Annotated in this window: 82 protein-coding genes; 39 read left to right on the top strand and 43 right to left on the bottom strand. The window is 41.0% G+C overall.

Translation table 11 applies throughout. The annotated features are described in order from the left end of the window. Window positions 1-1,056: FecR family protein (locus tag BV372_RS32915; protein ID WP_143845442.1), on the bottom strand; the 1,056-nt coding region annotated here is incomplete at its 3' end. A 400-nt stretch (window positions 1,057-1,456) separates the two neighbouring features. Between BV372_RS32915 and BV372_RS32910 the strand changes: the two genes are divergently transcribed. Then, window positions 1,457-3,061 carry a hypothetical protein gene (locus BV372_RS32910; RefSeq protein WP_086691450.1) on the top strand — a complete coding sequence of 535 codons (1,605 nt, stop codon included), beginning with the start codon at window positions 1,457-1,459 and terminating at the stop codon, window positions 3,059-3,061. 178 nt (window positions 3,062-3,239) lie between these two features. On the opposite strand, the gene BV372_RS32905 is transcribed toward BV372_RS32910, so the two are convergent. After that, complete coding sequence (locus BV372_RS32905) at window positions 3,240-4,298, bottom strand: serine/threonine-protein kinase (RefSeq protein ID WP_086691448.1); 1,059 nt, start codon at window positions 4,296-4,298, stop codon at window positions 3,240-3,242. A 108-nt stretch (window positions 4,299-4,406) separates the two neighbouring features. After that, a complete protein-coding gene (locus tag BV372_RS32900; protein ID WP_086691454.1) occupies window positions 4,407-5,297 on the bottom strand; it encodes an alpha/beta fold hydrolase in 891 nt (296 codons plus the stop codon). A gap of 196 nt (window positions 5,298-5,493) precedes the next feature. Here BV372_RS32900 and BV372_RS32895 point away from each other — a divergent pair, with 196 nt between their 5' ends. Further along, entirely contained in the window at window positions 5,494-6,228 is a 735-nt protein-coding gene (locus BV372_RS32895) for a Uma2 family endonuclease (RefSeq protein WP_086691446.1), read from the top strand. A 143-nt stretch (window positions 6,229-6,371) separates the two neighbouring features. After that, window positions 6,372-8,075 carry an S-layer homology domain-containing protein gene (locus BV372_RS32890; protein ID WP_086691444.1) on the top strand — a complete coding sequence of 568 codons (1,704 nt, stop codon included), beginning with the start codon at window positions 6,372-6,374 and terminating at the stop codon, window positions 8,073-8,075. Window positions 8,076-8,166: 91 nt separating this feature from the next. Here the strand turns inward: BV372_RS32890 and BV372_RS32885 are convergent, their stop codons facing one another. Further along, entirely contained in the window at window positions 8,167-9,192 is a 1,026-nt protein-coding gene (locus BV372_RS32885) for a mechanosensitive ion channel family protein (protein WP_086691442.1), read from the bottom strand. Between the two features lie 66 nt (window positions 9,193-9,258). Next, window positions 9,259-9,780, bottom strand: coding sequence for a hypothetical protein (locus tag BV372_RS32880; protein WP_086691440.1), 522 nt, complete (start codon window positions 9,778-9,780; stop codon window positions 9,259-9,261). Window positions 9,781-9,904: 124 nt separating this feature from the next. Between BV372_RS32880 and BV372_RS32875 the strand changes: the two genes are divergently transcribed. The 6 genes from BV372_RS32875 to BV372_RS32850 all read left to right on the top strand — a co-directional run bounded on the left by BV372_RS32875 (window position 9,905) and on the right by BV372_RS32850 (window position 21,279). Continuing rightward, entirely contained in the window at window positions 9,905-10,822 is a 918-nt protein-coding gene (locus BV372_RS32875; RefSeq protein WP_086691438.1) for a histone deacetylase, read from the top strand. Between the two features lie 83 nt (window positions 10,823-10,905). Then, complete coding sequence (locus BV372_RS32870; RefSeq protein WP_086691436.1) at window positions 10,906-15,393, top strand: translation initiation factor IF-2 N-terminal domain-containing protein; 4,488 nt, start codon at window positions 10,906-10,908, stop codon at window positions 15,391-15,393. Continuing rightward, window positions 15,371-17,251, top strand: coding sequence for a hypothetical protein (locus tag BV372_RS32865; RefSeq protein WP_086691434.1), 1,881 nt, complete (start codon window positions 15,371-15,373; stop codon window positions 17,249-17,251). The genes BV372_RS32870 and BV372_RS32865 overlap by 23 nt, the downstream gene beginning before the upstream one ends. 985 nt (window positions 17,252-18,236) lie before the next feature. Further along, window positions 18,237-19,472, top strand: coding sequence for a phosphotransferase family protein (locus BV372_RS32860; protein WP_086691432.1), 1,236 nt, complete (start codon window positions 18,237-18,239; stop codon window positions 19,470-19,472). 186 nt (window positions 19,473-19,658) lie between these two features. Continuing rightward, window positions 19,659-20,747 carry a T3SS effector HopA1 family protein gene (locus BV372_RS32855; RefSeq protein ID WP_086691430.1) on the top strand — a complete coding sequence of 363 codons (1,089 nt, stop codon included), beginning with the start codon at window positions 19,659-19,661 and terminating at the stop codon, window positions 20,745-20,747. Window positions 20,748-20,832: 85 nt separating this feature from the next. Continuing rightward, on the top strand, window positions 20,833-21,279 hold the full coding sequence (locus BV372_RS32850; protein ID WP_086691428.1) for a thioesterase family protein: 447 nt from the start codon (window positions 20,833-20,835) through the stop codon (window positions 21,277-21,279). A 5-nt stretch (window positions 21,280-21,284) separates the two neighbouring features. Here the strand turns inward: BV372_RS32850 and BV372_RS32845 are convergent, their stop codons facing one another. The 3 genes from BV372_RS32845 to menA form a co-directional block, all read right to left on the bottom strand. Then, window positions 21,285-22,685 (bottom strand): 2-succinylbenzoate--CoA ligase, encoded by a 1,401-nt coding sequence (locus BV372_RS32845; protein ID WP_256973595.1) that lies wholly within the window; start codon window positions 22,683-22,685, stop codon window positions 21,285-21,287. Beyond that, entirely contained in the window at window positions 22,658-23,677 is a 1,020-nt protein-coding gene (locus BV372_RS32840) for an o-succinylbenzoate synthase (RefSeq protein WP_086691424.1), read from the bottom strand. The genes BV372_RS32845 and BV372_RS32840 overlap by 28 nt, the downstream gene beginning before the upstream one ends. A gap of 87 nt (window positions 23,678-23,764) precedes the next feature. Continuing rightward, a complete protein-coding gene (gene menA, locus BV372_RS32835; RefSeq protein ID WP_086691422.1) occupies window positions 23,765-24,661 on the bottom strand; it encodes a 2-carboxy-1,4-naphthoquinone phytyltransferase in 897 nt (298 codons plus the stop codon). A gap of 288 nt (window positions 24,662-24,949) precedes the next feature. Here menA and BV372_RS32830 point away from each other — a divergent pair, with 288 nt between their 5' ends. Beyond that, window positions 24,950-26,365 carry an isochorismate synthase MenF gene (locus BV372_RS32830; protein WP_086691420.1) on the top strand — a complete coding sequence of 472 codons (1,416 nt, stop codon included), beginning with the start codon at window positions 24,950-24,952 and terminating at the stop codon, window positions 26,363-26,365. Between the two features lie 128 nt (window positions 26,366-26,493). Here the strand turns inward: BV372_RS32830 and BV372_RS32825 are convergent, their stop codons facing one another. From BV372_RS32825 to BV372_RS32795, 7 genes are all read right to left on the bottom strand, one after another. After that, window positions 26,494-26,802 carry a DUF2288 domain-containing protein gene (locus tag BV372_RS32825; RefSeq protein ID WP_086691418.1) on the bottom strand — a complete coding sequence of 103 codons (309 nt, stop codon included), beginning with the start codon at window positions 26,800-26,802 and terminating at the stop codon, window positions 26,494-26,496. A gap of 82 nt (window positions 26,803-26,884) precedes the next feature. Next, on the bottom strand, window positions 26,885-27,925 hold the full coding sequence (locus BV372_RS32820) for an AI-2E family transporter (protein WP_086691416.1): 1,041 nt from the start codon (window positions 27,923-27,925) through the stop codon (window positions 26,885-26,887). A 90-nt stretch (window positions 27,926-28,015) separates the two neighbouring features. Continuing rightward, complete coding sequence (locus tag BV372_RS32815) at window positions 28,016-28,654, bottom strand: 1-acyl-sn-glycerol-3-phosphate acyltransferase (protein WP_086691414.1); 639 nt, start codon at window positions 28,652-28,654, stop codon at window positions 28,016-28,018. Window positions 28,655-28,719: 65 nt separating this feature from the next. After that, the gene (gene fabD / locus BV372_RS32810) at window positions 28,720-29,601 is read right to left on the bottom strand and encodes an ACP S-malonyltransferase (RefSeq protein WP_086691412.1); all 882 of its coding nucleotides are present in this window, start codon (window positions 29,599-29,601) and stop codon (window positions 28,720-28,722) included. A 262-nt stretch (window positions 29,602-29,863) separates the two neighbouring features. After that, complete coding sequence (locus tag BV372_RS32805) at window positions 29,864-30,856, bottom strand: beta-ketoacyl-ACP synthase III (protein ID WP_086691410.1); 993 nt, start codon at window positions 30,854-30,856, stop codon at window positions 29,864-29,866. 96 nt (window positions 30,857-30,952) lie between these two features. Then, window positions 30,953-31,978 carry a phosphate acyltransferase PlsX gene (plsX, locus tag BV372_RS32800; RefSeq protein ID WP_086691408.1) on the bottom strand — a complete coding sequence of 342 codons (1,026 nt, stop codon included), beginning with the start codon at window positions 31,976-31,978 and terminating at the stop codon, window positions 30,953-30,955. A 241-nt stretch (window positions 31,979-32,219) separates the two neighbouring features. After that, complete coding sequence (locus BV372_RS32795; protein ID WP_086691406.1) at window positions 32,220-33,701, bottom strand: leucyl aminopeptidase; 1,482 nt, start codon at window positions 33,699-33,701, stop codon at window positions 32,220-32,222. Between the two features lie 244 nt (window positions 33,702-33,945). On the opposite strand from BV372_RS32795, the gene BV372_RS36880 reads away from it, so the two are divergent. Beyond that, window positions 33,946-34,101, top strand: coding sequence for a hypothetical protein (locus tag BV372_RS36880; RefSeq protein ID WP_179198315.1), 156 nt, complete (start codon window positions 33,946-33,948; stop codon window positions 34,099-34,101). Window positions 34,102-34,502: 401 nt separating this feature from the next. Here the strand turns inward: BV372_RS36880 and BV372_RS32780 are convergent, their stop codons facing one another. The 3 genes from BV372_RS32780 to BV372_RS32770 form a co-directional block, all read right to left on the bottom strand. Continuing rightward, window positions 34,503-35,621 (bottom strand): EcsC family protein, encoded by a 1,119-nt coding sequence (locus tag BV372_RS32780; protein ID WP_086691402.1) that lies wholly within the window; start codon window positions 35,619-35,621, stop codon window positions 34,503-34,505. 207 nt (window positions 35,622-35,828) lie between these two features. Next, window positions 35,829-36,659, bottom strand: a complete 831-nt coding sequence (locus BV372_RS32775) for an alpha/beta fold hydrolase (protein ID WP_086691400.1) — start codon at window positions 36,657-36,659, stop codon at window positions 35,829-35,831. A gap of 440 nt (window positions 36,660-37,099) precedes the next feature. Further along, window positions 37,100-37,825, bottom strand: a complete 726-nt coding sequence (locus tag BV372_RS32770) for a 1-acyl-sn-glycerol-3-phosphate acyltransferase (protein ID WP_086691398.1) — start codon at window positions 37,823-37,825, stop codon at window positions 37,100-37,102. A 375-nt stretch (window positions 37,826-38,200) separates the two neighbouring features. Between BV372_RS32770 and metG the strand changes: the two genes are divergently transcribed. From metG to lptC, 3 genes are all read left to right on the top strand, one after another. Next, window positions 38,201-39,802: a methionine--tRNA ligase gene (metG, locus tag BV372_RS32765; protein WP_086691397.1), complete on the top strand. Its 1,602-nt coding sequence runs from the start codon at window positions 38,201-38,203 to the stop codon at window positions 39,800-39,802. Window positions 39,803-39,965: 163 nt separating this feature from the next. Further along, window positions 39,966-40,595 carry an NYN domain-containing protein gene (locus BV372_RS32760; protein ID WP_086691395.1) on the top strand — a complete coding sequence of 210 codons (630 nt, stop codon included), beginning with the start codon at window positions 39,966-39,968 and terminating at the stop codon, window positions 40,593-40,595. Further along, window positions 40,595-41,857, top strand: a complete 1,263-nt coding sequence (gene lptC, locus BV372_RS32755) for an LPS export ABC transporter periplasmic protein LptC (RefSeq protein ID WP_086691393.1) — start codon at window positions 40,595-40,597, stop codon at window positions 41,855-41,857. Before BV372_RS32760 ends, lptC begins: the two co-directional genes overlap by 1 nt. Before the next feature lie 57 nt (window positions 41,858-41,914). Here lptC and BV372_RS32750 read toward each other — a convergent pair whose 3' ends face one another. The 13 genes from BV372_RS32750 to BV372_RS32690 form a co-directional block, all read right to left on the bottom strand. Continuing rightward, window positions 41,915-43,237, bottom strand: a complete 1,323-nt coding sequence (locus BV372_RS32750; RefSeq protein ID WP_086691391.1) for a D-alanyl-D-alanine carboxypeptidase — start codon at window positions 43,235-43,237, stop codon at window positions 41,915-41,917. A 282-nt stretch (window positions 43,238-43,519) separates the two neighbouring features. Beyond that, window positions 43,520-43,813 carry a hypothetical protein gene (locus BV372_RS32745; RefSeq protein WP_086691389.1) on the bottom strand — a complete coding sequence of 98 codons (294 nt, stop codon included), beginning with the start codon at window positions 43,811-43,813 and terminating at the stop codon, window positions 43,520-43,522. A gap of 658 nt (window positions 43,814-44,471) precedes the next feature. Beyond that, on the bottom strand, window positions 44,472-45,695 hold the full coding sequence (locus BV372_RS32740) for a HAMP domain-containing sensor histidine kinase (RefSeq protein ID WP_086691387.1): 1,224 nt from the start codon (window positions 45,693-45,695) through the stop codon (window positions 44,472-44,474). A 172-nt stretch (window positions 45,696-45,867) separates the two neighbouring features. Further along, window positions 45,868-47,382, bottom strand: a complete 1,515-nt coding sequence (locus tag BV372_RS32735; RefSeq protein ID WP_086691385.1) for a peptidoglycan-binding protein — start codon at window positions 47,380-47,382, stop codon at window positions 45,868-45,870. A gap of 481 nt (window positions 47,383-47,863) precedes the next feature. Next, on the bottom strand, window positions 47,864-48,412 hold the full coding sequence (locus BV372_RS32730) for an SH3 domain-containing protein (RefSeq protein ID WP_086691383.1): 549 nt from the start codon (window positions 48,410-48,412) through the stop codon (window positions 47,864-47,866). A gap of 146 nt (window positions 48,413-48,558) precedes the next feature. Further along, complete coding sequence (locus BV372_RS32725; RefSeq protein ID WP_086691381.1) at window positions 48,559-50,070, bottom strand: AAA family ATPase; 1,512 nt, start codon at window positions 50,068-50,070, stop codon at window positions 48,559-48,561. Between the two features lie 390 nt (window positions 50,071-50,460). Continuing rightward, window positions 50,461-50,967, bottom strand: coding sequence for a DUF177 domain-containing protein (locus tag BV372_RS32720; protein ID WP_086691379.1), 507 nt, complete (start codon window positions 50,965-50,967; stop codon window positions 50,461-50,463). A gap of 201 nt (window positions 50,968-51,168) precedes the next feature. Continuing rightward, a complete protein-coding gene (locus BV372_RS32715; protein WP_086691377.1) occupies window positions 51,169-51,684 on the bottom strand; it encodes a R3H domain-containing nucleic acid-binding protein in 516 nt (171 codons plus the stop codon). A gap of 2 nt (window positions 51,685-51,686) precedes the next feature. Continuing rightward, the gene (yidC, locus tag BV372_RS32710; RefSeq protein ID WP_086691376.1) at window positions 51,687-52,832 is read right to left on the bottom strand and encodes a membrane protein insertase YidC; all 1,146 of its coding nucleotides are present in this window, start codon (window positions 52,830-52,832) and stop codon (window positions 51,687-51,689) included. A 309-nt stretch (window positions 52,833-53,141) separates the two neighbouring features. Then, window positions 53,142-53,531 carry a PH domain-containing protein gene (locus BV372_RS32705; RefSeq protein WP_086691374.1) on the bottom strand — a complete coding sequence of 130 codons (390 nt, stop codon included), beginning with the start codon at window positions 53,529-53,531 and terminating at the stop codon, window positions 53,142-53,144. After that, complete coding sequence (rnpA, locus tag BV372_RS32700) at window positions 53,518-53,940, bottom strand: ribonuclease P protein component (protein ID WP_086691372.1); 423 nt, start codon at window positions 53,938-53,940, stop codon at window positions 53,518-53,520. Before rnpA ends, BV372_RS32705 begins: the two co-directional genes overlap by 14 nt. 24 nt (window positions 53,941-53,964) lie before the next feature. Further along, window positions 53,965-54,099 carry a 50S ribosomal protein L34 gene (gene rpmH / locus BV372_RS32695; RefSeq protein ID WP_015129556.1) on the bottom strand — a complete coding sequence of 45 codons (135 nt, stop codon included), beginning with the start codon at window positions 54,097-54,099 and terminating at the stop codon, window positions 53,965-53,967. Between the two features lie 311 nt (window positions 54,100-54,410). Continuing rightward, window positions 54,411-54,965, bottom strand: coding sequence for a DUF2808 domain-containing protein (locus BV372_RS32690; protein ID WP_086691370.1), 555 nt, complete (start codon window positions 54,963-54,965; stop codon window positions 54,411-54,413). A gap of 876 nt (window positions 54,966-55,841) precedes the next feature. Between BV372_RS32690 and BV372_RS32685 the strand changes: the two genes are divergently transcribed. The 3 genes from BV372_RS32685 to BV372_RS32675 all read left to right on the top strand — a co-directional run bounded on the left by BV372_RS32685 (window position 55,842) and on the right by BV372_RS32675 (window position 58,805). Further along, window positions 55,842-57,017: a Re/Si-specific NAD(P)(+) transhydrogenase subunit alpha gene (locus BV372_RS32685; protein WP_086691368.1), complete on the top strand. Its 1,176-nt coding sequence runs from the start codon at window positions 55,842-55,844 to the stop codon at window positions 57,015-57,017. A 94-nt stretch (window positions 57,018-57,111) separates the two neighbouring features. After that, complete coding sequence (locus BV372_RS32680) at window positions 57,112-57,405, top strand: NAD(P) transhydrogenase subunit alpha (protein ID WP_086691366.1); 294 nt, start codon at window positions 57,112-57,114, stop codon at window positions 57,403-57,405. Next, window positions 57,402-58,805, top strand: coding sequence for an NAD(P)(+) transhydrogenase (Re/Si-specific) subunit beta (locus tag BV372_RS32675; protein WP_086691365.1), 1,404 nt, complete (start codon window positions 57,402-57,404; stop codon window positions 58,803-58,805). Before BV372_RS32680 ends, BV372_RS32675 begins: the two co-directional genes overlap by 4 nt. A 543-nt stretch (window positions 58,806-59,348) precedes the next feature. On the opposite strand, the gene BV372_RS32665 is transcribed toward BV372_RS32675, so the two are convergent. The 7 genes from BV372_RS32665 to petN all read right to left on the bottom strand — a co-directional run bounded on the left by BV372_RS32665 (window position 59,349) and on the right by petN (window position 65,258). Further along, window positions 59,349-60,512 carry a DUF4145 domain-containing protein gene (locus tag BV372_RS32665; protein WP_179198314.1) on the bottom strand — a complete coding sequence of 388 codons (1,164 nt, stop codon included), beginning with the start codon at window positions 60,510-60,512 and terminating at the stop codon, window positions 59,349-59,351. Between the two features lie 276 nt (window positions 60,513-60,788). Beyond that, window positions 60,789-60,956 (bottom strand): type II toxin-antitoxin system PemK/MazF family toxin, encoded by a 168-nt coding sequence (locus BV372_RS38070; RefSeq protein ID WP_256973594.1) that lies wholly within the window; start codon window positions 60,954-60,956, stop codon window positions 60,789-60,791. After that, on the bottom strand, window positions 60,953-61,144 hold the full coding sequence (locus BV372_RS38065) for a type II toxin-antitoxin system PemK/MazF family toxin (protein ID WP_256973593.1): 192 nt from the start codon (window positions 61,142-61,144) through the stop codon (window positions 60,953-60,955). The genes BV372_RS38070 and BV372_RS38065 overlap by 4 nt, the downstream gene beginning before the upstream one ends. Beyond that, window positions 61,131-61,361 (bottom strand): CopG family transcriptional regulator, encoded by a 231-nt coding sequence (locus BV372_RS32655; protein ID WP_086691359.1) that lies wholly within the window; start codon window positions 61,359-61,361, stop codon window positions 61,131-61,133. The genes BV372_RS38065 and BV372_RS32655 overlap by 14 nt, the downstream gene beginning before the upstream one ends. Before the next feature lie 207 nt (window positions 61,362-61,568). Further along, the gene (locus BV372_RS32650; RefSeq protein ID WP_086691357.1) at window positions 61,569-64,715 is read right to left on the bottom strand and encodes a GAF domain-containing protein; all 3,147 of its coding nucleotides are present in this window, start codon (window positions 64,713-64,715) and stop codon (window positions 61,569-61,571) included. 284 nt (window positions 64,716-64,999) lie between these two features. After that, window positions 65,000-65,161, bottom strand: coding sequence for a hypothetical protein (locus BV372_RS36870; RefSeq protein WP_086691355.1), 162 nt, complete (start codon window positions 65,159-65,161; stop codon window positions 65,000-65,002). A gap of 7 nt (window positions 65,162-65,168) precedes the next feature. Beyond that, a complete protein-coding gene (gene petN / locus BV372_RS32640) occupies window positions 65,169-65,258 on the bottom strand; it encodes a cytochrome b6-f complex subunit PetN (protein ID WP_010998401.1) in 90 nt (29 codons plus the stop codon). Between the two features lie 190 nt (window positions 65,259-65,448). On the opposite strand from petN, the gene BV372_RS32635 reads away from it, so the two are divergent. The 6 genes from BV372_RS32635 (at window position 65,449) to BV372_RS32610 (ending at window position 70,487) form a co-directional block, all read left to right on the top strand. Further along, entirely contained in the window at window positions 65,449-65,886 is a 438-nt protein-coding gene (locus BV372_RS32635; RefSeq protein ID WP_086691452.1) for a hypothetical protein, read from the top strand. 222 nt (window positions 65,887-66,108) lie between these two features. Then, window positions 66,109-66,672 (top strand): 3'-5' exonuclease, encoded by a 564-nt coding sequence (locus BV372_RS32630; protein ID WP_086691353.1) that lies wholly within the window; start codon window positions 66,109-66,111, stop codon window positions 66,670-66,672. A gap of 211 nt (window positions 66,673-66,883) precedes the next feature. Further along, window positions 66,884-68,266, top strand: a complete 1,383-nt coding sequence (locus BV372_RS32625) for a cytochrome P450 (protein WP_086691352.1) — start codon at window positions 66,884-66,886, stop codon at window positions 68,264-68,266. A gap of 241 nt (window positions 68,267-68,507) precedes the next feature. After that, window positions 68,508-68,846: a carbon dioxide-concentrating mechanism protein CcmK gene (locus tag BV372_RS32620; RefSeq protein WP_086691350.1), complete on the top strand. Its 339-nt coding sequence runs from the start codon at window positions 68,508-68,510 to the stop codon at window positions 68,844-68,846. A 9-nt stretch (window positions 68,847-68,855) separates the two neighbouring features. Then, the gene (locus BV372_RS32615; protein WP_086691348.1) at window positions 68,856-70,025 is read left to right on the top strand and encodes a pyridoxal phosphate-dependent aminotransferase; all 1,170 of its coding nucleotides are present in this window, start codon (window positions 68,856-68,858) and stop codon (window positions 70,023-70,025) included. A 24-nt stretch (window positions 70,026-70,049) separates the two neighbouring features. After that, a complete protein-coding gene (locus tag BV372_RS32610) occupies window positions 70,050-70,487 on the top strand; it encodes a secondary thiamine-phosphate synthase enzyme YjbQ (RefSeq protein WP_086691346.1) in 438 nt (145 codons plus the stop codon). A 46-nt stretch (window positions 70,488-70,533) separates the two neighbouring features. Here BV372_RS32610 and BV372_RS38060 read toward each other — a convergent pair whose 3' ends face one another. Then, a complete protein-coding gene (locus BV372_RS38060) occupies window positions 70,534-70,629 on the bottom strand; it encodes a PEP-CTERM sorting domain-containing protein (protein ID WP_256973596.1) in 96 nt (31 codons plus the stop codon). Window positions 70,630-70,978: 349 nt separating this feature from the next. Further along, window positions 70,979-71,656: an SDR family oxidoreductase gene (locus tag BV372_RS32600; protein WP_086691342.1), complete on the bottom strand. Its 678-nt coding sequence runs from the start codon at window positions 71,654-71,656 to the stop codon at window positions 70,979-70,981. 1,549 nt (window positions 71,657-73,205) lie between these two features. On the opposite strand from BV372_RS32600, the gene BV372_RS32595 reads away from it, so the two are divergent. Both BV372_RS32595 and BV372_RS32590 read left to right on the top strand, forming a co-directional pair. Continuing rightward, window positions 73,206-74,120 carry a UbiA family prenyltransferase gene (locus tag BV372_RS32595; protein ID WP_086691340.1) on the top strand — a complete coding sequence of 305 codons (915 nt, stop codon included), beginning with the start codon at window positions 73,206-73,208 and terminating at the stop codon, window positions 74,118-74,120. 179 nt (window positions 74,121-74,299) lie between these two features. Then, window positions 74,300-75,694 (top strand): cytochrome P450, encoded by a 1,395-nt coding sequence (locus BV372_RS32590; protein WP_086691338.1) that lies wholly within the window; start codon window positions 74,300-74,302, stop codon window positions 75,692-75,694. Between the two features lie 12 nt (window positions 75,695-75,706). On the opposite strand, the gene BV372_RS32585 is transcribed toward BV372_RS32590, so the two are convergent. Beyond that, entirely contained in the window at window positions 75,707-81,328 is a 5,622-nt protein-coding gene (locus tag BV372_RS32585; protein WP_086691336.1) for an ATP-binding sensor histidine kinase, read from the bottom strand. 428 nt (window positions 81,329-81,756) lie between these two features. On the opposite strand from BV372_RS32585, the gene BV372_RS32580 reads away from it, so the two are divergent. From BV372_RS32580 to BV372_RS32560, 5 genes are all read left to right on the top strand, one after another. After that, window positions 81,757-82,155 carry a hypothetical protein gene (locus BV372_RS32580; RefSeq protein ID WP_086691334.1) on the top strand — a complete coding sequence of 133 codons (399 nt, stop codon included), beginning with the start codon at window positions 81,757-81,759 and terminating at the stop codon, window positions 82,153-82,155. A gap of 403 nt (window positions 82,156-82,558) precedes the next feature. Then, window positions 82,559-84,352 (top strand): WD40 repeat domain-containing protein, encoded by a 1,794-nt coding sequence (locus BV372_RS32575; protein ID WP_086691332.1) that lies wholly within the window; start codon window positions 82,559-82,561, stop codon window positions 84,350-84,352. Window positions 84,353-84,990: 638 nt separating this feature from the next. After that, window positions 84,991-85,752, top strand: a complete 762-nt coding sequence (locus BV372_RS32570) for a PEP-CTERM sorting domain-containing protein (protein ID WP_143845440.1) — start codon at window positions 84,991-84,993, stop codon at window positions 85,750-85,752. A gap of 322 nt (window positions 85,753-86,074) precedes the next feature. After that, window positions 86,075-86,392: a hypothetical protein gene (locus tag BV372_RS32565; RefSeq protein ID WP_086691328.1), complete on the top strand. Its 318-nt coding sequence runs from the start codon at window positions 86,075-86,077 to the stop codon at window positions 86,390-86,392. A gap of 452 nt (window positions 86,393-86,844) precedes the next feature. Further along, window positions 86,845-88,572, top strand: coding sequence for a succinate dehydrogenase/fumarate reductase flavoprotein subunit (locus tag BV372_RS32560; RefSeq protein WP_086691326.1), 1,728 nt, complete (start codon window positions 86,845-86,847; stop codon window positions 88,570-88,572). Between the two features lie 579 nt (window positions 88,573-89,151). Here BV372_RS32560 and BV372_RS32555 read toward each other — a convergent pair. Then, the gene (locus BV372_RS32555; protein ID WP_086691324.1) at window positions 89,152-89,727 is read right to left on the bottom strand and encodes a Uma2 family endonuclease; all 576 of its coding nucleotides are present in this window, start codon (window positions 89,725-89,727) and stop codon (window positions 89,152-89,154) included. Between the two features lie 390 nt (window positions 89,728-90,117). Between BV372_RS32555 and BV372_RS32545 the strand changes: the two genes are divergently transcribed. From BV372_RS32545 to BV372_RS32505, 9 genes are all read left to right on the top strand, one after another. Beyond that, window positions 90,118-91,326, top strand: a complete 1,209-nt coding sequence (locus BV372_RS32545) for a hypothetical protein (protein ID WP_086691320.1) — start codon at window positions 90,118-90,120, stop codon at window positions 91,324-91,326. Window positions 91,327-91,380: 54 nt separating this feature from the next. Beyond that, complete coding sequence (locus tag BV372_RS32540; protein WP_086691318.1) at window positions 91,381-91,716, top strand: hypothetical protein; 336 nt, start codon at window positions 91,381-91,383, stop codon at window positions 91,714-91,716. 59 nt (window positions 91,717-91,775) lie between these two features. After that, window positions 91,776-93,956 (top strand): serine/threonine-protein kinase, encoded by a 2,181-nt coding sequence (locus BV372_RS32535; protein ID WP_086691316.1) that lies wholly within the window; start codon window positions 91,776-91,778, stop codon window positions 93,954-93,956. A 19-nt stretch (window positions 93,957-93,975) separates the two neighbouring features. Continuing rightward, window positions 93,976-94,935 carry a PP2C family serine/threonine-protein phosphatase gene (locus tag BV372_RS32530; protein ID WP_256973592.1) on the top strand — a complete coding sequence of 320 codons (960 nt, stop codon included), beginning with the start codon at window positions 93,976-93,978 and terminating at the stop codon, window positions 94,933-94,935. Between the two features lie 71 nt (window positions 94,936-95,006). Next, window positions 95,007-96,287 carry a VWA domain-containing protein gene (locus tag BV372_RS32525; protein ID WP_086691312.1) on the top strand — a complete coding sequence of 427 codons (1,281 nt, stop codon included), beginning with the start codon at window positions 95,007-95,009 and terminating at the stop codon, window positions 96,285-96,287. Window positions 96,288-96,346: 59 nt separating this feature from the next. After that, window positions 96,347-96,568 (top strand): type II toxin-antitoxin system HicB family antitoxin, encoded by a 222-nt coding sequence (locus BV372_RS32520; protein ID WP_086691310.1) that lies wholly within the window; start codon window positions 96,347-96,349, stop codon window positions 96,566-96,568. Then, on the top strand, window positions 96,558-96,770 hold the full coding sequence (locus BV372_RS32515) for a type II toxin-antitoxin system HicA family toxin (protein ID WP_086691308.1): 213 nt from the start codon (window positions 96,558-96,560) through the stop codon (window positions 96,768-96,770). The genes BV372_RS32520 and BV372_RS32515 overlap by 11 nt, the downstream gene beginning before the upstream one ends. 51 nt (window positions 96,771-96,821) lie before the next feature. After that, window positions 96,822-97,496, top strand: coding sequence for an FHA domain-containing protein (locus BV372_RS32510; protein ID WP_086691307.1), 675 nt, complete (start codon window positions 96,822-96,824; stop codon window positions 97,494-97,496). A gap of 113 nt (window positions 97,497-97,609) precedes the next feature. Continuing rightward, a complete protein-coding gene (locus BV372_RS32505; RefSeq protein WP_086691305.1) occupies window positions 97,610-98,989 on the top strand; it encodes a hypothetical protein in 1,380 nt (459 codons plus the stop codon). Between the two features lie 180 nt (window positions 98,990-99,169). Here BV372_RS32505 and BV372_RS32500 read toward each other — a convergent pair whose 3' ends face one another. Beyond that, a complete protein-coding gene (locus BV372_RS32500; protein WP_086691303.1) occupies window positions 99,170-101,824 on the bottom strand; it encodes a PAS domain S-box protein in 2,655 nt (884 codons plus the stop codon). Between the last annotated feature and the right edge of the window lie 312 nt (window positions 101,825-102,136).

The following is a 102,136-nucleotide window of genomic DNA, read 5'->3' as shown; positions in this document are numbered from 1 at the left end:
TTTGGGACCGGGATTCGGGTTGCCTGCGCCACCATCCGGTTTGGGACCAGGATTCGGGTTCGGGTTGTTAGGCTGATCTACTGATGAAGGAATTTGTGGTTTTGGTGAAGTTTGGGTAGTATCAACACCAACATTATTAGTATTATTTACTGATTGCTCATTGAATTGGGCTTGTCCCGTATCTACAAATGTGTCTACTGAGAGAGTATCTTTGACTGTGGTGTCTTTGGTATCTACTGAAGAATTGTTGTTATTACTGTCATTATTATTTTCATTGTTGGTAGAATTTGAGGAACTAGCAGTTAGCTCTAAGAATGATGGGTTTTCCACTACTCCCTCGCCTTTAATTGGAGTCTGTGCAGCTACAGCTGTTGCAGTTTCTGCTTGAACGCTGGCGATCGCTGGATCTGGTGTAGGTGTAAGATTCTGTCTAGTTAAATCGAGACCTCGAACTAAATCGCTCGTGTCATAAAAATTTCTTAAATCAAAGTCGTATAAACCTTGAAATTTACCTTTAACAATAACCATCAGTTGCCCTGCTTCTAGCACCTGACTTTGAGAAGCTTGTTTATTCGAGACCTCAATGCCGCTATTTGTGAGCGCACCCACAATTGTGGTATCTGTTTTTTCGTCGTAGCGTACAAATAATGCTGAACCACGGATTGCTGCTGCTGCATTCGGTGTTTGTATCCGTGTTTGACCCCTACCTGGTGGAATGAGCAGCAAGACAGTTCCATTTTTTAGTCTAAAGTTGCGGGTTTTAGGTAAAAACTGAAATACTGCTTGTTCCCCAACCCGTGCTAAAGAGCCATCGTTGAAGCGTAAATCTGCAAGAGATGCTCGACCAGTAGATAACCCATCCCCAGGAATCAATGCATCTGATTTGCGTGCTGGACGCTTTTTGGGGCTATTTTTGGGAATTAGCTGCACCAAGTTACGCAGTTCTTGAATTTCAGCTCGTGTCAGGGGAGTAGTTGCACTTGTCCGTTCTGAAAAAGGCAACACTATAGCTCCCCATACACCAATCACTAAAAGTGGTAAAAATTTTTGAAGCATAGTTTGAAGACTCAGAAGATTTAACTAATGCCAATCTGTAGTAAAGATAAATTCTGTTTTAAAAATCTATTTCTTTGTTAAAATTTATACTTTTTAAGTAAAGTAGCTTGTAAGCCTAAGTATTAGTTAGGTTATTCTAATAAAAAGAGCGCGAATCATATCATGTTTATTTTAAACTTAATCCATTTACATCTTTACAGATAATAAAATTTAATATCTCTAAGTTTTTGGTTGAAGAAGTACAAATATCATATATAGTAATTTTTAATCTTACGCTCGACTTTTCGACAATAGAACTAAAAATCAGGGACAAGTTAATTGGAAATTTGATATTTATATTAGGAACTTCCGAAGTAGCTTGTGAATCTACCTTTGGCAAACGCAATTAACGCCATCAAAGATGCAATCCAAGGGCTGGAAAAATTTTTTGTTTGCGGTTTTGTTAACTACTAATGGTGCAATACCAGTTTGCACCAATGTAGATAAAGCATGGGCTAAAAATTCTGATATGGAGTCACCGCGTATACCAAGTCCTCCTAAGAATGTAGCATTAAAAGTAACATCTTTAGCAAGTACACACCCGGATCAGCGATGTAAGCAGCTTCGGCCATATGCAAATGATCATCAATCGCTAGACTTGGGAGGAGCTAAGTTAGCAAATATAGATGAAAGTCAGCCGTTTCTAACAGCTGATAACAATATCTCCTCCTTTAAGCAGATTGACATTGTGAGATTTGATAAAAGAGAGAGTTGTTCTGACAGATTCCTAAGTTCAGATAACTCTTTGCAGTTACTTGTGTCTGACTTAGCTGTAGAAACTGCAAAAGCTAGTACTGATTGTGAAAACAATTTGTGTAAAAAATCGATTGATTTGACGAGTGTACAATTACAAAGATTAACCAATTCAATACAGCTAGGACAAGCAACGACTCAAGCCAATCCACAAACCTCCAATCCTCAACCAAGTACCACAACACCAGAAACGCCTAGAGATTTAGAAAAGCAAAATGATCCGCCACCGTTAGAAGTTCAGCCTGGCACTTTTCCTAATCCTTCCCCAGGACAAATAGAGCAACTCTTAGAAACTCCAGAAATTGATTATTCGGAAAGGCTAGAGACGCTGAGACGGATCTTGCAACAACAAACACAGTCTTCACCTTCAACTAGTAATCCAGAACTGGGATTACGGGTAAGACCACGAACAGTACCACAAGCACCACCGCTAGAACAACAGCCACCTACACCGATAGAGAAGCCTGTGGTTCAGTTTAGACCTATAGGCTACTTACAAGCTCGTGTCGGTTACTTTTATTCAAGTAACATTTTTTCTGCAAATATTGATCCCATAGAGGACAGCTTAATTTTTTATGGGCTAACGTTAGCCTCTACATATTTCCCGTTGGGTTCTAAGACTTATATCAATGGTTCCATTGATGGCAACCAAATTCGTTATATAGATCAATCAATCTATAATTACAATCAATTGAGATTTAATCTAAGTTTGTATCGGCAACTATCCCAGAGAATGTATGGAGAAATCGCTTGGAGTAATCAACTTTTGTTTTATACAAACAATGGTGATTATTTTAAGGCAGGCGATCGCTTTCTAAACGAAAATTCGATCCGCTTGTCTTTAGGGCGACGAGATCCCCTAAATTCCAGATTGTTTCTTGATAGCTTTTATGAATTGAGTATAAATTTTGCCGATCCCGAAAATCGGAGTCGGATCATAAACTCTTTGTGGTTATCTTTGAGCTACTACTTACAAAAACCTCTGCAAGTTGGGGTTAACTACCAGTTCAACTTGTCAAATTTTACGAATCGCCCAGACTCTAGAGATGACGAATTCCATCGGTTATTTGGGCACTTAAGTTATCGAGTATCCAACTACAGCAATCTTAATGTTCAAGGTGGTGTTACCTTTGGGGGTTCTAACGCTCCCAACATTAATTTCGATGGCTGGTTTTTCGGTCTTAATTACAGTTGGGATTTAGGCCAATTCTAACAAAGCCCTTCGGTCAGGGAAAAGAGAATAGGGAACAGAAAAGCAGAAATATTATATTAACTTGGAATTTAGTTATCAGTCCAGAACTCAAGTTCTAGACTGATGAAAATGGGAGGAGCGATCGCACTTTTAAATCTTGCTTTTCAGCATAAATTTATAGCCAAAAGCAATCTAAATTCTAGTATCTAGTTTTATCTAGACAATTAACACTTGATTTTAAATCCTGACATTCTCTAGCTTCTAGCACTTGCTTATTTACCATTGCCGATTGAGCAATCATTAACTTTGTCCCTGCTACTGCCAGCGTACCAATAGCAGCTATACCTAGGACAAAACTTTTTTTTCTACTTTTTACAGCAGTAACTACAGTTTCTACACCAGTGGCATTACCAATAACTGAAATAGGTTTGAGAGCTTCTAAGGCCATAGCTGCATTAGCATAGCGATGTTGGCGTTTGTTCGCCACCATTTTCATCAGCCATAACCTAAAACATGGACTAATTTGGGGAATTAATTTCTGTAAATTTAAGCGATGTTTAGCATCAATTAACTGACCAATATTAACAGAACGGGTACAAGTAAGTAAGCAAATTATGGTTGCCCCTAAACTATACAAATCTGATGCCTCGGTTAGGGGATAACCAAAGTGTTCTTCTGGTGGCATAAAGCCTGGGGTGCCCGCAGCAAAACTGCTGAGAGTCATTTTTGCACCTTTTATCCGAGCCAAACCAAAATCTATCAGGTAAGCATTGAGTTGCTCATCAACCAAAAGATTTTCAGGTTTTATATCTCGATGGATGATTGGGGCAACTAGCTTTTGTAGATAGACTAAAATTTCTAACACTGAGACAGCAATTTTCTTGATGTCTTCAGGATGAAAGTGGCGTTGTAATCCTAAGGATGGAGCATTTTTATATTCCTGTAACATATAAAAACCCGCTGGTGTTTCAAAAGAATCGATATAGCGGGGAATGCGGGAATGATTTAATTGTTGTAAGATTTCAATTTCACGTTCATAAGCTTTCAAACCAGACCAATCAGGAATTACACTCGCAAAACGAAACTCTTTGATCACTACTCTTTGGTCAGTCTTGAGTGCATGAGCCAGGTAAGTAGTGCGTCCCGCTTCCCGGTTGCGTCCTAGTTCTTGGATAACTTGATAGCCTTGCTGAGAAAAATCTGGATAGTTACTGAAGGGGATATCCCCTTGATATCCATTTCGCACATCAAGTTCCATAAACAATCACCACAGAATTTTAATTTTGTCAATGTGAATTGGGAAAAAGTTAAGACCCTCTTGCACAAAGGCGCATAGACGTCTAGAAGACGCCTATGCGCGAAATCATCACCTTTGCGCTAGCCAATCCACAATTTGGATATTGACAACATCTGGAACTTCATCATGGGGACAATGACCAGCGTTAGGAATGGGAATAATTTTGATTGCTTTGCCATTCTCACGCGCTTCTTCGTAAATCTTTGCTCCCGTAATTGGTGTCCAAGGGTCATCAGCACCCCAAATTACCAATAAGGGACGTTCTACCTTGGGTAAAAGTTCCCCAGGAGTTGGGCCAGGAGGTGCTGTCAGAATAGATGCAAAAACTTGCTGCGCTCCCGGATCGCAAGCTGGGGTATAAAGTAAATCAACTAATTCATCCGTAACTGCTTCACGGTTGCGGTAAACCTGGTAGAGGGTGCGGCGAATTTGAGCTTTTTGACGGATGCGGTTAAAGACCAATTTGCCTGTAATAGGCGATCGCACTACTCTGTTAAAAGCTGACATAACAATGCGTAGTGGTGGATTCAACTCGTGAGGACGATGGCTCAACCCACCAGCAGAGTTAATTAAAACACCACCCGCTGCAATTTCTGGATGTTCTACCAGTACCATCAAGCTGATAAGCGCGCCGATGGAATTACCGATAAATACAGCAGGTTCTTTGATGTGTGCTGTCCAGAAATCTTTGAGCAGTTCCACCCAAACTTCTATGGTGTAATTAATTGGTGCTTTCTCGGAACCACCAAAACCCAACAAATCTATAGCGAAAACTTGATAACCAGCATTTGCTAAAACTGGGATATTTTTGCGCCAGTGTCCAATGGAAGCGCCAAAGCCATGAACCAGTACCAGAGGGCGTCCTGTACCCATGACAGTGTACTGAATTTTATAGCCCTGCCAAGTCCAAAGGAATTTTTCCAAAGTGACTGAAGGTAACTGCTGGGTAGTTAAATTCATTATTAAGATTCCTAAAGTATTGTTTTTATAGTAATATCTCTCACCTACAAGAGTTCTGGACAAAATGCTATTTTTGAACCAACCCCACTTGGGTTGAGGCTTGTATTCTTTGCTGTTGTGCATGGAATTGATGTAGATTCAGTAGCTAGGATGCTTGTCAAAATTCGGTTCTATAATTTTGAGTTTTGAATTGCTTATGACTATTGCTTCCAACCAACTCAAGACCGAGATTGTCTACCCGGACTCTGACGGTAAACCTATGGCAGAGAGCGACCCAGCACGCGATTATTTAATTTATGGTGTAGAAGCCCTAGATATTTATTTCCAAGACCGAGATGATGTTTATGTATCGGGAAACCTGTTTATTTACTACAAAAAAGGCATTCCTAGTGCTGTAGTTGCTCCTGATGTGTTTGTCGTGTTTGGGGTAGAAAAGAAAAAGCGCCTCAGCTACAAGGTTTGGGAAGAAGGGGATAAAGTCCCTAGTTTTGTTTTGGAAATTACTTCTGCAACGACTCAAGAAAATGACGAAATAGAAAAACCTTTGAAATATGCTGCTTTAGGCGTGCAGGAATATTTTCAGTACGACCCCACAGGAGATTATCTTAATCCTCAACTTAAAGGTAGGAGTTTGGTTGAGGGTAAATATCAAGCTATTGCACCAACACTATTAGCTGATGGGGTATTCTCCATTTACAGCCAAGTATTAAGTTTGGACTTGAGAGTAATTGACGGAGAATTGAGGTTTTATAATCCTCGAACAGAGAAACTACTCTTGAGTCACAAAGAAACGGAACAAGCACGGCAAACGGCTGAACAAGCGCGACTGGATGCAATACCTAAATTATTGGAGTTGGGCTTAAGTGTGGAACAGGTTGCAAACACACTTAGCTTAAGTGTGGATGAGGTAAGAAGTTTTGTTCAAGAGTGATCAGTAATATTACTTTACTAGAAGTTTAGTTTTTATCTAGCTAAGTATAAATTATCGATGTTAGTTTCATCTAAATCACGGGATTAATAGTTCAAGGGAAATTTATATTCCCTTGACCTAATAGCCTATCGGTATGGACTGAGATGAAACACATAAATCAGAGTTACTTAGCTTACTTAAGCAAAGTTGTTGTTGCTGCTACTTTTGTAGCAATGTTTTCGCCAACAGCTTATGCCTACACGGCTTCAGGGTCTTCTACCAACGTCGCACAAACACTAGGAAATTCTACAAGTCAACAACTTTTAGCTGATAAAGAAGTAGAAACGACCCGTAGCACCACTATTCGGCAGCGAACTGTGACCACAGAACGCCGCAACCAGGTAATCAGTAGTAATTCCGTCAAGGGAAAAGCAACGGGTTTTAATCTTGCTGTTTGGCAACCTGCTGGTAATTTTTCGGAAGTAATTACCCGTATTTCTGTCAAGGGTAAACGTGGCAAGAGTTATTTAAAAGAACGGTTTTTGGGCGATTACAAATACAAGATTAAGCAAAAAGCCAAATTTGTTAAGGGCTTGAGAGAAGGCGATCGCGTTGTCGTGCGGTTGTATGATACTCAAAACCACTTTATTGGCTACAGCGAATTTGAATGTTTAGCAGCAAACACCACAGTTAACTTAATTTTGTCTGCTAACCCAAGTGAATCTCAAGTTGTCCGTACTGTTTATGGTGTTGATGCCAACTCGGACGGCAAAATTGACTCTGGTACTACCACCTACGACTACTTCACCCAAATCAGCAACGAACGTGTTAGCTTCCTAAGTAGTTCACAGGCAATCAATGTTAGTGAATTCCAAGTCCAGGGTTGGTCAGCAGTTCCGGCAACTAGCGTTTATCCCACCTCTTTTACTCAAGGTGAGTATACCTTGGTGCGCCAATCAATTAATGCTTTCAGTTCCAGCTCTGCTTTAGCTTTGAAGGCTAGGCCAGGCGAAGTTGTGGATATTATTGAACTCAGCGATGACAATAACTCTGTCTACAATGTCAGCCAAATGATGATGAAGTATCGCGAGTTTGGCGTAGACAGCAGTGTTCAAGTTAAGTTTGACGATGTATCAGAAAACCACTGGGCTAAAGATTTTATTGCTGAATTAGCAGCCTTACAAATTATCCAAGGTTTTCCCGATGGTAGTTTTCGTCCAGATGAACAGTTGACTCGCGCCCAATTTGCGGCGATGCTTACTCAAGCTTTTGACAAGGTGAAAGTTCGCAATGCCATCAGCTTCAAGGATGTCTCTACCAAGCACTGGGCTTATAATGCTATCCGCGAAGCTTATTCAACAGGCTTTTTAGCAGTTTCCGGTAGTCAATTTAACCCGGCGCAAAGTCTTTCTCGCCTGGAAGTTTTGCTAACGTTAGCGCGAGGACTAAACTACACATTTAGCGGTTCTACCGAAACGATTTTAGCAGCTTACACCGATACTACTTCAATTCGCAGCGATGTCCGCAATGCGATCGCGGCACTCACACAACGAGGTATCGTCGTCAATTATCCCGATGTCCAAACTTTGAATGCTAACAAAGTAGCAACAAGAGCTGAAGTTACTGCTTTGATATATAAATCATTAGTCAGTACTGGTGAAGTGGCAGATATATCCTCTCAGTATGCTGTAGAAAAAACCCAGCGTTCTGAAGTTTTGGATCAAAGTGAAACGCCAGCAGAAGGTGGAAAACCACGCCGTCATTGTAACCAAGGCATAGGTAATGGTGCGGAAGGTTGCGACCCCGGTAATTCTCATCCCCACGGTGGTAGCAACGATGAAGGCGGACGCACTCCAGGTAAAAAGTGATAGTTAGAACAGTTATCTACTAATTTTCAAAGCCCGGTTTATTCTACGAAAAAAACCGGGTTTTTCGTTGCTATTTTAAGGGTTAAATTTTTTAATGTTCTATTTTTGCAGAATTTTCTTGCATATACAATTCTCTTGATGGGAAGGGAATCTTAATACCTTCTTGCTGATATCTTTTATGTAATTTCTTAATAAATATATGCCTGCCAATGCGCTGATCAAAAAATTCATTTACACGCATATAAAGAGTAAAATCAATACTAAAATCTCCAAAATTATGGAACCTAATATATGGTTCATTTGCAATTAAGTTAGGTGCTATTTCTAGCATGACTTCTTTAGCAATTTCAACAGTTACTTTTTCAACCAGTTCCAAATCACTATCATAATCAACACCAACATTAAGTGTTAATGTAATTTCTTTTACTGGTAAATGATAATTGGTAAAAATGGCGGAAGCTAGTTTTAAATTTGGCACAATTATGACATTATTGGAAAGTTCTCTAATTGTTGTATTTCGCCATGAGATATCTATGACATATCCCTCATGACTATCTTCTAGTTTTACATAATCTCCTGTTCTGACTTGTTTAGAAATTAATAGATAGAAACCAGAAAATAAATTCTCCATTGTATCTTTTAGTGCTAAACCGACTGCTAAGCCGCTAATTCCTAAAGTTGTAACTATTGGTGTAATTTGCACACCTAATGTTTGCAATAGAATTAATACACCTAAACCTAAAACAGTAGCTTTAGCAATATTAGAAATTAAGGATGCGGAAACACCTTCGGTTCTGTGAGTAAATAAATTAACAAAACCAGCGGTTAATCTAGCTAAAACTAATGTGACTGAGTACAGTACAACTATAGTAATGATTTTTTGCAGTACGTTGGCAATATCTGGCTTAATCGGAGCACTCAGAATTGCGGCTGAAAATCCCGCGATCGCAAACCAAATAAAAGTCATGCGATGCAGGGACGAAAATATAATTTCACTTCCAGGAATTTTTGTCTTGATAACAAATATTTTCAGCTTCTTGAAGAGAAATTTTTCCGCAATTATTCCAGCTAGTAACCCAGCTAGAATGAATACAATCGGCAGAATCCATTGCATCATAATCAATTTGAAATTGGATATTTAAAATTACTGTACTCGGTGAGGCTAACTAACACCTGGTAAATTTTACCTTGTAAGTTGCCGGAGTAACTGTTTGAGATTTTCTGGACTCATAGTAACTTTTACTTCCAGCTGTTGCGTCGCATCCTGTAAAGTCAGGATAGAGTTTTCACCAGATGGATTATATAAATATTGGGGATTTGTGAGAGAAATTGTTTGATAGGTAATAGTCTTTAAACCTACCCGGATCACTAGTTCTTTTTGTGACTGTGGAAAAATGTATAAATATTGGTGCAGGCTATCGAGAATTAGTTGGTACGGTGTGGTGTTACGTTCCTGAGGGGAATCAGGTTTATGCCAATAGAGAGTAATACCACGAATTTCTGGGTTGGCGATCGCAAAATTTTCATCAAACCGCTTTGGTTCCCAGTCAAGTTGATCGACTTCACTATTTCCAGTAATTATTCGCTGTTGCCAAGTAACTTCTTTGCCATTGAGGTTTACCCACCATTGGCCAATGGTAGCTAGGTTTTGGGGATTCTCCGGATTGCCACTACCTGGTTTCCACACAGTTTTTAGTTGCATCATCGGCTACAAAAAAAGCACTGAGGCTTGATTGCTATGTTTTCCTTGTAACTTTTAGTGTAAACAACAGTTGGATTTCATCAAAGATGACGCGGAGAGCGACAGACTGTGGTTCAAAATAAATAACATGGATCTGCCAATTATTTATCACCCAGATTACATTGCTCCATTACCTCCAGGACATCGCTTCCCGATGTCGAAGTTCCGCCAACTATATGAATTGCTGTTAGCTGATGGTGTGGCGCAAATCGAACAATGTCATACCCCACAACGTCCACCACCAGAGTTAATAGAGTTGGTTCACACTTGTGATTACGTTCAAGCTTATTGTCAAGGAACCTTGGATGTTAAAGCCCAACGGCGCATTGGTTTACCTTGGAGTCCAGCATTAGCGAATCGTACCTGTGTAGCGGTCGGTGGTACAATACTCACTGCCCAACTAGCAATAACTCAAGGTTTAGCTTGCAATACTGCGGGTGGAACTCACCACGCCTTTCCCAGTTATGGATCTGGTTTTTGTATTTTCAATGATTTAGCGATCGCATCTCGCGTTTTGCAAAAACTCGGACTTGTGCAAAAAATCTTGATTGTGGATTTGGATGTACACCAAGGCGACGGTACGGCTTTTATTTTCCAAGAAGACGAGAGCGTTTTCACATTTTCGATGCATTGTGAAGTCAATTTTCCTGGTACAAAGCAGAAAAGTGATTTGGATGTTCCCCTACCAGTAGGAATGGAAGATGATGCCTATTTGCAAACCTTAGCAAACTACTTACCTGATTTATTATCTGAGGTACAGCCAGATTTAGTTTTTTATGATGCCGGAGTAGATCCTCATGTAGGCGATCGCCTGGGAAAATTAGCCTTAAGCGACACTGGCATTTTCCGTCGAGAAATGCAAGTCTTAAGTACTTGTGTAAGTTCCGGCTACCCCGTCGCCTGCGTCATTGGTGGCGGTTACGCCGATGATTTGAACTCCCTCGTCTGGCGACACTCTCTACTACATCGGGCTGCCAGTCAAATCTATCGCCAATACAAACTATAAACTTCTCACTCTTCTTTGCGCCTCTGCGTCTTTGCGTGAGATTTTATAATTAGGACTTACGCGCAAGTAACCGAAGTTACTGGATGAACAAAACTAAAGTCAGAATCTACGAACTATCAACCGAACTAAAAGTAGATAGCAAAAAGCTACTAGCAATTTGCGCTCAACTCGACATTGTAGCCAAAAGCCCCAGCAGTACAATCTCCGAATTCGAGGCAGAACGAGTTCGCAAAGCCGCAAAACCACCAGCCACCAAAGTTGCTGCCTCAAGAATGAAAAAAGCCTCCGAAGATTGGGGCTATATGTTCGTAAATTCGATGATTGATAGTTTTATCCGTCATCTTGAAGACGCATCCACCGTTGCAGAATATCCCGAATTTGGGGAGCGCCGAGAATATGCCCACGAGTTAATGTATGAATGTTTCGGTCAAAAGCCTTGTCTATTTTATGTCCGCCGCAAGGGCGCGGGGAGATCTGCAAAAGAAGAAATTTGGGATTTAGTCGTAGCGACAGACTCAGACGATAGTAAATTACCCCTCAGACTTCAGAAGCTAGGAAAAACTTTAGGATTTAAAGCAGCAGTACAACCAAATAGCGATGACGGTTTAAAAATTCTGTCTGCTTATTTACTCCAACCCTCACGGGGACAAGCCGATGCTTATGCTGTGCCCTTTCGCTTACGGCTTTTGCCCAACCATGAGCATCATATCGGTCTGCCCTCATCAATATTTACACGTATGTTCGCTGCGCCAGTTTGTGGCGACTATGTGCCTACAGAAGAACAACTCAAAGCTTGGAAAGCATTTTTGCAGATTGAAGAAAGAATTGCTCAAGCACGTCAATTCTGTGTTCCTTTCACCAGCCACAACTACAACTTCAAAAGGCGGATCAGTTTTGAAATTGATATCACATCAGCTACCCTTGACGGTTCTAACGAAAATCCCCTGGATGTAGCCAACTTTTGGGAACGGGTCAGAAAAGCCAAAAACGACGACTTGAAGCTGTTCGAGAATGCGCCCACTGGAAAAAACTGGCAGCAAGGCCGTTTATTAGGATCTATTGAAGAAATTGACCCCAAGCGTTGCATCATCAGCGTCAGACTGGAACGTGATTTAGCTGACTACATGACAAGCGGACGTTATCAGCTTCCTAATACAGGATTCTTGTGTTTTGAGGCACTTGGCGATATTAAACAAATTCAGCGCAAGAAAAAAGCTTTAGAAGATTTGAATAATGGTCGTACCCAAAATCCCTACTTGGGAAATTTCTTATTCGATGCTTCCCAAGCTAGACCTATTCAAAAAACTGTCCAACTACAAGCACAAGATTTATTACTTTCCTCTGCTAACCCTGGTCAAAAAGCAGCAGTAGAAACGGTACTTTCCGCCGAAGATCTGGTTTTGATTCAAGGGCCACCTGGTACAGGCAAAACTACCGTAATTGCCGAGATTTGCTATCAAATTGCTTTACGAGGTGGACGTACTCTGATAGCCTCGCAAGCCAATTTAGCAGTTGATAACGCCCTCAGCCGATTAGTTCATAACCCTGTAATTCGGGCGATACGCAAGGGACGCGCTGAAAAAGTTGGGGAGGAAGGACAGCCATTTTTAGAAGACCAAGTGATTGGTACTTGGTTAGACAATACTGCTACTGACTGCGAAAACAATCTCAGTAAACGCCACAAAAATGTAGAGATTTTTCGTCAATTATTGGCATCATCACAAAGATTTACCGCTTACTTCAAAGCCGAAGTAGAATTTCAACAGAGTCAACAGGAAAGAACTCAACTCCAGCCAAAATTAGAGGTAGATCTAAAAAAGCAAGAATCATTTTATCAAGAAGCCTTAGCCAAAAAAACCGAAGTAGAAACTTTAATTTCAGGCTTAGAAAGCCTCCTCGATACGCCCTCTATAGTCAATTGGGAAGCTCCAGAGATTACAAATTTTCTCCCCCACCTTAGACCATATACAGAAGGTAATAATTTAGTCAAAACCTTTTTAGTAAATGTTAGTAAAGCCATCAGTTTGACTAATATACTTGGCTTTGTTCAACCTCAATGCGGTGCTTTTGGATTAGCCGTTTGGCTACGCGAGACTGTAGGGTTGGGAATTCCTGAATTTAGAACTGCGTTAATTTATGCTCAGAGTGCAAATGTAGCAATGTTAGAAGTTGTAGCAGCAGTGCAGGTTTTTAAACAGCATTCTAGCGATTTGCATCAGTTACAAAAAGAGCATCAGCAATTCTTTACTAAACAGCAAAGCCTACAACAAACAATCCAAACTTGGGAAAACCGCAAACAAGAAATCGATTTAGTGATAAATGCTGTTAAAGAGTGGAAATCTACGGCAAATTCTCGAGTGGCAGAGATTTTGAATAACTCTCGACAGACTGCTCAAGCATTAACAGTAGATTTAATGCAATTACCACCCGAATTGGTGAGTTTGGCTAATTCTTTAAAAATCTCACTGATGCCAGCAAATTACACAGTCAATCTACCTGATTGGGAGTTATTGACAAAAGCAATAGCTTATGAAATCGAAGGTAACTTTACTGACAGAAAAGGTAAACAGCATAGTTTTAGCTATTTTTTACAGCAAAATTTCAGCCAACTGCCGATAGTGTTGGAAACAAGCGCTCGTACTCAATGGCAGGAAATTTATCAACAATTTAATAACTATCAATATCTGGCAACAAATCAACGAAAAACTCTAGTCGAAACTGCTCAGATTTTTTTAAACAGAATTCAACAAACTTATGGTGCTTGTTGGGAACCAGATAATAGTGAATCTACTCTCAGCCAAATTACCCAAGAACTCATAGATAGTATCTTAACAAATGCACGCCAATGTGTTTTAAAAGTCAAAACAGAAACAGAACAGCAGCTTCAACATCTGCAACGACAATTAAATGAATTACAAAATAATGAAATTGCTCAACAGCAAATATTAAATACTCAAAACCAGATAGAAACAGCGCAACAAGATGCGAATTTAAAACTTGCAAGAGTTATCAATACTTTGGAAGAACTCAACCAACAGCCAAATGTACCAAATCAATTACGTACTTTAGCTGAACAATATCTCACAACCCAAGCAAATATTTGGGAAAAACCTCAAGAATTCTCCAAGCACGTTCATTATTGGATCAATCACCTCAGTCAGCTTGAAACTTTGATTACATCAATAGAGCCTTTTGCTGTATTAGAAGATATCAAAATTACTCTATTTGAACATTTATCAAGGTTACAAGAAGAAACTACAATTTTTCAACAACAACTTGATAGCATAAAAATAGAAATAGCTGAAATAACCCGAAAGTCACAACCACAGTTATCAGAAAGCTTGTTATTAGAACGAAAATGGTGGAAGACAGAATGGCAATCAATACCTGAGAAATTCAAGCCTAAAATTGTTGCTACTAACCTGTATGATTTAGAATTTTTACGCAGCATAAAATCACAGTTTGAAGCTTGGCAAAATCAACTAGATAAAGACGAAGCTCATCTCAATAAATATCAAAATTTTATCCAAGATTGGATTGCAAAAGTCCGCAACCCATCTGAGCGCGATCGCAATGATTTAAGGCAAATTTATTTAGATAATGCCAACGTCGTTGGTATCACCTGTGTACAAGCAGCAGGGCGGGATTTTTCTGAAGAATTCAAATACTTTGATGTGGTCATTGTTGACGAGGTTAGCAAATGTACTCCACCAGAGTTACTCATCCCAGCCTTAAAGGGTAAAAAGTTAGTCATGGTGGGCGACCATAAACAACTACCACCGATGCTTGATACTAGCACTTTAGAAGAAGTTATCCAAGAAATTGGCAGTACAAGAGAAGAATTGCAATTTTTAGAGGAATCACTGTTTAAAAGTCAATTTGAAGATGCAGATCAAAGCATCAAACAAATGTTAACTACCCAATATCGAATGCACCCTTTTATTATGGGTGCAATCAATCAGTTTTATGAGGGCAAATTAGAATGCGGAATTTTACAGCCTGATATTAAACGCGCCCATGATTTAACAGGTGAAATCATTCAACCCGATCATCATTTGCTTTGGGTGAAAATGCCCAGAGAAAATGATTTTCAAGAACAGCGAGAAGGAACTTCCTTATTTAATCTTCAGGAAATTGATGTAATTGAAGCTTTGTGTCAGCAATTTGAAAATACTTGGTCTGCGAAAGTCGCTTGTGGTGAACCCAAAAAAGAAATAGCAGTAATCACCTTTTACGGCGCTCAACTGAGAAAAATTGATGAACGCTTACAATCAGAACTTTTCCCTTCACTGCAAATTCGGACTGGTACAGTTGATAGATTTCAAGGTATGGAACGTCCCGTTGTCATTGTAAGTATGGTTCGCAACAACAGTAAGGGAGATGTGGGATTTGCTAAAAAGCCAGAACGGGTGAATGTAGCTTTTTCTCGCGCTCAAGAATTACTGGTAATTGTGGGTTGTCACGATTTATTTACCCAACAACCAGGTAAAGTCGGCAATATGTACTCAGAGGTTGCAAATATTGTAAATCATCATGGAGGTTTCGTTGATGTTTCACGCATCTTCGGCTAAACCTATTGATGATAGTCTCAGCAATATAGTTGAAGAGATTGAATCGCAAAATCCTCAATTATTAGTTTTAGCAGCGCGTCAATTACGCTATAGTTTACATCAAACAACAGTAGAACTCACTATTACAGAACCCCGTCCATTTAATGTCTTAGAAGAATTTATTATTCGCGCTGGGATTGAATTTGAGCCATCACCCACAGCTAATGAATTAGCATCCATATTAGGACTTGATACAGTATTTGTCCAAAGTACAATTGCAACTCTACAAAAGTTGCAAACTCTAGCACAAAAATCATTTATTACAGTTACCGAGCAAGGGCGCTTATTTTATGAGAAAGGTTCTGTACCACAGCCCCCATATGCTGTACAAATTTATGCGATTACAGATTCTTTAGGCGAAACCGTAACTTTTCAGGCTGAACCATTAAATGAAGTCGTTATCAACCTGCCGAGTTTAGCTAATATTTTAAATATTAGTTTTAAAATTAATGAAATTTCTTCCTTAAGTTTGGAGCAGATCCAAACAAGCCTTCAGGCTTCAGGTGTAGCACTTCATGTACCAGAAGCCGGAAAGATTGTCACAGCTTTTAGGGTGATAGCTCCAACTCAAACTATTTGGCGAAAAATATCTCTTTTTTTGATTTTTGATGCCAAGGAAGATAAAATTTGCTTACAACTGCGGCGAGGAAAGCAGATTTTAAATTCTCGTTCAAAATGGCTGGAGATACTGCTATCTGAAGGTAAGCTTTCTTTGGATGCTGTGTGTAAATCATCAAATGAAAGCATCAATTTTGAGCAGGAAGCAGTCTTTAAATATAAAAATAGTGAAATTGAAGCCAGATTTGAAAAACTTCGGAAACAAGCTTTAGAAGTTAATACAAAACAAGTTATACAGTTACGCGATCGCCAAATTAATCAAACTTTTTTAGAAACTATAAATAGGGCAAAACATCAAATTATTATCTATTCCCCTTGGGTAAATCAGGTACTTATAAATGATGAATTCTTGAATTTACTACAGCAGTTAGCCAAGCGTGGAGTTGGGATTTTAATCGGATGGGGAATTGCACCGCGACAAGAAGATGAAGAACCAACAATACTATCAGAAATCACAGAAAAACTGCGAGCAATTAAAACCCCTGAAGGTTTGCCATCTGTACAGGTTTGTTGGTTAGGAGATTCCCACCTTAAAGAATTAATAGTTGATCGAGACATTTATCTTTGCGGCTCTTATCACTGGGTTGACTCTGGCGGCTATCAAATACCAACAGGCGAGTCTGTTTATCAAGTAACGATTCCCTATCAAGTCCAGGAAGCCTATGAATTTCTCGCCAATCGCTTTCAAAACCACGCTCAACAATTATGGACAAAGGCTTTAGAAAACCGTGATGCTCAACTAGCTGTAGAGGTTTTGTGCATTTGGGGTGCGTTGGGTATGGAAGAGATAGGAGTTACAGAAATAGAAAAAAATAACTGGCTGGAACTGTTACCCATATGGCTAAATACGGTACTTCCGGCGTTAAGGTCGAATAATTTGCCTGATGATTTAAGAAGTTTTAAATTAGCACTTTCGTTGCTGAGTCAGGTTACAGGAGAAGAAATTTTTGTTGATTTATTACGAGAGGGATGGCGTCAAGTTATAAATGCGATCGCTATACATAACCGAGAGACTGCTTTAAATTTACTCAACAATGAAGTGTGGTCACAGTTTCTCCGTCTCCAGATTGTCTCAAAAAATGATGCCCCCGATGATTTTATCTTGCAGCAAAATGTACCTCAACCCAAGAAAGATGAACCAGGGGCAAAGCCAAAAAAAGGACAAATAGAAAAAAAGACCAGAAGAAAAGTTAAGGAGTAGGCGCAAGATTTGATTTAATACTCGTAAAATAAATCAGACTCCTAGTCGCTTTGTGATGAGTTATACCCCTCATCCCAACTTGATATAAAAATGCATATTATATTAGCTTGCGGCGAGCGATAACGTGTAGCCTCACATGAAATTGGTAAGTAAACATTTAGTTACAAAAGCAACAGGCTACCGTGCGTTCAAGCAATAATGATTAAAATTTAACCAAAAAAAAATAATTACTACCCAGCTAAAACATCCGGTTTTCCTGGCTTTGTGTTGATAAATAAAAATATGAATGCGGAATAGCATGTTTTGCAAATCGAGGAGTTTGGAAGATTGTTAGCAGTATTAAGCATGGAATAAATGTGATAGACAATACATTTTTTACTCACCTTTATACATGAATTCTTAGCATTCAACAAAATCTATTACTAATGGTTTTTTACTAGTTATCTATTGCACAATTAATAGTTTTTTAGTTGCAGGAATAGTAAAAAATTTAGTGCCATTGTTAATTTAAGAATGTGATGCCAAATGCTGCACCAACTACGAACACCTAATGTTAATCAGGTAAACTTTATAGTTTGCCAAGTTTCTACTTAAATTAGAGCTAACTTTCATAATCTTAGTTACTACGTACTCGAATACAACAAGTTTGCGGTATGAATAAAATCATTAATTTTAGATGCAGATCTGGCACCTGGAAAAACGAGCCAGATCAAAATACACAACTGGAGCAGTTAATCTCCACCTACGTAACTCTGCTCCCAAGTGTAAAGATTGAATAGGGTAACGAATCAGTTTTTAAAGGAACAGTAAAAGATATATTGCCATTTTGGCAGGTTTTACTAGGTTAGATGGGATATTAATAGATAGTACGAATAGTTATTGATATTCATACGTTAGTTGCTGTCTACCGAAAACTGCTAGAGCTAGGCTAATCCTGAAATAGGTAATTTTCTCCGCAATTTTACGTACTAGGAAATAATAATACATGGTATTATCACTGTCTTCTCAAAACGTTATCCAGTATCTGCAAGATGCAGGTCTGTGTAGCTCAGAAGATGGAGCATCAAAAGAATCTGAGTTACCAGATAGGAGTAAAAATTTCAATTTACTAGTGAATCTAGTAGATAATCGCAAACTACTGGTTAAACAAGAACGTAGCAATCATCATGATGGAACTCCCCATGAGTTTTTTAATGAGTGGTTGTTTCACCAATTGCTACAGCAGTTTCCGGTTATCGGTAATATTTCTGCGATCGCATCATTAGTACTACATTTTGACGAGGAAAATTCTATCCTTGTCCGCAACTACTTGAGTGACTATCAAGAACTTAGAAATTTTTACCAAAAAACTGATATTTTTGCAGATGATATTGCCTCAGCTATTGGTACTACCTTAGCGGGGTTGCACCGTGCTACTTTCAACGGTCGAGAGTATCGCGATTTTATGGCGACTGCTCCCGCAGGACAGTTTCGTTATCACTTCTATAATCCGGCCCAAGGGATAGAGTCGATAGCACCAGAGATTTTTGGCATGGTTCCCACTGAAGCGCTGCAATTCTATACTCTCTATCAGCGTTACGAAAGTTTAGAATCAGCAATTGCAGACTTAGCATATGAGTGGAATCCTTGCTGCTTAACTCATAACGATTTGAAGTTGAACAACATTTTGGTTCATTCTCGGTGGCAGCAGCTTGATAATTGCTTGGTAAGATTGATTGACTGGAAAGCTTGCGCTTGGGGAGATCCTGCTTTTGATTTGGGAACTTTATTAGCAAGCTATTTAGAAATATGGCTTTCGAGCCTTGTAGTAGACTCGACTTTGGAGTTGGAAGAATCTCTGCGTCTGGCGGTGATACCGCTGGAGGTTCTTCAACCTTCAATCTTGGCTTTAACTCGCAGTTATCTCAATGCTTTCCCAATGATTTTGGACTACCGCCATGACTTTATTTTGCGAGTTATCCAGTTTGCCGGATTAGCACTGATTTATCAAATTCAGGACAAGATTAAATGTCGCAAAGATTTTGATAATGCTGACATGTGTATGCTGCAAGTTGCTAAAAACTTATTGACTATGCCAGAGCAAGGTGTACAGACAGTTTTTGGCATTACCCAGCCAGAAATCTTAAAACCTGTGGCTAAAGTCCATAAACTTCCTCAGCCAGAACGAGAGAAGCAATTGGTTCGTCTTTATTACGAAAAAACCCGCCTCCGCGGTTGTTAATCTGAGTAAGCCGAACTATTAACCATGCAAAATTGTATTTTTGCATTTGAAATTTTTATTCTATTCCCCACACAGAATCTTCCATAAACTCTTCATACCCCTAAGTTTTTATCAGGGAAGTCACGCTATTGGCTACTTGTTAGTTGTTTAATTTCCCATTTTGCATTTTGAGGTTTTATTGAACTAATGGTATATTCTTCTGTTCATCAACCCCTGACTTCTCTATTTGATATTGCTAGTAATATCCAAATCGAGTCAAACTTTTGTATTCACCATCCCAATTATCAACCCTTTGCCCTGCCCGCGAAAATAGCAGATAGATTTCAGCAAAATTCGGCAGATTTACAGCATAAGTATCTAACTCTACTATTGCGGAATTTCCTCTACGGTATCTATTACAATGGCTCTCTGCAAAACATTTTGGCAGTCAATGCTGATACTGCTCATCATCTGCCACACCAAAATTTAGAAAACAATGCCACTTTGGGGATTGATGGGGAATTTTACGAACGACTGCACAACTGCAATCATGGTACAGGTTATTTTGACCCTAGTTGGGAAGTATTGCGGCAGGAACCTGATGGTAGCATGGCTGTGAACAAGGGCGGATTGACATTATACATCGAGCCTGACTGTCATCTTAAACCCCATTCTCAATCTGCTAAAGTTGGTGACTTGGTGGCAATCTGGATGCCCAAAAATCGCCTGCAAAACGGCTGTTACTTGGCAGTTAGCAATTTCGGGCAGGAACGACAAGACAACCCAGAGAGTGATTTAGGCGCAGGGCGAATCTATTTTAATATCACACCATTTGGTGCGATCGCTCTCATGGATAGTCTAACAATGGAACTCAACGAGGCTGGTATTCCTTTTAGCTTTCAGGTTCCGTTCAATCCCTCTGCATACGGACGCTACGACTCAGGGATACTCTACTTTGAACGTCATGACTATTTAGCAATCCGTGAAGTTCTGCAAGGTGTCTATGCAGAACATGAATCACATTTTAACCCTGACATCCCCTTATTCACAAAGTTTTTGGCACCAGGACTGAGTTTAGCCGAAGAACCTATTAAAAAATTTGCGGCACAGGAAAGTTTTGGTATGAACCGCTGTCAAATTGTTGCTAATGGTTTGTTGGAAGCTTGGCAAAAAGGTAAGAATGCTCTTGATGAGAGGATGCAGTCAATCAACCGACACTTTACCAGAAACTTAGTTGATGTGCAGCGTCCTTACCTCAATCCTAGTTCTGAGGATATCTACTCTCCCTTGAACTAATTGTTGTAATAGTTACTGTAAAATTAATCTGTAGAGCAGGCTTATGGCCTGCTCTTTTTATGCTTAAATTTTTGAATCATCAAATATGCCATTCACTTATAACCGTAGCGTTCGCTTCCAAGATACTGATGCTGCTGGGGTAGTGTATTTTGCGAATATTTTAGGGATTTGTCATGAAGCATATGAAGAATCTCTAGAAGTAGCAGGTATTGATTTAAAAGCTTTTTTTAGCAATCCTTCCGTAGCTTTTCCGATTGTTCATGCCAATGTAGATTTTTTCCGCCCAATTTTTTGTGGCGATAAGTTGTTAGTGAGTTTAATGCCACAAAAATTAGGTGGCGAGAAGTTTGAAATCGCTTACGAAATTGCTATTGCTGAGGTGATAGTTGCTAAGGCAATCACTAGGCACGTTTGTATTGATGTGAGTAGTAGAAGTAAGCAGGAATTACCTGCTGAAATAGTTAATTGGTTGGAAACAAACCGCAGAGACACAGAGGAAGCAGAGAGAAGAAAGTCCAGGGAAATTATGTAAAAAGTTCACTCAGCCAAGCTGCTTTGGTGAGTTACTAGTTTCTGTAGTTGCTGGCGGTTGATTTTACCTTGAGAATTACGGGGTAAGTTGGGGACAGGAAGCCAATGTTTAGGGATTTTAAATTTACTGATTTTATTTTGAAGGGCAGTTTTAATTTCTAATGAAGTATAAGATTTTTTAGGGATATAAATTGCTGTTAATAATTGTCCCCAGTGTTTATCTGGTATACCAATTACACAAATGTCAGTAATCATTTGAGTTGCTCTGATGGCTGATTCAATTTCTGCTGGATAAATGTTTTCACCTCCACTAATTATTTTGTCACTATCACGTCCGATTATATTTAAATAACCTTGTGTATCTAAAAAACCAACATCATCCACTTGAAAATTATGCCGATTTTCCCATAATTTTGGATAGTAACCAAGGGCTAGAGATTTAGCTTGAATAGTGATATTACCTGTATGATTGCTATTTAATAATTCGCCTTGCTGGTTGCGAATTTCTACTTGGGCATGAGGCAGAATTTGGCCAGAGTTAACTTTGCCATTCAGAAAATCATCAGGTTTAAGGGTAGCAATTTGAGAGGCGGTTTCAGTCATGCCATAGGTGGGTGCTAATCGAATGCCATGAAATCTGGCTTTTTCTAGCAGTTCATCCCATGCTGGTGCACCGCCTAACATGACTGTTTCAAATTCTGATATCCACTCAGTTAATTTTGGATTATGCAGGAGACGTTGTAACTGAGTTGGAACTAAAGATATGAAAAAACTTGAATATTCAAAATTATATATTTTACCAGATTCTAATGTTTTAAAGGGTAGAATAGCTAGTTGCCCACCAGTAATAAAAGAACGCATAAATTGCATTAAACCGCTGACGTGATAAAGCGGTAATACACAAAAAGAGTTAATATAATTTAGCTGAAAATATTCTTGAAATCCTTGCACAGAAGCCATCAGGGTATCCCAAGTGTGGATGGCAAACTTAATTTTCCCTGATGAGCCACCTGTGGGAATCATGATCAGTGATGAGTGGTGAGTAATGAGTTCTGAGTGAGAGAGTAAAAGTGATTTGGAATTTGTAATTATCTCCCCATCTCGCCAAATAATGTCTGGCTGGACTAAATCAAAAACCTGTTGCCATTCTTGTATTCCCCAATCGGGATTACAAAGAAAGACTGGACAATTAGCTGCACAAGCTGCAATAAAGCCTGCTAAAAATCGCTCGGGTTGGCGTTCAGCTAAAATAATTTTTGGTGTTGTGCCTGATGTACACAACTGCATAAGTTCCAAATAAAATTCTTCAGTTAGTTGCTGTAATTGAAGGCTATTACAACCAATTAACCAATCGCGATCGCCTAGTTTTTTAAGATAGTTTAAGGTTGCCATAGACTCTGAAGCCATGTATCTTCTTCTTTTTCAAACAAGTGATTGATACCAAAACCAACTGCCCGGTTATGCTGAGATAATTCTGCTGCTAACTGGAGTGCTGCTTGTCTACCAATCGCAGTTTCAAAAACGGATGAAAAGACAGCATCAATGTTATGCTGTCGGCAAAACTGCCGTAGCCGCGATGGTGAACCTGCTATCCCTGGCTTAATTACAAAAATTTCTCGCCACCCTTGTTGATAAGCATGAGTAAGTTGTGAGAGTGTAGCTACAGACTCATCTAAAGCGATCGCTGTACTATAACCTTTACTTAGCTGCAACATTGCCTCTAATTGCTCAACAGCTAGCGGTTGTTCGATAAATTCAATATTTGCGGGGAATTTGTCGCAATTCTCTAGCCATAACTGAGCTTCTTCATAGCTGAGTCCAGCGTTTGCGTCTAATCGCAGCTTTGTAGAGGCTGGTAAGCTGTGAATGAGTAAGTGAAAAATTTCCAGTTCATGCGCGATCGCATAAACACCAATTTTCCATTTAAAGGTGCGATATCCTTGCTGCCACAGCTTTTGCCATGCATTTAACGCCGCTTCCCCGGCTGGTAATAAGCCACTATAAGGCATTGGGCATTGGGAATTGATTACTCTCCCTTGTCCTGTTTGTCCCTCCAGTCTCCAGCCCCCATTGCCCCTAATCCCCAGAGGGGACCCCGAGTTCCCTAGTCCCTCAAACGCTGACTCAAAACCAAATTGACAAGCGGGTAAATAATCGGAAATCGAGAAGATTGTCTCCTCTGTGATTTCCTGCGGTACTTGGTGACAAAAATCTAAAGCTTGTTCGAGAGTTTCAGAACCAAACCAGCTAATCGGGGCAATTTCTCCCCATCCATCTCTACCTGTTTCATCAATCAGTCGAAGAATAATACTTTCGCGGATATCCCAATTACCATGACTGGTGGTAAGCGATCGCAAAAATCTTCGCGCTATCGGACGAAATTCAAATCTGTAAGTCACGCTACCTAATTCTTTGCGCCTACCCTACCCTTCGGGAACGACTTCATCGAACGGGAAGCCACTTCGTGTGTATGGGTGAAATAAAAGCTAAAGCACAAATCCCACACCCAACAGCAAACAAGCCCAAAAATGTACAGCTACGGCGATAAATTTACAATTATTCACCTTATCTGGTTGGTTATGATTTTTTTGGACATGACGACATAACTTCACAGCGAAGGGTAAACTTAGCCAACTTAAAAGCGTCCAGACAGGGAAAATTCCCCACAAAACAAGAATCAAGGTGAGGGGATAAATACTTGCGGTAAACCAAGTGAGAACTTGAGATGCTTTTTGGGTTCCCAGGCGGACGATAGGCGATCGCTTACCTGCGGCTATATCATCATCAACCTGGTGAAAGTGGGAGCAAAACAAAATTAAACTGGTGACAATGCCGACTATCACCGAAGCTAGTAAACTCGTCATTGACCAAGCTTGGGTTTGGCTGTAATATGCTGCTCCGACTGCTAACGGACCAAAAGCGAAAAAGCACAGAATCTCGCCTAAACCCTGGTATCCTAAACGAAAGGGAGGTCCTTGGTACATATAGCCCAAAGCACAGCAAAGCAGAATTATCCCGATTACAGTTAGGTCTTTTTGCCAAGTTGCGATCGCTAGTATGCCCAGCAACCCCAAACCTAAGCAAAGATTTCCTAACCAAAATACTACTAATTTTTTTCCAGTTAAGTTTACCAGTGAATGGTGTTTATTTTTGTCGATTCCCGTTTCAGAATCAAAGACATCATTACTAATATTTTCCCACGCCAGAATTAAAATTGCAGCAGCAATAAAAGTAGAAAATACTGCTCCATGAAAATTTTTGGTTTCTGCAAATGCTACCGCTGTTCCTACCCAAATAGGCATAATGGCAACGCTGTACATCGGCGGTTTAATCGCTGCCATCCATAATTTGGTTTTGGGATATAAAATCTGCTTTGTAGTCATCAGTTGTGATTAACTAAATTGCCAGAACCTTACTCATACTTTAGATTTTATTATTTTCAGAGACACCAGATGTTGGTGATTTGCAAAAAACTTTTGCTTTTGCTGAAAACATAATTCTCAAATTGCAGCATAAAACTGAGCATGGCTTGTCGTGGTCTTGTAACACCAAAAACAAGGCAAACCATACTCTGGTGAAATGGCGACTTAATATGTTACCTGTAGAAATACGACCATGTTTAATTGCACTTTAGGAAGATAACTTAAAAAAAATTTACTATTACTAGATCCATGACAGTTTCACCATGTCGCAACAACCTCTTTGTAGATCGCAAAGACCTCTACCAATTTCTGGTAGCAGTTCAGGAAAATTGCCTCAAAAATAATAGTAGGCAAATTGTGAGTATTTCTCTAGAAATTGACTTAGTTGACCCTTTAGTTGTATTAGAAAAGCTTGCCCAAGTTAATGAGGTAAATTTTTATTTTGAGAATAAGGGTAAAGGAGAAGCGATCGCTGCCATTGATCCTATAGCTGAATTACATATTGATGGTACTGAGCGATTTAGTAAGGCTGAGTATTTTATCAAAAATTCTCTAAAAAATATAATTAGTTTCGGCAACAAAAATCAACCGTTTTCAGGCCCTCACTTTTTCTGTTACTTCAGCTTTTTTCATCAAAATTATCAAGCAGATTATCCCTTTCCTTCAGCTACAATTTTTCTACCACATTGGCAAATAGCTGTAAAAAATAAGCGCTGTATTTTAGTAATGAATTCAATTATTAATGCTAGCGCTAATATCTCTAGATTAATCCAAACTCTATTTAACAAAATCGAAACTATCAATGCTTTAAAATATTATTCCCCAAATATTGACAATTTTCCGGCAAATCTTAGCAAAAAATCCGTTACCAACGCTGCTCAATTTAAACGCGCTGTATCATCTGCTTTAGAAAAAATACATGCTAATCATTTGACTAAAATTGTTTTAGCAGATGCCCTAGATATTAGCTCAAGCAACAATTTTAACTTATTTAAATCTTTAAATAATCTTCGACAAATCCATCCCAATTGCTATATATTCTCTACAAGTAACGGCAAAGGACAAAACTTTATTGGAGCTAGTCCAGAACGCTTAATCAGTATTCATGAGCAACAGTTAATTACTGATGCTTTAGCAGGTTCTGCGCCACGAGGTAAAACACCTGCTGAAGATGCAGCTAATGCTAATCGTTTAATAAATAGTCAAAAAGAAAAGCACGAGCATTCTCTTGTAATTGATTTCATTACTCAACGCCTATCTCAGATAGGTTTATTACCCCAGGTACTACCACCCCGCCTGCGACAATTATCTAATATTCAGCATTTATGGACACCAATTAGCGCAATAGTCCCGGTTAACGTACATCCTTTAAAAATTGTCGCTCAATTGCATCCTACACCAGCTGTAGCCGGTGCAGCGAGAGATATTGCTTGTGCAGAAATTCGTCGTTACGAAAACTTTGAAAGGGGTTTATATGCTGCACCCTTGGGTTGGGTAGACTCTGAAGGTAACTGCGAGTTTATTGTGGGAATTCGTTCAGCACTGATAGATGGCGATCGCGCTAGATTGTATGCAGGCGCTGGTATCGTTGCAGGTTCCGATCCTGAAAAAGAATTTGCAGAAGTTCAACTGAAACTTCAGGCTTTATTGAAAGCTTTAGTTTAATGAAAATTCAACCACAGATAAACATCGATATCTATCTGTGTTTATCTGTGGTTCATTTTATTCCTATTCGCTTTAGTGCAACGTACCATCAACAATTCAAGGTGCGTTAGCCTTTGGCATAACATACCCTACAATGCATCGGAAGTATCCACTATTTCTTGTGCTAAAACATAGGGCTGGACAATAAGTGTTTGAAACCGCTTTTGAGGATTACCATTCCACTCTCCTAACTGTTCGGTGGTGGGTTTGGTAATCAATTGTTCATCAATCCATAGTTGCACTTGTGGAATATTATCACTAGCGATCGCTACTCCGACATCCAACAAGCCTAGCCCCAGCGCTACTACAATCACTGCATCCCTTTTGACATGAGGAATTAGCCATTCCCACTCTGCTTCATCTAAATTTGCTGCTAATTCCGTTCTTAAATCCGGCATAATTTCTCAATTTTTTTATCAGCCTAAGTTTCATTGTACATTTTTTGCAACCAAGGACTAATGACTAACGACTAATAACTAATTACTCAACTTCTGCTTGCATCTCCTCAATTTCAAACAAAGATACAATTACTCCAGCTATAGGAATAGAAATAAAAATACCTAACAAACCTGCTACTCTCGCACCTACTAGCAAAGCAAAAAAAACTACTATCGGATTTAAATTCAGGGCACCTTGCATAATTCGCGGCGCAATTAAATTATCTTGGATTTGCTGTAGTACAATGCAAGCCACAAATACTTTTAATGCTAGCCAAACATTTTGAGATAATACAATTAAAGTTACCGTACTAACTCCTAATGTTGCTCCTATACCAGGAATAACATCAAGTAACCCGACTACCACTGATAAAAGCAAGGCAAAAGGCACATTTAAAAGTAAAAATACAAGCAATGTAGCACTAGTTAAAAACAACGTTAATAACAACTGACCTCGAAAGAAGCCTAGAAAACTGCTTTTTATTACATTAGTAAATCTACTGCGTCGCTGCCTTGGTACTATTTTTAGAATTAAATGCCAAATTTTTTCTCCATCTAAAAGCATAAAGAAGGCAACAACAGCAATTAATATAAAAGTTACAAAATTTGTCAGAAATTGTTGTAAAATAGCCAGGCTATTTACCAGACTGTTTATTGCTTGATTGCGTAACTGCTCTTGAATAAAGTCTAAATCTATTTGCAGATTCCGGCTACGTAAAAAGTTTTCTAATCTCTCAATTAAAGGTGCTAAAGAATTTAAAAAATTAGTGACGCTATCGATTAGTTGTTGTCCTTGAGATAAAACTGCTAAACCTAAGGTGATTGCTATTCCCCCAAGCACCACAATGCTGAGTAAGAAAACTACAAGAACTGCGAAACCGTGGGGCAAAAAACGTCGCAGCCATTGTACAGGATAGCTGAGTAAAAAAGCTAAAATAGCGGCGAATGTAAAAATAACAATCACCCCTTGAAAGTATGCTAAAAGCTGTATAATAGCCCAACCAGAAGCTACTAAAAGCAAAAAGCGGACTAACGCTAGATTATTCAATCTGTGCCAAAAATTTTTGGCTTCAAAGCCGCTCATAAGGAATTCACAAAAGGCATTGTCTTTAAACGTACAGAAACCTAAGAGCGATCGCTACCTCCCTTCAGTAGATTTTCTCGATTTTTTGAGTCATCGCCCTAAATCATGCATCTGGTTAATCACATCTGCACATTTTTGTGTAAAGGCTTGTAATTCCTCTTTATTTGTAGAAGTAGGTGCATCAATTACCTGACCAATCCTGACAGTTATGGGAACTGCACGCGGCATAGTCGAGCCTTTTTGTAAAATCCCTTCAGTACCCCATAAACTAACTGGTAATATGGGTGCTTTTGCCTTAGCTGCCAACAGGGCTGCACCTCTTTTAGGGTCTGTAATGCGACCATCTGGTGTGCGAGTACCTTGCAAGAAAACACCTACAGCCCAACCATTATTAATACACTCTAAAGCTGAACGGATGGCAGTGCGATCGGCTGCGCCTCGACTTACAGGGTAAGCACCGTACAATTTAATTGCTTGCGCCAAAACCGGGACATGAAATAACTCCTCCTTTGCCATGTACGCCACGGGACGTAGTACACAATTGGAGACAATTGGCGGGTCGAAGTAACTAGCATGATTACTCACTACCAGTAATGGCCCAGATTGAGGCACATTTTCGGCACCATGAATCTGGACTCGAAAGTAAGCATGTAGCATAGGGCTGACCACTGACCACTTAAAAGCGTGATACAGTGCCAGACTAATCAATGGTTCACGGCTTCTGTTCATTTGTTATTTGTCAGTTGTCATTAGTTATTCTCTATGTCCCCTTCCCAGCCTCTCTTCCCCAGTACCTAAACAGGCAACTCAGTGGCATTACGGACGTTTTCTAAGATTAAACCAGGACTAGTACGTTTAATCAAACCAGTTAGCACGTTACCCGGGCCAATTTCCACTACTCGTTCAATACCCTGGGTTGGAAGCAGCAAAGAAATTTCACGCCATCTGACTGAACCAGTCATTTGTTTGATTAGATGCTGCTTTAAAATCTCTGGATCAACAGTTGCTATTGGTTCTACATTAGAGACTACTGGTACAATAGCTGGCTGAAATTGCACAGATTCGAGAATCTCTTGGAATTCCATAGCCGCAGCTGCTATTAAATGGGAGTGAAAAGCTCCAGAAACTTTTAAAGGGATAGCGCGCTTGGCTTTAACTTGGGACATTACCGCCTGTACAGCTTCGGGAGTACCAGAAATGACCACCTGAGCAGGACTGTTATCATTGGCCAGCACTACATTGGGCGTTTGAGCAATAACCATGTCCAACTGTTCGCGGTCAAAGTTCATCAGCGCCGCCATCATCCCACCAGAAACACTATCCATTAGTTCAGCACGACGCTTCACTAAGTGTAAGCCAACAGACCAATCAAATATACCAGCAATGTAAAGAGCAATATATTCTCCTAAACTGTGACCAGCTACTAAATCTGGCTGGTGGCCCCGTTCGCGGATCAGGTCGGCAAGAATGGTTTCTACTACATAAAGACTTGGCTGGGTGTAGAGAGTGCGTGATAGCTGTTCGGCATCGCTTTGGCAAATGTCTGTGACAGACCAGCCTAAGATAGCCTCAGCTTGGGCAAATTTATCCCGAGCAGAAGGTATATCTAATAAGTCTGTTCCCATTCCCGTTACTTGGGAACCTTGTCCAGGAAACACCCATGCAGTTTTAGTCATTGGTCAATAGTCGTTAGTCGTTGGTCATTCGTCATTTGTCATTTGTCATTAGCCATTGGGCATTGGTCATTGATTGTTACGGGAACTCTCAGAAATAAATTATCCCATCTTGTGAGATAGGCAGCGCTCACACCGAAGTCTTGCCCGTACTTTAGTATTAGCGGGTATCTTGCTCGCAGCACAAGAAAATTTGGGATATTTATTGACTGTCCAGATTTTTGTTCATCTACTTAACAAATGACAAATGACAAATGACAAAATACTATCTTCCCCATTGAAAAATTGCTGCACCCCATGTAAGTCCAGCACCAAAACCGGACGCAGCAATAATGTCATTGGGTTTAATTTTGCCTTGCCGCACTGCTTCATCTAAGGCAATCGGAATGGAGGCGGCAGAGGTGTTGCCATAATTGGCGAGATTACTAATAACTTTATCGTTGGGAATATTGAGGCGTTGAGCAACAGCATCTAGAATTCGCTGGTTAGCTTGGTGTAAGAGAAGCCAATCTATTTGCTCAATAGTGAGGTTAGCTTGAAATAAGGTTTTGTCGATGACTTCTGGCACCTTTTGCACAGCAAAGCGGTAGACTTCTTTGCCATTCATCGTAATGGGATGATATTTCCCTTGGCCGATATTCACGCCTGGAATCAGTTCTTGGGAAGAGGCTTGATAGGCAAGGTTAAGGTAGTGGTTTTGGCTACCATCACTTTTGAGTGTAAATCCTAGCAAGCGATCGCTTTCATTGGCCTGCAACACCACTGCTCCGGCACCATCACCGAACAATACACAGGTACGGCGGTCTTGCCAATCTACCCAGCGAGAGAGGATATCTGCCCCTATCAAAAGTACATTTTGAAAAACGCCTGTTCTAATGTATTGGGCAGCAGTTACTAGTCCAAATACAAAGCCCGAACAGGCAGCAGTCAAGTCAAAGGCTACGGCTTTGGTCGCTCCTAATTCAGCCTGAATTTGACAAGCACTGCCAAACAGATCATCAGGGGTAGAGGTTGCCAAGAGAATTAGATCAATATCTCCTGCTGTAATTCCAGCAGATGCGATCGCTTGACGACTGGCGTTAGCTGCGAGTACACTCAAAGACTCTGTTGGCAGGGCCAAGCGTCTTTGGCGAATTCCTGTTCTGGTCGCGATCCATTCGTCTGATGTTTCAACCAGTTCAGTCAGCGCTGCGTTGTCTAGGGAAGTTTCTGGTACTGCCGAGCCACTTCCGGTAATTGCTATGCCTAACTTATGCACTCCTAGTCTCCCGAACTATCACCTATCAGCGTTTAGTCATTAACTATTGACTAATCACACTTTTTGTGCCTTTGATTGCTGTCTTTTGGCTGATTGCTAACCACTATCACGCTGTAGGGCTTCATACTGGGACCGGATTCTTTGTAGTACCTGGTTGTCTACAGCTTCTTTGGCTATGCGAATTGCATTAAAAATTGAAGGTGCTTGTGAGCTACCGTGACCAATAAGACAAATTCCGTCCACACCTAAAAGCAAAGCACCGCCATGTTCCGCGTGGTCCATCCGCTGCTTAATCCTTTTGAGGTTTGGTTTTAAAATTGCTGTGCCAATTTGACCATGCAATCCTTGGGGTAGTTCTTCCCGCAAGATTTGTAAAATCACTTCTCCCACGGCTTCAGCAAATTTCAACAACACATTGCCGACAAAGCCATCACAGACAATCACATCAAAGTTGCCAGAAAGTACATCACGTCCTTCTGCATTCCCGATAAAAGAAATTTGAGTATTTTCTCGTAGGAGTTGGTGGGCGCGCAGAGCCACTTCATTACCTTTAGTGTCTTCTTCGCCGATGTTCAACAAACCTACTTTTGGTTCGGGTGTACCCAGCACGTACTGACTATACGCCGAACCCATGACAGCAAACTGCTCTAAAAATTTCGGACGGCAGTCTACATTTGCACCAACATCAAGTATTAATACTGGCTTGCCAGCTTTAATAGTGGGAAAAACTGTCCCAATTGCTGGGCGGTCAATTCCTGGCAATCTTCCTAGGCGGAGCAAAGCGGAGGCCATAGCTGCCCCAGAGTGTCCGGCTGAGAACACAGCATCTGCTTGCTGCTGCTTCACCAGATCCATCGCCACATTAATTGAAGCCTTACGTTTGCGTCTAACTGCGTTTAAAGGCTCCTCATCCATTGCGATCGCTTCCTCAGCAGGAACGATCTCTACCTGCGCCAGACTTGTTTTTGGTGGCAGGGCAGCTTCAATTTGTTGGGGATCACCCACCAACAGGACTTTTACACCCAATTCTTCTCGTGCTCGGATTGCGCCAGCTACGATTTCACCGGGTGCATGATCCCCTCCCATTGCGTCAATTGCGATCCTTACGCCAGTCGATCCCATTGCTTAGAGCTTTTAGAAACCTTACAAATTTTACCAGATGGCTTTGCCGAAAAATCGGAACATTTAGACTGCCAAATTACTCTTCCCACTATGCAAGAGGTTCTGGCAAGCCCAAGATAACATGAATTGGCGGGGATTTGGGGGGATGGGAGAGGGGGGCAAGGGGGAGAAGGGGGTGTGGGGAGTGTGGGGAGTTTTCTTCCCTATTTCCCACTCTTACCCATGCCCCATGCCCAATTACCTACTCAACTGGACTCAGTACCCAGTCAACGAGGGTTCTCACACCGAAACCGGTTGCCCCTGGTCCGTTGTATCCATTTTCTTTATCTGACCACACAGGACCAGCAATATCTAAGTGTGCCCAAGGGGTATCTTTGACGAATTGCTTGAGGAAAAGGGACGCAGTAATCGCACCTCCTGGGCGGGGACCTGTATTCTTCATATCCGCAATCCCAGACTTCAGCCCTTCAAAATACTTTTCTTCCATTGGCATCCGCCAAATTTTTTCTCCTGATGATGCCGCAGCTTTTTCTAGTTGGGAAGCTACAGCATCATCAGGAGTAAACAAACCTGCAATATCATCACCTAGGGCGATGACGTTGGCACCAGTTAGGGTTGCTAAATCAACGATCGCATCTACTCCTAATTTCTCGGCATATACCAAGGCATCGGCTAGAGTCAAACGCCCTTCAGCGTCGGTATTATTCACTTCAATAGTTTTGCCGTTCGACGCTTTTAGGATGTCGCCTGGGTGCATCGCATGACCGCTAATCATGTTCTCGGTCACGGCTGAGATAAAGTGAACTTCGACACTTGGCTTAATTTGGGCAATTGCTTTGGCTGCACCTAAAGTTGCAGCTGCACCACCCATATCCATTTTCATAGTTTCAATGCCACTACCAGCGCCTTTAATATTGAGTCCGCCGGAGTCAAAGGTTACGCCTTTACCAATAATTGCTAGTTTGCGTGTCGGTGTGCCTTCTGGCTTGTAGGTTAGGTGAATAAATTTAGGAGGCAAATCAGAAGCTTGGGCGACTCCTAAAAAGGCACCCATGCCCAACTTTTCACAATCTTCGCGTTCTAGTATTTCTAATTGCAAACCATGATCTTTAGCGATCGCTTGGGCAGTTTCTGCCATAGTAATCGGGGTAACAGCGTTTGCCGGAGCTGCTACCAACTCTCTGGCCAAAATTACCCCAGAAACTATTTGATTGGCGCGGTTAATCGCTGCTTCTTGCCCGCCAAACCCTAGTAAATCTATGGTTTCTACTTGTGAGCCTTTATCTTCGGGTTCTGATTTAAAACGGAGATCTTGGTAAAGCGCCAGTTGCACACCTTCGGCGATCGCTTGGGCAGTTGCCGCCGGATCGTTGTTCAATAATGGAAAACTAAACCCTAAAACTTTACTTTTTTGCTTTTTGGCTACTCGGCCTACAGCCGCAGCAGCACGCCGCAAAGAATCTAATTTTAGTGAGTCGGCTTTCCCCAAACCCACGATAATCACTTTTTTTACAGGAGTACTAGCAGCTATCCGCGTAAAAATAGTGCTATTGGCTTTACCTTTAAATTCCTCTTCAGCAATTAGTTCTTTTAAAATTCCGGCAAACTTGCCATCTAAAGTCGCCAGTTCACCAGTTAACTCTACTGCCTCTTCAAATAATCCAATCGCTAAAGTATCTCCTGCCCATTCTAAAAGCGGCGTATCACTCGGTCGAATTACCATTTTTGGATTTTGTGTAAAAGTTCTTGTACCAGTATTGCGTAAAATTCTCTGTTCGTGCTGTCAGGGATTGGGGAATAGGCTTTGACTATGCACGATGCAAAACCTCACCCAATACGCCAGCTTGAGTGGCTTTGTAGCTGGAATCTACGGCAATCTATATGTAGATATATCAAAGAGCATTTATGCGGTAGAGCCGCTATTAAGTAGATATACTGGCAATTATAGAAATTTAACTTAATTAAAAATGCCTAAATTTGATGGTGCGAGGTTGAAAAAAGTAGCTGTAACTCAATTATTATTTTTGACTTTTGACTTCCCCTACGGGGTTGTAGCGATCGCCAACACAGGCGATCTGTTTTTGCGATCGCTCTTTTGGTATTTTCATCAAAAAAATATATAAAGTCGATTTTAATCATCCAAAAAACCGATAACTTCATAGTTTATTGAAAAAACTAACTCATTTTGCCTTTCTGCTTACTCATTTATCTAAAATGCTTACTCAAAATGCCTAAATGCTTACTCATTTTGGTGTTTTCCGCAAGTAAAAAGCCATATTGCTTTCTCAAAATGCCTAAACACTTTCTCATTTTGGTAAATCACGCACTCATTTTGGTGTTTTCCGCAAGTAAAAAGGCATTTTGCTTACCTAAAATGCCTAAATGCTTTCTCATTTTGGTGTTTTCCGCAAGTAAAAAGGCATTTTGCTTTCTCAATTTCCGTGTTTGCTAACTCATTTGAGAATTTTATATATTCAAAACAGTGTAAGCTTAGCCCGTCGTAGACATCGCCATTGTCTATTGCCTATTTTCCCTTCCCCAAATCAAACTTATTAGCGATCGCAGTCATTATATTTTGCTCTAACTCTGTAGTTTCACCGTTAATTTCAGCAATTTTTTGACATTGCGCTAACAAAGGTATGGCAAAATCACGATTGAGTCGATCTAGCAAGCTATCTAAAGGCTGGGGTGATTTGATATTTTCGGAAATCTGTTGTAATGAATGTTCACTCAGGTTGATGGCTTGCAACTCTGGGCGAATTTCTGACCAAGTCTTGTCTGGATGACTGGCGAGGATCATGTGTACTAAGATTTGATCCATGATCGCTTCTTGTGCGATCGCTGTTTCTAAGTACTTTTCACTTTGTTGTTTTAATGTCGCCAATGTCTCTTTAGAAGTGAGGGAAGTTGATTCATCTAACTTCGCTTCATAAAATCGGCAAGCAGCATACCCCAATGAATAAATCATCGTCGCATTGGAACTAGCAGCGATCGCCGCGCCAGCAAAGGGCACATTTCGTAGCAAGCCCAATCCCGCAGCTTTCAACAGACGACTACCACCCAAAGCTAGACCAAAAATTGCTAAAACTTCGCCTTTACGCGCAGGCTCTTTTAAATCTAGTCCATAAGCGGCTGCTATTTGATAAAGCATTTCTGATTGCAATTGTGTTGTCGCCGCCAAATCAATTGCCAATAAAGCCGCCGCTATTCCTGGCAAAATACTAGTTGCTAAACCAATTCCGCCTGCTTGAGTGGCTTTTTCCACCATAATTCTGTGGGAAATTTGGCTTGGTGATTCCTGGGGATATTCTTGTTTTAGTTTGTTGACTGTCTCTTGTGCTTTTTGCAAATCAACATTGTCACTAGCCCCAATCAACCAATTTAGATTTAAAACACCAGATAATCTGCGAATCAGCCAATTTTGACTGAGGCTATCCACTAGCTTCCCGGTATTTTGAGTTGATTGTTCAATTAGCTTGTGTGTTTGTTGAACAGCAGATCCTCCTATATCAACTGCTGTCCCCGCTACCCAGCTTAATGATTCAGCAACAGATCCTAAAAATGATTGTTTATCTTTTTTTGTATTATCAGTTGAGGAATTATTTAGTTTTTTATCTATTGCGTTATTGAGTTTGTCTGCCATTGCTGGGCACCTTCATTGTATAGCTTTGCTATTTTGGTTTTAGCAAATTGTGCTTAACCTGACCTCTTTCCATCAGGATAAGCCGTTAGTTAAAAATAAAATACTCCCTTATCTGAATAGTAGGAATTTGTTGCAGTAAAGATTGATTGGATAATATTATAAATTTCTGCTTCAGATTGGATATACCGAACTAAAACTTTTTGCTCCTCATCTGACTTTATTTCCAGCTTCTACCGCTTGCATAACCTCAGCATTACTTTCCAAGAAATTATAATTCTGCATAATTTTATAGAGATTAGTATCACTCTCTAGTAAACAGGCGTGTCCGCTGTGAGGCAGCAATAGCATCTTGCTGTTGGGTAAAATGTTAGCTAAACGTCTGACTTCATCTACAGAAGGCAAAAGTCGATCTTGGACACCAGCAAGCAGCAAAATCGGTTGTGAAAGGCGACGTAACTGTTCGTCTTCCACATGAAACTCTCTGAGTAAAGACAATCGCCAGAGGACTGTTTCTGGTGGTACCGAACGCATACTTTTTAGCAGTTCTTGGCGATCGCTTCTTGTCATCCGTTGTAAAGATGCTAAAAATGGTAATAACCCCAGTGCGCCAACTTCATAAAGGCAAGGATGCACTAGGTAAGTTAGTTGAGATGCCCAATTTAACCAAGGTCGTAATTTAAAGCTAGAAGCTGGGTTAATCAGGATAATCCGTTTAAACAACTGCGGTGCTTGGATAGCCACTTTCATTGCTAAACAGCCGCCGAACGACTCACCACACAGATAAACTGGTCGCTGAGAACTTTTTTCTAATTCGGCGTGGATCAAGTCTAATACGTTATTAGTGAGTACATCCCAGGTGGTGAGGTCTTGCCGTGGGATCGCCAAACAGCGGACATCAAAACCTAGTTCCAATCCCGCAGTTTGCGATCGCAATAGTTGACCCGTTCCATCCATTCCTGGCAAATACACAAACAGGGGATACTCTGGCTGTATGCGTTTAGGCGTAAGGAAACAGGGCTTTAACTCAACTTCTAGCATTGTCAAATTTCAATTTATTTTGTTAATTTTATAAAATTTAGCCTATGAGAGGTCAATAATTTTAGGTTTGATATCTGACTCCTATTTGATTTTTGAACAAATTCCGTCTACTTGAACTTCTCTTCTTTCCTGTTCCCTACCGCTACAAGTAATTTCTCCGATTCAAATCGGATTTCTATATATAGCAACGGTGAATATCTAGCAATAACAGTCAAAATTATCTATAAATCAGCCTTTATTCTCCAAAATCATGTTAGATAAAACTTTTTCAATTAAGTAATTTAGGATTCAACCTCCAACATATAAAAAGTAGCAAATTTTGCCAGATGAGAATCAATCTGCTCATTGCACTCTGCCTGATAGATAGCTTAAGCAATGTATAAATATCGTCTCTACTATTTTGGGGATAGATACTTGATCCATCCAAAGTATGAGATATCCTAATAACAACCCTGACGTAACAAGCTGGCAATTTCACAATGACAGTGTTCTGTCAGTTCAGAAACAACAGTTTTCGCTTGTTTTCCTTGGTATTGTTTTTGTTGTTGGGGCTTAATCCAATATGGACGGCCAATTAACACCGCGACTCGACGATAGATGACCAAGGGATGCCAACCTGGTTGATTAAATAATGCTTCTGAAGGGTCAAACAAACTTAATAAGCGTAAAGGCACACCTGCGGTGTTTACTTCCTCCAGGGAGGCGATCGCGATCGGCAAAATCGCTAAGTCTCTCACAGATGCTCGCAATGCCAAATGCGCAAATCCGCGCTGAAATTCACCCACCTCATGAGGCTGGGTAAATTTTACCATTGGTTCGGTTCCTTCTGGAAACACCCCTACCATCTGCTTGGACTGCAATAGCAGTTGGGATTGTGCAAAAAAGCTCTGCTGGCGTTTATGAGTATCATCTAAGGGAAAGCACCCCAACTGACCTGTAACTAGTTCCCGCATAATTGGTACTTGCCCCATATAGTGATGGCAGGCAAAGCGAATTGGATTTGATAGCGCCGCCATTAAAATCAGGGCATCCATAAAGCTGCGGTGATTGCTGACGACTAACACGCTAGCATCTTGAGGAATCCGATCCTCGTAATAACGAAACATTCGCGTTGATAGCGCCGCTAATGACCAACGAGAAATCTCCAGAGGGCTATTTAGACTCATAGCAATCAATATATTTTTTTCAGAAAATATCGCAGTTTATCTTGACTTAACATTACATTTCTTCACCACTACCACGACCGTCTTAAGGTAGAAATGTTTAATTCTCAAAGTTAACTATATTTTCTGAGTCCTATTTTCTGTATTCCCAGCCACAACAAATGCAATCAAAAGCTTTACTAACTATTGTTAGCAGCTATTTTTTAACTATTGGGAGAAATTAGCTGGCTTTATACAAAACATAAAATAATCTGTCTTTAGAGATTTGCTAATATTAAGGTAGCATTTGAAAAAAAATTAGCAATGTTATATAATTACGTGGTTTTGCCCACAAAAGTAAGATATAAACTGTTTTAATAAGTTGTTTTTTTATTTTGCATGAATCTAGTGAATAAAAAAGAAAAGACATTTACACTGACAACTCCGCTATATTATGTAAACGATGTTCCCCATGTTGGTAGTGCTTATACAACAATGGCTGCTGATGTAGTAGCCCGGTTTCAAAGGCTTTTAGGGCATCAAGTGCTGCTGATCACAGGTACAGATGAACACGGGCAGAAAATTCAACGCTCAGCAGAAAATTTAGGGAAAGCTCCCCAAGAATTTTGTGATGAAATATCTCCGGCTTTCCTTTCTCTGTGGCAAATACTAAATATTAAATACCATCGCTTTATTCGGACCACCGATCCTCGCCATGAAGCAATTGTCAAAGAATTTTTCGGGCGAGTATGGGAGAGCGGCGACATTTATCAGGGACAACAAAAAGGCTGGTATTGTGTATCCTGTGAAGAATTCAAAGAAGAACGAGAACTGCTAGAGGGCAACCGTTGTCCGATTCATACTAACAAAGAAGTGGAGTGGCGAGACGAACAAAACTACTTTTTCCGCTTATCCAAATACCAAAGTCAACTGCAAGAACTTTACCAGTCTAGACCGGATTTTATCCAGCCTGTGAGTCGTCGTAACGAAGTCCTCAACTTTGTGAATCAAGGGTTGCAAGACTTTTCGATTTCACGGGTGAATCTAGATTGGGGTTTTCCTGTACCAGTAGATCCCAAGCATACTCTTTACGTCTGGTTTGATGCACTGCTGGGTTATGTAACAGCATTGTTAGAACCAGATGCAGAACCAACTTTAGCAAATGCCTTAGCTAAATGGTGGCCCATAAACTTGCACTTAATTGGTAAAGATATTCTCCGTTTCCATGCAGTTTATTGGCCGGCGATGCTGCTTAGTGCTGGCCTACCATTGCCAGAGCAAGTATTTGGACATGGCTTTTTAACTAAAGATGGTCAGAAGATGGGTAAAAGTCTGGGTAATACCCTCGATCCCATAGAACTAGTCCAGCGCTATGGTAGTGACGCCGTTCGTTATTACTTTCTTAAGGAAATTGAATTTGGCAAAGATGGCGATTTTAATGAAGTTAGATTCATTAATGTTCTGAATGCAGATTTGGCAAATGATTTAGGTAATTTGCTAAATCGGACACTGAACATGGTGAAGAAGTACTGCGCCGGTAATGTGCCAGCAATTGCCAATGAAGCCATTCCGGCTGAAAATCCTTTAAAAGCGATTGGATTAACTTTAGGGGAACAGGTGAAAAATGCCTACGAAATGCTGGCTTTCAATCAAGCCTGCGAGGCTATCCTGTTGCTGGTGCAAGCTAGCAATAAGTTTATTGATGAACAAGCCCCTTGGTCATTATATAAGCAAGGACAGCAGCAGACATTGGAAAAAGTGCTGTATGCAGTTCTAGAATCAGTTAGACTAGCAGCTTATCTGTTGTCCCCGATAATTCCGAATATCAGTAGCGATATTTATCAGCAATTGGGCTTCGGAATTAACTTTAACGATCCAATAGAAAGTTCAATTACTACACCTTTCGATATTCATGCAACTTGGGGGCTACTATCAACTAAACAACAGTTGGGCACACCCCAACCAATTTTTAAGCGTATAGAACCCCCAAAAAACGATTAGTTCTTTCAATTTTTGATTTTGCTTAATCTCTAATTCTGTCAAAAAATGATCGGGGCTGCACTGATTAGCTTCGGTAGATTATCATAAATCGCTCTAACTTGCATGTAAGAAGTAAAATTTTAGTATCAAATATTACAAGGATAAAAACTGAGGTATGACATCAATGTTGAATAATTTAGAAAATGACTCGATATTTACGCCGGAACAAGTTTTAGAGAATCGGGGTCGTGTAGCTATATTTATTGATGGCTCAAATCTATTTTATGCCGCACTGCAACTAGGAATCGAAATTGATTACACTAAGTTACTGTGTCGATTAACTGGCGGATCTAGGCTGTTACGCGCTTTTTTCTACACTGGTGTAGATCGGACAAACGAGAAACAACAAGGATTTTTGCTGTGGATGCGTCGCAATGGCTACAGAGTTATTGCTAAAGATTTAGTCCAGCTACCAGATGGTTCAAAAAAAGCCAATCTGGATGTAGAAATAGCAGTAGATATGATGGCTTTAGTAGATTCATATGATACGGCAGTCTTAGTCAGTGGTGATGGGGACTTGGCCTATGCGGTGAACTCAGTTAGCTATCGGGGTGTGCGGGTAGAGGTGGTAAGTTTACGTTCAATGACCAGCGACAGCTTAATCAATGTAAGCGATCGCTATATTGACTTAGAAGCCATCAAAGAAGATATCCAAAAAACCCCTCGCCAAAGCTACCCATACCGACCTTTATCCGGTATGGGCTTTTTAGAAGACCCAAGAGATACTGATGGACATCTAGAAATTCAAGATTAATGAAGCAGGAAGCAGACAAGGATCAAGACAAAAGAGGTCCAGGAAATCAGGGGGGAATTAAAATACATTCCCCCCTATTCTTTTTATGGCAATTTCTCAATGTTTCACCAATTAAAGCCAATTGGTTTTGCCTCTCTCTGACATTGTTATTGATAGTAGGATTAGTTGCTTGCAGCGGTAAATCCTCTAAAAATCAAGCAAATAATTCGGGTTCATCCGGGCAAAACACAGATAGCAATTTGACTTTTTATGGTGTTGCTTTTGAACAGTTTGATGAAGTGGGGCGACCAATTTGGAAAGTCAATGCTAAAGAAGCGAAATATACCAAAGAAAAACAAATTGGACAGGCAGAAAACCCCTATGGAGAATTATATCAAGATGGCCAAGTAGTCTACCAAGTTAAAGCCGAACGGGCAGACATCGAGGAAGATGGAAAGCAGTTATTTCTTAAGGGGAAGATAGTTGCTACAGATCCTCGGAATGGCATTGTGCTCCGAGGTAATGAATTAGAATGGCGTCCCAACGAAGATTTATTGATTGTTCGTAACCAGCTAAACGGAACTCATAAACAACTACAAGCAGTGGCGCAGGAAGCGCGAGTCAAAACTCGCCAACAGCGCATGGAATTCTCTGGTGGAGTAGTAGCAAACTCTGCCGATCCGCAATTACAAATGCGAACTGAGCATTTAATTTGGCTGATCAAAGATGAAAAATTAATTGGCGATCGCCCTGTACAAATTGATCGGTACAAAAATAATCAAATTACTGACCGTGGTCGCGGAAATGCTACGGAAATTAATCTGAAAACTAAGATTGCCACCGTCACAAAAAATGCCCAGTTAGAATTACTAGACCCACCAATGCAGATAGCTAGTAACTCTATGACTTGGAACATGAATGCCGAAACTGTGACTACAAATTCCCTTGTACGTGTCTTTCATCAGGCTGAAAATGTGACAGTAACCGCTAATCAAGGCGAAATGAAGATACCGCAAAAAACAGTTTATTTAACAGGCAATGTCAATGCTATTGGTCAGCGTCGCCAGTCTCTGAAATCGCGAACATTAACTTGGTATTTAGACAATAAATTAGTCGAAGCGCAGGGTAATGTAGTGTATCGGCAAGTTGACCCACCATTAAATTTTACTGGGGAAACAGCCGTTGGTAATCTGCAAACAGAAAATATTGTCGTCAAAGGTGGCAATACTGGCGGTAGGGTAGTAACAGAGATTATTCCTCAGGAAAGAGTCAAGGGTAGATAATCAATGGTCAATGGTCAAGGCTCATTGAACTGTGGAGTTTTGACTTTTGACTAATGACTAACTTTTAAAAATAACTTCATTACGGCTGCTTGCACCTAGGTCGGGTAATGTGTTTATGGTTGAGTGCGGGGTAAGAGACGCAGGGACTTGGGGAGCTAATTGCAACTTTTGTACCAGACGTTGCAATAGTTGATCTTGTCCAGCACGGAAGCCTGAAACATTTGGGCCACGGTTAAGAATAGCAAACCAGACCAAACCTCGATCACGTGTCGGCATTACACCCGCTAAAGCACTGACATCTCGGAGAGTACCAGTTTTAATTACTGTTGCAACAGGTATATGTCTGGAGTGTAGTGTTCCCCGATGATCGAATCCAGACATAGGAAACAGATCGGCTAAAGTCAAATCGCGGGCTGCCGCTTCTTGTTGCATTGCCATAAACATCGCACATACAGCTCTTGGAGAAATGCGATTTTCAGGGCCCAGTCCAGAACCATTGATTAACTGAATTTCTGCATCGGGAACTCTAGCCAACTGAGCAGCAGTTGATTGCACTACGGTTGCTCCTCCTACAGATTCCGCCAGCATTTCTGCTATGTCGTTGTTGCTGTAAACGTTCATCTCTTTGATGATTTGTTTCAACGGCAAAGACAGGTGACGAATCAGCACAGCTCGTTGAGGATTTGGCTGTGCCTCAACTTTAACAGTACCTGCGATCGCTACCTGAGGTTTGGGCGTTCCCTTAGGCATAATCGAGTATGTATAAATCGCTGGGCGAGTCCAAATTGCAGAATTCAATGCTTGCTTAAATAACTGACCTGCTAACAGCGGATGACGTTGGAAATTCATAGCAAAAGAGCCAGCAATTACCAAATTTCCTTTCACTTGCTTAATACCCATGCGGTTGAGAGTATTACCAAGAGCGATCGCTTCTTCCCAAACCATCATCGGATCGCCACCACCAGTAATCACCAAATCACCTTGCAATACACCATTGACCACTGGCCCTGTGGTACTGATCAAAGTCTCAAATTGGTAATCGGGACCCCAAGTTTTGAAAGCAACTAGAGAGGTGGCAACTTTAGTTAAAGAAGCAGCCGGCAGAGGTGTCGTCCCTTGGTGATTAGCCATGAGCATAGGTCCCGACTGCATCCAAATTCCCTGACTATCTGTGAGATTTTGGGCAATTAGTTTCGATGTGATCAACCCCTTAAGATAGTCTTGGACTGTATTAGCGCTAGCTGGATTGGGATCAGGGGCAAGAACCAAGCCAGGGCTACTTTGCCAAGCCAATGCATCTAAGGCATCTAAAGGCTTGATCTGTAACCCAGCCATTTCCAACCAGAGCGTTACCAAACCTGAACTCAATAATTCCAGCATTCCTTATTCCTCTATTAGGATGTGTGAAGTTGTTTACTGTGCTAATATACAAGCTTTTTTATGCCGATCAGCATGGAGTCATAATAACTGGTGTTTTTTCGATGTGGAAGTAGGGTAGATAACATAGATTAGCTGTAACTTTTTAATCAGCCAGTAAAGTAGCAAATTGTAGAAGCTATTGTCTAGATAAAAGGTTAAAGTTGGTTGTCATATATAAAAAATTAAATGTCCATGATAAATACAAATCAATTTTTAAAGTAATCAATCTGCGATCATCTCTTTTTAAATTGGTATCACTTGAAGTTGCAGCATACTAGTACAGCACGGCGTAAATAGCGCAAAGTTGAGCCAGTGTTTTGGTGTTAGCGTAGCGGTAGCGACGTAGGAGCGTCGGCAGTGCGGTCTTGGGGGTTCGCCCCCAATCCCCAGAGCAACTGCCGAAAGGGTTCCCCGGCTTAAAGCAACTGGTGAGTCCAGTCCTGAAGGCGGGTTTCCCGCCGTAGGGAACTGGCGAACCCGAAGGGCGTTGGCGGTGTCGGTTTCCGTCCCGCCAAACTTTGTAAGACAACAGACCATTAACAATGCTGCAAAAGGCCGGAATACAATTGTTTTGACTTTTTTACCCTGAGCGTAGTCGTTCCCGCAGGGTAGGGTAACTTTTGATTTACTCGGCAGCGGTACTAGTACCTTACCTTTGACAAATGTCCTGAGAAGTTGAACAGTATAGAACCGTCAATTTCAACTGCAATACCTATGTAATTCCTATATAACAAATTTATGAATGTATTTACCTCTTCTGTTTTCTGCTTGATTTGCAAGACAAGAGGCACTCATCCTTAATAGTAGAGTGAATACTCATCATCGATTAAATTATATATAAACCAGGAACACCTTGCCCTGTAATACCAATTTGTTTAATTACTTATAAATTCAAATAACCCTAACCCGGTTTTTTCTAACAGTAAAATCGGATTGGGGTACTATGACTGTGGAAAGTATAAGTAATTAGGCATACTTAATAGAAGGAATGAATTGTTTACCTTCAAAATTTAATGGTAGAATTAGCTTGATGAATTTGAGTATAATTTTCTAAGCTATAGTAAGTATAAGTTCGTATTTTTAGTTTTTCTTTTGCTACTAGTTATAGATAAAAAGTATCAGACATGATAAATAATTGAGCGATCGCGGTTTTGAAAAAAAACAATATTCGCTGTACATTGTTGGTTATTTAACCTTACTTTCTGCCATTTACTTGATTATTTTCATGGGCGATCGCTTCTAATGGCAAAAGCACTGTAAATGTAGAGCCTTCACCTGGTTGTGAAACTACCTTGATTTCACCTTGCATTAACTGGACTAAGCGAGACACAATTGCCAATCCCAATCCTGTACCATCAGAACCTAGATCTTTTTGCTCGGTTACTGCACGAAAATAAGGTTGAAAAATTTCTGTTTGAGCATCCAGCGGAATCCCAATACCCGTATCGGTAACAGAGATAACCCACTGCTGCTGAGATACTTGCCAACAATCCAAAGTAACGCTACCAGATTCAGTGTATCGAATTGCATTGCTGAGTAAATTGGTAAGAATTTGCTGAAATCGCAGCGGATCGGTAATAACTTGATCTGGAGCGCTTTCGCAATTAACAATCAAGGCTAATTCTTTAGCACGTGCTAAAGGCTCAACAATCTCCACAACTGAGTTGATTAATCCACGTACATTCGATAAGGTCGGCTGTAATCTCATCGTGCCCGCATCATAACGGGAAATTTCTAAAGTATCGTTAATTAAATGTAGAATCAGCCTACCACTTTTTAAAACTCGCTCGATACTTTCGAGATTTTGATGTGAATCCTTGATCTCCGGCTGTTGTTGACGATGCTGGCGCAGAAATAAGTCTGCGTAACCAATGATTGAAGTTAAAGGCGTTTTCAGTTCATGAGCCAAATGAGAGAGACTATCTTTACTGGCGCGAACCAAACGAGTTAGCTCTTGATTAGTCAAACGCAACTGGTTTTGGAGTTGTTTGACCTCTTCTAATCGTCCATAAGTATAGCTGCTAAAGCAACGGGCGATCGCTTCATCAATTACCGTATCAATCAGGCGTACAGCTCGCAGCATCTCCACTGGGGATGCTTGTATTAAATCTTCTTCTAAAAGAGAAAAAATTACAAATCGCAGTAAACGATACTCTCGCGCAATCTCTGCTGGCTCAAATCCTTGTTCTGCACGAATCCTACCATGTTCTAGACTTGCATCGACTACAGTCTGCAAATCACTCTTTGCAGATTCAGAAAGTACTGTCGCCAATGCATTCAAAACACGAGGTAGGCTATCCCTGACAGCTTTGAAAGTCAATTCTTGAGTAGCTTCAATTTGTTGATCTTGGTAAACCGCTTCTACCCAGCGATCGATAATGGCATCATTTTTTTCAATTAAAGTTTGGCTAAAATCCATCTTTTAAGCAACCAAAAACAGTAAACACAAAGCCACCTCAGCTAGAGGTAGCTTAGTCTGTTTCACTTCAGCTTCGCACCTGACGAAAGATGGAAATGATACCAAGTGATACCAATTTTAGATTTTAATTCCAAGTTGGATTGTACTCAGCAGCAAACCGCTATTAAAGTGCTTAAAAATATTCCACTCTTGCATCTAAACCGTAAGAGCGTAAAAGTTTAGAGAGATTTTCTGCCTCTGTGCGATTGCCAAATCTTCCCGCATTGACATAATCCCCTAAACTTGATTTTTCCACAACAGGATTAGCTATATACTGACGTACTTTGTTGAGAGTATCAGCATTGTGAATCGGGACTACTACTATATAGCGATTCTTATTATTAGGATTAACAGTATTCTCTCCAGTAGAATTATTCAAACCTAAGGCTTGCCAAGTTTGTGCGTCTACATTCCCTGTAGGATTGAGTCGGGAATATTGCTGGAAGGCATACACATACGCTCTGGTATTTTCACCATAATAGCCATCAGGATTGCCATTAAAAAAGCCTAATTGCAACAGACGTGCTTGAACTGCCCTGACATTCTCTCCATTGTCACCGATAGTCAGATAGTTTCTGGCTGGTTGATTGGCAGTTCTATTTTGCCAGGCTCCACGTACTGCTTCCAAGGCTTGGGTATCGGCTATACCATCGGCAGCTAGTTGGTAATCTCTCTGGAATCGGATGAGACCATCCCTACTCATAGGGCCAAAATTGCCAGTCGGATTAGCTTGCAAGTACCCTAGATCTCGTAAATGCTCTTGCAGTTCTCGCACTTGCTGAGCAGAAAGACTAGTTCTATCTGGCAATACACCTACAGATGGATTCAGCAATCTATTCCAAGTTTGTTGATTGGCAATCCCATCAGCAGTTATGCCAGAATTCCGCTGGAATGCAATTAAAGCATCTCTAGTGAGGGGTCCAAAATTACCAGTCGGATTAGTATTCAAATAACCTAACTGTTGCAAACGCTGTTGTAATCTCGTTACCGCTGGGCCTTGACTGCCTTGAGATATCGAAGGATAATCACCTCCTTGGCTTGGTCTGTTCAGCGTTGCTTGTGGGACTCTGCGAGGAATCACAGGTTTAGCACGACCTCTAGAAGATTGCTGGGAACGGATTAGCGCCTGCTGAGTTTGTGGGCCAAAATAGCCTGTAATTGGACCTTGAAAATAGCCTGACTGCTGCAAACGCTGTTGCAGCTTGACAACTTCTGGTCCTCTACTGCCTAATTGCAGATTACTATTGACATTCCTATTAACTGTTCTACTTTGGCACGCTTGTTGTAGCGATCGCTGAGTACCAACGCCAACAACTCCATCAGCAGGTAGTTTATTAGCTTGCTGGAAAGCAATGACAGCTTGCTGGGTTATGGAACCAAAGTTACCGTTGACTGGACCGCGAAAGTAACCTAACTTTTTTAAACAACTCTGAATACTTGCCACTTCAGAGCCATTATTTCCTACTTTTTGAAGTGCTAAACTTTGCCCAGCTATACTGAGAATTGCCAAGGTTATTCCTACAGATAAAAAACGTATTGCAACTGTGCTAGACAGCTTTGTCCAATTCCAGAATCTAAAATTTCCTTGAGCAGGAACAATCTCAAGGCTTTTAGGTGCTTCGGAGTGTAGATAACCAATGGCTTCCATAAATATAGAGGGTTAGATGCTAGGGGCTAGGAAATAGGTGGATAAAAAAGGCAAGGGAGGCAACAAAGAATACCTAATGACCTTTGCCTCCTGCTTATTAACTCTTGACTCAGCACTTTCAAGGCAGTAGGTAGTAGAAATAAAAATTTTCATATTTTGTTGTGCGATCGCATCATCTAAGTACTTGAGTTGATGAACATCACAACAGTAGAGTTACTTGCTAGTAAGTTTATGAGAAATTTTTGGTACCAGTATACTATAGGATATCCAGAACTTAAAAGAATTAATACTGATAAAAAAAGCAACCTGGCGAGCAAGGCTACCCCAGGTTAATTGAATCAAACAAATATTTACAGCAAATTTCAAGTTAGTGAAGTACAGAGCCTAAGCCTCAAACCCAAGCATAAAGATTGTTTTACTTCTGAATTCTGAATTCTAACTCCTGAATTCTGCTTTAATCAAGTTACAGTGCTTTAGCTGTCTATTGGTCTTGTGTTGGTTTTTCTGGCTGTTGTACTGCCTCGTTTTCCTCAATTCGTTGAGTATTCCCGGCTTTCACCCAGCCTTCTTGATTGGTATCTTCCTGACGAATTTTCTGCCACAATTTATCGTCACTTTCTTCTAAAATTACAACTTTTTGATTAAAACCAACTCCACCAACACGTTGAGCATCTTGTTTGGGTTCGGTTCGCAAACTCAAGCCTTGAGACCAAGTTACTTTTCCTTGGTAAGCTCCTGGTGGTAATGGTTTTGGTGATTCCTGAGTCTTGGGAGATTCAGTAGGAGTAGGTGTAGGTGAAGCAGTTGGGCTGGGAGATGTTTCGGGCGAGGAGCTAGTCTTCGTCGCTACTTTTTCAGTTGCTTTGACAGTTTGGGTTCTCTGGGTGGGGTGATCGTTGGAAAAAACTGGTTTAGTCGGGGGTATGGCAGTTCGATTCATGAAATAAAGCGCTGTAGCAACACCAGTACCGATTAAAATAGCGATCGCCAAGAAAAACCCAAGTATAAATTTTAGTACGTTAGAAAACATAATTTATAACCTCATCACCAATGCTCAATTGTCAAGAGTCAATGGTCAATGGTCAAGGGTCAATAGTCAATTATTAATGACTCTGAACATTAGATGATTGACTCTAGAATTTTGACTACCTATGATTGCAGCTGCCGTTGAATGCGTTAGCGTAGCTTACCAAAGGTATCGCTTAACGGGCTTTGTTTCGATGCTAACCGTGCTCTTCCAGCCGCAGCCCATTCTTGTAGTTGCTGGATCTGCTCTACAGCAGTGCGCGCCAAGGGGATGATCTGACTAGCAGCTTCTAAAATGTCGTCGTTGGTAAAGTCGCGATTTTGACTAAATCCGATATGCATCGCTTCAATTAAAGTTTGCTCAATCTCTGCTCCAGAAAAATCGGGTGTCTCATATGCTAGCCGATCGATGTCATAACTTTTCAAGTTATGAGGGCGTAGTCGGGATAAATGAACGTTAAAAATTGCTTTTCTCTCTTCTTGGGTGGGTAAACCGACAAAGAATATTTCATCAAATCGCCCTTTACGGAGCATTTCTGGTGGTAAAGCTTGGATATCGTTAGCGGTAGCGACAACAAAGACAGGCGAGGTTTTTTCGGCTAACCAGTTAATAAATGTACCAAATACGCGGCTCGTAGTTCCTGCATCCCCTTTACTACCAAGCCCAGAAAAAGCTTTATCTATTTCATCAATCCACAAAACACAGGGTGCTAAAGCTTCAGCTACTTGAATCATTTGGCGAGTCCGCGATTCCGATTCACCTACCAAACCACCAAATAACCTTCCCACGTCTAGGCGCAGTAAGGGTAAATGCCAATGATGGGCGATCGCTTTTGCTGTTAAAGATTTCCCCGTACCCTGAATACCCACCAACATTAAACCCCGCGGGTGTGGTAATCCGTACTGTCGCGCTCGTTCTGTAAATGAGCCACCCCGGCGTAGCAGCCAATCTTTGAGGTTATCCAGTCCCCCAATATCAGAAATTTGCTCAGTGGCGGGGTAGAAGTCTAAGATTTGGGTTTGGCGGATAGTTTGACGCTTTTCTTCCAAAACTAGATCCACATCTTCTGGTTGCAATTCGCCGTGAGTGGCGATCGCTTTTGCCAAAACCCGGCGAATCCGTTCCATTGATAGCCCTTGACAAGAGCGTACTAAATCATCTATGACTTTCCCAGACAGCGAATTACTAGTCACTTGCAGTAAACGTTCCACCTCGATTTTAATCTCGGCGGCGGCTGGTAAGGGGAATTCAACGACTGTCAGCACTTCGGTTAAATCGTCAGGAATTGCAATCCGAGGTGACAAAATCACAATATTTTTCGGTTGCGACTTCAGAAGTCGAGTCAAGTTACGGACTTTACGTGCGATCGCCACATCTTCTAAAAATCGATGATAGTCTCGCAGAATCAATACCGCTGGTGCAGAAGCTGGCAATTTTTCGATAAATTCCAAAGCTTGCAGAGGATTACGCCGCCCAAACCCCGCATCATTAGGATTCCCCTGGTAGCCATCAACAAAATCCCAAGTATACACTGGGCGATTACCCTGGTTGGTGGCTTCTTCCCGGATCGCTGCTTCTACCCGTTCCTCTTCGTATGTGGGAATATAAATTAAAGGATAACGGGCACGTAGCAGCAGTTTAAACTCATCACGGAAGGTCATAAGTAGCTGTTAATTGGTTTATTCGTTCTTCTCTCATTGTTAAGGGTTGTACTGTCTGTCACAACTAAAAAACTAAAAACGGAAACAATCAGGAATTTGATAAATCCTCTGGTCCGTAGTTATACCCATCTCCAACCAGATCAAAACTTCCTCACCCGGAGCCATACCAAGATTTATCCAATTAATTCAAAAACCTTGGACAAAATTTGCGCTTTGTTTTCTTATTGGCTTAATTGCTTTTCTGGTGCTACGTCGCTAGATATAAGATTAATCAAGAACGTCAAAATATTGATTATTATTGGCTACTGCTAGCACTATTAAAAATATCTGTAGTGAGCGCTTGAGCGCTCAAATTCAGCACTAAAGTGTGCTGAGTATAAATCTAATCGACTATCCTGGAAGCTGCTTTTTCAGCGCTTCCAAAGAAGCCCAACGGTTATCAACTGGCTTTTCGGAACTATCAGCAGCAGTACTCAAAATACCTGGGCAATTGAGATCGCATAGCTGGCGCTGAGGCAATTCTAAACACATCTGCTCATACAGCCATTCGCTGGGATGAAAATAACCATCAGGTGGCAGACTTTCTACCAAATCTTCTACCGTTACTTCTCTTTCCAGAGGCAAGTCTTGCGGTTGGTTAGCTGTTGCGTCTAACCAAATAATTTCCTTGGTATCAACTACTAAACGCTGATTGTATTGCTGTAAGCAGCGGTTACAAGTACAAGTAATAATTGCTTCTGCCTGACCAGATACTTCTAAGTAATTACCTAGATGCTGCACGCGAATAACACCACGAACAGGGGTCAAAGTTTCCAAACCAGGCAGAAAATCCTGAACTTGAATTTCCTCTGTCCGCTCCGGGGCTTTGGTGAGCTGCGGAATAAAAATTGCGTCCATAGGATTTGTGAGACATCCTCACGAAACTTAACTTAGTTTAATTACCAGCAAATTTGCTGATATTTAGATCTTTATTTTAGCTTTTAGCGCTCAAGAAAAAGTGCTGAGCAATGAGTTAAGAGTCAAAACTCAAGAAGCAAGTAATTATTAATTATTTCTTCCTGTCCTTGCTGCTCTGCTTTCCCTGCTCTCCAACTTCTTCTACTGTGCGATCGCGGGACGAACTACAAGATGACGATGTGGCTCTTTACCGCGACTAAAGGTTTCTAAATCGCTAAATTCCTTTAAAAATGTGTGAATTTGCCGCCGTTCGGCCGAACTAAGCGATTTGATTTCTACCTCTCTACCCGTAGCTCGCACTTCTTGGGATGCGGCCTCTGCCAATGCTCGAATTTCCGCTTCTCTTTTGACGCGGTAGCCATTCAACTCAATGGTATAAGAGGCTTGCTCTTCTTGTGGTTGGTTTAAGTTCAGTACTGAATTAGCTAGATACTGAATTGCATCTAGGACTGAACCATCAGCCCCAATCAAAACTCTGATTTGTTCAGGGTTGAGGTTTGTTTCGTCAATCGTCAACCAGTAGTTATCTGGTTCTTCGGAGTCGCCGCTCTGAGGTTGAGCAGGTTCTAAATTACCCTCAACCTCAGCAGATACCCCATTAAGTAGCAGCAGCGTTTTTAACCACTGCTGCCCTCGCTGCATGGGACTGTTACTCATGATCAGTTTGTAGCCTTTTTCTTAGAACTTTTTGGCTCAAACGGCAATGCCTTCTGTTCTGCCGTTGCTGCTTCTTTTTCTTGGGTTGCTACGATTTTTTGCAGTTCTTCCGGTAAGGGTTCGCGCGAGAGAATAAAGGTTTGCAGAGTTTGGAAGATATTCCCAATCACCATATACATCAAAACCCCAGCTGGCAGAGGGAAGAACAAAAACATCCCTGAAAAGATGACTGGGGTGATTTTATTAACTGTATCCTGCTGTGGGTTGCCTCCGCTGGAATTTTGCCCGGAAAGAATTTGGCTAACGTAGAGACTGATCCCAAAGAAAATTACCATAGCGACAATATCCCAGTGGATTGTACCGTCGGGATCGGTTGCGCCTACTCTACCTAAGGCATCGATGAACAGAAATCCTTTATCTGCTGCCAGTCCAGGAATAGTGCCTTGAATTGTCACATCTCCAGGCTGTAAGGCTTCTATATTGCCGTCAGCGTCAATTTTGATTCTGTCTTCCCCTTTAGTAATTTTCCATTCGGGAATCAACTTATTTTCTGGGTGTTCTGCCAAAAGCACCTGAAATGGTTTGCCGTCAACAGTCTGGTATTGTATCTTGGTTCTTTCTCCTACGGCTAATTTATTGCCTCCAGGGAGAATAGCTGTAATACGACTGTGTTCCCCATCAGCAATGTAGATGTTTTGGGGAGGAGTAGCAAAGGCTTGGGGTTGAATTCGTTCGATTTGTTCGGAAGGAAAGACTTGCAGATTAACGCTGTAGTTAACGCCAGCAAAGGGTGAACCCCGCAAAGTGGCAAACAGAGCCAACAACACTGGCATTTGCAACAGTAGTGGTAAACAGCCAGCCAGAGGGTTGCCAAATTCTTTTTGGACGTTAACCATTTCCTCTTGCTGCTTTTGCGGATCGTCTTTATAACGCTCCTTAATTTCTGCCATCCGCTTTTGCATCAGAGGCTGCACAATCCGCATCCGCCGCATACTCCGAATGGAACCAGCACTCAGGGGATAGAGCGCGAAGCGGACTATCAATGTCAAGGCAACGATCGCCAATCCATAGCTAGGCAAAATGCCATAGAAAAAGTCTATGATTGGCAGCATCACGTTGTTCGAGAGAAACCCGATACCAAAATCCATTATTCTGAATTCAACCTGAGGTACTGTAAACTAACTGAATCTAATTTATCTAAATCATGATTTGTCTGCGACTATCATTCACTACGGATAGCCGCACATTCAAATTGCTGAGTGCTGAGTGATGAGTAATGAGTGAGGAAGTAGGCAAGAATGATGAAAACTAAATTTATTTAACTGAGTCATCACAATCTTAATGGTTGATTATTAACTGTTTGTGCCTCTGTTCCACATTACTCAGCAACGCCACCTACTACATGGGAAAGCAGTGCGATCGCTTCTTCTCAGCACTGAAAACTCTCAACTGTCTAATTACTTAGCAGCCGCGCTATATTCAGAATTTTTTGCAGCAACTCTTTCGCTGATATAGTCATAAACTTCCCGAAACTTGGGAACAGCCCGCATTTCCAGACGACTACCATTTCTGAGAGTTAGCACCATATCTCCCCATATGCCAATACCACGGGGAACTTTGACGATTTTGACAATTTCTGAGTAAATTACGTCAGTGCGATCGCGTCCCATCCAACCTCCCATCACAGAAATCCGGCGATCGGTGATGCGGAAGCGTAGCCACAAAGCCCTGACAATAGCCCCAACTGTCAATGGTATCCCGACGACAGTTAGTCCAATCAGCAGGTTCACAATCAAATCCCCAATATGAGGGCCGCCTTCATAATAAATTTCTTCACGAATGCCCATTTAGTACCTCGGCTTGTGCTAACAACTGCTCTAATTCTTGCAGAAATTGTTGGCTTACGCACTCTAGTTCTGCTGCTGTTGGTTTCACAACTATCACTAACCGCCATCCAGGTGACAATCTGGGCAACAACTGATACAAAGCTACCGTTATTTGCCTTTTGATCCGGTTGCGGACTACTGCACGCTTGCTGACTTTGGTGCTAATGGAAATGCCAAACTTTGTGCTATCCAGATGTGCAGTATCAGTTAACTGTGTATTCTCAGGGGCAGTATCCAAAGAAGGCTGTTTAGCAACCGACGGTTTCAGGGCCCTTAATGTTAAATAGGAACCATGACGCCGAATTCCTTCTCGGAAAACTGCCTGGAAATCTTTTCGGGATTTCAGCCGATTCGCCTTGGGCAAAGCCACAGATGCTCTTTCGCCTACTATGCCCTAAACGCTCAAACGATGACGACCCTTTTTTCTCCTAGCGCTAATTACGTTTCTTCCATCTGGAGTACGCATTCTAGCGCGAAAGCCAGAGGTTCTTTTTCTCTTACGGTTGGTACCGCCCAGGGTTCTTTGCATACTGTGCTCCTCTTAGGTGATTTTTATAAAAAGTCACAATCTCTTATTGTATCACTATTACAGGCAAAACTTAGAGATTCCGGTAAACAGTCAAGAGTTAAGGGTCACTGCCCCTAATTATTCTCCTGTCTCCCCTTCGGATTTGGAGTCGCCTGCGGAGGGAAAACGCCACCTGCTACCCTTCGGGTTCTCCGCAGGAGTACAAGCCGGGAAACCCGTAAGGGCGCAGTGGCGTTCCTCTCGCAGATCTGTCTCACTTTGCCTTCTTTATCCCTTAATTTTCCTCAGCCCAATCACAAATGGACCTTGAATTAACTGATCATCAAAATCCACGATCCCAAATAACGCAATAGTGGTACATCACCAGGAGAGAGGATTTGGCAGTTGAAATAGAAAGTTCCACCAAATGTTGGGTTTTTCACGTTAGACAACACAACTTCTACCCTACTACCTGCTGGTACTGGCTCTTGCGGGTAAATTTGAATCACGTGACCTTCCTTATCCCACTTCACCTCAGAAAGGGGAACTGCTTTGTCTTTAACCTTCACCTCAATCTGTTTGGGATCAAATTTCCCTTTGTAATAATCAGGGTATGTAATAGCAAATTGCGCTACTGCTAATTTCATTTTTTGGGCTGGAATTCTTAGTATATATCGGTCCCAGCCATCAGATTGTCCGCCAAAATCTAAACGGAATGGCAGTTGATTCTCGCTTTTGACACCGCTAAATAAAGTCAATCCTGGTAAACTCTGTGCCCAGCTTACAGCTTGAAAACCCGTCAGCAAACAGCTAGTCACGGCTAAAGTAGACAGAAGTCGCAGCGGCGGCTTCCGCCGTTCTGAACTTCTCAAAAGTAAATGTCGCATAGTTAGGCTCCTCTATCAGATAGTATGCTTGGTTATCTAAATAACTAAAAGTTTAGTATTCGTAACTAAACTTTACTACTGGCTTTCTCAAAATAGACGGTAAATAGTCATTAAAAGTGCCATCTGCTTGAGTTATCTGAACAGGAGGATTGTAGTAATATTTTTGACATTGTTTTTATTCGCCTCACTACCTTTACGGACTAGCTATTTGCTTGTTGGCTGGTTCAACTGAGAACTAGCAGCCTGCCACAGAAACTATGACGAGTTCTGAGTTAAGTACTTTAGTGCTGCGGTAAGCGGTTGAGCCGCTAACTACAAGCCTTGAAATTACGTCGAACTATCCTGTTTCCGCTAGATAGAAACACAGTGTTGGGATGAGATTGTGTTTCTTAATATGTATAAGTGTATCTAAATTGTAAGAGTTTTGTTATAAAAATTGAGCCATACAATCAGCGATCGCCTGTTAAGTTGGGCTAGATTGATAAAAACAAGCGTGAATCCAAGTACTAATCATCAAAAATTACTTTGGGAATAATCAAGTTTTTCTAAGTGGATGCATATTGCACTATGTAATATAGGAATACAAAATTTTTCAATCCCTAAAAGAAGCTGAAGACACAGATGCAAAATTTGGGAATCAACATAGGATGTGCAGTATGTAAGCCCATTAAAATTATCTGAAATTGCGACATCTGTAAGTGGCAAACTCAGGCTTTGTCTAGGGAACCGACAGTGAAACCGAAAATAGTCAAGGTTCATTCTACGAATAAAAGCAATGGCTGAGATCCCCAGCCTATAAAGCATGAGAGTGGGAATAACTCAGCGAAGAAATTGCACAGTTGGCAGAGATTTAGGTATTTATCTCCAGGAGATTTCATGAGAATAGCAGTTGCTAAAGAAATAGAAGTTGGTGAGCGTCGTGTAGCTTTAATTCCTGACATCGTTGCCCGATTGGTAAAACAAGGTTTAGAAATTTGGGTAGAAACAGGTGCGGGAGAGCGATCATTCTTTAGTGATTCTGCCTATGAAGCCGCAGGAGCTAAAATTATTGCTGATCCCGCTACTTTATGGGGCGAAACAGATATTTTATTGAAAGTCAGTCCGCCACAAGAGCGTGAAGATGGACGTTCAGAAATTGAATTTCTCAAACAAGGGGCTGTACTAATTAGCTTCCTCAATCCCTTAGGAAATCCTTTGGTGGTGCAACAACTGGCAAATCGCCAAGTTACAGCCTTGAGTATGGAATTGATCCCCCGTACTACTAGGGCCCAAAGCATGGATGCATTGTCCTCGCAAGCATCCTTAGCAGGTTACAAATCTGTATTAATTGCCGCCGCAGCATTGCCGAAATACTTCCCTATGCTGACTACAGCCGCAGGCACGATCGCCCCAGCGAAAATATTTATCATGGGAGCAGGTGTAGCCGGATTGCAAGCGATCGCCACCGCTAGGCGCTTGGGAGCAGTGGTAGAAGCTTTTGATATTCGTCCCGCCGTCAAAGAAGAAGTCCAAAGCTTAGGGGCAAAATTCGTCGAAGTCAAACTCGAAGAAGACACTGTTGCAGCTGGCGGCTACGCCAAAGAAATTTCCGAAGTTAGTAAGCAACGCACTCAGGAAGTTGTTACCGAACACATCAAGAATGCGGATGTGGTGATTACCACCGCCCAAGTTCCAGGGAAAAAAGCCCCACTGCTAGTCACTGAGGAAATGGTGAGGCAGATGAAGCCAGGTTCAGTGATTGTAGACTTGGCTGCTGAACAAGGTGGTAACTGCGCCTGCACCGATCCCGGTAAAGACATCGTTTGGAACGGTGTTACCATCATCGGGCCGATCAATCTACCATCATCGATGCCAGTCCATGCCAGCCAACTGTATGCCAAGAACCTGACATCGTTGATGCAATTGCTGATTAATAAAGACAAAGCTTTGCAGGTGAACTTTGCCGATGACATCGTTGAAGCAGCTTGCGTCACTCATGCAGGTGAAATTCGCAATCAACGCGTGAGTGACGCTTTAACAGCTTTGAATACTCAACAATCGCCAGTTAGTTAGGGACTAGGAAGGGGGCTAGGAGGAAAAGGGAGACAAGAAGAAATACCAATGCCCAATGCCCCATTCCCATTAATTCAGAAGGAGTTTTTATTTCATGACAGAGGCATTACTTGCTGCTTTGTTTGTATTTGTGTTGGCATCTTTTATTGGGTTTGAAGTCATCAACAAAGTACCACCTACCTTACACACACCCTTAATGTCAGGATCAAACGCGATTTCTGGCATTGCTGTACTGGGGGCGATAGTAGCTTCTGGTGCTAGAGAGACGAATGTGTCAGTCATTCTCGGTTTAATTGCCGTAGTACTAGCGACAGTTAACGTTGTGGGTGGCTTCTTAGTTACAGACAGAATGTTGCAAATGTTTAAGAAAAAGGAGATTAAGGCGTGAGCGATTTTCTACCAACTGGGATTCAGTTAACGTACTTAGTCGCTGCATCCTTATTTATTCTGGGTTTAAAAAAGCTGGGTTCACCAGCAACAGCAAGGAACGGTAATGTTGTAGCAGCTGTGGGGATGCTGCTAGCAATTGTTGCCACAATGCTGGATCAGCATGTGTTGAACTACGAGATGATTTTGTTAGGTTTGGCTATTGGTTCAGGCATTGGTGCGATCGCAGCCTACAAAGTGCAAATGACAGAAATGCCCCAAATGGTGGGTTTACTCAACGGTTTGGGTGGCGCAGCTTCTGCATTAGTCGCCGTTGCCGAATTCTGGCGGTTATTGGATTCTGGAGCACCTGTACCCCTTGATGTTAACATTTCCATGCTGCTGGATGTGTTAATCGGTGGTGTTACCTTTACAGGCAGTTTTCTCGCCTTTGCGAAATTGCAAGGTTTAATTAGCGGTTCACCGATTACATTTCCTTTCCAGCAACCATTTAACCTCTTACTTCTGGGTGCTTATATAGCGGGTAGTGCCTACTTAATCATCACGCCGGATAGCCTACCCATATTTTTAGCAGTAGTTGCTGTTTCTTTAGTATTGGGTGTAATGTTCGTCATCCCCATTGGTGGTGGCGACATGCCTGTGGTAATTTCGCTGTTGAACTCGTTATCCGGTGTAGCAGCATCCGCCGCAGGTTTCGTGGTGATGAACAATATGTTAATCATCGCTGGCGCATTGGTGGGAGCATCTGGATTAATCCTTACCGAAATTATGTGTAAAGCAATGAACCGCTCCCTCTTCAGCGTGCTGTTCAGCGCTTTTGGCACAGGAAGCGCAACTGGTGGTGCTGCTAGTGGTGGTGCAACCGATCAAACTGTCCGCAGCATCGATCCCGAAGAAGGCGCGATGATGTTGGGTTATGCCCGTTCTGTGGTAATTGTGCCTGGTTATGGAATGGCGGTTGCTCAAGCGCAGCATAGTGTCCGGGAATTAACAGATCAACTAGAACGGATGGGCGTTGATGTTAAGTATGCCATTCACCCTGTTGCGGGAAGAATGCCAGGACACATGAACGTGTTGTTGGCTGAGGCGAATGTGCCTTATACCCAGTTGTATGACATGGAAGATATTAATCCCCAATTTGAGCAAGCAGACGTAGCTTTAGTAATTGGGGCAAATGATGTAGTTAATCCGGCGGCGCGTACTGATGTTAATAGCCCAATTTTTGGGATGCCAATTTTGGAAGTAGATCGGGCGAAGCAGACAATTGTGATTAAGCGCGGGATGAGTACAGGTTTTGCCGGTGTAGATAATGAGTTGTTCTACAAAGATAAAACTACGATGCTTTTTGGTAGCGCGAAGGATATGGTGGCTAAGTTGGTTTCTGAAGTGAAGCAGCTTTAACGAACCGCGAAGGCGCAAAGGGCGCGAAATAAAGAAAAAATCAGAAAGTTTATTTGCCTTCGGATTGAAGAATCTGAAGGCAAATTCATTTATAAATTCAATTAATATGTAAAATCACAGTTTACAACTTTCAAAACAATGTCTTAGTGATTTAACTAGTCTTGAATATATTTATATATTCTTTTATTACTTAGTTTATTCTTACAAACAGTAACTACTGGTTGAAAAGGCTCTTTGTAAAGAATAAAAGTTTTACATTCAACAAGTATCCGTGGTATACATTTTTCCTTATCATTAATATTTTCTATCTCATTCTCAATACCTTTGAAACATTCATTAGATAGTAAAAATAAAAGTGATAAAGATATTAATAATATACATATAGCCCTTAACATCAAATTCTTAGATTTAACATCGCTCAAATGCGCTAAAAACAAGACACAACCAAAAATCATCAAAATAAAAAAATAATTAAAATCCGATAATATCATAGAAAATTAATTATAAAACTTCTTGAGCTAACTAAGGCTGTGTCACGATAGGCTATAATGTTGGGGTAGCAGAATTTAGCTTTTCCTCATATATTTTAATCACAGAAGAAACAGCTTCACCCCCGATTTTGATTAGAGCATGAGTAGCTTGAACGTTAACATCTGGATCTGCAAGTGCATCAAAAAGCGCTGGTATAGATTCTTTTGCCTCAAATCCCAGATCTCCTAAAGTACTGACAGCCATAATCCGAATTTCCTTCGTAGTTGAGGAATCTGTAAGTAATTTAATTAATTCTGACACTGCTACTGAGCCAAAGTTTCTCACAAAGGCAATAATTTCATTTTTTATCTGTTTAAAGTTATTTTGATGATAAAATTCGATTAATATAGGTACTATTTTTTCAACTTTTACATTTGCTTTTGCCAAACTTATGGCTCCATAATAACGGAGTAATTCATTTTGATCGCTTAACATTTTATCTAAAGACTCCAATTCAGAATTACTTAAACTATTTAGTTGAACTTCTTGTTCGGACTGTTGAGATTGTTTTTTTATTTTTCTATTGGTTTTAAGCTTTGCAAATTTGTACTTGAAATCTAGACAGTATTCAACTAAAGCATAGGTAAAATCTAAAATGTCTTGAGCCTCATCTTTAGTAAATGTTTTGAACTGATGTACTGCAATATTACCAAATTGCTTTAAAGTCATTGACCAATCGTATAGCAGTTTATCTATACATCCGTCATCTAGCATTCTTTGGATTTTATCAGATAGTTTGTAAGGCTCTGTAATTTCTAACTGTATTACACACAAACATTCAACTGTTTTTCTACACATAATTACGGTTGCTGTGTATAGGCCTGATTTAAAACAATTTAAAGCTTCTTGATATGTTTGTTTAAGTATTGTTGAAGCTTCTTTTAAATGTGTAAAATCATTAGATGATGGATATAAATACTTTTCGTCAGGTTCTATCCTGTATATCTCTTCATCCCCATCATTAAAAATATATATTTTTTCCTGATCAGGCCAGATTGAATATTCAATAAGATTTACTTCTTCACAAGTGCAACATACTAAAAGATGCCATTTATACTCAACTTGATATTGATCGGGTGTACCTTTGTCCATAGTCCGAATATACTGATTAACAGCTATCTTCTGCATCACAGTTGTATTACCACAATGACCACATCGAAATGGTTTATCAGTCATTGGGTATTCAGATAATTTGCTCATTTTGATTAAGTACTAAACCACTAAATCCAGATATGATTATCAATCATCAACAATTTTGGATTAGGTAAGGTCAAAATACCTCAGTAATTATCCTTAGCTTAAAGTAGAGTAAAGCTTTATCAAACCTTACCTCAGTGAAAAAGAGTTATTGCTTAATGATTTTTTCGTGTATTGGATCTTGTTTTATAAATTAGAAGCGATCGCCCTTTTCTCTTCTTCCTTTGTGTGAGATGAAAAAGCGATCGCTCGAATTTAATCTACAAATCCCAAAACCACATTTAAAGCTGTGCGAATTTGCTCCCAGTATTCATCTTCCAATACACCAAGCATTTCCAAAACCCGGCGATTGTCAACAGCACGAATCTGCCCAATATTAATAAATCGATCTTGATCCAATCCATTAGTTGGTGTTGCTTTCACATTGACAACATAAGGGGCTTACTTCCTGGTCTAAATGGCATGACAATTGTCAGCAATCCATACTGATTCATAATGTCATTCTGCACAATCAAACAAGCACGAATTTTTTGCGCCTCAGCCCCCACTGTCGGATCAAGATTCACCCAACGGATTTCTCCTCGTCGATAAGTTAAATTACTCCCTGGCATTAATCCCATCCCCAACAACACGATCCCAAGCTGCAATTTCAGCCTGATATTCTGGATCTTCAGCATCTTGCTTGAGGGCAGCAATCATTTCTGCTTCTAAAATCTGACGGCGATGTTCTGCTAGCAGTGCGTTGATATATCCACTGCGGTTGCCTTGTGCCTGGAGATCGATAAATTGCAGAATGTCTTCTTCTAAGGTAATTGTGACTTTAATCATCAGTCTTACCTCTTAGTATGAACAATTAATCATACTATAATCTCTAATCTGAAGAAAAATTGCAAATCTACTACAAAAAACTTTGCACCTCTGTGTGAAATAAAAAAGTGATGGCTTTCACGCGCCAATATGCGATCGCCCTTTCTCTTCTTCCTTTGCGTCTTTACATACATAAGCTAAAAAAAGCGATCGCACATGCTTTTTTAACTAAACCGAATGTTTGATGGGTATTTGTATCCTAAACTCAGAACCTTTCCCAGGTTCGGAAAAACATTTGATTTGACCAGCGTGTTTTTCTACAATAATCTGGTAACTAATATATAGCCCTAAACCAGTTCCTTTACCTGGTTCTTTAGTAGTAAAGAAAGGGTCAAAAATCCGCGATCGCACACTTTCTGCTATGCCACAACCATTATCAGCAATGCGAATTAAAATCGAGTTTTCATCTATTACTTCTGTACAAATCTGAATTTTAGGATTTTCTAAGGTTTTTTCTACCATTATTGAGTGTTCTAGAGCATCAATCGCATTGCTGAGAACATTCATCAAAACTTGATTTATTTGAGCAGCATAACATTGTACTTTTGGTAATTCGCCGTATTCTTTAACTACCTCAATAGCAATGAAATCAGCCTGTGGTTTTAGACGGTGTTGTAAGATTAATAAGGTACTTTCAATACCTTCATGGATGTTAACTGGCTTCATTTCGGCTTCATCTAGGCGTGAAAAAGTACGTAATGACAGTACTAATTCACTAATCCGTTCTGCCCCAACAGTCATAGAATTAAGAATTTTAGGCAAGTCTTTCGCAATAAAATCTAAATCTAGTGCTGCTGCTTGCCGTTGAACTTCTGCTTTCGGATTAGGATAATTTTTTTGATAAATATGTAGTAATTTCAATAAGTCTTCAGCGTACTCAGTGACATGGGTGATGTTGCCATAAATGAAATTAATCGGATTATTAATTTCATGGGCTACTCCAGCCACTAACTGTCCTAAACCAGCCATTTTTTCACTTTGAATCAACTGGCTTTGAGTTTGCTGCAATTCTTGCAGGGTCTCCTTAAGTTCTTCTTTTTGACGGTGAGTTTGGTCCAGTAATTCTGCTTGCTGAAGACCTACTCCTAATTGATTGCCAATATGTACTAGTAAATCAATTTCATCTTGTTGCCAATCGCGGGGTTTGGTATTTTGATATGCTGCCAACAAGCCCCAAATTTTCTCACCTTGAAAAATCGGTACAATCATATATGCTCTAGCTACAATTGGTTTGAGTAGAGCAATCTGACTAGTATAATCTTCGGTGCTATAAATATCTTTAATAACTAAAATTTTACTGTTAGCGTAGTCTCTGCCTTGGGTTTGTTGCAAATAATCCTTGATAATTAAAGGTACAACTTCCCTATTTGGTGTCCAATTATGGGCTAATGATTCAGCAACAAATTCCACAGTCCAATCAGAGCGGAAACGATAAATTGTGGCTCGATCGAGTTCTAATAGCCGTCGGACTTCTTGAGTGCTGGTAGCAAAGATAGTATCAAGATCAAGGGACTGACGAATTTTCTCTACCGTTGCAGCTAATGCCTTCTCCCTTTCGGTAGCTTTGCGTTCTCGTTCCGCAGCTTCCCGTTCTCGTTCCGCAGCTTGAGCTAGTTGCTGTGCTTGTATCTGTACCTGCTTTAAGGTTTCTGCTTGCTGGATTGCTACTCCTAATTGCACACCAACTTGTGCCAGCAAATTTATTTCCTCATCTTGCCAATAGCGTGCTTGAGAGTTTTGATAAGCTACCAACAATCCCCAAAGTTTCTCTCCTTGAGAAATTGGTACAAAGACTTCATGACGTGCATATTTGCCTGCTGGCGTTCCTAACAAAAGGACTTGCTCTGTTACAGACTGCGTTCTTGCTGTTGGTGTCCAGTCATCAGCAACTGAATCAGCAACAAATTCACCACTCCAATCAGGGTAGAAGCGATAAATTGAAACTCTTTCTACTTCTAACAGCCGCCTCACTTCTTGAGTAGTAGCTTTAAAGATAGTGTCAATATCTAAGGACTGACGAATTTTTTCTACAGTATTTGCCAAGGCCCTTTGTCTTTCGGCAGCTTTGGTCAGTTCTGCTGCTTGGGTCTGCAATTGTTGTAAGAACTCGGCTTGCTGCAAAGCTACGCCTAGTTGGGTACTAACTTGGGTGAGCAAGTAGACCTCATCTTCTTGCCAATCGCGGCTTCCATTGTTCTGGTAAACAGCTAGCAAGCCCCAGAGCTTTTGACCGTGGTAAATAGCAATGATCACATAAGCTTTTGCCTGATAGCTTTCTAGGACTTTAATGTAGCAGTCGGTAAACCCAGCGTTATAAATATCATTACAAACACGATACACTTCGCCTCTTGTGAAGCGACCACCGTCTGTATCTTGTAAGTAAGTATCCATAACCGGGGCTTCAGCTAAATCCTTGGCACTACAGTCGCTAACGTTTTCACCCAACTCGGGCCGCCGCAACTGTTCTTCCATGAGAGAATTCCAGCCTGCTGCTACTGATTCAAATACAAATTCACCACTCCAATCTGGATGGAAACGGTAGATAGCAACACGGTCAGCATTCAGCAGTTTTCTCAGTTCTTCTGTACTAGTCCGGAAAATGCTTTCCAAATCGAGAAACTGACGAATTTTCTCAATCGTTATAGATATAGTTTTCTGCCATTCTGCTATTTTTGCTCTTGCTGTTGCTTGTGCTAATTGTGCTGATTGTAATTTCGCTTTTTCTAGGTAATCTGCCTGTTGCAAGGCAACTCCCAAATGTTCGCCGATGAGTTGCACAAATTCAACTTCTGATGCTTCCCATTGCCGAGGTCCACTACATTGATGAATACACAACAAGCCCCATAACTCTTTACCTTTCATCAGGGGAGCAACAATATTAGCGCGTACTTGAAATTTTTCTAGAATCTGTATATGGCAATCAGTAATCATGGCTTGATAAATATCGTCCATGATTTTAATTCGACCTTGCTGATAAAGTCCGGCAAAATCCGCAGCAAAGCAGTGGTCACGCAGTTTAGCTTTTAGTGCCGAACTCCATTGCTCACCTACGTCCTCATAAATAAATTCCCCTTCCCAATCTAATTCAGGATAAAAACGAAACACTCCAACCCGGTCAGTGTTCAGCAACTGACGTACCTCAGTGACTGTAACTTTGAAAATGGTGTCTATATCCAGTGACTCGCGAATCCTAGCGATTACTCTAGATAAAGCTTTATGTTTCTCACCTTGGTAGGACGGTAGTGTCTGTTCTGGCAAATGTTCTTGTGGGGCTGAATTCGGTTGTATGGGTTGTAGCGTAGAGGAGTTTTCCATGCCAAATAGGACTTTAAATGTTGAAAGTCTTCTATCTTCAGAATTCCCTGAACCAATCTAAACGTAACAGCTATCCAAAGATATATGTCTTAAGTAGTAAATTTAACGGTGGAAAATTCAACTTTAAATATTTTTAGTAATATAAACAACAATATTTTTTAACAATGTTTTGCCTTAAATATTATAGGTAATAAATATAACAATATAGGGACAACGATCGCATCGTGTCCCTATAAAAGCATTGTTGACCCAAGAAGACTGGGTTTGATTATCTCAAGTAAAAATCATCGCCGCTTTGGAGTGCTGCGTCGGGTTTCGCGTTTTTCATTTTCTCGAAGACGGCGATCGCGCCAATCTGCCAAGGTTAAATAACCAACGCCTCCAGTCACTGCGACTAGCAGCAGTATAGCTAGCAATGCCAAAATACTCAGGAATGGGCTTTCCAAAATTCCTCTATAGTCCGTTACGACCCCAAACTACCATTGCAATTGACCAAGTGAATACGACCAAGAGTGATACCCAACCCAGTGTCAAAATCGCCATAGTCCCACTTTTAAAATAATTACAAAACGTTTCTAATATTCATCATACTGGGAAAGGGCAGTTGATTCAGCACTTAAGAGTCAAGAGTCATTTGTCATGGGGCTTTGGGCAACAGTGTGGTTAACTAAAGACTAATGAATTTGCAAACTGGCGTTGCACAATTGTGAACAAAATTTTAGAGCCTCAACTGATGGCAGAACGCCTAGAATCGCTGAAAGCTGGGATAATTGGGGGTATTTGCCTGTTATTAGCCTTCATTATTTCTAGTCTTTTGCATACCCTAGTGCTGGCAAAGTATTTTCCGATACTCGCGAATCTAGAAATTGCGCCGCTGAATTTAGATTTTTTGCTGAGTGGGGCGATCGCTTCCTTCTCTGGCTTGCTGTTTGGTGTCACCTACCGCTATATCATTCGCCTAGATCGGAATCCTCAACTGAAAGCTGGTGGTGTATTTGCTTTTGGCTTGGTACGAGGCTTAACTCAGATAGAAGTTGGCTGGAATTCTACTGCTACAGTCTTGCCTTATCTGGTATTGGCTTTTGAGAGTGTATCGTGGTTTGCGATCGCGGCTATGGCTATCGATACCGCTATGCAAATTGGCTGGCTTAAACCTTTTTCTTCAACCTAAATCTTCTAAAATCACCAAAATTTACACTCAATTCTAGCTGCTCATCGGTCACCAATTGTTGATTAACCTTCACTGATAACTCCGGTGAACACAGTTTACAAGTGGGAAAATGTCTAAAAATGACTATTGACTAAAAAATATTACATTTGTAGTATTAAGTTACATAATTATGTTGCTACTTTGTAACTCGGTCAAAAAACTTACATATTTTTAATCCTTAATATGAAAACTAAAAATTACCACTATTATTTAATAGTAGATTTAGAGGCTACGTGTTGTGATGATGGCACAATTCCTAGACATGAAATGGAAATCATCGAAATTGGTGCAGTAATGCTCAATAGCACAACATGGGAAATTGATTCAGAGTTTCAACAATTTATCCAGCCTGTGAGACATCCACAACTTACAACATTTTGTACAAACTTAACTAGTATTCAGCAGCAAGATGTTGAGCAAGCTCCACAATTTATAGAGGCAATTGCTCGGTTTAAAAAATGGATGAACTTATTTCCCGATCATATTTTTTGTTCCTGGGGAAGCTACGATAAGAATCAATTTATTCAAGATTGTAAATATCATAATATTCCTTATCCTTTTACTTCAGAGCATAAAAATATTAAAGAGGAATTCTCACAACATCTTGGGGTTTCCAAAAGATTTGGTATGGCACAGGCTCTCCAAAATTTAGGGTTGGAGTTGCAAGGCATACACCATAGAGGTATTGATGATGCCCGCAATATAGCTGCTATCTACCGATATATAGAAGTCAGCAAACTTAGCTGATAATGATAAAGATTCTTAGCGAGAATAGCTACACTAGATAATAAAGATAACTACACCTGAAAGTTACACATTTACTCATGAGGTTAGACCAGAGTCAACAGTTAAAAATAACTCTAGACTCGGGATTTTTGACTTTTTCTGCGAAAAAAGTTAACTATAGGCGCATCAGCTTACTTAAATCTATTTTTTAAACAATTACAGGATCGAATGTATGCAGCTACCTAATCCTGTTCAAACCCCTTCATTAATGCAAAAGCTCCAGTGGGTTGCCGATCCTATCGGCTATATGGAAAGTGCAGTTCAGCAATATCCTGACATTTTCACTGCGAGAGTAGTTGGTTTTGGTGACACTCTAGTATTTGTGAATCATCCTCAGGCAATACAAGAAATTTTAACCAACGATAGAAAGAAATATGCCGCCCTTGGTGAAGATAACAAGGTTTTACAACCTCTAGTAGGGGACTATTCAATCTTGATGCTGGATGGCGATCGCCATAGACGACGGCGACAATTGGTGATGCCCTCCTTTCATGGTGAGCGGATGCGTGTCTATGGTCAACAAATCTGTAATTTAACAGCAAAGGTGTTTAATCAGATACCAACAAATCAGCCTTTTGCGGCACGTAGTATCACCCAGGAGATTTCTCTGCAAGTCATCTTAGAAACAGTGTTTGGTGTCTATGAGGGAGAACGTTTCCAAAAACTCAAGCAGCAATTGTCATTGATGGCAGATCTGTTTCGTTCACCGTTCACTTCCAGTTTTCTATTTTTCCCCTTACTGCAAAAAGATTTAGGGCCTTGGAGTCCTTGGGGAAAATTTGTGCGCGATCGCGAAGAAATTGATAAATTGCTCTACGCAGAAATTGCCGAACGCCGAGAGAAACCTGATGCAAATCGTATCGATATCCTCTCCTTGCTAATCTCATCGCGGGATGAAGCAGGTGAACCGATGAGCGATCAAGAGTTGCGTGACGAGTTGATCACTCTTTTATTGGCCGGATATGAAACCACGGCAACGGCAATGGCCTGGGGATTATATTGGACTCACCAACACCCAGAAGTTCTGGCAAAGCTGCTTCAGGAATTGGATAATATCGGTAATTCTCCCGATGCCTTGAGCATTTTCCGCTTGCCTTATCTCAGCGCTGTTTGTAATGAAACACTACGCGTTCGCCCAGTGACAATGTTAACTTTTCCAAGAGTAGTACAAGAACCTGTAGAACTGCTGGGTCATCGCTTAGAGCCTGGTACAGTAGTGGTTGGCTGTATGTATCTACTTCATCAGCGTGAGGATTTATATCCCCAACCAAAGCAGTTTAAGCCAGAACGCTTTCTAGAACGTCAATTTTCTCCCTATGAATTTATGCCCTTTGGTGGCGGTGCTCGTCGTTGTCTAGGCGAGGCTTTGGCTGTATTTGAAATGAAACTTGTATTAGGAACAATCCTCTCACGCTATCAACTTGCTTTAGCAGATGATCGACCAGAAGTTCCTAGGCGGCGAGGTGTCATTTTAGCTCCAGCCCGTGGCGTCAAGATGGTAATTACAGGACGGCGTGCACGTCACGAACCGCAACTGAGTCTGGCAAGTACTTAAGAAGGGGCGCAAGGAGAAATGCAGTAGCGATCGCCATCGGCATCCGGTATATGCACAACAACTCAATTATTGCGATCGCTTGAAAAACGTAGAAGGCGATTAATCTTAAACGAAGCAGGGGTCTGAAAACCAACAGGTGATAGGATTTGGATTGTGTTACTCCTAATATAGTCGTGCTAAAAATGCAGTCATTACTTGGTCTGACACTCAAAAATCCGCAAGCTCAAATTTTGTTAGCAGTATGACACTGGCACTTGGCATGATAGAAGTTTATGGCATTCCCGCAGCAGTGGAAGCCGGAGATGCTATGTGTAAAGCTAGCCGCATCACTCTTGTTGGTTATGAAAATACTGATTTGGGGCGGATTACAGTGTTAATTCGGGGAGAAGTGGGTGAAGTAAATGTTGCCGTGTTCGCAGGTATAGAGGCGGTAGGGCGAGTTAATGGTGGCGAGGTGCTTTCACATCATATTATTCCGCGTCCCCATGAAAATTTAGAATATGTGTTACCGATTCATCGCAGTGCCAATGTTGAGCAGTTCAGTGCCGATATCCGGTTTCCCCCGCCTCTATCAGCGTAAAAAATTCCTATGAAATCCCTAACATCCCGTATGCAGGCGGTACAATCGCCAATCATTCCTGTTGTTGGGGAACTGATTAAAAACTCCCCCGGAACTATTTCTCTAGGACAAGGTGTGGTTTCTTACAATCCTCCACCCCAAGCAGTAGAGTTTTTAGCTAAATTCCTGGCCGAGCCAAGCAATAACTTATATAAAGCAGTTGAAGGAATTCCGCCGTTAGTAGCAGCATTAGCCACCAAGTTACAAGCTTTCAACAGCATTGAAATTAACGAAGAAAACTGCATAGTTGTCACGGCTGGGAGCAACATGGGGTTTATGAACGCCATTTTGGCAATCACCAGCCCAGGCGACGAAATTATTCTGAATAAGCCTTACTATTTCAATCATGAAATGGCGATTACAATGGCTGGTTGTCGTCCGGTGTTAGTAGAGACGGATGAAAATTACCAACTGCGTCCGGAAGCGATCGCCCTAGCAATTACTCCAAAAACACGGGCTATAGTCACAATTTCCCCCAATAATCCTACAGGGGTGGTGTATTCAAAAACAGCATTGCGGGAAGTTAATCAATTATGTGGCACTCGCGGCATTTATCATATTAGCGATGAAGCCTATGAATACTTTACCTATAACGGGGTAAAACACATTTCCCCAGGTGCTTTTGCTGGTAGTAGCGACTACACTATTTCCCTTTACAGCCTTTCCAAAGCCTATGGTTTTGCCAGTTGGCGCATCGGTTACATGGTGATTCCCCAACATCTGCTGGTTCCTGTCAAAAAAGTTCAAGACACGATTTTGATTTGTGCGCCAGTAATTTCTCAGTATGCGGCTTTAGGAGCATTGCAAGCAAAAGACGAGTATTTAAAAGAAAATATTGGTGCAATTGCTCAAGTGCGACAATCGGTACTGGAATCTCTCAATCGTTTACAAGGCTTGTGTACTATTACCCCTGCTGATGGTGCTTTCTACTTTTTCTTAAAAGTTCACACCCAAATCAATGCTTTCGAGTTAGTTAAAAGATTAATCCAGGAACATCAAGTAGCAGTTATTCCTGGCACAACCTTTGGCATGGAAGATGGATGTTATTTACGTGTAGCCTATGGTGCCTTGCAGCAAGAGTCAGCAAAAGCAGGTATAGAAAGGTTAATCCAAGGCTTGCAAACAATACTGGGAAATTAGTCAAGATAATTCATAATTGAAGATATGACAATTATTAATCAGCTAATTGAAATCGCAACTGAACAAGGAATAAATATTCATAACATTACCCCACAAATTCAGGATTTAATTAATAGTACATCGATTCAAAATGGGCAAGCTTTAGTCTTTTCTCGACATACCACAACAGCTTTAGCTATTAATGAAAATGAAGAACGCTTATTAGAAGATGTAAAAGTCTTTTTGCGGAAATTAGCACCAGAATCAGAGCGATATTTACATAATGATTTGCATTTAAGGCTTGTACCAGAAGATGAACCAATGAATGCTCACTCTCACTTAATGGCCATGATGCTAACTACTAGTGCAATTATTCCAATTGTGGATGGAAAATTAGCTTTGGGAACTTGGCAATCAGTATTGTTTTTTGAGTTAGATGGCCCGCGTAAACGTACAGTATTTTTACAAATTTCTGGCGAGTAGCCCAGATCAAGGTGGGTATGATATCTATATAATCTGTCAATAAATCTTATCTACGTTGGCGTCGTCTCAAAATGACGCCCGAAACACCAACAGCTAATATAGCCAAAGTAGGAGTTGGTTCCGGTACTGCAACGATGCTCACCCTATTAATACCCAAAGCGCGATTTGGCACAGAACTGCTAACAACAAGACGTGAGATATTGGCTGTGTCACTGCGAATTCCTAAGAATGAAGCGGAATTATCAAGCGCTAGTGAGGAAGTTCCTTAGAATAAAAGCAAAAGCCCCATAGTATGCAAGAAGACGGTAAGCAAAAGGAAAGAAAGCTTGTAGATATTGATTGGCGATCGCTCTGTGTTGTTGCTTAAATGTCTGCTGCTAAGATGTCGAATAAAAGGCGATCGCTAGAGTAATACTTCGGCTAGGATTGACTGCAACTATCCAAAAGCTTATCTAAGGGTTGTTTAACGGTTGGCGCGATCGCACCGGGAATTAATCTAAATTAAATTCCACAAACTCTGATTGCCCAAATAACTGTTTTTTATCTATTGCCGATAAAACTTTATTATTAATACGCTCAGAATTTAAAGCACGAACAACTAACTGCGCCACATCTGCACGATGAATACTCCCAACAACACGTGGATCTTCGGTTAAAACTCCATTACCAGTTGCAGGTTCCGACTTTAGCCCACCAGGACGGATGATGGTATAGGTGAGTCCACTGGCAATTAGGTATTGTTCGGCCTTATCTTTTTCAACCAAAACTTCTCTTAAGGCTGCCAACGCTTGAGGAGACAAAGCACTTACACTATTGCCAGTGCCAATGGAAGACACAAGAATAAACTTTTGTACCCCAGCTTTGAGCGCTGCATCAATTAGATTTTTATTCCCAAGATAATCAGGTCGCTCAGTATTATCAGGTAAACCACCTATAGTACTGATAACAGTCTCGACGGCTTCACCTGTCAGTATTGCACGTTCTACATCATCGACATTCAAGGCATCTCCAAAAACCACCTGAACACCTAATGCTTCTAGGTCAGCCGCCGCAGTTTCTTTTCTCAGCAAGGCTTTGACTTTTAGCTGTTGTGCTGTTAGAGATTTCACAATTTCTCGACCAACACCACGGCTTGCCCCAGCCAAAAAAATGTAAGATGTCTTTGTCATAGCTTACTGTTATTTTTTTAACGACTGAATTGCATACGCTCCAAGGATTTTATCAAAGGATGGACAGCATTTAGCAACTACTTAAGTAGCTGAGATACCTCTGAAACACGTAGTAACATTCCACCAAAATATTTTGATTACAAGTTGCGGTACTGGATATTTGTTTACTGGTTTAATTTACTACTCAAGATAGATGCTCTTATATATATCTATAATTGGGTAGAGAATTATGCATTACATTCATCAAGGAAAAGCCCACTCTCTCCTGGTTATTTCCTGGAGTAATGCCTCATTACAAACCTATTTTTCTAAGCATAAATACTGCATTCGTCCCTAGCTTTGCCCGATCCTCAGGGTTTGCTCTTTATAGGGACTGGTAACCACAAGCCACGCTTTCTGTGCGGAATACACTGTTTATGTCAAGAAAATATGACATTTAAGAGTTTATACTTATTTTAATATGTAAATTTAATTGCTCAAACAAATTAACATGGTTTATATATTTTATATAAGCTATAAGTAAAAGTTAATATTTTTGTAATTAAATAAACATAATATTAAGCACATATTAAGTAAATTTTTTAACGTATATTTAGCAGAATGCATGTATGTAAAGCTTTTCAGGCTAAGAGTTACAAGGTATCAGTTTTAATGTAACTATTGTTTTTTTTATTACAAAGTATTTTATAAGTTTAATTATTATTAGTAATTACAGAGGATTACGGATACTTTTTTTAATGAAAAATTAAACAATAATTGCATAGATTAATTTTTGGAATTTTAAATTATGCACATTACACACTCCCAACAGTAGAAGTAAATATTGTTTACAAACTGTTGGAAGGGTAGTACGAAATTTAATTTTCTCCCAAAAATATCGCTTAATGGTTATTAAGAGATTAAAATGTTCTGTGTGACTGAAATTAGTGTTGTCATTGTGCATTTGTATCTCCAAGTGATTAAGCAGTAACTAGTTTTCTTTGCTGAATAATTTGCTTTCTTTCTGTTAAGACTATATGTTCATGTTCTAGAACAATATGCTTACTTATGGGTGCCTCACTTTAATTTCTAGAACAAAAGTAAACATATAAGACTACTATTCGAGTTGGGTGCAACTCTTTTTAGAAGACAATTTTTATTTTGGTATAAAGACTTAACTTCATACTTAACAAGGGTTTGAGTTTGTAAATCTTCTAGGAATAGCTTCGCTCAGATTTTAGAAAACGGTCTTTATTTTTAGGCTGTAGTATTTCATTACATAAAAATAGGGGTATGAGCGTTTATTTCTGGCGTTGGCGTAGCCACTCTTCCGGAGTATCGCTTAAATGCTTCTAAAATAAGCCGATAAGTAAAAAGTCGATATGGAAGGAGATTGAAGATTGTATTACAAATTTAGTATTACGGCTTCCTAAAAGAGCCGCACCCTTGTGATTAACCATATACAACTTAAATAAGCATTTTTCAAGATGCCTATTTGAGATAAATCCTGCTTAAAAATGCTAGAGAGCCTACTTTGATTTAACACTACTTTGAGTCGTGAGTATAGTTTATGAATACACACACAAAAGCATTAATTTCACCGCTATTTGTGCTAACACGCATTTGTCGGAATTTGCTGTACGAACTATTTCTAATGTGGCAATTCATATGGCGTGATTACTCAAGCGCCTTGCTGCCTGGATTACTATTTTTAATAGCTGCTTGGAAAGTTAATTTATTATCTTTAAATGAATTACCCTTGCAAATAGGCCGCGGCATTATTTATTTTTGGTTGTACATTTTGTCATTTTGTATTGCAAACCAAATTGTTGGCATAGAAGAAGATAAACTCAATAAACCTAATCGCCCACTTGTTACAGGGCTTGTTTCTGTTCATGGAGCTTTTATAAGGTGGGTTGTCAGCATGATTTTGTTTTCGTTGGTAGGTTGGTGGTTTGGGGTTTTAGAGTGGGCACTACTTTGGCAAATCTGCATTATTCTGAATAACTTTGGTAGCTGGGACAAGCACTGGATTACCAAAAATATAATTATGGGAGTCGGCACAATTGCCCAACTTGCACCAGCTTATCAACTAGTAGCACCTTTGTCTCCTATTGCATGGCGTTGGATTTTAATGTTGGCTGGTGTGTGGCTAACCATATCTGCTGTTCAGGATCTGCGAGATATTGAAGGCGATCGCGCTATTGGTAGAAACACATTGCCAATTGCTTTTGGAGAAACTGCAAGTCGAGTAATACTGAGTTTAGGCTTTGCATTGTTGCCATTTGCAACTCATTTATTATTAATGATGCCTGTAGGAATAACAGTAAAAGTATTACTTTGCGATATAGGTCTTGCAGTTTTGAGTTTGACAGTTGCAGGACGGATTATATTTTATCGTTCTCCACAAGCAGATCATCGCACCTATATGCTGTTTACCTACTGGTTTTGTCTAACACTAGCTAGTGCAATCATCATCCTTTAAACTTACTTTTTTAAGTAGGTCAACTTTGAAAAATGTAAGATAGATTATTTGGGATTACTTTGCTCCACTGCGTTACGCTCGTAATGACATTTCACTTTTAATTAGTTTGAGCTACTTAGCACTAGTAATACTCAAAATAAAAGAAAAACATTGAGCAAAATTTTTGGATAGCAAATTAAATGCAACTACCTAATCGTCTCAAAACTCCCTCTTTTCTACAAAAGCTTCAATGGATTTTTGACCCTATAAAATACATGAAAAGTGCTGTTCAACAATATCCTGATATTTTCACTGGTGAAGTTGTTGGTTTTGGGGACAATCTAGTATTTGTGAACCATCCCCAAGCAATAAAAGAAATTTTAATTAACGATAGAAAGGCGTTTGCAGGCTCAAGCAAAGCGAATAGAATTTTGCAACCCTTAGTGGGAAACTCTTCACTCCTGGTGTTGGACGGCGAGTCCCATAAACAGCGACGACAATTGTTGATGCCCTCCTTTCATGGAGAACGGATGCGAGCTTACGGTCAGCTAATTATCAATCTGACAGAAAATATATTTAGTCAGTTACCGTTAAACAAGCCTTTTTCTGCACTTTCTACAATGCAGGCGATTTCCTTACAAGTTATATTACAGGCTGTTTTTGGTTTTTATGAAGGAGAACGTTGCCAACAACTCAAGCATTTAATACCAACCTTAGTTATGGAGTTGTTTCGCTCTCCATTTATTTCTAGCTTCCTATTTTTTCCTTCTTTACAACGAGATTTGGGATCTTTGACACCTTGGGGGAAATTTCTGCGCTTAAGAGAGCAAGTTGATGAATTGCTTTATGCAGAAATTGCTGAACGCCGGCAGCATCTCCTTCCAGACCGGATTGATATTCTTTCCTTGCTAATGTTAGCGAGGGATGAAACTGGTAAAGCAATGACAGATCAGGAGTTGCGCGATGAAGTGATCGACTTAATGATTTCCGGGCATGAAACTACAGCATCGGCAATGACTTGGGGATTATATTGGATTCTCCACAAGCCAGAAGTGTATGAAAAACTGCTGCAAGAACTGGATAGCTTGGGTGATTCTCCAGATCCCATGAAAATTTTCCAGTTACCTTATCTCACCGCTGTCTGTAATGAAACTCTGCGGATTTATCCTATAGCGATCATGACACTTCCCAGGGTTGTGCAAGAACCAGTTGAAATACTCGGACATCGATTAGAACCTGGTACAAAAGTCATTGGCTGTATTTATCTCGCTCATCAACGTGCAGATTTATATCCGCAGCCCAAAGAGTTTAAACCAGAGCGCTTTCTGGAACGGCAATTTTCTCCCTATGAATTTCTGCCCTTTGGTGGTGGTGCCCGTGGTTGTATTGGTCAGGCTTTGGCTACATTTGAAATGAAGCTAGTATTGGCAACTATTATCTCTAGGTATCAACTTTCACTGGCAGATCAACGAGCAGAGAGACCTCAACGTAGAGGCCTTGTGGTTGGGCCTAGAAATGGAGTCAAGATAATAATTACAGGGCGGCGTATGCGTCAACAGTCTTCAACTGCTATGGTAACTACACCAACTCTATAGTCTAGTACTTCCTCACTGTCTCATTGGAATTTCAATCACAAACTCAGTTCCCTTACCTGGTGTAGACTCACAGAACAACTTTCCTTTATGTTTATCTACAACAATTTGATAGCTAATCGACAATCCTAGCCCTGTACCACTCCCAACTGGCTTGGTGGTAAAAAATGGGTCAAAGATTTTTTGTTGCACCTCAGCATTCATACCAAGACCATTATCAATAATGCGAATCCTGATAGTATTTTTGTCGGCTAAGTCAGTTAAAATGCGAATTTTAGGAACTTTAAATTGATGGTTGTTCTCATTTTCCGTACTCCATTCTTTATTGTTATCATCCAACGCATCAATCGCATTACTCAGGATGTTCATAAACATCTGATTTAACTGGCCAGCATAACAAGCCACCTCTGGCAGATCTCCATATTCTTTGATAACTTCTATCTCAGGACGGTCATTATTTAGTTTAAGTTTGTGTTGCAAGATCATTAAAGTATTGTCGATGCCCTCATGAATATCTACAGGCTTCATGTCAGCTTCATCTAAGCGTGAAAAGTTGCGTAATCCTAAAACAATATGCCGGATACGTGATGTTCCTAGCTTCATAGAATCCAATACTTTTGGCAAGTCTTGCACTAAGAAATCTAAGTCTATTTCTTCAGATTTTTCAGCAACTTGATCAGAGGGATTGGGATATTCTTGCTGATAAATAGCAATCAAATCTAATAGATCTTGTACGTATTCTTGTGTATGAGTAATATTGCCATGAATAAAATTGATGGGGTTATTGATTTCATGGGCAATTCCCGCTATCATTTGCCCCAAACTAGACATTTTTTCACTTTGAATTAGTTGCGTTTGGGCGTTTTGCAAATCCACTATTGCCTGTTTTAAGCGCTGATTATTCTCGTTAAGTTCATGCGTTCTGCGTTCAACTTTCTCTTCTAAAGTATGGCTATATTCCTCCAAGCCTTCTTTTGCTTGTGCTAAATCTTTATAGAGGATAGCATTCTCTAGAGAGATTGCTGCTTGGGTAGTAATTACTTGTAAAAGTTCTAGGCGATCGCGTGTAAACGCTCCTGTCGTAAGATTATTTTCAAGATACAATATACCAAGAAATTTTCCCTGATTGATAATCGGTATACATAACAGACTCTTGGGACGATCACGAAGAATGTAGCGATCATTTGCTAAAAATCCTTCCACTTTAGCATCATCAACAACAAATCTTTCCTTTGTGCGTTTGACATAATTAATCAAAGTAATCGGAAGGTCATTGCTACAAGAAAGGTTAATTGCAGGGAATTCTGTGTAAGTGGATGCTAATGCGGAATTAGAACTAATAGCAGTAACGGTTAAGTCCAAATCATCCCCTGGATTTAGCATTAAAGCACATTTAGAAGCTCCTGCATTTTCCCTCACTAATTTCATTAAAGTAGATAACAATTGCTCCAGTTCAATTTCTCCAGAGAGTGCTTGTGAGGCTCTAATTACAGCAGTCAAATCTAAAGAGTCAGAAATACTTGTGCAAGAGCTAATTAAAGTCTGGTGACTGCTTTGGGTAGATAAAGTGGTGTGATGAGAAGAAGTACTTTTTTCGCTGGTATATAAACTTAGTTGGTCTTCCTTGAGAATCGGAGCCAGTAATTGGGGATACCGTTTTTCCAAATCGTCAACTTTGGCTTTTGCCCCCCACCGCAAATAACAGTAATATGCATCAGTAAAGTAAGTTTGGGCTATCTTGTGTTTGCTCCATTCTAGATAAAAGCGAGTAGCCAGTTCGTTAGCAAGAGCTTCTTCATTAAGATACTCATTTTCTCTAGCAAGAGTGATGGCGCGATCATAACAGTCCATTGCTTCGAGATATTTACCAAAAACCCTATTTATTTCTGCCTCTACTAAATAATATTTGTGTAAATAATTCATTGGAGCATTATTTGACCAATGATGCATCTTTTCCTGATTGGCTTGTACCCTATCAATAATGTACTTTTGTTGAGTCTCGCCAGCATCAGAATAAATCGCGAGTTGTGCGAGAGAGTCGTAAAAATGAAACAGAGGAACAACGAGACTTCCTACACCAGCATATAAATACTTTTCTGCCAATGCGGCATTTTCAACTGCTTGTGTAAACTCTTGAAACAAGTAACTTAGCTGAAGCTTGGATAAATATAGATATAAAAGCCCATTTCCATCCTTAGCTTCAAGATGAATCGGTAGTATTTTCTCTTCGTCGTATGCATTACCGATTAAACAATTAGGATTTTCCCCGGATTCGAGCAAGTTCAACACTGTCTGGTGATAAATAGCATTCCAGTAAAAAGCTCTTTCTTGCTTGATTTGACTAATGGCATTGCCATAGCTTGCTATTTGCAATTCCAGCCCCGTCAGTTCACTGCCAATAAAATAGGAATACGAAGAATAATTGTAAAGGGCAAAAGCTGCAAATTCCAAATCTCCAGTTTCAAGTCCTGTAGAGTAAGCCTCTGATAAATACTGTAATGTTTCCTTTGTATGCTTTTTAAAATGTCTGATAGCACCATAAAATACCATCATTATCTTAGCTTTTACTTCTTTGAAGTTATAGTGATCTACCAGGCATAAAGCCAGCTTGCCAAATTTATAGCCAGATTCAATGTCTCCTACTAGCCCACAAAGTATAAATCCGTAAGTAACATAGGCAAAAGCAGACAAAGGGGCATTACCATATTGAAGCGATAATTCAATTTGTTTCAAGATAGCCAGCGGGAATAGCTCTGGAGCAACTGCATAAGAAAAAGTACCTGTAATAGCTAGAATACGTATAGTTGCTAATTGTTGAGCTTCTACCATTTCTGGTAGATAAATTAAGTCTTCAATACACTTATCAGTCAAGTGTGCTGTTATTTGTTGCATTGCCAGTTGCACATCAGATTGACAGGGATTTTCAGGGAAGTTAACTCCCAACTGCTTAAGAACAGCTAGAGCAATATTGACAGCTTCAATAGTTCGGTTTTGTGCTCCATAAGCTTGAATTTTGGCTTCATAGACTTTCACTTTTTCTACCAGCGTTTTAGCCTGTGCCAATACTACTTCTGCTAATTTCTCTATCTCCTCAAATTCACCAGCCAAGTAAGCGGCCTCTGTTGCTGTTTCATACAAAGCTAGGATCAGCTCATATTTGTTATCCCAGCTATTATCAGCAAGTAATTCGATTCCAGTCTTTAAATACTTGAGCGCTGATGAATAAGCTGTTGATGCTAAAGCTTTACGTCCAGCAGTCAGATTCATCTCAGCTAAATGATCGCGTTTAGACTGATGAGTAATCAACTCTAATGCAATATTTAACTGGTTAACAAGCTCAAAAATCTTTTCTTCACGTTCAGAGATTGGGGTATTACTTAACAATAAGAGTCCAATTTTTAAGTGAATTGGCTTCTTTTGATCTACGGCAATTAAAGAATAGGCTGCTTGCTGTACCCGATCATGTACGAATTTATATCTGGGAAATTGGAAATCTGGAATTTTGGAATGATCCTCTTCCTGATGATTAACAGTTATTACTGAAGCTTGCTCATCTTGAAATAACTTATAAGCATCATCTTGAGCTAAAACTAACCCCTCACGTAATGCTGGTAATAAGTCTAAAGATGTATCTAAGGTAGATTTTTCATGGACTATCGCCAGAGTTTTTAGGTCAAACTCATTACCAATACATGCTGCTAGCATCAAGACTTTTTGAGTATGTATCGGCAATTTTTCAATTTGGATGGCCATGAATTTGACTACATCATCTGTTAGAGATAATGCCTCTATATCTACAAGGTCATACTGCCAAAAACCCCCATTAAAATTAAACTTAATCAAATTTTCATCATGCAAAGTATTGAGAAATTGATTGCTAAAGAAAGGATTACCTTTGGTTTTTGCAAACACCATTTGGGTGAGCGGAGTAGCAACGACTTCTTGGCAATTAAGAGTATCAGCAATTAATTTGTTTAAATCTTCTTGAGTTAAAGGTGCAAGATTAATAGTATTAATTGTTACTCCCATTTTCTCAATTTCTTGTAGTTTCAAATAAAGTGGATGTGCATTTGAAACTTCATTATCTCGATAAGCACCAATCAGTAGCATCCCTCCGCCAATTTCTGCTTTATTTCCAGGCTCACCCACAAGATGGGAAGATGTGTTTTCACTCATTAATAATTGAATAAATTTTAAAGAAGTCACATCTGCCCATTGCAAGTCATCTAAAAAAATTACCAGTGGATGCTCTTTTGTAGCGAATACTTGGATGAATCTTTGGAATAATAAGTTGAAGCGATTTTGAGCAGCGTTACCAGAGAGTTCTGTTACTTCAGGTTGCTTACCAATTATTAGTTGTAGTTCGGGTATTACATCAGTAATTACCTGACTTTGTTCACCCAAAGCTGACAGAATCTTAGTTCTCCACTGTTGAATTTGAGCATCGGTTTCAATGAGTAATTGCCCAATTAAATCTCGAAAGGCTTGCACTAATCCTGATAAAGGAATGTCACGTTGGAACTGATCGAATTTACCTTTGATGAAGTAACTACGCTGCCGCACAATTGGTTTGTGAACTTCGTTAACTACAGCAGTTTTGCCAATCCCAGATGAACCTGTGACTAACATCATTTCAGTTGTGCCGCCAGCTACTCTTTCAAAAGCAATCAATAGGGTTTCTATATCCCGTTGGCGACCATAGAGTTTTTCGGGGATGAGGAAATGGTCTGAAAAGTCGCGCACTCCCAACTCAAAGGCGGGAATTTTTCCCGTATCTTGCCATAGGTAGCGACACTTTTCTAAGTCATGCTTAAGTCCGTGTGTACTTTGATAGCGGTCTTCCGCATTTTTGTCCATCAGCTTACTGATAATCTCAGACAGCATCGGGGGGATATTGGAGTTAATGCGGCTGGCTTTTGGTGGTTCTTTGGCAATGTGGGAATAAACTAACTCCATTGGGTCAGTGGTAGTGAAGGGTAACTGTCCAGTGAGGAGTTCAAAGAAAGTGACACCTAAGGAATAAAAGTCGGTACGGTAGTCAATACCTCGATTCATTCTTCCCGTTTGTTCGGGAGAAATGTAAGCTAAGGTGCCTTCTAAGACGTTGGGATTGGTAAGGAATTGAATTTCTCTTGGTAGGAGGGTAGCGAGACTGAAGTCAATTATTCTTACCTCGCCTGTAGTTGGATTAATTAAGATGTTGGCGGGTTTGATATCTTTATGTATGATGCGATCGCGATGCAGTCCCTCTAAAATACATGTAATTTCGATGGCCATAGAAAAAAACTCACCGATGGAAACAGAATTTTTTTCAATTCTCTTGTTAGCCAATTGCCACTCTTGGAGGGAAATGCCGCCAAAGTCTTCCATAACTAAGGCATAGCCGTTACGATAGCTTTCTAAGCTTAAAGGTTTGACTATGCCGAGGAGGTCGAGGTTTTTAGTGATGTTGTATTGATTGCGGAATTGGGCAATTTCAGTGAAGGTGGGATATTCATTCCGCATCAGTTTGATAATGACTGATTTTTGGTCTTGTTCTCTAATACCCCGATAAACAAGGGTTTTACTACCTGAGTAAATTTTTTCTGTAATCCGATAGCCCGAAATATTATTTACTGAATTTATTAAAGCTGGCATTGTACTTTAGGTTCATAGTCTTGGCTCTATTTAGTATTCCCATTTGACAATTTCGACTATCATTAAAATTTTAAAAATGTGTATATAAATACACACATTTCTTCAATTAAGTAAATACCACAAGCTTTATATAGCAATCAGAAAATAGTCATTCCAGAATTTTAGTTTAGTAATTTGGAAGACATTTTTTATAATTCTCTAATAGCTGTAGATGTTTGATCAAAGAATGGCAGAGCTTGATTGCTCATTAATTTTGAGATACTGCTAGCAAATTCAATGTTGCAGTTGTTACTCAATATGTTTACTAGCTTGAAGAAATAATTCAGAACGCGATCGCCTCTATAGAGTAAATATACTTAACCCAAACGTAGGAAGTATTTTTACAGGCGATTATGCGAATCTAGAAATAACTCTTCTAGGATAAATTTATGGCGAAAGAATCACACAACAGCCTAGAGTCATCCCACGATATCAGAGTAGCTGCTACCTCAAAAATCTGGGGAACTACAGTGGGAATTTTAGCATTATGCATTCCGCTTTCAGCTGTTACAAGAAGTGGTGCTATTCTGCCTTTAGCTGCTATTGGTGGTGCAGCAGCTGGTACGGTGGCTGTATGGCGTTATGATGATAAAAAATCAAAAAATAACTATCTGCAACAACAGCAGATAGAACTTTTAGAAACAAGAATAGCGAATTTAGAAACGATTATCAGCAGCAATGACTTTGATTTACATATGAAAATTCAAAAGTTGGAGACAAGCGATCTCCAGGGACAAGCCGCTACGCGTCTAGGCACTCAACAGACACTTCCTGAACATCAAGCTTAAAATGAGCTTATATTGTAATTTATATTCATCTGGTATCGTTATTCTCAGAGTCAGCGAAATCAGATGAGTTTGACATAGATATTAACAGAATACCACCGCTGCTCCCCTTTTTGTCAGCCTTTAATCACACTATTCTTTGCTGCTGGAACTGTTTCCATCGAAACAATATATTCTTCTCTATTTTAGTTAAAATGATTTGACATCAATTAACTCTCTATACCTTAGCCATATCAGTTAATGATATGTTTGGGCGCTATCTAGGTGTATCTTTACCGTGAATGCAGGCTTACGCTTGTGTTCTATTAGACTGCTAGGATTACTGAATTTTAATCAATAAAGATTATAAACTTGAGTAATTGTATTGGTATAGCTTACCTTAGGTATGCAATAGTGTGTCGCTCTAATGCAGATGGATTGGATTAGCTTACTAAAAGGTCAACAAGCTGACTTTCTACAACGTGTCAAAAAACTGAAAACACATGACTTATCTTTACTAAAAAGCCAAATTAAAGGTTGTCATAGTGAAATTATGACATTTTGGGGTGAGTCGTTAGACAAACTCATGGAATTGTCTCGTCAACAAGCAGAAATTCTGGCAAAAAATCCACCGCCGACACCACCCGAATATCCTGAACCGCCTGATTGGACGATACCCTTTCCCCAACACTTTCGGCAGCAAGCGCAAGATTATATTTTGCGCGAGCAAATTGTCGAGCGAGTCATGGCGGAACGCTTTGGTAAGTTAGTCAAAAAAGTGTCGCAAGACACTGTAAAAAATATGGTTTTAGATGATGAGGGAAATTTGCGCAGTGATAGTAAATTTTCTTATGTACTCACAGCTAACCAAAAACTCAGTATTCAAGTTTACGCAGCTGATGGCGAAAGTTTTAATGGGATTAAGAAAAATAAAATTAAGTGGTCAGTTACTCAAGAGGACTTGACAAAACATCAAATATTAATTTTTCTCTGTTTGTTTTATCCGGGTAATAGTAAATTAGGATACGAAAAACAAGTAGTAATTACTGGATTTTTACCTAGCGCTCAACTGGAATCTACTGAACAAAAAATTTCCATTACTCCCAGTAACTTGTTGTATGCAGGTGGATTAAGTTGGTATTTAGAATCACTAGTACACAAAAAAGATACAGTGCTAGTAGTTAATGAAGGAGCGATCGCAGAAACGGTTGTGACTGTGCCAGCAGAACATTCTCTTAAGAAGATAATCGGTGACTGGGAATACTGGCAGACCTTGAAAGGGCATACTAGAGGAATTAATTGCCTTGCCTACTCTTCGGGAACGCATACGGCGAACATTAATAGGTGTAGCCTGAGCAAAACGCCGCCAATATTAGCTAGTGGGAGTCTTGGCGAAACGAAGCTATGGGATTTAACGAGGGGTGAATTGATAGATACATTGTCAGAGTCTCCTTGGGTTGTATCTGGGCTAGTCGATGAAGTCAATTCCTTAGCTTTTAGTTCTGATGGGCAGACTTTAGCCAGTGTAGGCGCAGACTCCACGATTAAAATTTGGCATGTAGGTGCATTAGATTTGATAGATATCTTGCACAAGCATAATGGGGTAGTTAGATGCGTTGCGTTTACCCCAGATGGCAGGATGTTAATTACTGGTGGGGATGACCGAAAAATTCTGTTTTGGGATTTGATGAAGCGTCAGGTAGCGATCGCACTTTCTTTAGATGATACAGCGGCGCATTCTCTGGTGTTGAGCCAAGATGGTCAAACTCTGGTTACAGGTAGCTACCGCAAAATCAAAGTCTGGTGTACCTCTCACCTAGGAGGCGTAACGGATTTAAAGGATGTGCAACCCCTATATACCTTCACTGGTCATTCTCACATCGTTCGTTCCCTGGCTATCAGTGCCGATGCGAAACTGCTCATCAGTGGTAGTCGCGATCAGACAATTAAAATTTGGCAATTAGAAACAGGGGAATTAATTCGTACCCTGAAGGGACATAGGGATGAAGTCTGCACAATCACCCTCAGTCCTGATGAACAAATTATCGCTAGTGGTAGTGCTGATAAAACTATCAAATTGTGGCATGTAGAAACAGGGGAACTACTAAGTACTTTTACGGGACATACAGACACGGTAACAGCAGTTGCGTTTACTGCTTCTGGTGAAATGCTGGTAAGTGGGAGTTTAGATAAGACAATTAAAATTTGGCAGCGGAGTTAAAAATCTCCAAAGATACTTGGAAACTCACTTGCAAGTATGACAAGCCACTTTGTGTCTACGCAGATCGTTAAACTAGCTTCTCTTACATCTGACATAGTTTCAATGCCTTGTGGGTTAGCAAACAAGGAGAATTTGGCTGTGATCTACCCGTTCTGTTTGTTTAACATAGATTGTATTAAAAATCACTCACTTTACTAAAACTTTATACATCTCTTTAGCTTGTCTAGTTACGTACTAAGACGGGGAAATATATCTTTTGACATATTTACATCATAACTACGTAGGTAATTTAATATGTGTTTTGCGTAAAGACACGGTATAAAGTTGTTTTTTTGACTAAATTTCTGTAAATTAAGTATGTTCTCCAGGGCTAGATAATTTATACATAAATTATCTACGCACAAAAAAATAAATTTAAAGGCTGGATTTGTCTTTAAACATGACTTTTAGTGCCAGGTGTACAGCTACTAATACAAAAGTATTAGTGTAGCTTTTAGCATCTATCTTCTAGCGATTTACTTGTTTCAATAATTTGCATTGGATACACACTATGCGTTGGGTTGCAGACAGCACGTAATCACACGCAATTTTTGTATACCCAATTTTCCCTAACATCTAATTTTTAAGGAATGAATTCAATGATTATTACTAGAGTTACAAACAAACTCGGTCTTGCTTCTGCTGTAGTCACAAGTATAGTGCTCGCATCTGTTGAAACTAAACCAACTTATGCATTCCAGATTAACTCCAGTGCATTCGGACCAAGCGCTGTTGTAGAAAGTTTTGAGAATGTTTCTGTAGGGACAAATGTTCGCCAAGAGTTTGCTGGCTATATTTCTCCAGGTATAAATGGTCCGTTTACATTTGCATCGGGGGTTACTTTAACACGTCCAATCCCAAATCCAGGGATAAGTCAAGGTGTGATCGTAGGAGATTTTAGTATTGGATCTGCGTATTTTGGTCTCGCGGGTAATGGCTCTGTTAGTGCGGCTGAGGTTCCTAATGGAACTGCTTACTTAGGGTTAAACAGTGTTGCATCAGCAGGTCCTATAGAATTTACCTTTGCTTCTGATATAAGACGTATTGGTGCATTTGTTGATAGTGTTAATTTTGGACGAGACATAACATTATCAGCATTTGACGCTGCAAATAATCTTTTGGAAACAGTTAGCATTGCTAGCATTAATGTATCTCAATGGCGTTCAAATTTCTTGGGTGTAGAGAATATATCTGGTATTCGTAAAGTTGCTTTCAACGGTGATTATCTAGTGTTAGATAATCTTAAATTTGAATCTAAATCTGTACCAGAACCCCTAACCATAGGTGGTACAGCGCTAGCTGGTGGTATCGGCTTGCTAATGAAGAAGAGAAAAGCAGCTTCTCAACAGGCTAAAGCGTAACCATACTCATCAGATTTCAACAACAACCACCCTGTTACTTATCTGACAATGGGTGAAACAGAGATGGCGTAAGTTAGTTGGATAAAGATATTTAACCAAGCCAAGACTCAAAGCAACTTTTGCGTCTTGGCTTCTTAGCGCAACAATCCATATTTATGTTACGGAATTAAAAATTATTCGGAGAAACAGAACATTGCGCCTTAATCAAAAAAAGTTAATTGTAAAGTAATATTACAAAGCTTGGAAAAATATTGAGAAATTGGCTGCTAGCCAAACCTGGCTCTAAGGTAGAACCTAGTAGGAGAGACTTGAGGCACATGTGATGAACATGAATAATATTCAAAACTATCGGTTTGTCTGTACCTTGACCTTTGGTGATATCTATGGTCAAATAATTGTTTGGTTAATTACAATTACCATTAGTTTGGCATCAGCCTTGGCACTGATGGGTGCTAGACGGCCAGTTTATGCTTTAGCCACTGTTGGCCTCGTAGTTCTGCTATCGCTGCCTTTCTTGTTATTTGCGTTTGTAACTACATTGTTAAATCATATTGAGCTAACTGCTGTAGAGCCAGGAACTAAGACTGAACCTATACCAGGTAATGTTTCCCAGCAAAAACCTGTACAAGCAACTAGCTGAACAGATTTTCAAATTGGAGATTTGCGTTTTGGGATTGAGCCGTCTGGCTGAAGCATCATCAGTATCTAACCGACGAGTTACCTAATTAGGCAAAATCTCAATTCACAATCCAAAATCGCAATCATCTCCCTGTCTTGTGGCAGGGAATTTTTTGTGGCTAGTAATGTAGAAGACGAAGGTAGCCCTAATGAAAAAATTTCATCGCCATGCCTGAAAAAAAGACAAGGGGACAAGGAGAATAATTCTTGCCTCTTTCAAGGCTGGTAGGAAAAGTTTTATTAAGTAATTCAAAATTCAACAGAACAAGCTAATTGTGCCAAATATCCTGGTGGCTGAATATTTGCACATCGGAAAGATGTGACAAATGTAAACAGGTACAACACTGCCAGAGGAATCGCATCTCTACAATAGAACAGCAGCTTTTTGCAGTCGGGGGCTAGTGAAAACTAATTATGCTAGAACATGATGTGATTATTGTCGGGGGTGGTTTGGCTGGATGCCGCGCGGCTGTGGAAATTGCCCGCATTAACCCCAGTTTAAATATTGCTGTGGTTGCCAAAACTCACCCTATTCGTTCCCACTCGGTGGCGGCTCAAGGTGGTATGGCAGCATCGCTGAAAAATGTTGATTCAGAAGATAGTTGGGAAGCACACGCATTTGATACTGTCAAGGGTTCTGACTACTTAGCAGACCAAGACGCTGTAGCAATTCTTGCCCAAGAAGCGCCAGATGTGGTGATTGACTTGGAACATATGGGCGTTTTGTTCTCGCGCTTGCCGGATGGTCGCATTGCCCAACGCGCTTTTGGCGGACATTCCCACAATCGCACTTGCTACGCTGCTGATAAGACTGGTCACGCAATTTTGCACGAATTGGTGAACAACTTACGGCGTTATGGTGTGCAAGTTTACGAAGAATGGTACGTGATGCGCCTGATTTTGGAAGAAGGGCAGGCAAAGGGTGTGGTGATGTACCATCTTTTGGATGGGCATATCGAGGTACTACGGGCTAAGGCAGTAATGTTTGCCACTGGTGGTTATGGTCGGGTTTATAACACCACCTCAAATGATTACGCTTCTACTGGTGACGGTTTGGCAATGACTGCGATCGCAGGTTTGCCCCTAGAAGATATGGAATTTGTGCAATTCCATCCAACTGGCTTATATCCAGTAGGGGTGCTGATTTCAGAAGCAGTTCGGGGAGAAGGAGCGTATCTCATCAACTCCGAAGGCGATCGCTTTATGGCAAACTACGCACCTAGTCGCATGGAACTAGCTCCGCGCGATATTACCTCAAGGGCGATCGCTTACGAAATTCGCGCTGGGCGTGGTATTCATCAAGATGGTAGTGCTGGTGGGCCCTTTGTTTATTTAGATCTGCGCCACATGGGCAAAGAAAAAATTATGAGTCGCGTTCCCTTCTGTTGGGAAGAAGCCCATCGCTTAGTGGGTGTTGATGCTGTGACTCAACCTATGCCTGTACGTCCTACCATTCATTATTGTATGGGTGGTATCCCTGTTAACACTGATGGGAAAGTCCGTAGTAGTGGCGACAATTTTGTCGAGGGCTTCTTTGCAGCTGGGGAAACATCTTGTGTTTCCGTGCATGGTGCCAATCGTCTTGGTAGTAATTCCCTATTGGAATGTGTAGTTTATGGCAAGCGCACCGGGGCGGCGATCGCGCAATTTGTGCAAAATCGCAAATTACCGATCGTGGACGAACAACGTTACATTCATGAAGCCCAGCAACAAATTCAAGCTCTGCTAGAACAGCCTGGGAAATACCGAATTAACCAAGTCCGTGAAGCTTTTCAAGATTGCATGACTCAGTACTGTGGCGTTTTCCGCACCGCAGATTTAATGCAGGAAGGATTACATAAACTCGAAGAACTACAACAGCAATATCCACAAATATATTTAGACGATAAAGGCGATTCTTGGAATACAGAAATTGTAGAAGCCTTGGAATTGCGGAGTTTAATGGTAGTGGGACAGACAATTCTCGCATCAGCACTCAATCGTCAAGAAAGCCGCGGCGCACACTTCCGTGAAGATTATCCTCAAAGAGATGATGACAAATTCCTTCAGCATACAATGGCTTACTATTCACCAGCAGGCATTGATATCCAGTATCGCCCAGTAGCGATTACGATGTTTCAACCCAAGGAGCGGAAATATTAGTCAAGGATGAAGTATATTTGTCAGCGATCGCACTATGTTACGAGTAATTTTGGAGATAGGTGCGATCGCACCAGATTTTATTTTAGATAATCATGGAGCGATGCCTGCGGCGGGCTACGCCAACGCCTTTTTTACTTGAAGCTTCGGCTCTAGAACATGATGGTTGAGGCTTGAAACGAGAACGTTTAGGTTCTAAATGAGAATGTTCGGGTTCCAAACAAGAATGTTCTTGTTCAAAGGTTGAAACTTGGTGTTTGGAAGTCGAAATGAGCCGGCGATTTCTACGACAGGCTACGCCTACGCACGATATTTCAGTTTATTTTAGAGATGAATGGCGAATGTCTATGACGAGGGTAGCCCCAGCACTCAACAATTAAGTCTTGTAAAACCTCTGGCGTTCTTCTCTGCGCCTCTGCGTCTCTGCGTGAGACAAAAATATCTATATACAATCGAACCGCCTTCGCGCAGCGTCTCGCAGAGAAGGACGCAGAGAGATTCTTCAGCTAGGGTGTATTTTTTGCGTTTTGAGGAGATGGGGTGTAATTCGTCATTGGTCATTTGTCACTTGTAATTGAGAAACTAGACATGATATGACTGACCAAAGATTTCGTTGACGGTTATGTTTACGTCGGGGAAGGCTGGAATTGATAAAGTTTGACCGCTAGCGAACTTTTGCATAAGCTGATATTCTGCGGCTGTTGGTTGTTGATAAACTTCGACAATTTGCTCGTTAATATCAACTAACCAAACTTCAATAATGTTAGCTTCTGCAAATAAAGGGATTTTCTCTTCCCGGTCATACACGACAGTTGAATCAGAAACTTCGATTAGTAAAAAAATATCCTGGGGTTGGGGGTGTGCAGTGGCGTAGAAATCATCACGGGGTTTGAGCAATGCCACATCTGGCTGAGGTTGTGAGTTATTGTCCAGTTTCACAGGGTCTTGAATAGCAATGAGAACCTTATCTCTTAATTTGCTAGATAAAAGTTTGTTTAAGCACTTCACACAAGCCGCATGTTTTGTCCCAATGGGTGACATCTCTATAATCTCTCCCCGTATCAATTCCACTCGGTCATCCTTTGTGAGAATCCCCAACTCAATCATTTTATGATATTGCTCAACTGTAAATTTCCGTCTTAGTAACTGCACAGTCATGACTAACTCCACTGTTGCCTTATCTTTTAATTATTCCTCACAATTATGAACTCACCACCCAGACCACCCACTACAATCAATTCCAGAGGACGCCCAAAGGAGTTTCAGCAAATTATTCAAGCAAAAAGCCATAATTTTGTCGGTCGTGAATTTGTGTTTACGGCTATTCATGAGTTTATTCACCAGCAAAAGTTGCTACCCAGATGCCCGATTTCTTCAAGAAGTCGGGCATCTAAATCAACTCTATGTTTCAGTTAAATAACGAAAAGTGGAAATCTTCAATATTAATGAAGCACGAGTTGTTATAAAAAAAGATACATATAATAGCTTGGTTAGCAGATAGCGATCGCCCATATCCATAACAGCCTCTTTGATACAGGAGTCAGCGCTGTGACAGATGAAATTGATCAACTTTTAGCTGACTGGAAACATAAAATCAAAGTTGTCAGCCAAAATCTTCTAGAACTACAAGAACAGCCAACATATCAGCGACTTTGTGGTAGTCCAAGCTTTCCCAGAGTTGATTTAACGGGAATTACTGCAAAGCGGGTGACTCCAGCGCTGGAGGCGATGAATGATTTGTTTCAATACTTCGACTTATTAGTGCAGGTAGTGGAGAAAGCCAGCAAGTTGCGGCAGCAATTACCACGCTTTTTGGCAAGTGAACAGAAAATTTATGAGGTAAAACAACTGTTAACAGGAGCCTCAATTGAGTTAGCATCTGTGCAAACACCGCTTGCAGACAGAGAACTACTGACTGCTACTCACATAGCAAATGCGATCGCACCTGCACAGTTACTCCAAGTGATGAATGATGCTTTCTCTGTTGCTAGGGATACAGTTTTAGCCGTGGATGCAGCTTGGACTAATCTAGATCGCATACTGGCGGATGCAGAATTACAAATCTACTCACTGCAAAACTTAGCTGAATCCTTAGATCCTAATTCTCTGAGTGAACTGGTGCAATCTCAGGGTGCGATCGCATCTTTGCGTCAACGTATAGAGCAAGATCCTCTGGGAGTGAGTGCAGAGGTAGAACAACAGATTAAGCCAATGCTGGCAAAAGTGAAATCGGTTGTAGAACAAGCGCTGAAGCAGCAACGCCAAATCCGAGATAAATTTGCGATCGCTCACGATTTATTAGAAAAATTAACTACAATCCACTCAAGTTCTGTGGCTGCTTTTGCGGAAAGCCAAGAAAAAATTGTGAATTATTTAATACAGCAAACTCCATTAACTGATGTGCAATTAGATGCGCTCAGTCAATGGCTAACAAGGTTAGAAACTAAGCTAGCGGAGGGTTTAGTTAATCCAGTTATGGTTGGTTTAGACAATTGGATGAATAAAGCTAAAGAGTACATTGCATCGGAACAACGAGCATACACGGCTAATAGCACTCTCCTTGACAGTCGTCGGGAGTTACGGGGACGCTTGGATGCTCTCAAAGCCAAAGCATTCGCCAAGGGATTGATTGAAGATGCCAAACTATCCGAGCTAGCGGAACAAGCAAAGCAACTTTTGTATACACGCCCTACTGCTTTAGATAAAGCTGCTGAATTAGTCTCTCAATATGAAAAGCGTTTAAATGGCAAGTCGTAGGGGAATTATAGATGAGACAAGGGAGACGAAGGGGACAAGCTGCATTGTGAATTTATGATATTTTTTGAGCCTTTGAGCCTGGACATTGAGCCTTTGAGCCTGAACGTTGCACCTTTGAGCCTGAACGTTGCACCTTTAAGCTTGGATGTTGCACCTTTGAGCTTGAATGTTGCGCCTTTGAGCCTGGACGTTGCACCTTTGAGCCTGAACGTTGCACCTTTGAGCCTGGACGTTGAACCTTTGAGCCTGGAAGTTGAACCTTTGAGCCTGGAAGTTGCACCTTTGAGCCGGAAAGTTGCACCTTTGAGCTTGGACGTTGCACCTTTGAGCTTGGAAGTTGCACCTTTGAGCTTGGAAGTTGCACGTTTGAAACTAAAATTTCGAGCTTGACTCTTGACAAATGACAAATGACCAATGACACATGACAAATGACTAATCAGGAGATTTAAATGAACAGCGATCGCTGCACGCGTAATGGATGCACTGGCACTATTGAAGATGGCTACTGTAATGTCTGCGGGTTGGCAGCGGTGAAATCTCAAAATGTTAGCAGCCAGAAGCAAAGCGCAACTATTACAGCTAGAAGTTCACCAGTTACTACAGGTACAGGTTCTTCACCGTTAACCAACCGTTCCAAGGGTTCGCGGCGTAGCAGTAGTACTTCTGCCCGTAGTAGCCGCAGACAGTTGGGTGCAGGGTTAATCTCTGTGCCAGAACTGCCTTCAACTGAGCCAGAAAAAGCGATTATTCCAAACCCAATGGTGCCGGAGAATAAGCGCTTTTGTAGTAATTGCAATCATCCTTTGCGGCGAGAAAAGGGATTTTGCAGCAAGTGTGGACAGAAGTATTCGTTTATTCCTAGCCTCAATCCTGGTGATTTGGTTGTCGGGCAATACGAAGTCAAGGGAGCGATCGCTTATGGTGGTTTAGGCTGGATTTATTTGGGTTTTGATAAAACTCTATCTCGCTACGTAGTGTTAAAGGGACTGCTCAATACTGAAGATGCAGCTAGTGCAGCCGTTGCTGTGGCAGAAAGGCAGTTCCTCGCAGCCGTAAAACACGGCAATATCGTGGGAATTTACAACTTTGTCAACCACGGTACTGAGGGTTTTATTGTTATGGAGTATGTCGGCGGTAAAACCCTCAAGGAAATTCGTAAAAGTCGGGGGCCTTTACCAGTCGCAGAAGCGATCGCTTATATTCACCGCATTCTCAGTGCTTTTGCTTATTTGCATTCTTTGGGAATGGTATATTGCGACTTCAAACCAGACAATATCATGGTCGAAGGCGGCGATGTGAAGCTCATTGACTTAGGTGGTGTCCGCCGCATAGATGACCTGGATGGCGATATTTACGGCACAGTAGGTTACAGCGCCCCAGAAGCAGGTGAAGGCCCCACAGTTGTTTCCGATTTATTTACTGTTGGTAGAACTTTGGCTGTACTGCTAACTGATATTAAAGGCTTTAGTAAAGAACATCTCTACACATTACCCAGCCCCCAAAAAGAACCGTTATTTGTCCAACAAGAATCACTTTATCGCTTCTTAATTAAAGCGACTGCGGAAAATCCCGATGACCGTTTTCAGTCAGCCGATGAAATGGCAGATCAGTTATTGGGTGTGCTGCGGGAAGTCGTGGCGATCGCAACTAATCTCCCCCGTCCATCTACTAGCAATCTGTTGAGCGGCGATATGTTGGCTCTGGCTCACAGCGGTAGCTTGGAACCCATTCAACCAGAATATCAACAATTACCTATACCCATATTAGATGCCAGCGATTCTGGCTTTAATGCAGTGCTTAACGCCAGTGCGATCGCCGATCCAATTAAGCGGGCTGTGAGTTTAGATGTGGTCGTCAAGCAATTTCCAACTTCCAGCGAAGCATGGTTACGATTAGCAAATACCCTGATTGATACAGGTGATTTTGAAGAAGTAGAGCAATCTTTAGCAAAAGTCGAAGCGAAAGACCCTTGGGACTGGCGAATTTTCTGGTATCGCGGGCGTGCTTTGATGGCCCAAGGTAGAGTCATAGAGGCACAGAAAGCATTTGACCAAGTTTATTTTGACTTACCAGGAGAGTTAGCTCCCAAGCTGGCGCTGGGGTTAGCAGCAGAACAGGCGCAAAATTACCAACTAGCAATTAAGATGTACGATCTGGTATCACGTACCGATCCTGGCTATGTAACAGCAGCGTTTGGTTTAGCTCGTTGTCTTTGTGCAACTGGAGATCGCAAAGGTGCAGTCGCCGCCTTAGAACGTGTACCGCCAGCCTCTAGTTTATTTACGCGATCGCGAGTTGAAATTGCCCGGACTTTAATTAATCGCGATCGTTCTGCTCCCGGTTCTCAAGAACTCCAAGCAGCTTCCACAGCAATTGAAACGCTGACCTTGGAAGGTATGGATCGTCATCGCCTGACTAAGCAAGTTTTAGAAACAGCCTTGAATTTACTAACCTCAAAGCAACTCCAAGCTGCTGCCGATCTGAAAATTCTAGGACAACCCTTTCAAGAAATCCATCTGAGAAAAGGCTTAGAAAAAGCCTTGCGGGACATGGCGCATCTGTCCAGTGGAAAGGAGAAAATTCACTTAGTTGATGAGGCTAATAAGATACGTCCGAGAACTTTAATTTAAGCGTGGTGAGGAGATAATTATGCAATGTTTGAGCTGCGGTGCATCCGTCCTAGCAGGCGATCAATTTTGTGAAGAATGCGGTACACCTTTGACTACAAGTAAACCACCAACAACCAGACAAGGCTGTGAAAAATGCGGTGCTGGAAACGAAGCAATAGATGCGGAGGGCTACTGTACCAACTGTGGATTTCGTAGAGAACCAAAGGAGCGAGATCGGCTAGAAGTAATAATTAATTCGCAGTTAGCAGGAGTGAGCGATCGCGGTTTCAAACATCACCGCAATGAAGATTTTTTGGCTCTACAACAGATAAATGGCTCTCAGGTAAATATCTTAGTAGTTTGCGATGGTGTTTCTAGTGCCGATCAACCAGATTTAGCAGCCCGCACTGCTGCTGAAAGTGCGTCTTTGGAACTAGCTACTGTTTGGCAAACAGGGGAAAAACCGGAGTTAGCGGTTAAATCAGCCTTTGCCGCTGCTCTCACATCTGTATGTAAAATACCTTATATAACTAGTGTAAATTCTGACCCACCATCAACTACCATTATTGCTGCTGTTGTGCATAACCACACCGCTACTATTGGTTGGCTGGGTGACAGCCGTGCTTATTGGATTTCTCCTAACGTTTCTAAACAATTAACTCAAGATGATTCCTGGTTATATGAAGTGGTAGCAGCCGGGGAAATGACTGAAACTGAAGCTAGACAATCTCCTAAAGCTCATGCGATTACTCGCTGGCTAGGAGCAGATGCAGTTGCAGATGCTATCCCTTCAATTGTGAACTTTAGCATTCCTGGTTCGGGATACCTACTCCTGTGTACCGATGGGCTGTGGAACTATGCCCCTGAACCTTGGCAATTGGCTAACCTAGTGCAGCAATCATCAGCTACAGATGCAATCAGCGTCTCTCGTAGCCTGGTGGAATTTGCCCGACAAAGTGGCGGACATGACAATATTACCGTTGCAGTTCTTGCTTTATGAACTAAATTCTTTATCTTTCTCTGTGCCTCCGTGTCTCTGTGGTTTATTAAATTCATATCTTCAGAAATATTATGTCTAACCAATTTAAAGCCGAAGTTTTTCAAAACCAACATTTACCCCAAGGTGCAAAAGAAGTTCATGCCATCATGACTGTCAGTGGTGAAAAGGATGATGCTATACCAGCAACTCCCAACAACGGCAGACTGTTTGGGATTATCTGCGATGTCTCCGGTTCAATGGGTGGTGGTAAAATTCATGCTGCCAAAGATGCAATGGTCAAAGTTGTGAGTTTGCTACCAGAGGAGGCTTACTTCTTTATTGTGACTGGCTCAAGTAAAGCAAGTGTAGTTTTCCCGGTATCTAAAGCTACTCTAGAAAAGAAAGCGGAGGCGATCGCAGCAATTAAAAAAATCCTAGCTAATGGTGGCACCCTCATGTCTACCTGGCTAACTGAGGCACTGGCACAATTCAAAAAGAAGCCTGATGCAGTTCGACAAGCATTACTGCTCACCGATGGCATGAATGACGATTCAGATGAGCAAGCACTGAAAAAGATTTTACAGCAGTGTGAGGGTGTTTTTCAGTGCGATTGTCGAGGTGTCGGTACTGATTGGCGAGTTGCCCAACTCCAACAAATTGCAGGCAAACTCCTCGGTACGACTGATATCATTCCCAATGCGGCAATGATTGAAGCCGATTTTCGGGCGATTTTAGAAAAAGCCATGAGCAAAGATGTCAGCGATGTGACTATGCGTTTGTGGACGCCCCAAGGAGCAAAGGTACTATTTTGCAAACAGGTGAGTCCAGATATTGTTGACCTTACCCATCGTGCCAAACCCGTCAAACCGCAGATTTTGGATTACCCTACTGGCGCTTGGGGTAGCAACGAATCCCGTGATTACCATTTCTGCATTGAGGTGAATCCCGGCAATGTTGGTGATGAAATGTTAGCGGGTCGGGCAAGCTTAGTGTACACCCTCAACGGTGCAGAAACTAAAGTCGTCGAAGCCCGAATCTTGGCAACTTGGACAGACGATGAAGCCAAATCTACCAAAATTAATAACCGGGTTGCTCACTACACAGGACAGGCAGAACTTGCCCAATCTATTCAGGAGGGATTGGAAGCCCGTGCTAGAGGTGATATTGAGGTTGCTACTGCCAAATTGGGCAAAGCCGTGAAACTAGCTCATGAATCTGGTAATGAAGCCACAGCCAAACTACTAAAAACTGTGGTTGATGTCCAGGATGCACCGACAGGTACAGTGCGGCTGAAGCGAGAAGTAGCGAAGGAAGATGCGATGGCATTGGAAACTCGTTCTACTAAAACCACTCGCATTCCCAAATCTCATTGATTCTCCCGGTAATTATGTTAATGTCAACATCAAGACTCATTACTCAAAATTCCAATTTAATGAAGTCTCTACAAGACTACATAACAGTTATCCGTCCTGATGACAATGGCACCTTTGTTGCCTACGTTCCCGCAATTGAGGGTTGTCATGCTTGGGGAAAAACTCCAGATGAAGCACGTACTGAGCTAGTCTCCGTTTTCGATATGATTCAAGAAGAATATCAAGAAGCTGGGCGATCGCTACCTGAAGATGTTGAGCTAGTAATTGCCAATGCCAGCTAAAGCCAGTGAATTAGAAAAGGTTGCACAAAAGTTAGGATTTATTAAGGCGCGCCAAAAAGGTAGCCATGCACGTTGGAAGCATCCTGATGGGCGAGCAACGACGATTCCAATTCATAGAAATGCTGAAATTGGTAGCTGGCTATTTTACGAAATTCTCAAGCAGATGGGTATTACCGAAGAAGAGTTTGAGCAGCTTCGTTAATCAAGAAGTTTATATTATTTCTTCTCAACGGGAAGAAGTACACAAACAAGTATGTCTACATATAAATGTCCTAAAGGACACGAATCAACGGAATCAGATTTTTGTTCAGAGTGCGGTGCCAAAATTCTTGGGATACCTCAACAAACTGTGGCTAAAAATGCGCTAAATGTTGAAATCTGCCCAGATTGTAGTGCGCCCCACGAACCCGATAGTGGTGACTATTGTGAGATTTGCGGTTACAACTTTGTCACCAAGGCACATGGTGAATTAGTGATCGCCAAAACAACAGGGGAAGAAGACAAGGGAACACAAAAACAAAGTTCTTTCTCCGCGTCTCCTCCTACTCCCCAATCTCCCGTTATCGGTTGGGAGGTTGTAGTTACAATCGACCCATCACTTCGCCATCCCGAAAGTCCAGAACCCCCAATTGATCAAGCACCTATTACATTTCCCTTAGAAAAAGCAACTAACCTCATCGGTCGCAATAGCCAAGTTCGAGCAATTCAACCAGAAATTGCGCTGGACTTTGATGATGCTGTCTCTCACCGCCACGCTTTATTGAACCGTCAAGCAGATGGGACATTCACTCTGCGCGATATAGGCTCTTCTAACGGTACACAATTCAAAGGCGTAGAGTTAAAGCCAATGGTGGATATTCCATTGCAAGATGGAGACGAATTTACTTTAGGACATTGGACTCGGGTTGCTATCAAAGCTATCCGATGAACTGAGGGGAATAAGAGGGACAAAGGAGGCAAGGAAGAAATATCTCATAACTATTGCCCGCCTTTTAACTCTTGACCAATGACAAATGACCATTGACCAATGACAAATGACAAATGAGTAAAATTATTGCAGTCTCAAGTAAAGCAATTCGCGGACTTACTACCCCGCAACTGCTGAAGGGTGGTTTATATTTAACTTGGGCAACCAGTGTCTTACTGCTAATTGCTATTATTAGCGGAGTTCAAGCACAGAGACAAGCTATCAAAACTGTTGGTCAAGATTCAACACCAAGTATCGTTACTGCTCAACGCCTCAAAGATGGGCTTGCAGGTATGGATGCCAATATTGCTAACGAACTGCTAGTGCCAACAGGGCAAAACCAAGAAGCCGTTAAGGGTTATGAAGAGCGATACATAAGAGTTACTGAAAGGCTGGTGGCTGCGGCTGAGAATATCACCTTTGGTGATAAAGAACGTAAACCGATTGAGACTATGCAACTGGGGTTAGGTAACTACATAGCTAAAATCCAGCAAGCAAGAGACTCTCACGCACGCGGTGATACTAATGGAATGCTTGCTGCTTATCGCGCATCTGCCGAAATCATGGATAAAACGCTTCTGCCAGCAGCTGATGAGTTAGACAAGGTAAATCTGCAAGCTTTAGAGGATACCTACACTGAAAAACAAGTAGCAACAAGAAAATCTCTATTTTCTATTTTCCTAATTGGTATGGCACTGATCGTTGTGTTAATTGGGCTTCAGTTATTCCTTAGTCAACGGATGCGCCGCACCTTTAATCCGCTGCTGTTGGTAGCAACTGCGATCGCTATTGCCTTTTTGAATTACACAGCCGGGGCTTTGCTTGCTGCTTCTCAACATCTTCGGGTGGCGAAAGAAGACGCTTTCACTTCAATGCACGCATTGCGTCAAGCGCGTGCGATCGCCTATATCGCCAATGCTGTCGAAAGCCGCTATCTGCTTGACCCAGCTTTTGCTACTAATCACGAACAAGCTTTTTTCAAGAATGTTTCTACAATTGCTCAATTACCCACCGGGCAGACCTTTGAGTCAGTCATAGAAGCTTATAAATCCCAGGGTAAAAAAGTCGATGGATTTACAGGTTACTTGGCTGACGAACTGAACAATATTACCTTTGCAGGTGAAAAAGAAGCGACACTGGCAAATCTCTCCAGCTTGGGAACCTATGTTGCTATTGATAAGCAGATTCGTCAGTTAGAAAAAAGTGGCAAACATCAAGAAGCGATCGCTTTAGGCATAGGTAACAAACCAGGGCAGTCAGATTGGGCGTTTGAGCAGTTCAAAACGACTAATCAAAAAAGCTTTGATATCAACCAAGCAGCTTTCGACAAGGCAATTCAGCAAGGCTTTCACGATGTAGACAGTTTTGAGATGACAACTTCAATTGCAGTGAGTGCGATCGCGCTTTTAACTTTATTTGGATTAATGCCACGTATCAAAGAGTACTCTTTTTGAGAAGGCAGTCCCCATGAAAAAATTTTCATCGCCAAGCATGTAAGTAGTTCTTACCTGTTCCCCGTTCCCTGTTCCCTGTTCCCTACTTACAAGTCAGAGGGCAAAAGCTTAATGACTTTAAGATGTTTTATTCAAAGCGATTGCCTACTCAACTGTCGCCTGTTGACTCTTGACAAATGACTATTTCAAGTTTGTATAAATTATGGGAATCTCAATGTTAAATTTTGTCCCATATCCGAGTATAGATTCACACCACAACTTACCACCATGCTTCTCTGTGATGATTTGATAGCTGATAGATAAACCTAAGCCAGTACCTTTACCAACTGGCTTTGTAGTAAAGAAGGGATCAAATAGACGTTTGCGAATTTCTTCTTTGATTCCTGGGCCATTGTCAGCGATACAAATTCGCACCCAGTTACTCTGGATTACCTCTGTTTGAATCGAGATTATGCTGGGAGTTGCTGCAATTTCTGTGTCGGATCGCTGCTGATTGTACTCCTCCAGTGCATCGATCGCATTACTGATGATGTTCATAAACACCTGATTCAGCTGTCCCGCGTGGCATTCTACTAGAGGCAAGTTACCATATTTTTTGAGAATTTGAATCTCCAGGCGTTCCGGCTGTGCTTTCAAACGATTGTGCAAGATGGTAATGGTGCTGTCGATGCCATCGTGGATATTGACATCCTTAACTTCCGCTTCGTCCAAGCGTGAGAAGTTCCGCAAAGAAAGCACAATCTCTCGAATCCGTTTAGTACCTAAGCGCATGGATTGGAGAGCTTTAGTCAAGTCTTCAATGAGAAATTCCACATCGATCAACTCGATCGCATCTGCAATTTCCTGCGGTGGCTGGGGATAGTATTGCTGATAAAGTTCTACTAAATTTAATAAATCCTGAGTATATTCACTAATATGGGTGAGATTGCCATGAATAAAGTTAACAGGGTTATTAATTTCATGGGCAACACCTGCGACCATTTGACCCAGACTGGACATTTTCTCGCTTTGGATCATCTGTATTTGAGTTTGTTTTAGTTCTTGCAGAGTTTGTTCCAGTTCCTTGGTTTTCTGCTGGAGTTCGATTTCAGCTTGTTTGCGATCGCTAATGTCCCGCATAATTCCTTGAAACCCGATCATTTTCCCCTCGGCATTCTTGACTGGGGAAGCATTAGAATTGACCCACCGCCAACTTCCATCTAGGCATTTGTGCCGGAATTCTACTCCGGCTCCTTGCTCAACAGTATCTAAAACTTTACTGAGCAAAGCTAATGCTAATGCTAAATCATCTGGATGAACCAAGGGTGCCAAAGATTGCCCTAGCCAGTCAGATGATTTGTACCCAAACATGACTTGGAATTGGGGTGAAAGATAGGTGAGAACCCCATCCAATGTGCAAACCCACAGCATATCGTTGGTACCTTCTACGAGGTTGCGAAATTTAGCTTCGCTTTCAGCAAGCGCTACTTCGGCACGCCGCCGTTCACTAATATCTCGAATTACGGCCAATGCATGGATTTTACCGTCGTAAAGGCAGGGGGTTGCTGTCACCTCAACATCGATCAGTGTGCCATCTTTACGCACGTCTACTGCTCGATCGTGAAATTGACTACCCGCTCGAATTTTGCTAACAAACTCTTCAAACTTTGCCAAACTATCTGGATGAATAAAGTCTGGAGGCTGAAGTGTCACAAATTCCTCCTGAGAATAGCCATGTATCTGGCAAGCAGCAGGATTGGCTGCTACAACTTTTCCTGTTTCCAAATCGATAATGTTGATACCATCGCTGACATTTTCAAAAATACTGCGGTAGAGGATTTCTTGTTGCTCCAGTGCGCTTTGGGCTTGTTTGCGTTCTGTAATATCCGTTGCGGTAACTACAATCTGATGGATGCGCAAACTATTATCTCTTAAGGGTGTGACACTCAACGACCACCAAGTTTCTTGACCGTTGGCACAGAAATGCTCTTCAAAGAAGTTAGTCTTGCCAGAGGAGACAGCCGCAGCATAGCGTTGACGATAGAGGTCTGCCATGTCTTCTGAGAAAGCTTCTGCTAAGGTTTTACCCAAGAGGTTTATAGGCACAGCGCTGGTGCGGGCGATCGCTGGGTTGTAATCTACAAAGCGGAACTCCGTACCATCATCCAAAACCTCTAAGACAAAGATGCCGTAGTCTACACCTTCCCATACACTGTGTAACAACTGTGCTTGTTCTAAAAAACGCTGTTCGGTGCATTTGCGTAAGTGAAGCTCGTCGTAGACATCGCGAATATCACGGCTGATGGTTGCCAAACCAATGGGCTGGTTTGTGCTCGGATCTTTGACAACAAAAAGAGTATAGTCAATTAAAATCGGCTCTCCAGTAATGAAATGGCGAAAACGTAATTCACTCTGCCAATAACCGTCCTGAATCACAATCGGTAAAATCTTTTGATAGAGGACTTCCAGGTCTTCAGGGAATATAAATTCATTAAGATGTTTGGTTTTAGTTTCTTCCATATCTTTGAGTCCAACCAACTTCATCCCTGCTGGGTTGAGATAGAAAGGTTGTCCTTCCATTGATGCAATGCCAATAAAATCAGCGCTGGCTTCAAGAATTGCGATCAAAGCTTGCTGTTCTTCCCTTACTTGCTTCAAGAAGTTCTCAGCTTCTAAATCTGGATTTACCTGTTGCTGAAACAATTCTGAGTGTCCCAAGTTTGCCAACTCTTGCTCTAACTGCGCGACCCTCTGCCGGAGAGTGACTAATTCTTGCTTGAGAGTTGCATCGGTTTCGGTTTCCAGAAGTATTTTTTCTGTAGACATTTCGTCGTGGGTGGGAGAAAGCTGAGTCATATGTTTGAGACCGTAGCGTATTAGTTTTCCTGAATGCTCTAGGTGTACTTACTCTAGAGTTCCCTCGTATGAGTTCAGGTAAACAAAAATTGCCTTATCTCTTCCTTAGCGCTCTCTGCACGGCAGTTGCTACAAGTTGAGAAACGCTTTCGGCTGTTCCTACATCGCTACCCTAGAGCATCAATTCAGTAATCGAGAGCAATCATCAATTGAGAGGGAGACTTAAGTGTGGGGAGTGTGGGAAGTGTGGGTGGTGTGGGAAGAATGAAATATTAAGCTTCCCCCTCTTCCCACACTCCCCCATCCCACCTA

The sequence above is a fragment of the Nostoc sp. T09 genome (genome assembly GCF_002154695.1).
Lineage (GTDB): Bacteria > Cyanobacteriota > Cyanobacteriia > Cyanobacteriales > Nostocaceae > Aulosira.
The sequence above is the reverse complement of the archived record's forward strand: the minus strand, read 5'-3'. Positions and strand labels throughout refer to the sequence as shown.

Bases quoted from the DNA above. Each gene is read 5' to 3' on its own strand.
- BV372_RS32910 (WP_086691450.1), top strand. From the start codon at position 1,457: ATGCAATCCAAGGGCTGGAAAAATTTTTTGTTTGCGGTTTTGTTAACT.
- BV372_RS32905 (WP_086691448.1), bottom strand. From the start codon at position 4,298: ATGGAACTTGATGTGCGAAATGGATATCAAGGGGATATCCCCTTCAGT.
- BV372_RS32900 (WP_086691454.1), bottom strand. From the start codon at position 5,297: ATGAATTTAACTACCCAGCAGTTACCTTCAGTCACTTTGGAAAAATTC.
- BV372_RS32895 (WP_086691446.1), top strand. From the start codon at position 5,494: ATGACTATTGCTTCCAACCAACTCAAGACCGAGATTGTCTACCCGGAC.
- BV372_RS32890 (WP_086691444.1), top strand. From the start codon at position 6,372: ATGAAACACATAAATCAGAGTTACTTAGCTTACTTAAGCAAAGTTGTT.
- BV372_RS32885 (WP_086691442.1), bottom strand. From the start codon at position 9,192: ATGATGCAATGGATTCTGCCGATTGTATTCATTCTAGCTGGGTTACTA.
- BV372_RS32880 (WP_086691440.1), bottom strand. From the start codon at position 9,780: ATGATGCAACTAAAAACTGTGTGGAAACCAGGTAGTGGCAATCCGGAG.
- BV372_RS32875 (WP_086691438.1), top strand. From the start codon at position 9,905: ATGGATCTGCCAATTATTTATCACCCAGATTACATTGCTCCATTACCT.
- BV372_RS32870 (WP_086691436.1), top strand. From the start codon at position 10,906: ATGAACAAAACTAAAGTCAGAATCTACGAACTATCAACCGAACTAAAA.
- BV372_RS32865 (WP_086691434.1), top strand. From the start codon at position 15,371: ATGTTTCACGCATCTTCGGCTAAACCTATTGATGATAGTCTCAGCAAT.
- BV372_RS32860 (WP_086691432.1), top strand. From the start codon at position 18,237: ATGGTATTATCACTGTCTTCTCAAAACGTTATCCAGTATCTGCAAGAT.
- BV372_RS32855 (WP_086691430.1), top strand. From the start codon at position 19,659: ATGGTATATTCTTCTGTTCATCAACCCCTGACTTCTCTATTTGATATT.
- BV372_RS32850 (WP_086691428.1), top strand. From the start codon at position 20,833: ATGCCATTCACTTATAACCGTAGCGTTCGCTTCCAAGATACTGATGCT.
- BV372_RS32845 (WP_256973595.1), bottom strand. From the start codon at position 22,685: ATGGCTTCAGAGTCTATGGCAACCTTAAACTATCTTAAAAAACTAGGC.
- menA (WP_086691422.1), bottom strand. From the start codon at position 24,661: ATGACTACAAAGCAGATTTTATATCCCAAAACCAAATTATGGATGGCA.
- BV372_RS32830 (WP_086691420.1), top strand. From the start codon at position 24,950: ATGACAGTTTCACCATGTCGCAACAACCTCTTTGTAGATCGCAAAGAC.
- BV372_RS32825 (WP_086691418.1), bottom strand. From the start codon at position 26,802: ATGCCGGATTTAAGAACGGAATTAGCAGCAAATTTAGATGAAGCAGAG.
- BV372_RS32820 (WP_086691416.1), bottom strand. From the start codon at position 27,925: ATGAGCGGCTTTGAAGCCAAAAATTTTTGGCACAGATTGAATAATCTA.
- BV372_RS32815 (WP_086691414.1), bottom strand. From the start codon at position 28,654: ATGAACAGAAGCCGTGAACCATTGATTAGTCTGGCACTGTATCACGCT.
- fabD (WP_086691412.1), bottom strand. From the start codon at position 29,601: ATGACTAAAACTGCATGGGTGTTTCCTGGACAAGGTTCCCAAGTAACG.
- plsX (WP_086691408.1), bottom strand. From the start codon at position 31,978: ATGGGATCGACTGGCGTAAGGATCGCAATTGACGCAATGGGAGGGGAT.
- BV372_RS32795 (WP_086691406.1), bottom strand. From the start codon at position 33,701: ATGGTAATTCGACCGAGTGATACGCCGCTTTTAGAATGGGCAGGAGAT.
- BV372_RS36880 (WP_179198315.1), top strand. From the start codon at position 33,946: ATGCCTAAATTTGATGGTGCGAGGTTGAAAAAAGTAGCTGTAACTCAA.
- BV372_RS32780 (WP_086691402.1), bottom strand. From the start codon at position 35,621: ATGGCAGACAAACTCAATAACGCAATAGATAAAAAACTAAATAATTCC.
- BV372_RS32775 (WP_086691400.1), bottom strand. From the start codon at position 36,659: ATGCTAGAAGTTGAGTTAAAGCCCTGTTTCCTTACGCCTAAACGCATA.
- BV372_RS32770 (WP_086691398.1), bottom strand. From the start codon at position 37,825: ATGAGTCTAAATAGCCCTCTGGAGATTTCTCGTTGGTCATTAGCGGCG.
- metG (WP_086691397.1), top strand. From the start codon at position 38,201: ATGAATCTAGTGAATAAAAAAGAAAAGACATTTACACTGACAACTCCG.
- BV372_RS32760 (WP_086691395.1), top strand. From the start codon at position 39,966: ATGTTGAATAATTTAGAAAATGACTCGATATTTACGCCGGAACAAGTT.
- lptC (WP_086691393.1), top strand. From the start codon at position 40,595: ATGAAGCAGGAAGCAGACAAGGATCAAGACAAAAGAGGTCCAGGAAAT.
- BV372_RS32750 (WP_086691391.1), bottom strand. From the start codon at position 43,237: ATGCTGGAATTATTGAGTTCAGGTTTGGTAACGCTCTGGTTGGAAATG.
- BV372_RS32745 (WP_086691389.1), bottom strand. From the start codon at position 43,813: ATGGTCTGTTGTCTTACAAAGTTTGGCGGGACGGAAACCGACACCGCC.
- BV372_RS32740 (WP_086691387.1), bottom strand. From the start codon at position 45,695: ATGGATTTTAGCCAAACTTTAATTGAAAAAAATGATGCCATTATCGAT.
- BV372_RS32735 (WP_086691385.1), bottom strand. From the start codon at position 47,382: ATGGAAGCCATTGGTTATCTACACTCCGAAGCACCTAAAAGCCTTGAG.
- BV372_RS32730 (WP_086691383.1), bottom strand. From the start codon at position 48,412: ATGTTTTCTAACGTACTAAAATTTATACTTGGGTTTTTCTTGGCGATC.
- BV372_RS32725 (WP_086691381.1), bottom strand. From the start codon at position 50,070: ATGACCTTCCGTGATGAGTTTAAACTGCTGCTACGTGCCCGTTATCCT.
- BV372_RS32720 (WP_086691379.1), bottom strand. From the start codon at position 50,967: ATGGACGCAATTTTTATTCCGCAGCTCACCAAAGCCCCGGAGCGGACA.
- BV372_RS32715 (WP_086691377.1), bottom strand. From the start codon at position 51,684: ATGAGTAACAGTCCCATGCAGCGAGGGCAGCAGTGGTTAAAAACGCTG.
- yidC (WP_086691376.1), bottom strand. From the start codon at position 52,832: ATGGATTTTGGTATCGGGTTTCTCTCGAACAACGTGATGCTGCCAATC.
- BV372_RS32705 (WP_086691374.1), bottom strand. From the start codon at position 53,531: ATGGGCATTCGTGAAGAAATTTATTATGAAGGCGGCCCTCATATTGGG.
- rpmH (WP_015129556.1), bottom strand. From the start codon at position 54,099: ATGCAAAGAACCCTGGGCGGTACCAACCGTAAGAGAAAAAGAACCTCT.
- BV372_RS32690 (WP_086691370.1), bottom strand. From the start codon at position 54,965: ATGCGACATTTACTTTTGAGAAGTTCAGAACGGCGGAAGCCGCCGCTG.
- BV372_RS32685 (WP_086691368.1), top strand. From the start codon at position 55,842: ATGAGAATAGCAGTTGCTAAAGAAATAGAAGTTGGTGAGCGTCGTGTA.
- BV372_RS32680 (WP_086691366.1), top strand. From the start codon at position 57,112: ATGACAGAGGCATTACTTGCTGCTTTGTTTGTATTTGTGTTGGCATCT.
- BV372_RS32665 (WP_179198314.1), bottom strand. From the start codon at position 60,512: ATGACTGATAAACCATTTCGATGTGGTCATTGTGGTAATACAACTGTG.
- BV372_RS38065 (WP_256973593.1), bottom strand. From the start codon at position 61,144: ATGCCAGGGAGTAATTTAACTTATCGACGAGGAGAAATCCGTTGGGTG.
- BV372_RS32655 (WP_086691359.1), bottom strand. From the start codon at position 61,361: ATGATTAAAGTCACAATTACCTTAGAAGAAGACATTCTGCAATTTATC.
- BV372_RS32650 (WP_086691357.1), bottom strand. From the start codon at position 64,715: ATGGAAAACTCCTCTACGCTACAACCCATACAACCGAATTCAGCCCCA.
- petN (WP_010998401.1), bottom strand. From the start codon at position 65,258: ATGGCGATTTTGACACTGGGTTGGGTATCACTCTTGGTCGTATTCACT.
- BV372_RS32635 (WP_086691452.1), top strand. From the start codon at position 65,449: ATGGCAGAACGCCTAGAATCGCTGAAAGCTGGGATAATTGGGGGTATT.
- BV372_RS32630 (WP_086691353.1), top strand. From the start codon at position 66,109: ATGAAAACTAAAAATTACCACTATTATTTAATAGTAGATTTAGAGGCT.
- BV372_RS32625 (WP_086691352.1), top strand. From the start codon at position 66,884: ATGCAGCTACCTAATCCTGTTCAAACCCCTTCATTAATGCAAAAGCTC.
- BV372_RS32620 (WP_086691350.1), top strand. From the start codon at position 68,508: ATGACACTGGCACTTGGCATGATAGAAGTTTATGGCATTCCCGCAGCA.
- BV372_RS32615 (WP_086691348.1), top strand. From the start codon at position 68,856: ATGAAATCCCTAACATCCCGTATGCAGGCGGTACAATCGCCAATCATT.
- BV372_RS32610 (WP_086691346.1), top strand. From the start codon at position 70,050: ATGACAATTATTAATCAGCTAATTGAAATCGCAACTGAACAAGGAATA.
- BV372_RS32600 (WP_086691342.1), bottom strand. From the start codon at position 71,656: ATGACAAAGACATCTTACATTTTTTTGGCTGGGGCAAGCCGTGGTGTT.
- BV372_RS32595 (WP_086691340.1), top strand. From the start codon at position 73,206: ATGAATACACACACAAAAGCATTAATTTCACCGCTATTTGTGCTAACA.
- BV372_RS32590 (WP_086691338.1), top strand. From the start codon at position 74,300: ATGCAACTACCTAATCGTCTCAAAACTCCCTCTTTTCTACAAAAGCTT.
- BV372_RS32585 (WP_086691336.1), bottom strand. From the start codon at position 81,328: ATGCCAGCTTTAATAAATTCAGTAAATAATATTTCGGGCTATCGGATT.
- BV372_RS32580 (WP_086691334.1), top strand. From the start codon at position 81,757: ATGGCGAAAGAATCACACAACAGCCTAGAGTCATCCCACGATATCAGA.
- BV372_RS32575 (WP_086691332.1), top strand. From the start codon at position 82,559: ATGCAGATGGATTGGATTAGCTTACTAAAAGGTCAACAAGCTGACTTT.
- BV372_RS32570 (WP_143845440.1), top strand. From the start codon at position 84,991: ATGATTATTACTAGAGTTACAAACAAACTCGGTCTTGCTTCTGCTGTA.
- BV372_RS32565 (WP_086691328.1), top strand. From the start codon at position 86,075: ATGAACATGAATAATATTCAAAACTATCGGTTTGTCTGTACCTTGACC.
- BV372_RS32560 (WP_086691326.1), top strand. From the start codon at position 86,845: ATGCTAGAACATGATGTGATTATTGTCGGGGGTGGTTTGGCTGGATGC.
- BV372_RS32555 (WP_086691324.1), bottom strand. From the start codon at position 89,727: ATGACTGTGCAGTTACTAAGACGGAAATTTACAGTTGAGCAATATCAT.
- BV372_RS32540 (WP_086691318.1), top strand. From the start codon at position 91,381: ATGATATTTTTTGAGCCTTTGAGCCTGGACATTGAGCCTTTGAGCCTG.
- BV372_RS32535 (WP_086691316.1), top strand. From the start codon at position 91,776: ATGAACAGCGATCGCTGCACGCGTAATGGATGCACTGGCACTATTGAA.
- BV372_RS32530 (WP_256973592.1), top strand. From the start codon at position 93,976: ATGCAATGTTTGAGCTGCGGTGCATCCGTCCTAGCAGGCGATCAATTT.
- BV372_RS32525 (WP_086691312.1), top strand. From the start codon at position 95,007: ATGTCTAACCAATTTAAAGCCGAAGTTTTTCAAAACCAACATTTACCC.
- BV372_RS32520 (WP_086691310.1), top strand. From the start codon at position 96,347: ATGAAGTCTCTACAAGACTACATAACAGTTATCCGTCCTGATGACAAT.
- BV372_RS32515 (WP_086691308.1), top strand. From the start codon at position 96,558: ATGCCAGCTAAAGCCAGTGAATTAGAAAAGGTTGCACAAAAGTTAGGA.
- BV372_RS32510 (WP_086691307.1), top strand. From the start codon at position 96,822: ATGTCTACATATAAATGTCCTAAAGGACACGAATCAACGGAATCAGAT.
- BV372_RS32505 (WP_086691305.1), top strand. From the start codon at position 97,610: ATGAGTAAAATTATTGCAGTCTCAAGTAAAGCAATTCGCGGACTTACT.
- BV372_RS32500 (WP_086691303.1), bottom strand. From the start codon at position 101,824: ATGACTCAGCTTTCTCCCACCCACGACGAAATGTCTACAGAAAAAATA.